This window comes from Thermosinus carboxydivorans Nor1, from assembly GCF_000169155.1.
GTDB lineage: Bacteria > Bacillota > Negativicutes > Sporomusales > Thermosinaceae > Thermosinus > Thermosinus carboxydivorans.
This window is the reverse complement of the sequence record NZ_AAWL01000007.1, coordinates 1-108,262: the sequence shown is the minus strand read 5'-3', so window position 1 is coordinate 108,262 and position 108,262 is coordinate 1. Positions and strand designations below refer to the sequence as shown.

Below are 108,262 nucleotides of genomic sequence, written 5' to 3'. Positions count from 1 at the left end.
CGCATATACTCGCCCCCCTATCATAAACTACCTTATCAAGAACCGCTGGATGCAGTAGAGCGAAATACTTATCGTCAGCAGACAGCCGGCCCCCATAGATACCGATTAAAACATCGCTTGCTCTTATAGTTCCCTCATCTATTTGCACCGTCAGGTTATCAGGACGAAAACTTAACAGCATACTCATGCCGCTTACAGCACAATATGGAATGACTTCAACCCTTTCCAACCAGCCAGCATCAGGGCAATGTATCAGTTCTGTCAGCCAATCGTTCGGGGCATAGGTCCGCAGGAAAGCGGCGGCTTCTGAACTCAGCAAACACATAACTATACTCCAATCCATGATGATAACAGGTCTGTGACTTATCGGACTAAACAAAGCATTCCCCGTATCCAACAGAGCCGTTAAGCTTACTTTCCTGCCGTCATACTCTACCTCAATTGAATAAAGGTGCCGCTGCTGCCGCCTGCGCCTCAATACGCACCGCAGCAACAAAAATGCCATTCCTGCTCCAACCAGGCTGCCAAAGGCAAGATGGTGCCATGCTATTTGCCAACCATTTAACCACGTTTCTTGAGAAAAAAAGAGCCAACCAACTACAGCTCCACCAAGTAAGAACGACACGATATAAAACAGACCGACCAGCAGGACCAGGCGACGTAAGGATTGCCATCCAAAAGAAAAGATAATAAGCAATATTGAGATTAGTAGTTTGGCAAAAGGAGTGTATAGTAGATGAAGTTCTTGATAAATGCCGGCTAGGGAATACAGGCCGCCCGCCAACGCTGCCAGCGTTATACGCCACCAACAGTAGCGAATACCGGCCGCCCAGGCCGTCAGCCATATGATCAGGCTATTCATAATTAAATTTACCAAGAGGACAACATCAGCATATACATACATAGTAGCTTACCGCCTGGCGTTATTTAGCAATACTGCCATAATATGTTTTACATACAAAATCTATGCTAGCAAATCAGAGATATTCCTATTATAACAAACAAAATTTCAAAAAAATGTAAAATGGTGGCAAGCCCCAAACAAAAAACCAGCCGCAATGGCTGGTTTGGTATTCGCGTATTTACCGGGTACGCATCCAAGGTGGAATTTCCAAGTTAAGGGATTTTATGTGTTCTAGGGGCGATTCACCCTTGTGAGACGACAATTTCGCCGGTCGGGAATCGAAACCGGTAGCAATGACTGTTACTCTAACCTCGTCATTAAATTTTTCATCAATCACAGCGCCAAAAATAATGTTGGCTTCGGGATCGGCAGCCCGAGCAATGATTTCTGCCGCCTCATTTACCTCGAAAAGTCCGAGACTCGTTCCGCCAGTAATATTTAGTAATACGCCTTTCGCCCCATCAATAGAAGTTTCTAAAAGCGGACTTTTAATTGCCGCTTCAGCGGCCGCCACGGCACGGTTATCACCTGTAGCAATGCCAATCCCCATCAAAGCAGAGCCTTGATCCATCATAATGGTCTTGACGTCGGCAAAGTCCAGGTTAATCAGCCCAGGTACGGCAATGAGGTCAGAAATACCTTGTACGCCTTGCCGCAAAACATCATCCGCGATCCGGAAGGCTTCCACTATGGATGTGCGTTTATCGACAACCTGCATTAAACGATCATTCGGAATTGTTATTAATGTATCTACCTTTTCTTTCAGTTTTGCGGTTCCTGCCTCCGCCTGAAGTTGACGCCGACGTCCCTCAAAGGAGAATGGTTTGGTAACAACACCAACAGTGAGTGCACCGACTTCTTTCGCACACTCCGCAACGACAGGCGCTGCGCCGGTACCTGTACCACCGCCCATTCCGGCCGTAACGAATACCATATCGGCGCCGCGCAGAGCTTTCAAAATTTCCTCGCGGCTTTCCTGAGCCGCTTTTTCACCAATTTCCGGATTAGCGCCTGCGCCCAACCCTTTTGTTAGTTTTTCCCCAATTTGGATACGGTAAGAAGCCTGTGACAAAAGTAGTGCCTGGGCATCTGTGTTAATAGCAATAAACTCGACGCCTTGTAAGCCGGAAGCGATCATCCGGTTAACGGCATTATTGCCGCCGCCGCCAACGCCAATAACTTTTATCGCTGCAAACCTATCTAAATCCATATCAAATTCGAGCATATAAGAAATTCCTCCTTAACCCGCTATAATTCCTCAAAAGTGCTCAGCTATTTTCCGCCATAACCCCCGCCACGACCAGGACCTAGTTGTCTCAATAAACGACGCTTGCCGCGCCGCGTAATGGACAATGCCGAAACAGACCGTGTTGGCCGGATGATTATATTCCGCAGCTAGCCCTTTAGGCCGCCGGATACGCACAGGCAGCTGAAATATGGTTTTGGCTGCCTGTACTACGCTCGGTAAATGGGCCGAACCGCCGGTAAGCGCAATTTCATCGACAGGATAATACTGTAAAGCAGGCCTGATATAATCATATACTAAAGAAAAGATTTCATCTACCCGTGTTTCCACAATTTTATGTAAAAAACCATAGGGAAGAAACTTATTGGTTATACCAAAATCACTAAAATCCAAAATAGTGTCTTGGCGAATTCGCTGCCCATCCAGTCGGGCATAATAGCGTTTAATTTCCTCGGCATGCGCAAAGCTTACGTCGGCCGCGAAGGCAATATCGCCAGTAATGTAATCGCCCCCAAGCGGGAGAGAAGCCGAAACAACCATGAGCCCTTCGTACACCAAGGCAATTTCGGTGGTCCCCGCCCCGATATCCAAAATCAGTACTCGTTCGCCAGGAGCCGGTGCCAATGCAATAGCGGCAGCAACGGGATTAGCAACCACTCCGGCTACACAGAGGCTGTTCTGCTTTACATGCGCCAGCAGTTCGTCCAAAAAATCTTTAGACGCGGTCACAAAATGAACCTCTACTTCCAAACGACAGCCCGCCTGCCCCACAGGACTTTCCCGCTGCTGACGTCCATCAACCCAATAGAGGTTAGGCAAGGCATGTAATACCTGTTGTCCCTCGCATACAGCGGTCAATCTGGCCGCCTGACAGGCGCGGTCAATATCTTTAGACTTTATGCCCGAGGACGATGCTGGCGCGATGATGCCGCGTGCATTGTAAAACCGTATGTTAACTCCGCCGATGCCCAGCCAAATGGACTGCATAGGGAAGTTTGCAGCAAGAAGCGCGCAGTCAACGGCTTCCCGGATAGCTGACGCTGCCGCGTGGGGGTCTTTTAGGATACCCTTCTTATAACCGGTTGTCGGTGCTAAACCACTTCCGGCTATTTCAACCCGACCTAAATCATCAATCTTGGCAACAAACGCTTTAACGGCGCTTGTCCCCAAATCAACCCCCAAGACACGTCTTCTGTCCATGATTGCCTCGCTTACAACATATTATGTTTCTCCCATATGTTTCAACAGAAGTATCAATTTCCCTTTTTTTATCGCCAAGAAAATCGTTTATTTAACGAAAACTTGCGTTTAAAGAAAACAGGACTTCGTCACTGGGAAGTAGAGTCCGTATAATTGTGTAAAAAGGAATTAACAAAAGAAGAGCCAATTCAAAATCCTCAGTTAGAATGAAGCGGCAACAACATTCAACGAGAGGTGATTTTGAAATGGCTCAATACCAGATTAACATTGATTCGAAAATTTTGCATCAACTTTTTTTAAGCAATGCAAAAGATGCGGCAATGGCGTCTTTTTTGGAGGAGGTATTGAACCAGATTTTACAAGCACAAGCCACAGAACAATTGCGTGCTGAGCGCTACGAGCGTACAGACGAGCGTCAAGGTTATCGTAATGGAGTGTACCCTCATCGACTTACCACCCGTGTTGGCACGATCACCCTAAAAGTACCACGGTTTCGTGACGGTAAGTTCTCAACCGAGATGTTTGCCCGCTATCAACGTAGTGAGCAAGCATTAGTGCTGACTTTGATGGAAATGGTCGTAAACGGTGTGTCGACCCGTAAGGTGGCGCAAATCACAGAAGAACTTTGTGGCAGCGAGTTTTCCAAGTCGACCGTATCAGACCTTTGTAAGCGCCTAGATCCAATTGTGCACGCTTGGAATGAACGTCCATTAAAGGATCAAAAATACCCGTTTGTCATGGTAGATGCCATGGTCATTAAAGTCCGTGAAGAAGAACGTGTGCGTTCACGTGGCGTAATGATTGCCGTTGGCATAAATGCTGAGGGCTATCGGGAAGTCCTGGGGATTATGCTGGGCGACAGCGAGTCGGAAGCCAGTTGGAGTGAATTTTTCAGCTGGCTGAAGCGGCGGGGCTTGTGTGGCGTTGATCTGATTATATCGGACCATCACGGTGGGCTAATCCGTGCTATCCGCCAATACTTCCAAGGAGTCACCTGGCAGCGTTGCCAAACGCATTTTATACGCAACATCTTGGATGCGACGCCGAAGTCCTTGCAGCCGGAAATTCTTGCTCGGGTAAGAGCCATTTTGGCTGCGCCGGATAGAGAAACTGCAGTAATGCTTCTTAACGAAACGCTTGCCGCTTATGAAACAAAAGCGCCAAAGGCAATGGCTATACTAGAAGCCGGCTTTGACGATGCCATAGCCGTTTTAGCCTTGCCGGAAAAGTATCGTAAACGCTTGCGTACGACTAATGGGGTTGAACGTCTCAATGAAGAAGTTCGACGTCGCGAAAGGGTCATTCGGATTTTCCCGAACCGGGCTTCTGCTTTACGTTTGATTGGCGCTTTACTCATGGAAATCGATGACAAATGGGCAAGCGGCAAAAAGTACTTGGATATGACCGATTATTGGGATTGGCGTGAACGACAAACTCATATCACGGACAGCAAAATTGTTAAAATATGTTAATTGCTTCAATTTTAACTGGGGATGATTTTACACATAAATTAGGACTTGATCTCTTCAAGTATGAAAGAGCCTAATAATTGCCGTAATAACACACAAGTCATAAAAATATTATACAATAATTAAACTACTCACACAATGATGGCACGGGGTTTCGTTATTGTAAAATTACTGTAGGATTTTCAGGGAGAAAATAGAAAAAGAAGAAGACATCCCCATCCTTCGTTGATGAGTAATCCAAAAAGATTACCTAGGGTGAGTCTTCATAACTGTATTTATTCGTTCCAGCCACTTACAAATTTTCCAGCTAATACTTTGCAATTTGGGAGAATTTCAACTTGCAAAAAAACCTTATCTTACCGCGGGCGGCAGAAAACTTAAAACCTACTTGTTTGCCTTTATCGATGATTGCTCCAGGATTATACCTTATACCTTCTGCCAGATTTCCTTTCCAGAAAAGTTTGACGGTATTTTAAATTTGCAAATTGACAAACGCCAATAAAGCCTTGCGCTTCAGGACTCATTGGCTGTATTCCCTTTCCACCCTTACAACACAATCAATTTGTATATGGGGTCATTTTTTCTACCCCACCATACCTTTCCGCAAAATCCCCTTTACTTACGCCAAAAAGTTCCGTCTCGCATAAAAATTTACCCCCGGGGGTAAAAAATCGCCTAGACCATACGTCTAGGCGAATATAAAACACACATCTCAAATTATCATCAAACCCGCAAAGCCTTATATTTCAAGCTACTTCCGCTCTATCAACGCCACACACTCCACGTGTCATCTCATAGAAGGTCGATACTATTGCGCGAAATTGGAGTTTTGCGGAAAGGTTTGCCCTCAATCAAAAAAGGGGGCACGGGATAGTTCGTTGGTTATCTTTCATTCCATGAAAAACAATTCCTGCCCCCATGTTTTCCTCGTATGGTAATATTTTTCAGCAACTCTGGTAACTAACTATTAAATAATGCCGTCTTCCAGGCATGATAAGCTGGGATTAACCGGTCGCTTAGCGCTGCCTGAATAGCCAGTGCTTGGCCACTCGTGGCGATTTTGTCAAATTCACCATACGCCGCCGCGAAGGCGCGGGTCGCCTCGGCAATACGTTGACGGTGGCTGTCTGACATGACATAGTACTCCCAGTTATCCGCCAGCGTCATTATAGCCAGCAAAAAGTCGCGAAAGAGCGGCCAGAAATCTTCTAGGCGCAACTCATCCATCTGCTTATTCATATGCACAAGTGCCTCGTCGATGGTCTCCATCAGCTCCAGTGCTTTTTGCGTGACTTCGCCGAGCTTTATGTCGGTATCATGCATAAAACTCACTCCTTTAGTCGCGGACAAGGATGAGCATATGGGCAAGGGTGTCGGGCTGAAGCAGTGTTTCATTGAAAGTATCACCTTTGCCGTTAAATTGCTGATTTGCTGGGAAAAACAGTTTATATGAATATTATCGTATAACCCCGCTGAAAATTAAGACCCTGCTGTAATTTAACAGGGTGAGATTTAGCCTTTTGGCCAATGCTTTGAATGGAAATAAGACAATTTTTAAAACATGTCAAGTTTGATCCCGACAACAAGCCTGAATTATAGTCAGTATGTAAAGAGTCAGAGGCGATCACCCCTGACCCAAGAATAACCAGATTCTTTTTACTTTTTAACGAGTTGGCCTAACCAGAACAAAACTTGTATTATAACATTTTCTACATGGTGGTACAGTCTCACCTTTAACACAGGTAATTTCATTACCGCATTTAGTGCACTTATAAATTCCAGATTGCGGTACTATACTACCAGTTGTAAAGAATTTTCGCTACTACCGGGCTAAGGTTGTCCAGCCAGATACGTCGTGGCACGCCCCCGACGTAAGCAAAGATATTCTTGAGCCCTTCCAGCAGGCACTCTAGATTTGCCCCCTTAAATAGCTGGGTGTAGCCGCCATTGCTATACGGATAGGAAACGGTTAGATAATAGACATGGATGAGAACGCCGCGCTCATAAAAGTCTGCTTCACCAAAATCAACCTGGGCTTCACCGGCAGGATGTTCGAGGGCAAGAAACATTCGTTATCATCATAAATCTGGGCTTTGCGACTTTTCACATAGGAAGCAATAGTGCGGTACGATACATCAAATGATCCATATATTTCCTGCAGACGGCTGTAAATGCGTTTAGCCGTATGCCGTTGTTTGCGCTGCACTGTCATGTCATCAAGCAGCCATTCATCCAGTCTATATGTCAATGCAGGAAATATCCAAGAAATGGAGTATGCCGATCCGAAACTGGGGAGTAATATTCGGACAGTTGATGATCTTCTTTGAGGATCGGCTACAGGGTAAAATGGCTATATAGCCCAGGGGCTCTGCCCCAGGCCCCCGGGATTTATCGCTTTTGTTTTCTAGGGCGGTCGTAAAAGGCGGTTCCTATAGGAAACCGCCCTGCCAAACTTCACTCGCCGCTCGGGTCGCTCCCCAGCGTTGCCCTATCCTGCGAGTAAATAAAAGCATTATTATACACCAATTATTGTTAGATTATTCCATTTACACAGTTTGTGGGACACTCCCAATTTACAAAAAAATCGCCGCGGCCCCCCTTTTCCTCTTATAGCCTTATCATGTACTCTACCTAAATATCGATAATCTTATGGTTATCGATTAACCATCTCTCTTGATATGCCCGCCTAGCTGCCCAGCCAACTTCTTTAATATACCAGGCATTAGCAGAGCATCCAATTAAAAGTCCGATCGCGGGTATCGCTTGAAGTGCCTTCCTTTTAGTCGTCCTTGCGATCATAACCTCGATAGTTCTAAGGGTATATAATGCAGAAATCTTTTCCTTGACAGTATTTGCCCCAGATGCAGCTAATATTCCTAAGATAAAATCCTTATCTTCCTTTGTTTCAACTTCGTATCCATAGCACAGGGCTATTTTATGTATTGTTCTTAAAGCAATCGTAATAATTGCAGGAATGTCTGCTACCATTCCCGGAAGACCAATTAAACCAGTTCCTACACCTTCAGCTGCAGCTAAACCTATTGCCCAGTTATGAACCTCATTAGCTAATTTATCCGAAAGCTGCAAGTCTTTCGTTCTCAATTCCTTTATGGAATTTACCTGACCATCCCTTTTGATATCATTACAATCGGCAAAGTATTGTGAGACAGCATTTGCGCCATCCAGCACACCTCTTATTACAGCCTCCGGTATTAAATTCCTAACTACCCACGATAAGGGACTTACCACAATTCCAAACGTTTTCGATATCACCCATGGCTCTTGATTTTTCCAATCCCGTATCAGCGATATCTGACTTGTTTCGTATGGAGTTAAAGGCGTAAAGTCATTATTGTTTCTATTCGCTGCCGCTCCATTCATAATTTCTCCTCCCTTGTATGATTAAGTGGTTTTGTCAACAAAAAAGTTTACCGCCCATGCTAGAGCAAAGGTTGATAAGATCCTTGCTAACCACTTGCAAAATAGCAAAGATTTCTACTATAAACAGTCATTAACCCCCCAAGTAGGTAATTCATCACAAAAATCAGTATTTTAAAAAATCAACTTCTCCGTTATCCCCAAAAATCCTTCATTTTCTCCTAAAATTAACCATTTTATAACCAAAAAAGACCGGCCAAAGTGACAACTTTCATCACTTCAACCGGTCTTCTCGTTCAAATTCACACTCAATATCTGTACCATCCAAATAAACTCACAACAATCCTTTTACCATCATGCACCGTTACCTTTTCAACCAAAGCAAAGTACAAATCCACATCAAACTCCCTAATCTTATTCGCTCCCTCGAATATCCCAATAAACTGCTTCGCCTTATACCTCACCAGCACGTTATCGCTTTCCAGCCTTTCTTGCCACTTGCCGATAAAATAATCCTTGTTTTCGACCAGCGTGTTAAACACTTCAACAAACGCCTGATACAAAACTCCATCGTCAATATGCCTGCTGTCACAGCCTTTTTCGCCCTTCGCCGGATATTTGCCGTTACATCGCCAAATAAACCGTCTTAACCTCTCATCAGTGGAGTTCCAAACCTTTCTGCCAAAGACCTTACCACACGAGCCGCAGATGACTCTGCCGGCAAAGGGTTTATCGGTTGTCGCATACTCAAGCTTTTGAATGCCGTACTCTAGCGCGAAATTCCGCCTGCGCTCCATTTCCAGCTGTACTGCTTCCCACATCTCTTTATCAATTATCGCCGGATGGCTGTCCTCCACATAATACTGCGGCACCTGGCCCGTGTTTTCTGCCCGTTTTTTGCTCAAGAAATCAATAGTGTAGGTTTTTTGCAGCAGCGCGTCCCCTTTATATTTCTCATTGGTCAGCATTTTCCGGATGCTGCCTTCATACCATTTTGGTTTGCCGTGCCAGTTCGGTACGCCTTCCCGTTCGAGGTCTTTGGCAATCCGGTTGGCTCCTTTGCCGTCGAGGAACTCTTTGTAGATGCGCCTGACTATTTTCGCCTGCTTTTCGTTAATGACAAGGTTGCCGTTTTTATCTTTGTCATAGCCTAAAAACTTGGTGTGGTTGATATGCAGCTTGCCTTGTTCAAATCGGCGGCGGATGCCCCAAGTGGAGTTTTCCGAGATTGACCGTGATTCGTCTTGTCATTTGATAGACGGTCGATACTAATACGCGAAATTGGAGTTTTGATGTCCGAGCGTTAAAACGATCTTAATATGCACTGTTTATCATCATGGTAGTCCTAAATGCAAATTCATAGTTAAAGTCTAACAAGCTTTCGCTAATATAACCCAATCTTATGCGCAGTCAAGATGTCAAGGCCTGCCGATGGCAGAGTGAAGCGTGCCTTGACATCTGACAAGCGTAGGCTATAATTGCACAAGCGAAAGCGCGAAAAACTTGTGTGCCTGTGAGATAGTGAATATTTTAAGACAGGACTCCAAAATTAAGGGGTTTATCCGTACGCCAATACCCAAAGTCTTTGGGATGAAAATCGCAAATCGCTTCAGCATTAACAGTTGCATCTCTCCCCGCACGACCAATTTCTTGAACATAATCTGCTAGATTTGCCGGAATGGCATAATGGTATACAACCTCAATATCGCGAATATCGACCCCCATGCCAAATGCCTTTGTAGCTATAACACCGCGAACAGCCCCTCTTTTAAAATCATCAAGTATAGCCAGCCCTTCTTCATATGTTGTTTCACCGGTGTATACTCTAACATGCTCTCTTTTTTTAGCGTCAATATCGATAAATAAATTATTGCTTGTTGTTTTGTATGGTGAATACACTATAAATTTCCGATTGTCTTCTAGAAATTGCTTCACGCGTGATAAAGCAATTTGATGTTTATTTTTGTCATATTTGCCTGTGCTAAATTGAAACTTCTTTATATTTATAGATATATTTTTTCGTTTTACATCAGTCATATAAATAATGGGGTTTTGCATTTTTAAATCCATGGAAATTTCCGCTATGGTATCAAGTGGCCCACCATAAACAGCCGTAGCAGTTAACGCCAAAATCGGAAATCTACCATCACGATTTTTATAACGCGCAATATATCTCCCAAGGTAGCCATAATCAGCCCGAAAATCCTTGCCCCATGAAGAAACACAATGCGCTTCATCCACTACAAACAGCGCTATTTCTCTGTCGCCGACAATCTGGCGAATATCATAAACTCGTTGAAGAAATTCTGGTGAAATATATAGCAATGAATAAGTACCTTGCTTAACACCTTCAAGTCTAACCTGCCTCTCGGCGTACGGAACATCTGAGTTTATATAAACAACGTGTCGTAATCCTTTGATACGTGCATCTTGGTATTGATCAGTCATTAAAGATTTCAGAGGTGTTATAACAACGGTAACCATATTCTCGTCATGAAAAATTTTGGACGGCAATTGATAAAGCAAAGATTTACCGGCTCCTGTTGAGGCTACAAAAAATATATCTTGGTACTGCTCATTATTTTTCGCGGAATAAACTTGTTCAATAATTTCATACACTATATCTTCCTGCGATACCTCGGTTAAACTACCGTCCCGCTTATCATTTCTATACATTGAATAAATTCTAAAGGTAGCATCCTTGCCCCAATGTTTTCGCAAAACAGCATGCACTTTATCCTTATAATTTTTAGCATATTGATATTCTTTACTGACAGGAATTTCTAATTTTTTTACAGTTATATCATAATTACTTAACAAACCGGCAAAATCAGCAATTCCTGGCCAATTTTCACCGTTTAAGAAAAAAATTTCCACACCAGTACATATAGACGAAATAAACCTCTGTATTTCACGCGGCTGAAAGATATGCTCTGAAAAAATTCCTTGTCCACTTAAATCCATCACCAATATTTTACTGTCATTAATCTCAGATATTTTTCTTTGCACTATTGGAGGTTCCATTCCGATTACTTGCGGGAAAATCTCAACACTTTGTAAAGTTGATATGATCTCGCCTAAATCACGGCATTCACCGTGAAAAAGCAATCCATTTTTCGTTTCAATTGGTATAACATTGTAAAATTGAAAAACCGCAGTTACTTCCTCGTCATCACTGTCACTAAGATCAATGCTTTTACTGTATAAATCGGAAAGTAACGACTGACTGTATTCCAGCGGTAATACAATGTTTAACGGGTTTTTTAGAATTAAATAATTCTTATCTTTCACAAAATTCAGTTGTGGCGCTAGTAGTAATAATTCTTCATAACTAAGCAATATTTTTTTGCCTTGTTTTAGCTCGAATAAAATATTTATAAGATTATCATTAACAACTTCTGATAGCTTTTTGTAAGTTGTTACTCCACGATAGTCAACCCAATTATATTTCGGTTTTAGATACGCACGAATATAATCAGTTTGTTCTTTGGTAAACCCTACTAACACCACTACATCATGATTGTCTACCTTTTCCACACATTCTTTTAAAAAATCATCAATAATTGCCAAATTAATCCCTCCGGATTGCGCAAGTTAATTGCTTTGTTCGTTTATTTTCTAAAGATATCCTTAATCTTTAAATTCTTTCGATTTAATTCTCTAGTACTATTTACTCGATTAATGGCAAATTTCCCTCTATTTTACAGCCAAATTTTAGGATACTACACGAAATGGAAAATTTTTGCAGAAATATAAAAAAGAAAGCGACTTGTTAATTTCAACCAAGCCGCTTTCAAAAATAGCATACTGTATTTAGTGTTTCCGCTCATATTTTTTGACTCAATTTATACGGTACAAAATAACGCGGCAAAGTACTTTTCGCAGCAAAATCATTAGAAATTTATTAGAATTATGAAATACCTCGTTTCATCGTTTTATGTAATGTTTGTCAAACTCATTTAGAATATTAGGATTGAAGAACGTCTTCTTGGAACTTTTGGCATCATCTGGATCAAGTCGGCGGACATAAGCATAACGCTTATCGGTTTCAAGATGCTTTCGAATTTCATGGTAGTTGTGATTTACTTTGAAGTCAGAATAGCGTTTCTGTAAGTGCTCGGTTAACTCTTTATAGTCCCATGGATAGCTTTCACGAATCTGTTTCTCGGTGAGATGCACCGCTGGCGCATTCGGATCATTGGTCACCCGAATTGAAGGAGCGTCCTTTGCCTTAGTTTTTACAAAACGCACTTCTACATTTATAGTAACCGAATAGCGGTCAGTAGGGGCTTCATTGGCAGGCTTTAGGCGCTGTAAAAAAGTCAGAAAGTTTTGTTCCTCTCTGTTTAAGGTAATCCCTGCCAAAAAACTGGGAGGATTTACAAATGAAAGCGGCATAAGATAAAAATTGAATTTCGATAGGTATTTACCAAACCACTCATCCCCGCTGAAACGAAGTTCTTTAGGCAGGCCATGCCCAGTTCCTGCAAAATCTCAGCAAGGGTTCCTGATCGGTGATAGAAGTGTACCGAAGTATCCCGCAGTTCTGTAAGAGCTTCCAGATTACGGCGGGCATTTTCATCAAGAGCCTTGGTTTCGACGAGTTTCTTGATCAAATAATCGGAGCTATGAGTTTGCCGATTACCTGACCGGGTTCTCTTATAAGTCGTGCGCTTCTTTGAACCCTTTTCAGGAACATATAGGCTACTCATTCTATTATCATGATCAGCTAACCACTTGGCTTTTAGCAGAAGTTCCCAGCTGTTCAGGGCAAGGATAGTAAAAGATTCGGCTCGATAAGGAAAATCGGGTTTGTTGTAAACATCAATAGCTGCCACCATGGCAGCTATCGAGCGATCGAGCAGTTCTTTAGAACGAGCTTTCATATGTCTCACCCTTTCTTGCTCCGCCAACTATCAGCTTCTACCCCGCACGACTGTATATGCTTTGTCCTGCACCATAGTAGCAATCGTAGATATGTTGATACACAAGGTCGCACTTCCGGTTAAATATTTCTGGGGTGTATGCTCTCGGCAGTTCCCGGTCAAGGAAATCCTGTATCGTTATCAGAACTACTGCCCTGGTCTGCTGGCGTTTTCTCCAATCGAGAACCAGCTTCTCCCTTTTGAGAGTATCTAAGAGTTCCCTAACTACTTTCTTCACCTGTGCCTTATCCTTGTCGGTCAATTTGGGTTCAGGCTTAGTAAGGATATCGAACAGGGCAAGTTCTTCCTCTGTAAGCTGTTCCGCCAGGCCGCGCTTTTCTTCCTCGGTGAGCTCCTTGGCGAAGGCAAGCAGTTTATCAAACATCAATTCCACGTTAAGGGAGCCACTATTGTACTCGTCAATCAGTTTCTGGAACCTCTCGGCAAAATCAATTCTACTTTTATTAAGGCGTACGAGCTTGTTTAATTTGGCGTTGATTAAACCTTTCAGTTTTTCGACTTCCGTATGCTTCTTGGACTTGTCGAAGAATTTTCGCAAAGCTTCAAAATCTATCTGGCTCAAATCAACTTTTGTATTGTACCCGGCAGGAGCTTCGTGGATGATATACCCTTCACTGGCAATAGACTGGTCAAGAACTTCTTCAATTTCACCCATGATGTCAGAAATGTCTGCCGGCGGGGTCAGTGACCGGATTTTATCGGAAATACAGGCAAAAAGATTTTTCTGCTTGGCAAACTCAGAAGCTTTGGGGTCAGGCAAAATAGCTTTATAGAGCTTAACTATATTCCCCACTAAGGATTGAAACCGCTGCTTGGTTTCGTCATTTACCACCAGGCGCTCAACAGCATCGTCCAAAAGCCTGACGAGTTCAAGACCTGATGTGTTAAGGAGCCTACCTACGTCAATGCCTTTTTCATTGCAGAAAGCAGTTGTTGCGGCAATAGCTTTTTTAAGTTCATCGATCAGCGTCGTCTTGTCTTTCACCGGCGTATCCACTGAGCCGCCCGCTACAGGGGTAGCATATATGGCAAGAGCTTTTTGAAGGTTGCGGAATACGCCGATATAGTCGACGATAGTACCGCAGGTTTTATCCTTGAATACCCGATTCGCTCTGGCGATAGTCTGCATCAGGGTATGGTTTTTCATGGGTTTGTCCAAATAAATTGTATTTACTGCCGGAGCGTCAAAGCCCGTCAGCCACATGGCACAGACAAACACAATCCGCAAAGGGTCATTGGGGTCTTTAAACCTTTTATCCAGGTCTTCGGTTACCATGCGTTTGCGATGGGGCAGGATATCCAACCCCTTTTTCTGAAAGGCTTCAACCTCGTTCTGCCCGGAAGATATGACCACCGCCATATCGGTTTCCTGCATGTAATCCAGTTTCTTTTTTATTTCAGCTGCTTCTTCAGGATGACATTTGGCAAGCTGCTTCTGCAGTTCATCCATATACTTTTGCCAGTATTTCTGAACCTTGTCATACATCCTGACGGCAGTAAACCTGTCAATACTTACCACCATGGCCTTGCCCATCTCGCCCCGGGTCATGAAATGCTTGACGATGTCCTCGGCAATTGTCTCCAGCCGGTCGTCACGGGTAATCAGGTGATATTCCCGAGCAAATTCCCGTTCCAGCTTCTTCTCCTCTTCCTCGCTTAAGGCGGCGTTGTCGATGATGTCCTGAATGTCATCGTTAAGTTTCTCGTTGATAAGCTGCAATTCGGGAATACGGTTCTCATAATAGAGGGGCACAGTGGCTCTATCCTCAATGGACTGGCGAAAGTTATAGATGGAAACATAATCCCCGAACACTTCCCTGGTTTTTTCCTCGCCGGCCATAAGAGGTGTTCCCGTAAAGGCGATGAAAGAGGCGTTGGGCATGGCAGACCGCATATTAGCGGCAAGGGTGTCATACTGGCTGCGGTGAGCTTCATCCACCAGCACAATAATGTCATCCCGATCGGTAATTTTCGGGTATTCGCCATCGTTATCACTTTGAAATTTATGGATAAGGGTAAACACCATCCGGTGATCCTCAGCCAATAACTCTTTTAAATGCTGGCAGCTTTCAGCCTGCACCCTTTCCTCGATAACGGCGCCTGCTGCCGCAAAGTTCTTGTAGATCTGGTCGTCCAGTTCCGTCCGGTCAGTGACAATAACAAAGGTCCAGTTGCCGGGTATTTTGCGCAGGATCTTCTGGCAGAAGAAAAGCATGGAATAAGACTTCCCTGAACCCTGGGTGTGCCAAAATACGCCGAGACGTCCTTTGTTTTCCCGTATCTTTTTCACTGCTTCAATGGCGTTGTTGACCCCCAGGTACTGATGATTTTTGGCTACCAGTTTGACCAGGGAACCGCCTGCATCACTGAAAAGAGTAAAGTTTTCTACAATGTCCAAGAGTCTGACTTTATCACAGGTTCCGCGGAACATGGTTTCCAAGGAGACAACGCCTTCCTCGCCCTCGCTGCTCACTTTCTTCCATTCGGCAAAGTGCTCCCAGGAGGCGCTCATGCTGCCGATGCGGCTCTGACTGCCGTTGGACAGGATAATGAAGCCGTTGTACCAGAACAACTGGGGTATGGTATTTTTATAGTCCCGCAGGTTGTCGTAATAGGCGTGTTCCAGCCTGCGGGCAGTGGATTTGAGCTCGATAAAAACAAGGGGGATGCCGTTGACAAAGCCGACAAGGTCGGCGCGGCGCTTATAGATTTCGCCGGATATCCAGAGCTGGGACGCCAGCAGGAAGTGGTTGTTCTCCGGACAGTTCCAATCAATGACCTTCACTACCTCATCTATTTCCTCATCATCGGCGTTCTTGTATGTAACCTTGACCCCGTCCTTGAGGAGCTTGTAAACATCCCGGTTGGCCTGGACGGGGTTTAAACTGCTGCGGTCTTTAACGATTTCCTCAATGGCCAGGTTGATGGCCTCGCTGTCCAAGCCGGGATTGAGCTTCTCCAGGGCATTACGGAGATACCTGGTCAGCACTACCTCGGAAGTGGTTTCCCGGCCGATGGTCCCCGCTGCACCCAGGGTTTCATGAAAGCAGTTGACGGTTTCCCAGCCGAGCTCTCGAAACAGGTTGATGGCAGGCTGTTCCACCAGTGCGTCTTCGCTATACCGGCTCATCTAGTCACCCCCTACGGCAATATCCAGATCCTCCACATCCAACTCGCCGGAGATAAGCTTGGGCAAAAGCAGGTCGCGGGTACGGCGGAGGTTACGATTCATAGCTCCGAGCTTCTGAATCATATCAAATATAGGGATAATATGATCAGCAAAATTCTGCTGAATTTTCCTGTCTGGTACTAATATTTGGTCATTTTTAAGGAAAAACTCATACTTGAAATTAGTTATACCAGTTGACTGAACCTGGTACTTTTCAATAACTCCATTTGCATATATCTCAAGAAGGTGAAGATATATAAGTTCAGGGAGCATGGTTTCCTTATCAGGTCTAATGAGTTTACAAAAGCTAGCACATATCACATCGTTGTCGTAAGAGTTAAGTAACGACTGATTTATTAGCAAAGCTCTTCCTACTGGTTGCCCTTTGCTGCCACCAGATACCTCAAATACTATATCCCCAGCTTTAAGCTTACGGGAACGGAAGTTAGATTCTGTATGGTAACGTAACGGGCATGACTCTATGGAGCCTTGTCTCACATTAGGTATATCTGTTCCTCGAATAACATAAGCCGGGACAGTATATTTATCACTTCGGGATACTTCTCCCCAACCACCTCCAATGGTATGTGCCAAAAGAGAACCTATATTTTTAACTTCCCACCCCTCGGGTATCGGCCCCAGCTCCGAATCCACCATCCTAACCTTCTCATGACCCGGGAACCTGAACTTCACAAACCACTCCCGGTAAAGTAATTGCGCCATTTCTTCAAGAATTTTGATGCGGCGGGTATTGTTTTCAATCAGGTCGTCGTAGGCGGAGAGGATAGCAGCGATTTTATTCTGTATAGGAAGCGGAAAAACATTCAAATCAATATCTTCGAAAGAAGACTTGTTCAGGATGGCCTTACCTGCTCCAGTCCCTCCCGAGATCGCTTGAATCTTAGGTGTCTCTGCACGTAGTAAATAGTAGACATATTTAGGATTAAACTTATCACGATTAACTACAATACTGTTAATTTGCTGGTTTGTGAAGCTAACTTTGTTTGTTAGACATACCTTTCCAATGGTAGAACCAATACAGACATAACAGACTGTATCTTTAGGTAGAGCATATCTCTTCTGTTTATCGAAGCCTTTATCTGACAATCCCCGTTCAACAAAATCAATATACCGTACATCAAATGATGAAATGTCACTAGGTGTAATAAATGGGTATTTATCACCGAACAATTCCGGCTGAGAGGTTGGGGGTGTTTTCCCTGTAATGACCTTACCCACATCTTTAATCTTTACCACTTTAAACTTGTTAATTGTCATAATAGCCCCTCACGTTCTAAACAGTAATTAGCTCAATAACTCAATAACTGCCTCACATTCTCCCTTATCCTCTCCTCCAGCTCCGCCGCCTCGGCATTAAGCCGCTCTAGCTCCTCGTTCAGCTCCTGCAGCCTCTCCATGAAGTCGAAGTCTTCCTCGTCTTTCTGGGCTACTCCCACATACCTGCCGGGGTTGAGGCTCCAACCTTGGGCCTCGATATCCTCGATGGTTGCCACTTTGCACAAACCGGGGATATCCGTATATTTGCCTTCGGGGAACTTCTCCTTGAGCATTTCCTCCGACCCGTTGAAGGTTTCCACCGGCTGGCCGCGGTATAGACGCACGATGTTGGCGATAAATTCAATCTGCTCCGGCGTAAACTCCCGGTGGGCCCGGTCTACCTGGCGGTAGATGTTCCGCGCGTCGATGAACAACACTTTATCTCCACGTTCAGTCTGCCTCTTGCCCTTATCAAAGAACCAGAGGGTGCAGGGCAGGGTAACGGTGTAGAAGAAGTTTGGCCCGATGGCGATCATCACATCCACAACCCTGTCCTGGATGAGCTTCTTCCTTATTTCCAGTTCCGAGCCCCTGGCATCGCTGGCCGAATTGGCCATGACGAAACCGGCCCGCCCTTTGTCATTTAAGGCGCTGTAAAATTCCTGAATCCAGATATAGTTGGCGTTATCAATAGTAGGCAGGCCGAAGGGATACCTGGGATCGTCCTTGATCTTCTCCTTGTCCACCCCGTCAACATTGAATGGGGGATTGGCCATGACAAAGTCAAAGCGGTTTAAGCAATTATGTACATTTTCATAATAGGTGTTGGCCTGCCGGATGTCGCCCGAGAGGCCGTGCACTGCCAGGTTCATTTTACACAGTCTTACGGTTTCGGCAACTTTCTCCTGGCCGTAGATGGATATTTCGCTGCTGGGATTTTTCTTGTGATTCTGGACAAATCTGGCCGACTGCACAAACATACCGCCCGACCCACAGGCCGGGTCCAGGATACGACCTTGGTATGGCTCGATCACTTCCACAATGAGCTTAACCAGCGATGTCGGCGTATAGAACTCACCGCCTCGCTGCCCTTCCGAACGGGCAAACTCACCAAGAAAATATTCATATACATTGCCAAAAACGTCCCCTTCCACATCCATGGGGACTTCGGAGAATATCTTGAGCAGCGCAATCAGTGTATCATTGTCCAGCCGGGTGTAAGTCTTTGGCAAAACGTCTTTCAGGTCTTCATTTTCCGCTTCAATGGCTTTCATGGCCTCGTTGACGGCCTTGCCGATATTCTCGCCTTCCGGCAACTTTAAAAGATAAGAGTACCTCGCCTGTTCCGGCAGGTACATGACCCCTCTGGCCTGATAGTCGGCCTTACCGATAGCACGCCTTGAACCTGCCGACCTTGCTTTTTCGGCAAGCTCCTTTTCGGCCATACTGAATCTCTGGTCGGCAAACCTGAGGAAGATAAGCCCAAGGACGGGCACCGAGTACTCGGAAGCTTTGAGCTTTGAGTTTGCCCTCAACTGGTCTGCGGCAGTCCATAGCTTTTTTTCTATTTCATTGTTTATTGACGGCATTGTCTGCACCTCTCTATGTTTGGTAGCTTTTAATCATTGAACACTGCAGTTTCCTGTTATGACGTAGTGTATGGAATAGCATACTACATTCTGACCTGAGTACGGGCACGTTCTCTCTGACGCTCCCTGATGCGCACTTTTTGCTGTAATCTGTTATACAGTTGAATATCCTGGTCGCCATCATACGAAAAGGTGATAACTAGAGCATACGGCTGTGGCTGCTCCTGCTCTGCATACTTGAATCTTTCCTTGCCGGCAACCAAAACGTATATGTAAGGGTCATCCTCATTCCCTATCAAATCTTTCCCGCCTGTTTTGCTTTTTGCCCATACACGCTGCTGAAGTGTGGAACCGTCTACCTCTGTACGCCCCGGTAAAAAATTCGCTTTATATTTGTCCGGCAACGGTTCTGAATCATCATCCTGCCCTGCTTCCTTTTTAGCTTTGTATTTAGCCAAAGTAGCTTCATCTATTCTCCTATAGACCTCGAACCAAAGGTTGTTAGCAAGATAATCTTTCCGGCTCAGTCGTGTTACCGAATTATACGCCATGCTAATGATAATTTGTTTGCTGCAATTCAGCCTTAAAAATTCAATGGGTACAGGTATCTTGTAAAGATGGAATGTACGAAGGTTAAGGGCATCTTCAGAAAACAAAGTTACATGGTTGCGGCCTGAATACAGCCAAGCGTCGTTTGGTCTGCCATAACCAAAAAGCCGTAGCCGTCTTTCCTGCTTCAGGTTCTTTTTTCCTGTGTAATGCCGGTCTGTAGATTGATCTGCCCATTCAATCATTTCTTTGGTAAGAGAGGCGGAGTTGGCCAGCATCGCCCTTATTAGATTTGCAGAGGGCTTGTCCCCAATTTGTTCTTCCAGCGCCCGTTCAATGCGCGCAGCCAGGTGTGTAACACGTGGAGCCGCAAAGCTTGTACCGCAAAACCCCCTAAAAAGTTTTAAATAATCATTGTTCAAGGTAGGTTCCATTAGGATTCTGTCGTTTTGTACCCATCTTGTATCGCCTCGCACAAACTGATGTACGGCAAAATTTCCTCCATAATCCACCAGTTCGGGTTTTATGGCTTTATTAACACCCATGCCGATCCGGGTAAATACGGAGGGAGCGTTTTTCGGCCCGGCGGAGATTCTGACACTCCTGCCATCAACCAGTTCTGGTTCGTCGAAGCGTGTAATGGAACCTACCGTCACACAAAGGGAAGCCGTAGCTGGATCAATCAGTCTGTGCTCGGGTTCAAACAACTGGTCCCGACATTTCTCCATGAGTTCCTCTCTACTCGTAAAATTATGAATCTCGGGGTTTGATACATTGCCGGCACTTATGACAATCACAATATCCAGTTCTCTGGATAATTGGTCCAAGACTTCAGCCCATGGCATCTGACGTCCCATGTTATAAACCATATCCTCATTTCCGGCAGACAAATTGAAGATTCTGCAGCCATATTCACGATGGAAATATTCAATTGCCTCTTTTATTATCCTTTCAGGGCGCTTCTCTGGGCTGAATATTGGATGGTTACTACCATCATTGTGCATAACCTTGGCATTACAGATTCGCACCAAAGGTGTGAACACCTTGGATTCAATGCATTTATGGAAATCTCCGTATACGACAATGCCGGCTACACCCGTACCATGGCCGCAGTTATCCGCCGTGGTTCCTTCAACAAGGTCAAAATCTTCTTCGGCAACAATAACATTATTTAAAAGAGGATGCCCGGAAAATATCCCGGAATCCAGCACTGTTGCCAACGGGGCATTTGCATCAAGGTTGTTTTCTATTATCGGCTCAAAATCTGCAGTTAAAAGCTCACATGGCTCCTCGGATACGGTTCCCATTGGAAAATCGACGGTTGCTATCAAGTCACAATTTAACAGGGCTTCGAGACTGTACTCGTTGACTTTAACACGGCCAAGCAGCAAACTCGGCGTCTCAAACAAATCAGCGATTAAAGCGCTCCCTACGGTCCCCAGAACCGTCTTTATTTTTCGTTCAATTTCTGTTATCTGTCTCTTATCGCCGTTATACCAGATATCGATATCCATAATGAAAAAGCCATCCGGCAGCGGCTCGCCGCTATCTAATTTACGCCGCAGTCTTGGACCGATTCTGTCTTCCCGCTGAACATTCCTGATACTTTCAATACATGAAAATATGTCGCGCCTTTGCGCATATGTGAGAATGGCATGTTCCCTTGAATCTGCTTCCCAGAGCGCTCTTTCACGATTAAATGCCGAAATAGATTCACTATCCGGAAACTGGACAAGGATTCTTGTGAATTTTCCATTTTCTACGGATACTTCCTCTATCAATGACAGGTTAAAGGCGCTAAGCATACGATTTAAAAGCTCTTGCGGCATTGCCTGGTTGGTCATGCTGATAATGAGCAGTTTGTCAGGTTCAATGCCAAGTTTCTGTCGCTGTTCGTTTATCGATTCGGTGGTTGCTTTAATCTCTCGCTCCAGTTTCTTGCCATGAATTTGGCGATCCCTAACCGGAAGGCGCGGCGCACTTGGATTTGGAGAAAAACGGTACGTTCTTACCGTATCCTCCCTCATAATTTCCAGGTGATTCAGCTTCTCTATTTCTATCACAGCATATCCCCCCTATGCTCAGTAACTTGTTTTTCTCATTGCTACAATGGCGGACTGCTTTCTTACAGCAAATTCAACATCATTCTTGGTAAACATTCTTCGTCCATCCAGGATGCACTGCTTCATGATAGTCTGGCACATTTTATCAATATCAGAATGTGAGAAGTTCTCCATTTCACCAAGATACTGCTCAAAAACCTGGACAGGTCCCTTAAAACGCTTGATGGACAAAGCGCATAACTTCAATTTCTCTTCCGAAGGCGGCAGTTCGAAATTTAAAATTTCGTCAAATCTACGCCACAAAGCATAATCTAACGATCTTTCAAAATTCGTAGCTGCAATAATCAAGGAGCGCCCTTTGAAATTATCGAGCTGCTGCAGGAATGTATTGACTACCCTTTTAATTTCTCCATGTTCGGAGAGATCATCTCTGCTTCGGCCAATGGCGTCAAACTCATCAAAGAAGATAACCCAGTTATCGTTTTTTGCATAATCAAATACTTTGCGGATGTTGCTCGCCGTTTCTCCAAGGAATGAGGAAACAACTGCGTCAAACCTGACATACAGTAAGGGTATACCCAACTCACAAGCAACTGCATGTGCAGTTATGGTCTTTCCGCAACCGGGCGGTCCATAGAAAAGTATCTTTCTACTCGGAAAGACTCCGTTGCTGACAAGAATGTCCCAATTTCGGAATTCCCGGACGATTGATTCCAGAACTTCTTTCTTTTCTTGTGACAGTACCAGATCCTCAAAATATTTATCAGGATAAACAACCTCTATGAGAGAGACATCCTTATCCGCATCTTTTGGAACACTCGGCTTGATTGTGCTTAGCGCGTGCTTATATGTAGAGTTTCCATTGAACAAAATCATCCTTAGTTCATCCGCCAGTATCCCATGGTTTTTCTTCCGTTCATCCTCGATTATTTCATTTGCTATCTTGTAAAAGCCCTCTTTATCTTCATGCTTGAAGCTGCTGAACAGCTTCTTGAGCAAATCTCCTCTTGCCATCTTCTTTCCCCTTTCCGAAAAATCTCCATGACGACTTCATGACTATAAGTCTTTCAACTCAGCAATGATGGCATTATCAACATTTCTTTGCAAACAGTATTCAATAAAACGCATTTTTGCCAGCCTGCTGGGGATGGTGCGGCCGTTCTCCCATCTGTTAATTGTTGAAAAGCTGATATTAAGATCTCGCGCAAGTTGTTCTTGTGTAATTCCCAAGTATACTCGAACAGCTTTAACAATATCACTAAAACTCATAAACATACCTCCACAATATACAATTATATCATATGCTATAGCATTTAAAGATATCTTTGAATGCAGGTTCTTATTTGGCGTTATCTCCCATGGTCCACAAGAACATATCCAATTCCTCCCAAAAGCTCATAAAGCCTTGCTATGCAAGGCTTTATGAGACAGGTTGTCGACAATACATTGTCGACAACCTGAATCTGCCTTAAAAAGGCAGATTTTTATCCAACATTCTATCAATATGCGAAATTCTTTGAGGTGTGAAAGCTTCTTTTTCTCGTTTTCGCCAGTCTTTAAAATATTTTGTACTGCATTTAACTGGGGTTATTTCACGGGCAATTATCTTGCTAGTCGCGGCGTCACCAAGTATAGTTTCGCTTTTACCCCACAAACCAATGCGCTTGCCATTTTCATCACGAGCGTCAGTAGTGTTGCAATAAACTAGCCTTGAAAATATCAATGTTCAAATCGGTCAAAATGTCATTAAAATAAGCCAAAATCGCTATAAAGGGCAATATTATCCTAGGAAATCGTAAAAAAACTCCTTATAATAGAGGTGTAGCAGGTAACCCTGTCCACGCACTCTAAAATAAGGAGCCAAAACGCATAGACAAGGATACCACAAAAACCACATTTTTTAAAGTCTTTGAAGCCTTTCCTTGTGATCGTTCTATGATATTGTCACCTTAAAAGTGATCTGAGAAAATGTCACTCATGGAGAAGGAGAAAATTTTCTTGAGTGACAAAGAGGTTCGCAGAGCAATCGTAATCGACAAAGTAATTCAAGGGGTTTGTACTATTGCAGAAGCGGCTGAAGTTCTTTCCCTAAGTGAACGTCAAGTCAAACGATTGAAGGCAGGTGTTATCAAAGAAGGTTTTGGGTTTCTGGCTCACGGTAACCGTGGCCGCAAACCAGCTCATGCAATTTCAGACGAACTTAGGGAACAAGTTCTTGCTATTATTCGTCAGCCAGTGTTTTGTGAGGCTAATGACTCCCATCTAACAGAGTTACTTGCTGAGCACTATAACATTTTTCTTAGTGTTTCCTCCATAAGGAGAATACGTCGTAGCGCAGGAATTTCCAGCCCGCGTAAACATCGTAGGCCTAAGTTTCACAGAAGGCGTAAACGCCGCGAGCAGGAAGGTATGCTTATTCAAATGGATGGCTCGCCTCATGCTTGGCTAGGAGAGGACAAGCCTTATATTTCGCTAATTGGAGCCATTGACGATGCTACCGGCAAAATCGTCGGCGCCATTTTCAGGCCTACAGAGGACCTCAACGGTTACTTTGAGGTTCTTAGGCAAATTATTACTAAGTATGGTATCCCAATAGCCGTTTACACCGATCGCCACTCAATTTTTGTTTCCCCTAATGCCGATAAGCTTACCATTGAGGATCAGTTAGAAGGTAAAAAAGCTAACTTGACTCAACTCGGTCGTGCTCTTAGCGAACTGGGTATTGAGCATATTAAGGCGCGTTCTGCTCAGGCTAAGGGACGTGTAGAACGTCTTTGGGAGACCCTTCAAGACCGTTTAAGAATTGAAATGGCTCTGGCCGGAATCCAAACTATTGAACAAGCTAATGAATTTTTGCAAAAGTTCATCCTTAAGCATAATGCCATGTTTGAAGTTGAACCAGCTAATCCCAATAGCGCTTATCGGCCGGCTCCAAGCGAAGAAAGCCTAAGAGAAATACTCTGTGTAAAGGAGAAACGAAAGCTTAAGGGCGGTGTTCTCTCCTTCCAAGGCCAACTATACAAACTTGATGGCCTGCCTGCATATTTCCCTGACACTACGGTCTTGGTTCACGTTCATCCCGATGGCAAGCTTCGGGCTAGTTACCCCAAGCAAAATGTCGTTTATGATCTCACTAGAGTTTCAGAACCCGTCCGGACAAAATCGCAGCCAAAAGAAAAAGCAGGTCCGCCTCCTACTCCACGGCGGCCTGCCCCGGATCACCCTTGGCGTAAGGGCTTCCGAATACCAAACACCGGAAGTAATTATACGCCAGACCGCACGAAAACGGAAGTATTTGGTTCAACCCTTCAACCTTAACATTGACTTTCGATGGACGCGGTCAAGGACGCCTAACAAGGCGAGCGTAGCTTTTATCCTTGACCGCGTCCAGAAGAAAGTCTAAAATCCAGACCTGGGTTGATTACAAAACACTACAAGGGTGACATTTTCATAGACCAATTTAGGTGACATTTTCACAGACTCTTGACAGTCTTTGAAGCCTTTCCTCTAGAAAAATTTTTGCAAATTGTCGCCAGTGCCGGTTGCGATCGTTATGTGAAAAAGCTCAAAACATTGAAACTATTATACTTGATGCTCGTCGCACAATTCTTAAGGCTAGATTCTTTGCGAGACATCGCCAACCGGCTTACTTGCGACAAGCAGCTGCAAAAATTGTTGCATCTTACCTCCATCAGTGCATCTACACTATCGAGGCGTCTGCGAAATATTGATCACCGTGTTTGGGAACAAGTATTTGCTGAAGTAAAGCGTCAAATCTGGCAACAAGCCAACAAGACCGGCGCTGTGCGGCAATACCAACTCAATGTTATCGACTCCAGCACGATTACTCTTTGCCTGCGAAAGTATCTATGGGCTGATTACCGTAAAACCAAAAGCGGCATTAAACTGCATCAGCGCATCACTATTCATGATGGCAATTCATACCCAGATAGCGCCGTTCTAACCTCTGCCCGCAAGGCTGATAAAACGGTCATGGATGAGCTGGTAGTCACCTCCCCCGATGCCTTAAACGTATTTGACAGAGGCTATGTTGATTATGCTAAGTGGGATGATTACTGCAGAAAAGGCATTCGGTTCGTGTCGCGTCTAAAAAGCAATGCTGTCATTGATGTTTTGGAAGAAAAAAGCGTTGAAACAAACCAGGTTTTAGCAGAGAAAATTGTGCGCTTGGGCAACGCTTATACCACCCAAATGACACATCCGGTAAGACTAATTGAAACTCGTGATAACCAAGGCAACGCTGTAATTATCGTAACCAATGAACTAACACTGCCAGCTGCAGAAATCAGCGATATTTACCGCATGCGCTGGCAAATAGAACTGTTTTTCAAGTGGATCAAACAGCACCTTGTTGTCAAAGAGTTTTTCGGAACTAGTCAAAATGCCGTATACGGGCAAATCTGGCTAGCGCTGATTGGATATTGTTTGCTGCAAAACCTGCAACAAGAATTGCCGAAAAGTGTTTCCCTGCTTGAGGTATTGCGGGCGGTACAAATGTTTTTGTACCAGGCGTTCAATGAATTAATAGCTGCTTTAAGCCGACCGCCGACGAAAACAAATCATGGCAGACAGTCGCTTGATGCTGGTTATGACCAGTTGATACAGATAATCGACCAACTAGGCACAGACTGGCTTGATATTGTAGATGAAGGGATGTATCTGTAGTACGTTGAACAAGAAAGCTGGATAGGACTGGAAAATGTGGCCGCAGGGTTGCCTTTATGCCGTCGTTGCTTTAAATAAGCAGAAGAAAAGTTAAGACTGAACATTCGGGAAATAGCCCAACGTGTGCAGCTGCTTTTTTCTATATTCTTCCACTTGACATTTTTTATCATTTTTTATGCAACAGTACTGTTGGCAATTATTATCTCGTATTTGTGTTTGTTTGTAAGAGATAAGGGACAAAACAAGGGACAGTTGACATAAAAAATGGTTCGCAACCTCTGCGAACCATTGATTTTACTGGCGCGCCTGGCAGGAATCGAACCTGCGACCAACCGCTTAGAAGGCGGTTGCTCTATCCCCTGAGCTACAGGCGCATGTTATACTGTTTTTCACTTGATGAATTATATCACTGGACATAATATGATGTCAATAGTTAACCTGCTACCATTTTGGGTAAAGCTCTATCAGTTCTTGTTAGTTTTAACCAAAATGAGTTACTCCTATGCTGTCATATGCTTATTCGCTGTTTTACCGTCCCTGCAGGAAATCCGGTTCCCGGTCTTCCGTTTAACGGCAACCTTATCGCTACCAGGTTATCAAAAAACCGGCTCAAGAAGTGACAGAAACCATAGCTGATCACGGAATTATTTTTTACGCTTTGTCGCATTTTTTTATTATAAAAACACGCCATCTTTACAAACTATTAGTAAAAATACCGAAAGGAGCATACCATGAGCGAACAGTACCATTCCACCCAGCAGCGTATCAGTATCCATCCGTCGGTGCTGGAAATGTACGAAAAGATTCATGCTGACGGGATTAGCAACGTCTTTGACCGCTATCCACCCCAGGAAAAAATCCGCTGCAACTTCTGCCTCCAAGGTAACAGTTGCCAGCTGTGCTCGCACGGGCCGTGCCGCATTTCGGACAATGCAGGCGCCACTCTAGGCGTATGCGGCATTGACCGGGACGCGATGGCCATGCGGGCTCTGCTGCTCTTAAACGTTATGGGCAGCGCCACCTATACCCACCATGCCTATCAGGCTTTCCGCACGCTCAAATCCACCGCTGAAGGCAAAACACCCTTTGAAATCAAAGACGTAGACAAACTCAAATTCATGTGCAGCAAGTTGGGCATACCTACCAATACTTCGGTAAGCGAAATGGCCTATAAGCTGGCCGATGCGCTCATCGCCGAACTGCACCACGATTATGACGAACCCAGTAAAATGATTGACGCCTTTGCGCCCAGGTACCGCAAGAAGGTATGGCAAGAACTGGCAATATTCCCCGCCGGCGTGCTCTACGAAATTTCCGATGCCACCGCCAGCTGCCTAACCAATGTTGACGGCGACTATGTCTCCTTGGGGAAAAAAGCGCTCCGGCTCGGTATCGCCACCATTTACACTTCCCAGATCGGGCTGGAAATGGTACAAGACATCCTGTACGGCACGCCCATGCCCCATGAAGTCGAAGTTGACCTGGGCATCATGGACCCTGACTATGTCAACATCGTTTTCAACGGCCACCAGCCGTGGACCGGTTTTGCAACCATGAAACTGGCGAATGAGGAGAAATGGAAGAATGCCGCCAAGGCAGCCGGCGCCAAAGGCATCAAAGTCATCGGTTCCATCGAAACCGGCCAGGAACTCATCCAACGCGCCGAAATGAGCGAAGTCTTCGGCGGCCTGACCGGCAACTGGCTGCATATCGAGCCGCTATTGGCTACTGGCACGGTCGACGTTTTTGCCATGGACGAAAACTGCTGTCCGCCTAATCTGGCACCATATGCCAAAAAGTATCAGGTTACCCTGGTCAGCGTTAATGACATTGTCCGTATTCCTGACCTTAAATTCGCCTTTGACTACAAGCCGCCCGAAGCAGCCTTCATTGCCCAGAAGCTAATCGAACTTGGCATTGATAACTTCAAACACCGCCGGCAAAAAGTGCAGCCTACTGTGCCCAAATATAAACAGAAAGCCATTGCCGGCTTCTCGACCGAAGCAGTGCTGAAAGCGCTCGGCGGTAAACTCGATCCGCTGGTAGACGTCATCGCTGCCGGTAAAATTAAGGGTGTCGTTGCCCTCGTCAACTGCACCTCCCTTAAAAACGGCCCGCAGGACTATGTAACGGTCAACTTGGCAAAAGAATTAATCAAACGAGACATCCTGATCGTAGCCGGGGGCTGCGGCTGCCACGCACTGGAAGTAGCCGGCCTGGCCAACCTGGACGCCCTTTCCCTGGCGGGTAGCGGCTTGCAGGAAGTGGGCCGCGCCCTTGGCATCCCGCCCGTGCTGCCTTTCGGCACCTGCACCGACACAGGCCGCATCAGCATGCTTGTTACCGCACTGGCTGACCATCTCGATGTTGACGTACCCCAACTGCCCATTGCCGTTACAGCGCCGCAATGGCTGGAACAGAAGGCGACCATCGACGGTATTTTCGCCGTAGCCTATGGCGCTTATACCCACCTAGCGCCCCCGCCCAGCATTACCGGCGCGCCGCGGCTAGTTAAACTGCTGACCGAGGATGTGGAAGGCCTGACCGGCGGCAAAGTTGCCGTTACCGATGATCCGGTTGAAGCCGCCAACGGCATTGAAACCCATATCATGAAAAAGCGCAAAGCGCTTGGCCTGAGTTAAACCCATCGAACATTAGAAAAGCGACTCATCTTATCGGGATGAGTCGCTTTTCTAATCGTGTTAAAGTGGAGCGGGTGATGGGAATCGAACCCACGCAACCAGCTTGGAAGGCTGGGGCTCTACCACTGAGCTACACCCGCATTTATTTTGGTCGGAGCGGCAGGATTTGAACCTGCGACCTCTGCGTCCCAAGCGCAGCGCTCTACCAAGCTGAGCCACGCCCCGTCAGTAACAACAGATATTATACACCAGCTCGCTCTATCCTGTCAAGAGCGGTACGCCCCCTGGCTACCCCGGATAAGTGCGGCAGCCGGAGCGGGAATACGCTCCGGCTGTCGCCACCTTATTCCTGATATTTCCGGTACTGCTTTTGGCCTTCCAAATAGAAGTTACGACCTTCACTGTCAATGACCACGATGGCCGGAAAATCCTCAACCGTCAGGCGGGCGATCGCTTCAGTTCCGAGGTCTTCATAGGCTACTACTTCGTATTTTTTAATGGTCTTGGCGATGAGCGCCGCAGCGCCGCCGGTAGCGGCAAAATACACGGCGCCGTATTTCTTCATCGCTTCCACCACTTCGCTCTGGCGGTACCCTTTGCCAATCATGCCCCTTAGGCCCTGCTCAAGCATCCGGGGCGTATAGGCGTCCATGCGGCCGCTAGTGGTCGGGCCGGCCGAACCGATCGGATAACCGGGTTTGGCCGGCGTAGGACCAACATAATAGATGATTTGGTCCTGCAAATCGACCGGAAGGCGTTCACCGCGGTCGAGAGCTTCCACCATCCGTTTATGGGCAGCGTCGCGGGCGGTATAGATGATCCCGCTGATCAAAACACTGTCACCGGCCTTCAGGCTGCGGGCCTTTTCTACGGTCAGCGGGGTGGTGATGCGAATTGGCTCAGGCATTAGCCTTCCCCCCTATAGTTCAATTTCGGCATGCCGGGTAGCGTGACAATTAATGTTAATGGCCACCGGCAGGCCAGCAATATGGGTGGGGAAATATTCAATATTGACGGCGAGCGCGGTCACCCGCCCGCCCAGCCCCTGGGGCCCTACGCCTGTTTCGTTAATAAGTTCAAGGAGTTCTTCCTCGAATTTAGCGTAAACAGGATTGGCATTACGCCGATTTATGGGCCTGAGCAGCGCTTTTTTCGCTAGCAGCGCCGCTTTTTCCATGGTACCGCCGATGCCTACCCCGACGACAATGGGGGCGGGCACGGAAAATTAGAGCCGGCGTTAAAAACGGTGTCGACAACAAACTTTTTACGCCGACCACGCCTTCGGCCGGCTTGAACATTTTGAGCGCGCTCATGTTTTCGCTGCCAAATCCCTTCGGCGCGAGCGTAATTTTTAGCTTGTCACCGGGTACCAGTTCAACATGCAGTATGGCCGGCGTGTTATCCTGCGTATTCTTGCGGTCAAACAGCGGATCGTCCACCACTGATTTACGCAGATACCCCTCAGTATACCCTTTGGCTACACCGGCATTGACCGCATCGGCCAGACTGCCGCCGGTGATGTGGACATCCTGGCCCAGCTCGACGAACACAACCGCCATACCTGTATCCTGACAAATCGGCATGGCCTCTTCCCGGGCGATGCAGGCGTTGGTCACCAGTTGGCCAAGAATTTCTTTGCCCAGCGGCGATTCTTCTTTTTCGCGCCCCGCTACCAAAGCGTCATAAATATCCGGCGACAAGTTATAGTTGGCTTCCACGGCGAGTTTGGCCACTGCTGCAGTAATTTGGGCAGCCTCAAGGGTGCGCAATTTTACTCCTCCTTAGTTATTTCCCCAGTTTAACCCGGGCGGCCGTCTTGGCCCGCACTTCTTCGGGGTCAACTTTTATACGGGCTACACCCGTTTCCATCGCGACGCGGGCCACTGCCGCGGCAACAGCCGGCGCTACCCGCGGATCGAACGCATCAGGTACCACATAGTCTTCCCGCAGCTCATCTTCGCTAATCAGGTCGGCAATAGCATAGGCGGCGGCAATCTTCATTTCTTCGTTAATCTGACGAGCGCGCACGTCAAGGGCGCCGCGGAAAACGCCGGGAAAGACGGTCACATTGTTAACCTGGTTGGGAGCGTCAGACCGGCCGGTCCCGGCCACTTTCGCGCCAGCCGCCTTGGCTTCGTCATACATAATTTCCGGCACCGGGTTAGCCATGGCAAAAACGATCGGGTCTTTCGCCATGCTTTGGATAATCTCTTTGGTAAAGGCGCCGGGAGCGGACACGCCGATCAGTGCGTCAGCACCTTGGGCCACTTCGGCCAAATTGCCGCGCAGGCCCTGTTTGTTGGTCGTGCGGGCGAGCTGCTGCTGAATGCGGTTCAAACCTGGCATCCCGTCATACAGTGCACCATTCACATCCACCATAATAACATTTTCAGCACCAGCATTGACAAGCAAGCGGCCGATAGCGCTGCCGGCGGCGCCTACGCCGTTAACAACGATTTTCGCGGTCTTCAGGTCTTTTTTAACGAAGCGCAATGCCCCGATAAGCGCGGACAAGGCGGCAATGGCCGTGCCATGCTGGTCGTCATGAAAAACGGGGATATCCATTTGTTCTTTTAATCTATCTTCAATATCATAACACTTCGGCGAAGAAAGGTCCTCCAAATTTATGCCGGCAAAACTGGGCTGCAGCAGTTTTACTGTTTCAATGATTTTGTCTGGGTCTTTGGTGTCCAGACAAATTGGGACAGCGTCCACATCGCCGAAAACCTTAAACAAGACGCATTTCCCTTCCATGACCGGCATAGCCGCTTCCGGGCCAATGTCGCCCAAACCAAGGACACGGGTACCGTCGGTAACCACGGCTACCAGGTTGCCCCGGCAAGTCAGTTCAAACGACAGGTCTTTATTAATCTTAATCTCTTTGCATGGCTCGGCGACGCCAGGGGTATAGGCAAGGCTCAAATCGCGCTTGTCGCGGAGCGGCACCTTGCTGGTCACACCCAGTTTGCCCTGGTATTCCCGGTGGAGTTTCATGGCTTCTTCGCGAACATTCATGCTTTTAATCCCCTCATTAATACAGCATAGTAAAAAAATTGGATACCACCATCATTGTAAGACAGCTTCCCCTGATAAGACAACACCTAATTTAATGACGGGAATGGCTGCTTCTGATCCGCGCAATTACCGGCGCCGCTTCCGGTGACACCAGATAGCGATAAGTAGTCTCCGGCACCAACTTGCTAATCTCTTCCCAGTTATCCTGGCGGATAAGTTCACGCACCCGCGACGCCGAGACAATCGTGCCGCCAACGGCGATACGGGGCATTACTTTAAAGGCAATGCCATACTGCGGCAATATTTCCGCCATAGCCTCGTTATAGGCGCGGGTAACCGGACAGTAAGGCTCATCGCCCACATAGCGGACAGTTACCTCCAGGGCCGGGGCAATATAGCGGGCAAAAATAGTGGCGTCAAGGCGCGTCTGGGCGGCTACCGTTTCTTCACCGCGGGTAAAGTAGCCGGGAAAGGTTGCTGCCGAAACAATATATTTTCCTCCTGGCAGCACAAGGATATTCTGGTAGTCAGCCAGCCCTTCCCGTACTAACCGCAGCCGCACATCAAAGGGGAAAAGCGAGCGGTCTTCGCTCACAACCAGCACAACGACAGCGGCATTTTCCTGGGCCGCTTTGGCAATGACCGCCTTATGTCCCAAAGTAAAAGGATTGCAGTTAACCACCACGGCCGCGCGTGGCCCTGCCGGCAAAGCAGCCGCTGCCTGGGCCAGTTCCCGACAATAACTGTCAATGGAGCCGATGCCGGCTTCGAGCAGGGCGGCATACGGCTCAGCACGGGCAATTTCCTTAAAGCCTAAGGAAGCGAATAAATGGGCTTTGCCGGGCCGAGTGAACACAAAATAGTGGTACCGGCCCCGCCGCGCCGCTTCCTGCATCAAATGGCTAACGACGGTGGCCGCCAGACCCTCGCCCTGTAGCGCCTCATCAACGGCAAAGTTACGCAGCACTTCCCCGGCCAGCGAGCCGGTTGCTACCAGCTGTTCGTGCCGGTATAGCCCCACGGTATATTCCACCGTTTCATCAAAGGTTAAACCAAAGCGCGCCAGAAAATCGCGCACTTCGGCCACTTCGCGCACGTTTGCCAAATTAACGACCCTTAGCTCGGCATCAGCCCACAGCATGTTCACCCCTCCACTTGCCGCACCACATCAATGATGGTGCCGTCACGGTATTCAACGGCGGCGACAATCCGCCCGCCGGTCTTGATTTTTGCTGGAACGCCAGCAATTTTTTCGGCCAGCGCCTTAAGTTCGCCAATTTCCTTCACCGGCAGGCCGGCGGCCACAAGTTTATCGCGCAAATCAGCCCGCCGCGGATTAACGGCCACCCCCCGTTCGGTTACCAGCACATCAATCGTCTCGCCCGGCGTCGTGGCGGTGAGCACTTTATCGACAATGATTGGCAACCGCCCTCGCAGCAGGTTGGCGACAACAATGGTCACTTTCGCGCCGGCGGCGGCATCGCTATGACCGCCTGATCCGCCCATGATCACCCCATCCGAACCGGTGACAACGTTGACGTTGAAGTCAGTGTCGATCTCGGTCGCTCCTAGGATAACGGCATCCAGTTTATTCACCGCGCAGCCAGCGTTAAAGGGGTTGGCATAAAAGCCGGCGCCCACCTCGAGATGGTTGGGGTTAGTGGCGATGGAGCGCACGGCCTCCAGGTCAAAGCCCTGCACATCAATGATCTTTTTAAACAGCCCCTTCTCCAGCATATCGACAAGGTAACCGGTAATACCGCCGAGCACAAAGCTGCCGGTGACGCCGGCCCGAAGCATCTTTTGCCGCACGAAGTGGGCCGTGGCCAGCGTCGCTCCCCCGGCGCCCGTCTGGAAAGCAAAGCCGTCTTTGATGAGTCCGGCTGCTTCGATGACGCGGGCCGCCGTTTCGGCCATTTTCAGGCCAACAGGGTCTTTCGTAATGCGGGTCGTACCCGACACAATCCCCTTGGGATCGCCAACACTATCCACTTTCACCACATAGTCGACCCGTGTCTGCGGAATCGACACCGGCGCCAGTGGATACTCCACCAAATGGTCGGTAACGGCAACAACACAATCAGCATATTCGGCATCAGGGAAAGCGTAGCCCAGCGAACCGCAGGCAGCCGGCCCCAGGACGCCGCTGATATTGCCATAGTCGTCGGCAGCCGGCGCAGCGATGAAGGCCACGTCAATTCTCAGCTCACCGCACTCAATGGCCCGAGCCCGCCCGCCATGCGTCCGGAGAATAACGGGCTGCGCCAGTACGCCACGGGAAACGGCTTGGGCAACCGGCCCAGACATGTAATTAGTATCGAGGGCGGTTACAACCCCGCTCTTAAAATGCTCGATTAGGGGGGCGTGAACGGGGAAAACGGAGCTTAGGGCTACTTTTAGATTTTTTAGTCCCAGTTTCGCCGCCGTCGCCAGCACCATGTTAACGACACCGTCCCCATTACGGAAATGGTGATGAAAAGATAAGGTCATACCGTCGCGAACGCCGGCGCGGTGGAAGGCTTCTTCCAGACTGGACAGCACTTTCGCCTCGCCGGGCCGCACGACCTTAACCCGCGGCGCCTGGCGGCACATATCCGGCACGGCCTTAAAGGCGCCGGCGAACGGTTTAACCGGGCCATAATCGTTAATAGTTTCGGGAATTTCCCGTCCGATCGCATTGATCATTGTCCTTCCTCCTCCCGTAGCCCAAGCAGCCTGGCCAGCTGCAGAATACGCTCGGCTCGGTTGACGATAGGGGCATCTACCATCTTGCCGTCCAGCGATGCCACCCCCGAGCCTTCAGCCTCAGCCTGGCGGATAGCCGCCACGACACGCCGAGCCCAGTCAATTTCTTTAGCGCTGGGATTGAAAACGCGGTGAATGATGTCGATCTGGCGGGGGTTGATTGTCAGTTTGCCGCGAAAACCAAGGTGTTTGGCAAAGGCGGTATCGCGCTCCAGACCGGCTTCATCATTCGCGTCGGTATAGGGGGTATCTATGGCCTGGATGCCGGCAGCTGCCGCGGCGTTGACGAGCAAGGTGCGAGCGGTAAGAATTTCGCTACCTTCCGGCGTGCGTTGCGCCCCGATGGCGGCCGTATAGTCCTCGGCCCCCAACGCCAGAGCGACAACGCGCCTGTCGGCCGTGGCGATTGCATACGCTTCGGCCAGACCGCGGGGCGTTTCAATCAGCGCAATTAAATTGACCGGTTTCTGCCCCGGCCGCTCGGCCAGCGCCACCGCTCTGGCCGCAGCCTCAATGTCGGCCGCGCACTGCACCTTGGGCACCAGCAAAGCATCAGGGCCGCAGGGCACGATCGCCCGAATGTCTTCTAACCCGAATGTGTCAAGCGGATTGATGCGCACCACCCGTTCGCTGCCCGCATAATCAACATACTTAAGCGCATGGGCTACCAGCAGACGGGCCGCGTCTTTCTCCTGGGGCGATACCGCATCTTCCAAGTCAAGAATGACCGCATCGGCGTCAAAGACGCCGCCATTTTGCAACATGCCAGGATTGTTGCCGGGAATAAATAGCATCGTTCTGCGCAGGTCCATCATACCATCTCCTCCCGCAGCGCTACGCCCGCGCGGGCCAGCGCTGCCAGTGTACGTGCCCTGATGGTGCAGTCCAAAGCGCCACGGTCAACGGCTTTGATATAGACATCGACCACGCCCGCTTCCCGCACCACGGCGGCAATAGTCTGGCGGATAGCGTTGCCATACTGGGCGAGGACAATACTTTCCAGTTCAATAGTAATACCGCTGCCCGGTGCAGCGGGAGCGACGACGACCATGATGTCGCTTGACTCCAGCGTGCCGGCCTGGGCGGTCTTTACAACCTGTACCATATAATTTCCCTCCTTAATATAGACATGCTGCCTTCCATGCAGAAGGCAGCCGCTACGGTAGTTACGTCGATGCCAAGCACAACCCGGCAAAACCGTCCAGGTTGTCGGACTGAGGACCGACGACGCCGATTATCAAATAGGTTTTCGTCTTCGGATCGTACTTATATTCGTGGAACAAACGGAAGCCTTCAATCTCCTCGGTGTTGCGCACATGGGTCCGCGGCCCGGAACAAACCCATATGTCGTTACCGATGCGAATATGCCCTTCGTCGCTGTAACAAACGTCCAAGCCTTCGGCAATGATCGCCTTGACTTTTTGTTCTACCTCACGTAAGTCCGCATCAAGTCGCATAGGGTACTCCAGCACAAAGCCATGGTGGACGTCGCGGTGCCCAAACTCTAAAATGGCACCATAGTCGTTAACCAGTACCCGGGTTGTCAAATCTTCCGCCGTATGGGCCATTTTACGGTAACGCAGCGTTTTGGTCACCACATTGAAAATCTCCTGGGGAAAAGGGCCAAAGACGGTAGGCCGCACGACAATAACTTCGCCGCCTACACCGATCAGCACGTCGGCGTTACGCTCTAGGAGCGGATATATAAGGTCAAAATGCTCAACAATTACCCGCTTTCCTTGCGCCAGGGCCTTTTGCACCGCCTCTGCCAGAACATGGAGCTGCGTAAACGCCGTTTCAAACCGGATGTCGACATGGTAGGTATGGCTGGAAAAAAAACCTCTGTCGACGTTTTTAAGGAGCGGCAACGGCCGGATATTGACGCCGTCGTCGTCATTCGTCAACTCCAGGCCGGGAAACATACCTTTCACCAGGGATGACTTGCCTGCTCCGGCATCACCGATAATCCCGATCAGCCGGTCCAAAGGCGATAGATACCGTTCGCCGAGTTGTTCACCCAGAATATACATCCGGTTCCGGCCCCGCGGGGCAAAATAACTGGCATACATGAGCTGTTCGCCAATCAGCGATTTCATAAACTGCCTCCCGTTTGTTACCCGGCCATGGGTTACTGCTTGCGCGCCCGGCGCAGAGCCAGGATGCGCTGCATTTCATTGTAAACAATCATATAGCCTTCGTCCACGCCCATGCCCGGCTTGGCCAACATCTGCGCCGGCTGGGTGGCCATGGCGATGTGCACGCACACCTGGGCAGAGCGGTCGGTCTCATTGCAAGTGCCGCCCTGGTAAGCGCCGATGCCTTTTTGCTTGCAATAAAGAATGGCTTCGATGATGTTATTAATACCGCCAAGGTCGGGGGTCTTAATCTGCAACATGTCACCGGCGCGACGGTCGGCGAACAGTTTGATGTCCTCATAAGTGTTGCACCACTCGTCGGCCACTACTTCCACGCCGATGCCGGCCGCATGCAGGCGAGCGGTCAGGTCGGCCAGAATGTCGATCTGTTTGTCGCGGTCCTCAATATCAATCGGACCCTCGATGCGCAGTTTCAGCGGTGCTGCCGCCTGCTCTAGTTTGGCGAAATAAGCGACGATTTTTTCAAGGTCGTTGTTAAACGCTAAGCCGATCGTGCCATAGGTATCGATGTGCAGCACCGGGTTGTAATCGTCGCGGGTACGCAGTTTCATTACCCGGTTTTTCAGCCACTGGACATACTCTAAGAGTTTTTCGCCGTTCTCCCCCAGTTTTTCCTTCACATTATTAATAAGACCATGGGGTAAAACTTGCGCCTGCTTAATAATCATTTTGTCGGCGTTGTCATAGCGGTCATCGCCCGACTGGGTGAAAATGGGGATTTCCTGGTCGCTGACCTGGGTATTGTATTCCTCGGCGATGACTTCGCACATCAATTTTTTCTTTGCTTTAGCCACGGCGTCGAGGATGGCCTGGGTAACGCCATAGCGCAGAGCGGTGTGAATTCGTTTGCCGGTAGCAGGATCGCTTAAGTTGTCGATTTCCTCGGCCAGGGCTCTGAAAGAGGTGAGTTCGCGGCCCACCAGCCGAGGCTTGATGTATTCTTCGATCAGGGGAATAAAATCGTTGGCGAGGAACAGGGGGTCACGGCCGCCGGCGCCGCTGTACTGCACCGCGGCGCAGTCGCCGTAGGCAACCTGGCCGTCTTCCAGGACCAGCATAACCGAAACTGCCTCCCCGGCCTGGCGTACTGCGGTAAAGCCGGGAGTGATAGGTTCGCCCAAATAGGTAAAGCCGTCATGGGCGGCGCCGGCTTTAATCGCCCGCTGGTCGTCAAAATAGAAGCCTGTCATCCCTTTAGCGCACACTACGTCCATTATTTTCATAAGCTACCTCTCCGTTCATGTTTTTTCAGTTCACGATTTAGCGCGGTCTGCCGACCAGGCGGCCATTGGAAATGGCGTAAATATCATCAATCACCATCTGGAAGCTCGGACTGCGGCCTTCCGCCTTGCCCCGCTCCTCAATCTTAGCGCGGTGGAAGTCGATAATGTCCTGGGTAAAGGGCAAATTGCCCACGTCAAAGAGGCGAACGGCGCCGTTGTTGTCGCGGGCCGGTAGGATTTTGTTAAGATTGAACTTACTGGGGGCGAACGGAACGTCGAGAACACCGGCGGCAAAGGCCCGCACCGTGCCGACGGCGTAGTCGCCGCCGCCAAGTTCAAAGACCTTATCAAGCAGACAGCGCGTCTCGGCCTTGATGATTTCTATCTCGGCCTCTACTTCCTTGGTCAGGGGGAAGGGCTGGTCTCTGAGCATGTTAATCATTTGCTTGGTTGCCCTGAGGCCCTGAGCGTTGGCTTCCTTGGTCGGGATGCCCAGCGCCTCGTGCGGCGTCTTGACGATAACTTTGGTCGCCTTGGCCAGTGCGGCGGCAGCAGCGCCCCAGGAGATAACGGCAAACGCTTTAGCCTCGTCCTGCGGGAAACCGCCCATCCATTGATGAAATACCGTTGTCAACACGCAGTCGGTATAGCCGTGCTTGGCGAAATACTCTTCGGCCAGGGCTTCGAGGGCTTTGATTGCGGCCACGTCCTGTATAAGATTGCCGCACTGGCCGTAGCCCAGGGTAATATTTTTAACGCCCTGTTCGGCCGCGAGAATGCCTTCGATGATGGCCACCGCGTGGGAAATGCTGGGCGGAACAAGCGTACCGGTCAAGGGACCAAAAGGTTCGCGGTTGATTTCGATGCCGTGTTCCGCATAAATGCCGACCAGGCGGTCGCAGTACTGCCAATCAAGGATGGTTTTTTCCAGGGAAACACTCTTGGCATAGGGGATGTTGTACGAAATGCCGCCGCCTTCGTAGGAAGTAAAGCCGCCGGCCAGCGTAATTTCGGCCAGCAGGCGGGCATCTGGCGTGCCATGCCGTACCTGCAGGGGGGCATCCACGTTTTCCACCACTTTGCGCACTCCAGCCACGCCGTGGTTAACGGCCGGAAAGCCATTAAGAAGGGAACGGCCAGCCCGCAAGCTTTCTTCAATGCCGTTTTGCGCTTCTTTATACTGATTCTGGCGAGTGTAGCTGTCGATGGTGGTCGGCAGAAGGTCGGCTTCCCCCTCTTTTTTAAGGAAATTCAAGAGTTCGATATGGTCGTCGATCAGGGCAACACCGGCACGGGGTTGAGTCAGCGTCTCGCCTTTCTGCTTGGCCTTGACCAACCGCTTGGCAAACTGCCGGTTGGCCGGAATATTTTCGTGGTACTTTATCGCCTCGTCAAAATCCACGTCCCGGCCAGTTGGCCACTGCTTGAGCACTTCGGCCCGGACGGCATAAAATTCGTCATGCGTCCATTTCTTATTTTTCAATTCCATGACTGTCCCTCCGAACAATGTATTTTTTCATCATGCGCACAGCCGTATCAGGATAGTCTTCCCCCAGCAGCCCCATGGCCGCCATGATGTACTGCCGGTCGATCAGAAACTCCGGTTGCTGCGGTTTGAGAATATGGGGATTGGCTTCTTCAAATACAATTCCCTGAAGAATGGCTTCCGGGTGCGGGTTGTTGATTATGACGCCGCCGGTGCCGACGACGGTGGTTACGCCGGTCAAATCTTTACCGGTCTGGACAAAAGTCGACCCGAAGGGGGTAAAATATGTTTCGAGCTGCCCGACATGCCGGTCGGCGCTTAGCTTGGTGCACGCGCAGCCCATGGCGATTTCGATGCGCTCTTCTTCTGCCGTTTGCGGCAAATATTCAATATTGGCCTCCACTTTGGCCACATAGGCGGTTACCGCTTCTTCGGATGTCTCCGCATAGGAGCTGATCAAGCGCGCGCCGGCCGCTTTTAAGAGTGCCCCGGCGCTGTAGCGCATGCCCAAATCGCCTTCTACCGTCCGTTTGGCAAACGGTTCGGGCAGACCGCGCAAGGCTACGCCCGGTTTAGATGGTTCACCTTTGCCGATGGAATAGACATCAGTCGTCGCGCCGCCAATGTCGACGACCATGAGATCGCCCAAGCCAGGCTCGTTGTCCGTGCCGCAACTCAGCAGCTCGGCCGCCCGCAGCACGGCGGCCGGCGTCGGCATTACCATGCGGTCGACAAACTTATTAGCCTTATTCAGACCCTTGGCCTCGACGATGCGCTTTAAAAACACATCGCGAATCGTGGCCCGGGCCGGCTCGATGTTAAGTTCATGCAAACGGGGCATGACATTTTCGGTATGATAGACATCCGTCATGGTCGCAGCCAGTATCTTGACCACCGCCGGCGCGACCGATTTATTGCCGGCCACCACGACCGGCACGTTTAGGCCAGATGCGGCCAGCATCTTGGCGTTGTGGAGAATTACCTCTTTATTGCCGCCGTCAGTGCCGCCGGCGAGCAAAATAATTTCCGGTTTTAGCCCGGCGATTTCTTCAAGTTCATAGTCGCTCAGCTCATGACAGTATACGCCCAGCACCTTGGCGCCGGCGCCGAGCGCCGCCCGTTTAGCCGCCTCGGCCGTAAGCTCCGGCACCAGCCCGATGGCCACCATCTTCAGTCCGCCAGCGGCGCTGGAGCAGCCGAGCACCTTGGCAAACTCAAGGCGCCCCGTTTTGGCAAAAAGCTTGTCCAACGCCTGGTTGAGGCCTTCCATTATGTCGGTTTCGACGGTAGTAATCCCGCGAGCGGTGCCCAAGATAACCTCCCGCGCCACGTCTACCGCCGTAATCTTGGTATAGGTGCTGCCAAAATCGATCAGCAACACATTAGCCATGGAGAAGGCCCCTTTGCGCCAAATCATGCTTTAGGTCGGCAATAACCTTATCCGGCAGGGTGCCGGGGGCATACACGCGATCGTACCCCATTTCCTTGAATTTGGCTTCAACGGCAGCAAAGTCGGTCTTGCCAACAACAAGGTTGCCGCCTACATAAAGCAGGATGTCGCCAATCCCCGCTTCGCGGCACATATCGCGCAGGCCGCGGCAGTCGATTTCGCCGTGCCCGTAGAGCGACGCCACCAGAATCGCTTTGGCATCGGTTTCAATAGCGGCGTTGACAAAGTCTTTCTGCGGTACCAACACGCCGAGATTAACAACGTCAAAACCGGCGGCGGTCAGGGCATGATCGAGAATTTTATTGCCCACCGCATGGCAGTCGGCGCCAATGACACCTAAAATAATTTTCACCTTATCGTTTTGCATGTCCCCTTACTCCTTTTCTAACGTGTTTTGGCCTGCAGCCAACTTAGAGGATTATGACCGTTAATCTTGCCAATTTGCGGCTAATACCTGGGCTACGCGTCAGCTCCCGCAGGGTTGATAACAGCTGCGCGGCGGCAATCAGCCACTCTTATTTTGTTCATTATGTAATTTTTTAGTTAGCAAAATAAGCATTCCCCGGCGGCGCCACAGTATGTAATCACTCCCTTAAATTGGATTAATCCATTAATCCAAATCTAGTTCTGTTTAATATTATGGCATAAGTTTGTCTAAAGTTCAACAAATTTCGCAATATAAAAAAAGAAAAAACCGTCAAACCCTTGAACGGTTTTGACGGTAAGAACCGAACCAAATTACCGTAAGATGTGACCGGCAATGACCATGCGCTGGGCCTGGTTGGTCCCTTCGTAAATCTGCGTAATCTTGGCATCGCGCATGAAGCGCTCCACGGGATATTCACGGCTGTAGCCGTAACCGCCGAAGATTTGGACAGCATCGGTGGTAACCGCCATGGCAGCATCGGAGGCAAACATCTTGGCCATTGCCGCTTCTTTGGCATAGGGCAGGTTATTGGATTTATTGTAGGCCGCCCGGTAGGTCAAAAGCCGGGCCGCCTCTTCAACCGCAACTTGCTGTCGCCACTTCCAGGCCACCGGCAGTCATAGCACCGCAGAACACCACTTTCTTGGCATTTTGGGTAATGTTGACAAAGCCGCCGGCCCGGCAATCCGTGGTCCGAATTTACTGACATTGACTTTGCCGTAAACATCAAGTTCGGCCATACCAAGGCAGGCCAGATCCGGCCAGATCCAAACCGCCGCCGTTGTAGAAATCGAACTGACGGGGATGGTCGAGAATTGCTTCGGGATTAATCGAACAGCCGAACAACAAACCCGATGTCGGTACGCCGCCGATGAGGCCGGGCTTGATTTGCTGCGCCGCGCTATACAGTTATAGCGTCTGAGCTACCAGTTTGGCAACAATTTGATGCAGTGAGCCCTGGTCAATTTCATAGTAAAAAACGATTATTTCCTGGCCAGCCATCGCCAAATGTCGCACCAGATGCTCCCGTTCCTCACAGACCAGGAGAACGCGATGGGCGGCAATAAACTGCCGTAATTCATCCCGGTCACCGGCAAGAGTTACATCCAACTCCAGGCCAGTAATGTTAACCCGCGCCAACAGCCGTTTAAGGGCCTCAACAAACCGGTCGGTCAGGGCAATCACGCCAATAATGCTGCCAGCCGGCAGCCGCGCCAGCTTTATAACCGCCTCCAGGCTGGGCGCCGTAGCCGCGGCAATCAGTTTCGGACTTGGCCCCATAAGTTTGGTGACGGCCGCCTGATGCTCCATTGTTGTCACCACTAAGTCGCAGGCGTGAAGAAGCTCAACCGGCACCTTCCCGCTTTCCAGTTCGCCAAGCAGCACCGGTTCGAACTGAACGTTTGCTACCTGGTCAATCTGCCGGATAAAGCGGCGGGCAAATTCGGCGGTGCATTCCACTACAGCAACCCGCAGCTGGCGAACCGCCTCGGCTTTTTCTTTGGCGCGAATAGCAACAAAGGCGGCAAACTGTTCGACCGTGAAGCCTAAGTCCAGCACTTTGGCCATGGCATCGTCAATGATGCGCAATAGCCGTTCCCGCCGGCTGCCGGCAACAGCGCCAAAATCGCCGCTTTCGGTTTCGGCCGCGCGCACAAACGTACCCCGGCCCTGGCGCGCTTCCAGAATGCCCTCCAGTAATAGCTCCTTGTAGGCGGCGCTAACCGTGTTGCGGCTTATGCCTAGTTCGGCGGATAATTCACGTTCGGTCGGCAGTTTGTCCCCTGGCTTGTACTCGCCGGTTTTTATTTTTTCCAGAATAAAATTTTTCACTTGCAAATAAATAGGGATACCTACTCGCTGCAAAAACATCGGGCTCACCCTTATCTAGGCTTGCTCGCTGAAGCCAAACCATCAATATGTTATTTCCCGGCAATATCGATAAACTCCGCCTCAACCTGTCCGTCTGCCGTGATGGTCAGGATGCCAATACTGGGTCTGCTACCGCCGCGGGGCCGGGCCGCACTGCCGGGATTGAAAATGAGCAGCCGGCCGTGGCGGGCGAGATACGGAACATGGGTATGGCCAAACACCACGATGTCGACTTCGTACTTTTCGCCCCACCATACCAGCTCGTCAATCCTTGCACGGGCCTGGTAGCGGTGGCCGTGAGTCAGCCAGATTTTCTTGCCGCCGGCATCAATAAATTCGTCGATTTTAGCCGCAGTGGGACCATCGCAATTGCCGGCCGCAGCAATCACCTCGAGCCCGCTAAGTTCGGCGAGCACATTAGCGTCCTGGCTGTAGTCGCCGGCATGCAACCACAAATCCACCGGCCCGCTGGCGTAAACCGCCCGCCGAATGGCCGCCGCGTCGCCATGGGTATCGCTGATAACGCCAATCCTCATCGCTGCCGCTCCGCAAGCATCGCAGCCATTTGCCGCAAGGCTTTGCCACGATGACTGACCGCGTTTTTTTCGGCGATGGTCAGTTCGGCCACCGTTTTCCCCAGCTCAGGCAGATAAAGGAGAGGGTCATAGCCAAAACCACCCGTCCCGCGCGGCTGCTCTAAAATAATTCCCTCGCAGGTGCCTTCGGTTACCAGCAGCGTACCGTCTTCATCAAGAAAAGCAAGGACGCAGCGGAAACGCGCCGACCGCCGGTGAGCCGGTACGCCAGCCAGTTCGCGCAGCAGCTTGGCGTTGTTGGCTGCATCGCCCGCCCCCTCTCCGGCATAGCGGGCAGAAAAAACGCCGGGTGCGCCGCCTAAAGCATCTACTTCCAGCCCCGAATCGTCGGCTAAACAGGCCATACCGGTATAGCGGGCATAATGTTTGGCCTTTAATACGGCATTGGCTTCGAAAGTATCGCCGTCTTCCACGGCGTCGGGGACCGCGCCAAAGTCGCGCAGTGACCGCAAAGTAACAGGCAAGTCCGCCAGGGCGGCGGTAATTTCCGCAACTTTGCCGGCATTGCGGGTAGCTACGACAATCTCTTTCACGGCACCCGCCCCACTTTCCACGACAATTCACCCAATACTTCTTTTTGATAGTCGATCAGTTCGGCAATGCCCCGTTCACCAAGCGCCAGCATCTCGGCGAGCTGTGCCTTGGTAAAGGGATGTTTTTCCCCGGTGCCCTGCACTTCCACCAAATCGCCGTTGCCGGTCATAACGATATTCATATCCACAACGGCGGCTGAATCCTCGGCGTAACACAAGTCGAGCACGGCTGCCCCATCAACGACGCCCACGCTGACGGCGGCGAGAAAATCTTTAACCGGAAAGGGCTTTTCAGGGTCAGTATAAATAGTGTTGACGGCGTCTACCAGGGCGACGAACGCCCCGGTAATAGAAGCGGTGCGGGTGCCACCGTCAGCCTGGATGACGTCGCAGTCGATCCAAATCGTTCGTTCCCCCAAAGCCTTGAGGTCTACAACGCTGCGCAGCGCCCGCCCGATAAGCCGCTGAATTTCATGAGTCCGACCGGTCAAGCGGCCTTTGGCCGCTTCCCGGATATTACGCGTCTGGGTAGAGCGGGGTAGCAGTGAATATTCGGCCGTAATCCAGCCCTCGCCGGTGCCTTTGAGAAAGGGCGGTACCTTGTCTTCAAGCGTGGCGGCGCATATGACTTTGGTGTCACCGACCTCAATAAAAACCGAACCTTCGGCGTGTTTTAAATAATGGCGGGTAATCGAGATTGGACGCAGGTCAGCAGCCTGCCGACCGTCAATTCTCATGCAAATGCCTCCTAAACTCTGGTTAAAGTATACTGCTCCTGGTCTTGCAAGAAATAATGCTGGAACTTGCCTTGCTTGGCGGCGGCCTGTACGGCTTCGACCGCACCCTGCCGGCAGCGTAAGCAGCTGTTTCGAGGGATGATACTGATAAAAGCAGATTTGTAGCCGAACCCGTACCCTTCGGCTTCGGTCGCGATCGTTATATAGCCATGACAGCTCGGACACTGCCGCACTGTTTCCACCTGGTGCTCGCGGATGCCACTGTCGTCATAATAAATTCCCCGCCGGCGCTGCCAGAAATCGCCGGCCTGCGCCACCGCCCGGCGGCGCAGTTCATCCCGTCGCGCCCATGTTTCCCGCCAGTCCTGCACCAGACGGCGAATATAGGCCGTAGTCGCCGCGGATTGTTGGCGGACAGACGGGTCGAAATCAGGCTCAACGACCTTGCTGTAGTCCAAACCGGCCATTGCCAAAATAATCCCGGTATTGACATAGGGCAATGCGTCCTCAATTGAATAGCCGCCTTCCAGAACAGCAATATGGGCCTTTAGTTTGTCCGCCAACCGGGCGTAGCCCTGGGCGGTAATCGCCATGTTGGCCAGCGGGTCGCTATAATGATTATCCTGCCCGGCCGAGTTGATCACTATGTCAGGCCGAAACTCTTCCAAAACCGGCAAAATCAAGTTGTCCAGCACATAGTGCAGACCTTCGTCGGTCGTCCCCGGCGGCAGCGGCAGATTCATGGTTGTAGCAAGTGCTCCCGGGCTGCCCATCTCGTCCGTAAACCCGGTGCCTGGATACAGAGTGCGCCCGTCCTGATGAAAGGAAATAAACAAGGTGTCGGGGTCATGATAAAAAATATCCTGCGTTCCATCGCCGTGGTGCACATCGGTATCAACAATGGCCACCCGGCGCACCCCATAGCGGCGGCGCAAATATTCTACCATAATGGCCTCAATGTTGATAGTGCAGAATCCCCTGGTCCCATGAACAACACGCATGGCATGATGTCCGGGAGGCCGCACAAGCGCAAAGGCCCGCGCCACTTCCCCGGTCATAACGGCGTCGGCGGCCGTCATGGCGCCGCCGGCCGAGACAAGGTGGGCATCGGTAATCAGGGAAGCGATATCCGGCACGCCAATATGAACGGCCTCGACGTCACGTATTGACGCCAGACGCGGCTTATACTCGCGGATATTAGCCAGATCAAGGATGCCTTCCTCGACAATTTGGTCGCGGGTATAAAGTAGCCGCTCCTCCCGTTCGGGATGGGTCGGCGTGATTGCCCAGTCAAAAGCCGGAAAAAAGACTAAGCCCAACCCTTTACCTTGCATCGCTGTCCCTCCCTTCGCGCCAGGCGGCAACAACACCTGGCCGGATTTGCTGCTGACAGGTCAAAATTTTGCCGGTCGTACTAAAACCGCGCACCAAGTTAAACTCTTCCTCATAAACCGTTTCCGCTTCGCCGACCGGAATGCCAAACTGCGCCGCCCGCTCGGCCAAGTGGCGACCAGCCAGGTCGCGAATGTCAGCCAGTCGGATCTGCCGCCGCGTGAGTGGCGCGCGTAAGGACTGTTCCGCAACCGTATAATACCCCTGGGCAGTATCAGCCCGTACCGTTACCGTCAGCGTCGGCCGGGCAACAGCCGCGCCGACGGCGTTAGCCACTACTGCCCGGTCAGGGACATGCACCGGCACGCCTAATTTAGTCGCCACTACCGTCGCGAGGGCGGCGGCGCCGCCGACGGCAACGATGCGGCGGGGACTAAACCGTAGGCTGTGGACAATGTCATCCACTTTATAAACCGGCCGGTTATGATGTTCAGCCAACATACCGGCAATGGCCTGACAAATCGTCGCGGCGGCCGCGTCCAAAACGGCGCGGGCCGTTTCCTCCGCATGCCTAGCCGGATCGAGCCGGTGCATTGCCGCCAGCGCCCGTTCGCGGTCGCCGAAACTGGCTATACCGGCGACAATCATGGCATCCGCCACCGTCGGCACAGGGCCGCCGGTGGCCATGGCCGGGCCGCGCCGCTCAGGGCCAACGACGATGGCGCCTCCTTCCCGACGCACGAAACTGTCGCCGCCAACCCCTACCGACTTAAGCCAAAAAGCCCTTACCGCCGTCGGATAGCCGTTGATGCTGGCGCCCCGAACGGCAAAGAGCGGCGTGCCGCTCCGCCATAGAGCAATATCGGTAGTGGTGCCGCCAATATCCAGCGATACAGCCTCATCAGCAACGTCGGTCAAAGCCATGATGCCCAGTACGCTGGCCGCCGGGCCGGTGAACACGGCTTCCACGGGCTGGCGCCTGGCAGCTGGCAGGGGCAGTGTCCCGCCGTCGGCTTTGAGAATATATACCGGCGCGGTAATACCGCGCTCGGCTAGCGCCCGTTCGACCGCATCGGCAAAGCCGGCAAACCGGCGCCACACGGCGGCGTTATAGTAGGCCGAATTGGTCCGCCGCCAAAAGTTGAGCGAACCGCAAACTTGGGAAGCCAACGTAATATGTTCCGGCTGGGCCGTCTGTTCGACCCACTGGGCCACTGTCAGCTCATGAGCCGGATTGCGCACGGCAAATTTGCCGGAGACGGCAAAAACGCGCCGGCCGGCCAGCCGGCGACAGGCAGCGGCTGCCTCCTCTGGTCTGGGCGCCGCCACTTCCCGTCCCCGGTGATCAATATAGCCAGACAGCACTACCGGCTCTTCCGGCACCATACCGGCGATGTCCAGCCCTGGACCGGGAATGATTATAAGCCCGACTTGGTCGGTCTTATTCTCGACCAGGGCGTTGGTAACAATCGTTGTCGACAGCGCCACCCGTTCGATGCTGTCGGCCGTAAACCCAGTCAAAGCGGCATCCATCGCGGCGAGAATTCCGGCTAAAAGTTCGCCATGAGTGGTAGGGCGTTTGGCTTGGGCAACGACCTGGCCGCCGCAGACGATAACGGCGTCCGTAAACGTACCGCCCACATCAATCCCCAGTAACATACGTCATCCCTTCTTCCTGCAACTGCGCTTTTTTCAATATTCACCATGGGCGCAGGCAATCCTCCCTAAGGTCTGGAAATCTTATACAAAGCGGTCTGGTAGCGGGCTTGGCCACCGATCTGAAAAAGTCCGACACAGACAAAAAAGGAGGATAGTTGTAGTCTATCCTCCCCTGGATGGCTTTAACCTGCCGCCGGCGTGCGAGCCTCCACCTCGGCATAGTTCTTGATAATCACGATCGGTGTCTGCTCTGACGCATTGCCAAAGGGATTATCAATAAGGATCTGCGCCAGGCGCTTGGGGTCAAGCCCTTCGGTAACGCCCAGCACGGCCGCGCGTTTCAGGTCGTTGACATCGGCCACTGCTGCGCCATAGCAGCCCAGCCGCTTTTTAATCTCTTCCGCTACCCCGCTCGGATTGGCCGGCCCATACACAATATGTTTGTCAAATGGCGGCATCGTCCCGGTTACATCATCAATCAGCGCCGCCTGCTCACCGGCCAGTTGGTAAAACACGCCGCTCTTGCCGACCAGTTTGGCCAGCATGCCGATAATCATGGCGAAAAATACGCGCCACTCACCCTCATGGTTCATGGCTGCCTGCATGCCATAAATACTGGACAGGCTTCCTTTCTGCGGCACAAACCGGCACATAATCCGCGCCAAAAAACCTGGGTTGAGTTCTTCCGGACGGGTGATACGCCCTTGGGTAATGGCGACGACGCTTTCGGCCACAGAAACAACATCGCCCGGTCCTACCCGGTCTTTAGCATATTCTTCAATGATATCCACAATATTGTCTTTGGGAGTCAAAATGCGCGTGCGCACCGGCTCCAATTTTAGTTCCGCCATAACACTACCTCCTATGCTGCCGCGCCTGCCGCCAGGGCCCGCTGGATTTCGTCGGCCGTCATTACCAGCCGCGCTTTCTGGATATACCAGTCAGAACGGGCCACTACCTGGTAGACAATGTCAATAGGCATGTCTACCATCTGCCTGAGGGCATCCCGGATGTCCCCATGTTTAGCCGTGAACTGCACGGTGAGAATTATTGTGCCGCCGGTCGTCTTGGGAATGATAATGGCCTCCCAGTAGCCGTCGGTGCGGGGATTGGCCTCAAGGGTCAGCCGTGATTGAACCTCCGCCAGGTCGTACTGCTCATAGGGCAGCAAATGCCGGGGATAAGCATCCATAATGGTGCCGTCCTGCGTTCCTTTGTTGACAAAAGGAACTTTGCAGGAAAAAACAGCCTTGTCGGTGCTAAGCTTGTCTAAAACAAAATCAGTGCGCTGGTCAACGAGGAACTCAAACTCCGCATCGCCCTGCCGGACAATATATAGCCACACGGCGAGGATAACGATACCGGCTATAACCAAAAGCCAGGTGAGAAACTCCACTTGTTACTCCTCCATCTTCCAATATTGCACTCCGCCGCCCGCCGGCGGCGGAGTGCCAAGCAAAAAGGTCATTACCATTGTTGCCACAGCCTGCTGCTGTTTAGACGTCAGGCATAGTCGCCATGTCAACTTTTTCAAAGGCAGGAAGCGGCCCGGGGATAATGCGGGCCGCCAGCCGTCTGGCCCGTTCCAGGTCAGCGGAAAAACAAAACCGCACCGAACCTGGTCCATTGCCTCGTAGGTCATACTCAGCCAGCAGGCTGACAGCATCGAGAGCCGTTTCCCGAGCCGGATTGACAATGGTTACCGCCGGTCCCAGATAACGGCTAATAACGGGGCTAATAAACGGATAATGGGTACAGCCAAGAATAAGCGCATCCACGCCTGCATCCCGGAGCGGCCGAAGATACTCGGCCACTGCCGCTTCCACTGCCGGACCTTCCAGTTGTTCCCGTTCGATTAACGGCACCAGCTTGGGACAGGCTTGAAGAGCGACAACGGCCTTGGCATCAATGGCCTTGGCCGTCCGCTCGTGCAGGCCACTGGCCACCGTCGCTTGGGTGGCGATGACGCCGATCCGTCCGCTCCGGCTGGCCGCCAACGCCGACCGTATGCCGGTATTGACCCCCACCACCGGAAAGGGAAACTCGCGCCAAGCCATATCGAGGCCAACCGCGGTCATAGTATTGCAGGCTACTACTACCATCTTTACCTTTTGTTCCGTAAAAAACCGCAAAATTTGTCGCATAAAGGTCAAGATTTCCGCCGGCGGACGATCACCGTAGGGTATGCGGGCCGTATCGCCGAAATAGATAAAGTGCTCGTCAGGCATCAGTTCCAATAACTCTTTGACTACCGTCAGCCCGCCAATTCCAGAATCACATACGCCAATCGGCCAATTGTCGCCCATAGCGCCGCCTCCTTACACTATCAGCAATATTCTCTCCGCAATTTATATTATTCTATGTGGCGCTGAGCCGCTTGCGCCAATTTGGCGTAAATCGCCTGTGGCAGACGGATAATTTTGCCGTTTTGGTCGGTAAAAACGTTTTGCGTACGGCCAGTCGCCAGCAGCACCCCGTCTGCTTCGCGCACGACACGATACGCAAATACCATCTTGACGCGGGAAACCTCGACTAGCTCTGTTTCAATAAGTATGTAATCGTCAAACCGGGCCGAGGCACGGTATTGACAACTGACATCGGTAATCGGAAACAGGATACCTTGGTCCATGAGATCAAGCAGGTAAATACCCGCCTGCCGCAGATATTCCACCCGTCCCATCTCAAACCAGCGAAAATAGTTCGAGTGGTGGACAACTCCCATCATATCTGTTTCCACAAACCGTACCTTATCTCTTACCGTAACCATCAGGCTTCCTCTTTCTCCTGTACCAATTCGCACACCTTGGCCGCCGCTTCTTTAATCAGGATTACCAGCGGACGGTTTTCCAGGCCGACGATATCAAAGTGGTTTTGACTAACGGGGATTAAAATTTTACGCGCATCGCAGGATGCGACCGCTTCGGCGATACCGGGAGTTATTTCCCCCATAAGAGCATTGGGAATAACAATCCCAATCGGCCCGACGACAATATCGGCCTTGCGCAAGGTAACCCTGACCGCATTTTCGCCGGTTGCCCCGCGGGCTGCGCCGGCCCGTACCATGTTGTTGGTAGCCATGGCATTAGTGCCAAGGGCAATTACTTCCGCTTTATCCCCCAGCTGGGATATAATCTGCGTGACAAGCTGGACGCCAAGGCCGCCGCCCATGCCGTCTACTACCGCTATACGCATACTCATCTCCTTTCTATATATCACTGCGCCTGGCAATGACCCGATGGGCAATATTGGCGCAGTGCGTTTCTTTGATCAAAACCGCGAAAACCAGACCGGCGGCCAATACGGCGGCACAGAGCCACAAAGCGCCCTGATAGGCTTCGAGGGGATATACTTTTACGCCATCCTCGATAATTCCCTGCCAGCGCCGGTCAAGCATCCAGCCAAACAGCGGCTGAATTAGCGCCGCCCCGACAAAGGCCCCGACGTTAGCCGTGCCGGTCGCCATTCCCGTCATAGCCGGCGGATTAACTTCTTTGGCGCAGGCTAAGGTCAGACTGACGGCGGAAGCGCCGGCGCCGATGATGAACAGGATGGAAAAGAGGGCCCATCCGGGCGGGTGGCCACCGTTCCAGACGGCAATCGCCAGACAGCCTGCTAAAATAAGAACCGCGCCGAGCACATAAGGCCAGCGGCGGCAGCGGCTCCGGTCGGACAGGTAGCCGAGCAGCGGTCCGATCAGCATATAACCTAAGGACAGGGCAGCTGCATAATTGGCGGCTGCTATTCGCGTCATGCCATAAACTTGCATAAAATAAGGGACGCCCCATACGCCGGCCAGCGCCATAAAAACGCCATACATGCAGGCCGAGGCCAGAAACGGTGGCCAAGTATACCAATTAGCCCACACCGTCCGCAGACTATCGGTAATGCTGGCACAAGACTCGCCATCCGCCGGCATCACCGTACCTTCGCGGCTTTCGATCTCAGCAATCGACGGCCACCCCAGGTCCGTGGGCCGGTCCCGCACCACTAACCAACAGTAAACGGCTACTACGGCGGTAGCGACGCCAATAATATAAAAGGAAATTCGCCACCCTACCGCTTCCACCATGATGGCCAGCGGCGTCGCGGCCAATAGCGAACCGGCCATGCCGATAAAGGCCGACAGCCCGGACATGGTGCCGAATTCGCGGGTTAGAAACCAATCGGCGTAAATCTTTACAATATTTATATAAACAAACGAAACGCCTAACCCGATTATAAACCGGGCAGCATATAAAAAAGGCAGGTCGGGTGCCCAGCCAAAAGCAAAAGCGCCACAAGCCATTACCGCCGCCGAAATGGTAATTGTCCGGCGTGGACCGAAACGGTCTGCCGCAATTCCGGCCGGTACCTGCAGTGCCGCATAAGTATAAAAATAGATGGACGAAAGCACGCCCAGCTCTGACGCGCGGGCAATATTAAAATCGCGCATCAAGCTGTCGGAAACGACGCCTGTCGCCACCCGGTGAAAATATACGATTAAAAAGGCCAAAGCCAATGGCGCCCAAATAATCCAGCGGCGTCGCTTAACCTGCCGTACCTGAGCCGCCCATTCCGCATTATCCAAGGCAATCACCGTAAAAGCGTTTTGCGGCATGCGCTCTTAACATGCCTGTAATGCTCTAATTTATTGTACTTTTCTTTTGTCTTTTTGTCAAAACTAACCTCCATTTCTGACACATCATTTTTCTACTTTCTTTACCCTTAGTGCCGGTTTACCCTTTTATCGGCAACATTTTCGGCGTATTTACACGCCGGCGCAGCCAGACATCCTCCCATACCTATGCCAGAACAGATAATTAATTATGTTTAAAATTGCCGGCCGGTGTACATCCTTAAAATAGTAAAATCTAACGAAAGGAGATAAAGCTATGTTTTTGTTACCGCACCGCAATGGCAATTTGCCTGCCACCCCACGCGACTATTTTAATCAAATTATGCGGAGCTTCTTTGACCACGACTTTTTAGCACCTTTTGAAAACATTGCTGCCATGACAGGCTCTTTTCGCGTCGACCTTCGGGAAACGGATAACGAATATATTATCGAAGCGGACTTACCGGGGGTTAAGAAGGAAGATATTACCCTGCGTTATGAAAATAATTATTTGACCATCGCGGCCCAACGCAATGAAACCCAGGAAGTAAAAGAAGAAAACTATGTGCGGAAAGAACGACGGTTTGGACAGCTCCAGCGGAGCTTCTATGTCGATAATGTAATTGAAGACCAAATAAACGCTAAATTTACCGACGGTGTCCTTACCATTACCCTGCCTAAGAAAGACAAGAACGAAAGAAAAAGGAGCAACATCCCAATTCAGTAAATATCGGCCGTACTTACCGGTACGGCTATTTTTTATCCTTGCCGGGCACCCCAAAGCAAAGCGGCAGATTGGCCAACCCCCGATTACAGGGCCGACCAATCTGCCGTCTCCTATCTTCCCCGTACCGCTTGCTGCAATTCTTACGCCATTTGCGCCAGAGTGCTACTGGCCGAAGCCACGTCTTGCATGGCCGCCGCTTGTTCTTAATACTGAAAAAAGAATAGAATTATTAATCGAGCAGTTTAAAGCAATTCTATAATTTTTAGGAATTTAAAACTCGGGAACCAGCCGGGCGCCAAAATAGGCCAGACTTGATGCCCTGAAAAAAGACTGTGCCCAGGGCAAGCGGACCGGCGGCGCTATCGTATTGATAAAGTCCGACAAAACAGGGCTTAACGCATCAAAATCAATCAAAAACCCGTCATGTCCGTGGGGACTGTCAATCTGGGCATACCGCGCCGCCTTGCCGAGGCGGCGCAGGACTTCAACCAGCTCCTGTTGCTGATAAGCCGGATACAAAATGTCGGAACTCACCCCTACGATTAAAACACGAGCTTCAATCCTGGCCAGGGCTGCCTCATAAGACGCATAACCGGCACCAAGGTCATGAAGGTCAAGGGCTCTGAGCAAATAAAGGTAGGAGTTGGCGTCAAACCGACGTACCAAGCTAATCCCTTGGTAGTCAAGGTAGTTTTCCACTTCGAACTGACCGCCACGCATTCTCCTGCCAAACTTAGCGGCCATTGACGGCTCGCTTTGGTAGGTAATCATCCCCAGGCCGCGGGCGATCGACAGGCCGGTTTGCGGACCGGGACCACCATAATAATCACCCTGCCGCCAGGCCGGGTCGAGCATCACCGCTTCCCTCGCCACTTTATTGTAAGCTATGGACTGGGCGGAAGAATAACCGGGAGCCGCAATGGCTATTATACCATCCATAAACTCGGGATAAGTGACCCCCCATTCCAAAGCCTGCATTCCGCCCATGGATCCTCCGATTACCAAGACCAGCCGGTAAATGCCAAGTTGCTCCAACAGCCGTTTCTGGACATGGACCATGTCCCGTATGGTAATGACGGGAAACCGCATGCCGTACGGCCGCCCGGTCGCCGGGTCCGGCGAGGACGGCCCCGTCGTTCCCCGGCATCCGCCCAGAACATTGGAACAAATAACGAAGAAACGGTTGGTGTCTATCGGCCGTCCCGGTCCTACCAATGCATCCCACCAACCTTTTTCGTCCTTGTCGTCGTGGGCCGCCACATGGCTGTCGCCAGTAAGGGCGTGGGTCACCAAAATTACGTTGTCCCGGTTAGGCGATAGTGTCCCGTAAGTTTCATAAGCCACGGTAACATCGGTTAGTGTTCCACCCATGGTCAGTACGAGAGGATTGTCAGGGTCAGCCACTTTCGCATACTTAAGAAATGGACGCAAAACACCATCCACCTCCTACCGCCAACTATAAGGATAGAGCAAACTCTCCCCATCTAAAGCGCCTTGGCCGCCGCCAGAGCCTGCTCAAGGTCGTAAATTATGTCGCTTACGTCTTCAATTCCTATGGAAAGACGGATCATGTCATCCGGCACTCCCGCACTGGCGCGCTGCTCAGATGTAAGCTGCGAATGAGTGGTGCTGGCGGGATGAATAACCAGTGATTTGGCGTCGCCAACGTTAGCGAGCAAGGAAAGCAACTTAAGGCTGTCAATAAACTTTTTGCCAGCCGCAAGACCGCCTTTTATGCCGAACGTCAGGATGGCTCCCGCACCCTTTGCCAGGTACTTTTGCGCCAAGTCATGCTGCGGGTGGCTAGGAAGACCGGGATAGTTGACCCACGCTACCTGATCATGTGCGGCAAGGTATTCTGCCACAGTCTGGGCATTCTCACTGTGGCGGGCCATCCGTAAGTGCAGCGTTTCCAGTCCCTGAAGTAGCAGAAAACTATTAAAAGGGCTGATGCAGGCGCCAAGGTCGCGTAAAACTTGCACCCGCAGGCGGATAATAAAGGCCATGGGGCCAAACTCCCGGGAATAGCGCAAGTTATGATAACTGGGATCAGGCTCATTCAATAACGGAAAGTTGCCTGCGGCCCAGTCAAACTTACCGCCGTCGACGACGATACCGCCCATTGTCGTACCATGACCGCCGATAAATTTCGTTGCCGAATGGACTACGATATCGGCACCAAAATCGAAAGGTCGGCATAAATACGGAGTAGCAAAAGTGTTGTCAACAATCAGCGGTATAGCGTTCTCATGGGCTATAGCGGCGACTTTTTCAATATCCAGTACCCCAAGCCCGGGATTGCCGATAATTTCCCCATAGACAGCTTTAGTCCTTGGTGTGATGGCTTTCCGGAAATTTTCCGGGTCGCTGGGGTCTACCAATTTAACGGTTATACCCAGCCTGGGCAGAGTATACAGAAAAAGGTTATACGTTCCGCCATAAAGCGCGGAGGAACTAACAATTTCGTCACCGGCTTCGGCAATGTTCAAAATGGCAGCAGCGATCGCCGCATGACCGGAGGCGAAAGCCACCGCGCCCACCCCGCCTTCCAAGGCGGCCATACGTTTTTCCAATACGTCGGTTGTCGGGTTCATTATCCGCGTATAAATATTGCCCGTTTCTTTCAAGGCAAACAAAGCAGCGGCATGATCGCTGTCGCGGAAATTGTAAGAAGTCGACTGATAGATAGGCACAGCCCGGGCCCCGGTGGTGGGATCGGGAGTCTGGCCGCCATGAACGGCCAAAGTGGCAATTTTCAGGTTGTCTGGCAAATGCATTCCTTCTTCTCCTTTCACCGGCATACAAAAACCCCCTTTCCAGAGGAAAGGGGGTTTTGTACACACGCACCTTTCCTCTCATCTTCCAGGATTTCTCCTGCTGGAATTAGCACCACTGCTTATAAAAGCCGGTTGCCGGGCGTCATCGGGCCAGTCCCTCGACCACTCTGGATAAGAGGTGTATGCCTTATATTTTTGTGTTGAGCAGATTATATGATATATTGAAACAAATGTCAATAGCCGGATTGTCAAAATGTGTTTAACTTGTGATAATGTCACCGTGTAGATTAACGCGATAAAATGTCACTATGAAGAACGAGGTGCATTATCTAATGTCGGAAACAAGGCTTCCTGGCACTGATGCGAATTGGCCGCTGCTTTTAGCTACTGCCGCAGTCCAGTCATGAATTATAAAGCGTAATGCACGGAAGCTGGTTCTCTTCAAAAACATAAATACCGAGTTGGAATGCCTTCCAACCCAGTATTTATGCGCTTTCTGGTGCGCCCGGCAGGAATCGAACCTGCGCACCCGGCTCCGGAGGCCGGCGCTCTATCCCCTGAGCTACGGGCGCATGGCGTGTGTTCAGCGACAGAAATGATTATATCATAAATAGGCGGTAATGTCTAATGTTTTTTTGTAACTTTTTTGTGTAAACTTTTGGGAATTACTCACTTGGGGGCAGCCGGCGTCTGGCAGTAGGGGCAAGTGCGCCATTCACGGCTGAGTTCACGGCCGCATGCTTCACACTTGGGCTTGAGCGTATAACCGCAGTAAGGACAAACCTTATAATCTTCCTTGACCTTGGCGCCGCACATCGGGCAATGGATCTGGTCGTTTACCGGCGTAGCCTCCACATCAATAACCGGCTCTTGGCGCTTAGTATTTTTCATGGCTTGCTTTCGACCGATGAGCAGGTACAACGGGAGGAAAACAATAAGCATGGCCAGCGTTCCCAGGGACCATAGCAAAGCCGTGCCCAGTTCATGCCCGCGACTTCTGGCGTCATTATATACCCAGTAAGCAGCAATAAAACCGATGATAAACGAAATAGTTGTAATCACGCAAACGACCCCTTTCGGAGTAGATACATCACCATTATATCATTTCCAGCCAGACAAAATCAATAAACACGCTTCAATAGAAAAGCCACGTCCAGCGACGCGGCCACCAGCAAGCGTTGTTTTAGTGTAGGCTTATAACGGCCAGGGTTAGCACCAAGGCGGTGCCGATACTGTAAATCAGCAAATTCCCCACATCTTTGATCGTTACATTCATGATTTGCACCACCCTCTCACATCATTTGTGGTTTTATCTTATCAGAATTTAAAGATAATTTCAAGTAAAAAAAATTGGGAATTATCCATAATTTTATTACTTGTTCCTAATAATAGATGCAAATTTTGATTTTTTCTAATCACTAATCTCATCAAGCGATTTCTGGCGGGTTTCTTCGCCCAACACTAAAACAATAGCGGCAATAAACAGCATGGTAGCCGTGAACATCGTGAAAACTCCGGCGAAAGCGGCGCCTCCCCCCAGCATATAGCCGACAATGGCGGGCGCCAGGATGCCGCCAAACCGGCCGACGGCCGCCGCCCAGCCCGAGCCAAAAGCGCGAATGCGGGTTGGATAAAGCTCCGGTGTATAAGTATATACTACTCCCCATGCGCCCAAATTGAAGAAAGACATCAGGCTCCCCCACACGATTAGTGCCCAGGGGGCATTGGCATAGCCGAAACCAAAAGCGGCGGCGGCGCTGGCTGCCAGAAATAGCGCCAGTGTCGCCTTGCGGCCGATACGATCAACCAAATAAGCGGCGCTGAAATAGCCAGGCAGCTGAGCCATGGTCATTATCAGCACATACTCAAAACTTTTGATAATGGTAAATCCCTGGGCCGTCATCAGCGATGGCAGCCAGGTAAAAATGCCATAGTAAGAGTAAACAATGCCGAACCACAGCAGCCAAAGCATGGCAGTACGCCGTAAGAAAGGCGGCGCCCACAGTTCGGCAAACATTACTTGCCGAACCGTCCGCACTTTCGGTGCCGTCGGGACAAAGGACGCTGTCACGCCGGCCGCCGCTTCAAGGCTGCTGACGATTGTATGGGCTTCGTCCAGCCGTCCTTTGTCCAGAAGATACCGCACCGATTCCGGCACCGCTAACCGGATGACAAAAACATACAAGGCGGGCAAAGCGCCAATGAAGAAAGCGGCCTGCCAACCGTAATAGGGAATAAACAGATAGGCGATGAGGGCCGCCGCCAGCCACCCGAGTCCCCAGAAACTTTCCAGTAAAACGATAAACTTACCCCGCGCCGCCGGCGGCGAGTATTCGGTCATCAACGTCGCCGCTACCGGCAATTCACCGCCCAGGCCAAACCCAACCAAAAAACGGAAAACCAGTAGTGATGCAAAATCCCAGGCCAAACCGCACAGCCCGGTGGCAATACTATAAAGCAGCAGCGTTGCGGCAAAAACTTTCTTCCGGCCAAACCGGTCGGCGGCAAACCCGGACAATACCGCCCCCACCGCCATGCCGACAAGTCCGGCGCTGCCGATATACCCCATCTGGGCGGGCGACAGCCCCCAGGCCTTAGCGAGCGCCGGCAAGACAAAAGCGATAAGGCCGGTATCCATGGCGTCGAACATCCAGCCAAGGCCGGTCGCTACCAGCAGCTTATAATGAAACTTGCTAACAGGCACTTGTTCCAAACGGCTCACAATATCCACAGCAACCCCTCCATTTGTAATTACATCTGTCTTGACAGTTATCTATATTATAACTTTTATTCCATAAAGTGACAAGTGGACTAAAACATCCCTAGTATTTGCACTAAAATTAAAAGCGGGATGGCATTCCCGCTTAACCCGCCTAACCTAATTCACTGATAAGCATGCCAGCTACGATGAGCGCGCAGCCGATTAATTGCTTCACCGTCAGTATTTCTCCGAGTAGCAGATAGGCCGCCAAGCCGGCGAAAACAGGCTCCATGGCAAAAATAATCGCCGTCCGCGTAGCGGTGGTAAAACGCTGCATGGTATTCTGCACAACAAGCGCTACCGCTGTAGCCGGGATGGCGGTCACCGCCAGGGCAATCCAGACCTCGCGACTAAAATTAGTCGGCGTCGGCTCGAAGGCCAAACCGCCGACCAGCCCGGCGACAGCAACGGCACCGATTTGAAGAATGGCCAAAACAACGGCATCACCCTTCGAGGCATATTGCCCGACCATGACGATGTGGGTGCCGAATGCCACGGCGGCCAACAAAGTAAGAACGTCACCGGTATTTAGCCGGAAATCATTGCTGAGCGTGAGCAATCCAAGACCGATAACAGCACTTATAATCCCCGCCACGGTCGCCGGCCCAGGGCCCTTTTGCCCCCAGAAGCGGCCGATAACGGGAACAAGAACGACGGAAAGGCCGGTAATAAAGCCGGAATTGGCTGCTGTCGTGTACTTTAGACCAATCGTCTGCAATGAAAAACCGCTAAACAGGACCAAACCGATAAGACCGGCGAGGCGGACATGGCCCCGCCAGGCGGCCACCAGCCGCCGGTGATACAGCACCGCCAAAAACAAAAAAGCCAGGCCGAACCGGATGCCCACAAACCAATAGGGGCCGATATCGGCTAGCGCGTTCTTTACCACGACAAAAGTAGTTCCCCAGATCAAAGTAACAAAAAGCAGCGACAGGTCGGCTACTACGCGCCTGCTGACGCCACCGGCCTGCGCCATTGGTTCCGGCTCCATAAAAGGCATTCTCCTTCCTAACTCAGCAATATTCCCTGCTGCCGGAGAGCGGCCTCAATCTCCGCCAGCACCTGGGGCGAGGGCGCCTCAATCGTATGCAGATGCACGCCGCCGGTCACCACCGAAAGCGGCTTGGCGCCGCTTTCCTCCAATTTCCGCAAAAACTCTGCCAAATCGCGCCGCGACGCCAGCATCAGATTCGCCCGAATCTCTCCATACAAAGGATGTTCGACGATAACATCTAGCACCTTGCCACCGTGGTCGATGATGGTGGCCAGTTCCTCTGCCAGGTTATCCCGGCCGTGCCGACAGGCCAGCTTGGCCGTCACCGCCGGCCGCACTTTAGCCGCAGGTACAAGATATCCCTGTGGCGTAGCGTAAATCTCCTGCCCCGCGGCGCGTAAAATGGCAATATCCCCCACGATTACCTGCCGGCTGACGCCGAGCTCTCTTGCCAGAGTCGTCCCCGTCACTGGCCCCCCGGCCTCCTTTAGCACGGCCAATAATTTCTCCCGCCGCGTTTTTGCATCCATCGCCGTCACCTCATCCCTAACAAAAAGGTAAAATTTAGTCTGCGTCGAAGAAAATTATTGATTATATATAAAACCATTAAGGAGGTAAGACCAAATGAAAGAGTTCAAAGCCTGGCACTACGGCACCCTGGCGGCCAGGGTAGTGGAAGCCCTCAAAAAGAATAACTTCAATGCCGTTTATTTTCCCAACCGGCAGGAAGCCATCGACTACATTCTGTCCCTCGTGCCGGCCGAAGCCACCGTCGGTATCGGCGGCTCCTGGACAATCCAGGAATTGGGCCTTGACAACATGCTGGAACAGCGCGGCCATACCGTCTATAATCACAATAAGCCCGGCCTCAGCCCGGAAGTAGCGCTGGAACTCAGACGTAAAGAACTGACATGCGATGTCTTCTTTACAAGCACCAACGCGCTGACCCTGGACGGCCAACTTGTCAATGTAGACGGCACTGGCAACCGCGTAGCCGCCATGATGTTTGGTCCCAAAAAAGTCATCGTCGTCGCCGGCGTAAACAAAATCGTCCGTGACGTGCAAGAGGCGGAAAGCCGAATCAAACTTTACGCCGCTCCGCCTAACAATAAGCGTCTCAACCGGCCCAATCCCTGCGTCCAAACCGGTATGTGCATGGACTGCCAAGGCCCGACCCGCATCTGCAATATTACTACCGTGCTGCGCAAAAAACCAAGTCTCACTGACATCAACATCGTCATCATCGGCGAAGAGCTCGGGTTCTAAAGCACGAAAAAACCGCACGCTTGCCGTGCGGTTTTTTTATTTCGCCAGACCGCCCTTAGTTTTCCTGCCGGTCGTGGCTGATATGTGGGCAGTATTGTCAGCGAGCGGCAGCTGCACGGTGAAAGTAGCGCCTTCGCCTGGCCGGCTGTTGACCCGGATATTCCCGCCGTGGTTTTGGACAATGGAGTAGCATACCGACAGACCTAAGCCGGTGCCATCCTGTTTCGTGGTAAAAAAGGGCGTGCCGAGATGTGGCAAAATATCTTCCGGAATACCAGGACCATTGTCGGTCACGGTAACGACGGCCCAGTTTCCGTCAGCGCGGAGGGCGATATCGACACTGCCGCCTTGGGGCGCCGCCTCGATTGCGTTGCGCAAAAGGTTAATCCACACTTGCTTAAGCTGCGACACATCGCCGCAAACTGTTACATCCTCACCCGGCATAAACTCCAGAGCGACATTTTTACTCAAGGCCTGGCTCTCCATCAGCAGTACAACGTCATGCAAAACGACCCGCAGATTTAATAATGCAAATTGCGGCGTCTGCGGGGGCCGGGCCAGAAGGTGAAATTCCCGGATCAGTTTTTCGATGCGTTCAATCTCGGTAAGAATAATTTCCAAATAATCCCGCGGGACAGGCCGGTCACCCCTGGCCATAATCAACTGGATAAAGCCCTTAACCGACGTAAGCGGGTTGCGGATTTCATGGGCAATACCGGCCGCGAGCTGGCCGACACTGGCTAGGCGCTCCAGTCGCACCGCCTCCACCAGTTCCCGGTAACGCCGCGCCTGCCGCAGGCGGCCGTAACCCAGGCCCAATGACAACATAATCAAACCAAATAACCCGATATCTGGCAGTGAATCCCGCAGGATAGCCGCGTATACATCCATAATGGGGGTAGCCATAACGACCCGCCAGCCGGTATTTTTTACATTCGTAAAGACAAATAACTTTTCTATACCATCTAAATAAGATTGGGTAATGACATAACCGTCGTCTGGCGCAAAAACCAGTTTGCCATTGACGGTAAAATCGGGCTTTTCCGGATAAATTTCGTTGATGCGGGGATGGCAAAGAAGTCGGCCTACACTGTCAATGACAAAAATATAATGTTTGGCTTTAACCGGCACCGCCCCTGCGGTTTTAGCCACTTCATCCAACGAGACGCCGGCCAGTAAAACGGCTATTACTTTGTCATGATCATCATAAACCGGAACACGCAGACTGACGAAAGCATCACTCAACCCGGCGAAAATAATGCGGTCGGAAATGACGGGCCTGCCCCGGGCAGCAGCGAAAAAGCTGTCCAGGTCATGCACTTGGGCCGGCTCATCGCGCCCATTAACAACCACATTCCCCTGCGGATCCGCAATAGCTATGCGATAACAGTCGAGCACCTTCATCGCCTGAGCCAGCTTAGGCTGGGCCCGATCCGGATCCAGGCTGCGGATGTCGGGATCGGTTGCCAACAGTTTGAGCGCCAGCAAGCGGCCATTGAAGTGGAGTTCTAAATCATTCGCCACCTGCCGCGTGCTGCTGCGCTGCTCGGCCACCAACGCCCGGTACTTGGCGGTAAAATAGGCGGCGCCCATGCCGACGATAATTGCGGCGACGGCCAAAACCATCAATATGCGAGCCCAAAAATCCCAGGAGCGGATATTCATGGCAGTTAAGCACTTCCTTTATTTGACATAATTCGTCAAAAAATTTCAAACTCCTTTCATGCCGCAGCTTTTCGCAATAGTGTTTTTTATGGACATAAAAAACACTCGCGCAACCAAAGCCGGTACGTTAGAGAAACAAAAGCGCTAGCACGCCTTTTAATGAAACCGTCACTGGCGCCAGATACGCAAAGGGTTACATCCGCCACTTTCTGCCTACCACTTTCCATATAGTCCTATAGTAAAGAAAAAAGCGCTGGACGTAAATCCAGCGCTTTTTCGTGGTGGGCGATGACAGGATCGAACTGCCGACATCCTGCTTGTAAGGCAGGCGCTCTCCCAGCTGAGCTAATCGCCCATATAATGGTGACCCGTAGGGGATTCGAACCCCTGATACCGCCGTGAAAGGGCGGTGTCTTAACCACTTGACCAACGGGCCACAATTGGCTCCTCGAGCAGGACTCGAACCTGCAACCACTCGGTTAACAGCCGAGTGCTCTACCATTGAGCTATCGAGGAACAACGACATAATGAATTATAGGACATCTCCTCAAAAAATGCAAGAGGAGGAGGAAAAAATTTTTACTGGAAATTTCTTGCTTCGGGATTAAGACAGTTGGGCGGCATCCGGCCGTCCAGGGCGGCAAGAATGTTTTCCACCGCGACAAGTCCCATCTTGGTACGCGTCTCCAAAGTAGCACTGCCTAAATGCGGCGGAATGACGACATTGTCGAGCTCGGCCAGGCCCTCCGCCAATGCAGGTTCGTTTTCAAAGACGTCAAGACCGGCTCCCCAAATCTCACCACGTCGCAGCGCCGCTACCAGCGCTTTTTCGTCAACCACCGGTCCCCTTGCCGTATTGATAAGGATGGCCGTAGGCTTCATCAGCTTGAGCTCCCGCTCGCCGATCAAATGGTACGTTTCTGGCGTGAGCGGCACATGGAGCGAGATAAAATCGGCTTCCCGCAGCAGCGTATCAAAATCAACGTAAGTCGCGCCTGTTTCCCTTTCGAAGTCCGGCTTACGGGAGCGACCAGTGTACAAAATTTTCATGTCAAACCCTTTGGCCCGCCGGGCAAAAGCGGCACCAATACGACCAGCGCCAATAATGCCCACCGTCTTGCCTGTTACCTCCTGTCCAAGCATCAAGAGCGGCCCCCAGCCGTGGAATTTGCCGGCCCGGGTAAACTTGTCGCCCTCCACGACCCGCCGCGCTACGGCAAAAAGGAGCGCCCAGGCCATGTCAGCCGTGGCAGCGGTAAGCACATCGGGGGTGTTGCTGATGAAAATGCCCCGCTTAGTGGCGGCCGCCACGTCAATGTTATTGTAACCGACGGCATAATTGGCAAAAATGCGGCATTGTTTGCCGGCCGCAGCCAGCACGGCGTCATCAATCGTATCGGTAAGCAGACATAGCACTGCGTCCCGGCCGGTGACCTTGGCTAATAATTCGTCGCGCGTTAGGACGCGGTCCTCGGGATTGACTTCCACGTTACAGCGCTGGCGCAAAACGTCCAGCGCCGTATCCGGAATCCGGCGGGTCACATAGACATTAAATTGGGCCATACAGTCACCTCCTGAAAGTGGTAAGCGGAAAGTAGTAAGTAGTAGATGTATTTCATATTATTCGGGTAAAGGCCGCTTTTTCCTGTTAGAATCCAGAACAGGAATAATTTAGCCTAATGGTAAAGATTATATTACAGGAAATATATTTGCCATGTAAAGGAGGAACCTCTATTGGATCCGCGCATTGCGACGCTAGCCCATAACCTCATTACCTATTCTACCGACCTGAAACCTGGCGAAAAACTTCTCATTGAAGTCTTCGACAATGCCCTGCCGCTGGCCAAGGCGCTTGTCGATGAGGCTTATGCCGCCGGCGCCCTGCCTTTTGTCACCCTCAAAAACAACACCCTGCAGCGGGCGCTATTGCGCGGCGCCACCGCCGAACAGCTTAAGCTGATTGGCCAGTGGGAAAGCGAACGCATGAAGGCAATGGACGCCTATATCGGCATTCGGGCCAGCGACAATGTGAGTGAACTGTCCGACGTGCCGCCGGAGAAGCTGCAGCTTTATCAGCAGCACTGGTCCAAACCTGTCCATACCGACATCCGCGTCCCCTTCACCAAATGGTGTGTCCTGCGCTACCCCAACGCCGCAATGGCCCAACTGGCCAACATGAGTACCGAGGCCTTTGAAGACTTTTATTTTAATGTCTGCAACCTTGATTATGCCCGCATGGGCCGGGCGATGGATCCTCTCGTCGCCCTCCTGGAAAAGACGGACAAAGTACGCATCATCGGTCCCGGCACGGATCTCACCTTTTCGATTAAGGGCATCGGCGCCGTCAAGTGCTGCGGCCTTCGCAACATCCCCGACGGCGAAGTGTATACGGCACCTGTCCGCAATTCGGTCAACGGCGTCCTTTCCTACAACACGCCTGCCGTCTACCAGGGCGTCACTTACGAAAATATCCGCTTTGAGTTCCAGGAAGGCAAAATTGTCCGCGCCACCGCCAATGATACCGAAAAAATTAATAAGGTTCTTGACACTGACGAAGGCGCCCGGTATATCGGCGAGTTCGCGCTGGGCGTTAATCCCTATATTGAAAAACCGATGAAAGATACCCTATTTGATGAAAAGATTAAAGGCAGCTTTCACTTCACGCCCGGCAACGCTTACGACAAGACCTTCAACGGCAACCGTTCGGCTATTCACTGGGATTTGGTATGTATTCAAAATCCGGAGTATGGCGGCGGCGAAATTTGGTTTGACGACCGGCTGGTGCGCAAAGACGGGCGGTTTGTCCTGCCTGAACTCTCCGGCCTAAATCCGGAAAATCTGGTATAACGTGTAAAAAGCGCCTGCGCGCTTAATGCGCGAAGGCGCTTTTTTTACTTAAGCAGTTCTTGGATGAAGTTGGGCAGCACAAAACAGCTTTTCTGAATATCGCGGTTGTAATACCGGGTATTCAGTTTTGGCAGTTTGGCGGTATCAACATTGAGCGGATCATACTGCTTGGAGCCGATGGTGAAGCAATGCGTACCGCCGGGATAGAGGGGGATCTGCGCCAGGTACATGCGGGTAATGGGGAACAGCGAGGAAATATCCTTCCACAAGCGCTTGACCAGGGGTTGATGGAAGAAAGGCGATTCAGTCTGCTGCACAAACAGGCCGTCGGCCTTGAGCGCCTTGTAGACATCTTTGTAGAATTCGTAAGTGAACAAGCCTTCGCCAGGACCAATAGGGTCGGAACAGTCGACAATAATGACATCATAGAAGTTTTCCGCTTCTTTCATGTGTTTGATGCCATCATCAATCTTCAGATGCACTTTCGGATGGTTATTGATTAACGCCTCGCTGATTTCTGGCAGATACTTTTTGCAGACCTCAACGACCAGCCCGTCGATTTCCACCATTTCGGCCCGCTCGACCGAAGGATGCTTAACCACTTCACGGATGGTGCCGCCGTCGCCGCCGCCAATGACTAGAACGTTTTTCGGATTGGGATGGGTAAAGAGGGGCACATGGGCAATCATTTCGTGATAAACAAACTCGTCAAAGATGGAGGTCTGAAATACTCCGTCCAAAACCAGCATCCGGCCAAACTCATCGGTATCAACAACGACAACTTCCTGAAATTCCGACCGACCGGTAAACAGCGCTTCTTTCACCCGGCAGGTCAGTCCCAGGTTCTTGGTCTGCCATTCGGTAATCCACAACTCCATCTGTCATCTCCTCCTAATCGGTGTTATTATAAACCACAAGTTTACCTGCCTATGCACAATCTCACAGTATCGAATTTTATCATAAATATTACCATGTGAAAAGATGGCAGCGGAAAATTACGGCCTCGCACCAACCGGGCGAGGCCGCGAGACTTAAAATTCATCTTCCCACTTGATAAAGGGCTCGGGGAGATCAACCATGGCGTTGACCATGAGTTCTACCAGACCGCCGTAGATAATGTTGTATTTCTCTTTAAACTCGTAATGTTCTTGGAGTATGTCGCGGGCCGCTCCCTTGCAGTTCGAGCAGGGAGCGCAGTAGTATTTGGGAATGGATGGATCAAGGCAGTCTTTGAACGCTTCCAGTACCTGCAGCGCTTTCGCCCGGCCAATAACGTTGTTGCGCCACTCAGGGAAATTGTAGGAGTTCATGATGGCAAAGCCGCTGCCGCCGCCGCAGCAGTAATTTTGCGTGCCGGCGTGCGGCATTTCGCGAAACTGGCCGGGAGCAACGATGCGTTTAATGATGTTGCGTTGCGGGTTAACAATGCCCATCAGGCGTACCATATTGCAGGGGTCATGGAGGGTAACCGGGAAGTTGTTGCGCGCCGGGTCGAACTTGATGGCGCCGCTGGTTACAATCTGCTCTAATAAGGGCAGGCAGCTCTCGCGGGGAATGGCCAAATCGCCTATGCAAACGCGGTCAGCAATTTCCACGAGCGCTTTAGTGGCGTGGCCGCATTCGCCGACGACAATCTTCTTCACCCCTAATTTCTTGGCGGCCTGCACCTGGGCCACGGCGATGCGGGAATACTGGACATCGTCATACCAGACGCCGTAGTTAACACCTTCGTAGCCCATCACTTCACTGGACAACGTCCAGTTAAGGCCGGCCGCTTCAAATAGGATGGCGAACGCCGCCGGGTTTTCCGGCCAGGCGACATATTCACCGGCGTTATGAATCAGCAGGATGTCGGCGCCTTTTTTATCAACGGGAATTTTGATGCGACGGCCGATTTTTTCCTCGATGTCGTCTTCGATAAATTCAATGGTGTCAAGGAAGGCCGCCGGTGTCATGCCGGTGGACGAGCCAGTCTGCAGATGGCGCATGGTTCCGTTTTTATGGACTGCTTCCGGGGCGATGCCGAGTTCTTGGCTGAAAATCTTGCGCAGTTCGCGGGTGAGCAGGCCATTGTCGACGCCGATAGGACAGGTGGATGCGCAGCGGCGACAAATTGAACAGCGGTAGGACAGCTCGGCCAGGCGGTAGATTACCTGCCAGTTAAGGTCGATGTCGGCGCCAACGAAACTGCTGAGCAACCGGCCACTGGTCGTAAAGTATTTGCGGTAAATTTTTCGCAGCACTTCCGAACGGTAGTTGGGACGGTAGATGTCCTGCCGGCCACTGCAGGTATACACCGGACAGGCTTCGTTACAGGTGTTGCAGCGGACGCAGTATTCGGTGCTGAGCAACGCCGGCATGAGGAATGTCCAGTTATTTTCCTTCTTAAACAGCTTTTCCAGGCCCCGCAGGAACTTGTTGACCAGGGCGTCTTCTTCCTCTTTGCTCTGCGGCTTGGGCAGGCCGAGGGCCGAAAAGCCGTCCAGAGAGAAGTCGTATTTTTCCTTCCACTCCTGTTTAACCGGCTTGAACGGTTTTTCTTCATGTCCAGGCACCGGTTGCAGTTCATTAACATCAAGCGGAGAAAGTATGTCCGCCGGTTTGGCCAAATCCTTTATCCTGACTCTTTGTTTCATTGGCTTTCTTCACCTCCGCAGTCGGATTGGCCGTGGCTTGCTGAAGCCAGGAGCCGTTAGGCATGATATGCTGAGCCGACCATTCTATCTGGTAATGGAGATAACCGGCAATGCTTTTTTCCAGGGTGCTGCCACGGCTAACCGGTTCGTCGTCCCACATGATGTTATGGTAAAAGAAGTACTTGGCGGCAAAATGAAGCATGCGGCTAAAGGGCAGATAAATAAGGAAGAGTCCGAAAAGCAGCGCCTCCAGCACCATCAGCGGATGCGGCAAAGCCATGGGGCTAAAGCTAAGCAAAGACCGCACATAGGCGCGGGCCAGTTCAAACGACGAATCGTTAGTCCACCAGGCGGCCAGACCGACTCCGAACAAGGCCAGCAACAAATACAAATTAAAGTAAGTAATGGGCGCAGAAAAATCTTTCAGATTGTCATCGGTATGCCGCAGCCATAAGAGACCGGCCGTACCGAATACGCCGAGAACCAACCCGGCTACTCCAGCTGCCACCGTGGCAAGGTTAAAGAGCATAGCCCACCCGACCGTCGAGTTCCCGGAAATTCTAAGACCAGTGGCCAGTTCCAGGGCCGCCCCGGCGACAAGCAAAACCAGCCAGGCAATAATCAGGTAGAAGGCAAAGTGCATCGGGAAGGAAAAGAACCACATTTTGCGGTTGTACAGAAAAGTTCGTTTCAGGAGCAGAATTTCTTCGGCCATTTCGGCCAGCTCGTGCGCGAGCGACACCCGCCGCGGCTTTTGCCAAAAATCCACTTCCTGGTACGGCGACCCCTGCGGGCCATCATGGGCAATCGGATACAGGTCCCACCGCAGATGGCGGGGCATTTGAGCAATAGACCAGACTTTTCGGGCGGTAACAAGAATAAATACTAATATTGCCAAATACATAAACGGACCGGAAATCAGCCAACTAAGCACGGCAATCCCTCCTCCACGAATATCGACGCAGCAAACTTCTCCCGCCTTTCGCCATAATTTTCACACCTTCATTTTAGCAGACTGTTGACCGGCTTCCTATGTGTAAATCATCACAAACTCATAGAACAAATTTATAGCCCGATAACCGGTTGGTGCATGCTAGTACCCCAAACGGGAAATTCTAAAAACTGAGGTGATACCATGCTGCCTGAAGAATATGAAGAAACCGCTCACCCCCGCGTCTACCCAGTTCAAGATGCTATGACCGATGTCATCCCTTACGAAAAATTAGCCCTTGCCCCCCGAAAAATTAGTGAAAAAAAGTGAAGCCAAAAGCTGCCGCATTGCACGGCAGCTTTTGGCTTCATATTTATGCTCTGACAAATTCTAAGCCTTTCCGGATAGCCGCCAGATTTAATTCATACATCGCGGGCTTGTTCTTGCCAACCACGGCATCGATGGCTTTTTCCACACTCGCAAGACTCGTTAACTTAAGCTTAGGCAAAAGCGCGCCTAAACACACCATGTTGGCCAGGCCGGGATTGCCGAGTTCATTGGCCATATCGGTAGCCGGCAGAGCAATGATGTCGATATCGTCCCGCTTGTTGGCCAATTGGACGATGGAGCTGTTGACCACTAGCGTGCCGCCCGGTTTGATGCGGGGCAAAAATTTACCATAGGATGGCTGATTTAAAACAATGCCACCGTCGGCCAAATCAATAACTGGCGAATTTATCTCCGTATCGGCGGTAATAACCGAGCAGTTGGCAGTACCGCCGCGCATTTCCGGACCGTAAGAAGGAATCCAGCACACCTCCAGGTCACTGAGCATGCCGGCATAGGCCAGCACCTTGCCAATGAACATGACGCCCTGGCCGCCGAAGCCGGCTAACAACACCTTATCCATCATAGGGCTTTGACCCCCTCCGCCACTTTCAGCTCGCCCATCTGGTAAATGGGCATCATGTTCTCCTGCAGCCATTTTAAGCTGTCCACCGGACTCATCCCCCAGTTGGTCGGGCAGGTGGATAAAATACTGACAAAAGCGAAACCTAATCCGGCCTGCTGTACCTTGAATGCTTTTTTCAGCGCCTGTTTGGCCAAGTGAATGTTCTTGGGCGAATCTACCGACACGGCGGCCACATAAGCGGCGCCGTCCATGGTGGCGATAATTTTGGGAAGATCGATCGGTGCGCCAAACAGACTCTTATCACGGCCGTAGGGACTGGTAGTCGTTACTTGGCCGGCCAGCGTCGTGGGCGCCATCTGTCCGCCGGTCATCCCAAATACAGCGTTGTTAACCATGATGGAGGTAATTTTTTCGCCCCGGGCGGCAACATGAATAGCATGGGACGTGCCAATGGCGACAATATCACCATCACCCTGGTAGGTAAAAACAATTTTATCCGGCAAAGCGCGCTTGATGCCGGTAGCTACCGCCTGGGCCCGGCCGTGAGCGGCGCCGACAAAGTCACAGGCGAAAAAGTCGAGCGAAAAGCCCGCGCAGCCAACCGGTGCCACGCCAATCGTATCGCCGATAATGTCAAGTTCCTCAAGCACCTCGCCGATCAAACGGTGAATAATGCCGTGCGTGCACCCTGGGCAGTAATGAAACGGTAAATCAGTCAGGCCTTGCGGTCGGCCAAAAACTTTTTGCATGATTACCCCTCCTCCGCCAGCGACAATTGAAATACCTTCGCCAGGTGGGTAAGAATTTCGTGCTCCGTAGGCAACATGCCGCCCTGACGGTTGTAAAGATGGACAGGTACGCGGCATTCTACGGCGAGTTTGATGTCCTCGATCATCTGGCCGGCATTGAGCTCAACCGTCAGAATGCCTTTGACCCGGTCTTTGACGCGAATAAAGGCTTTTTCCGGGAAAGGCCACAAAGTAATGGGCCGGATAAGGCCCACTTTTAGTCCCTGCCGGCGGGCGCTTTGCACCACGCTCTTGGCAATGCGGCCGCAAGTGCCATAGCCTACCAACAGATACTCGGCATCATCGGCGTAAAAAGCTTCCCACCGCTGCTCTAGCGCGCGGATTTGTTCGTACTTGGCCTGCCAATGCAGACAGTTGGCTTCGCCAATTTCGTTGGTCAGACTATAACTGGCGATTTTGCGTTTCGCCCGGCCACGGCACCCCCCTACCGCCCAGTCTTTCGGCGGCAACGGTTGCCGCGGCCGCTCTTTCAGTTCTACCGGCTCCATCATCTGGCCCAGGAAACCATCGGCCATGATCAGAACCGGATTACGGTATTTGTCTGCCAAATCAAAGGCTTCCATGGTAAAGTCGTAGAGTTCCTGGCCCTTGGAAGGCGCTAGCACAATCAGGCGGTAGTCGCCATGTCCGCCGCCCTTGGTGCATTGAAAATAGTCGGCCTGCGACGGGCCCAGACCGCCAAGGCCAGGGCCGGCGCGGTTAACGTTGACGACCACCACTGGCAGTTCAACGGCTGCCAGATAGGACAGCCCCTCCTGTTTGAGACTAAAACCAGGGCTGGACGAGGCCGTCATTACCCGCGTCCCCGTTGCAGCCGCGCCGTAGCACATATTAATCGAGGCAATTTCATCCTCACCCTGCAGTACCGTGCCGCCTGCCTTAGGCAAATGTTTGGCCAGATATTCGACAATCTCGGTCGAGGGCGTGATGGGATAGCCGAAAAACAATTTGCACCCGGCACGAATGGCAGCCTCGGCAATTGCTTCATTGCCTTTCATCAACTGTTTGCTCATGGCTTTTTTCCCCTTTCCCGCAGACTAGCGATATACTTCCAGGGCCATATCCGGACAGATGGCGCCGCAGAGCGCGCAACCGATGCACTTTTCCGGATCGGTGACAACTACGGTATAGTACCCTTTCTGATTGGCTTTGTCGCCAATGGCCAGAATTTTCTTGGGACAAATATTCACACAGAGACCGCAGCTTTTGCAGTATTCGGGCAAAACAACCACTTTTGCCACGGGATTCACCCCCTTATTTTGTTCCGTTTACAGGAACATCGTTCCACAAATGCTACGCACTAATTTATATTCAATTATATTCGTCAAGAGCTTCTTTTCCCCTGGCGATTTGCAAAAATTTTTAACATGCCGCGCTAGTTATTTCAGTAAGGAAGATATGGTTGCCGTAGTCTGCTTTACCTGCTCCACGATTTCGGCAAACTGGTCCGACTTTATCCGCGACGTGGGACCGGATAAGCTAAGGGCAGCAATGATCTCCCCGTCCCGGCCGAGAATGGGCGCCGCCACACAGGTCAGTCCCAATTCCAGCTCCTCGTCGTCGAGCGCATAGCCTCGCTCACGAATGGCGGCCAGTTCGGCGAGCAGCTTGTCCCAATCGGTAATGGTTTTCGGCGTAAAGCGGGGAAGCTCCCGGCCAATAAACCGATTTGTATATTCACCCGGACTAAAGGCCAGCAGGCATTTACCGACCGCCGAGCAGTGGCTGGGCGAGCTGGAGCCTACCGGCGGTGTTAAGCTAAGCACCTGCTGGCTCTGAATTTTCTCGACAATGATATGTTTGGGATAGAGGTCAGCGCTTTTGTCCAAGACCGAAATGTGAACCACTTCATTAAACCGCTCGGACAGAGCCTTGGCATGAGGATAAGCGATTTTCGACAGGGGCATTTTTTCGCGGACGAGCATACCGAGCGAGTACAATCTAAACCCCAGCCAGTACCGCCCGGTTTCGGGATTTTGTTGAACAAAGCCCTTGTTTTCTAAGGTAGTCAGCGTCCGGTAAACAGTACTCTTATACATTCCCAAAGCTTCCCCGATTTGGGTTACCCCCATCTCCTTCCCTTCCTGCTGCAGTAAAAGCAAAATGTCGAGCGCCCGGTCGATAGCGTGAATGATTTCTTTGTCTTTCGCCATTTTATACCCCTCCGTCAAAGCACAGCCATTATTTCGATAACTTTCTTCTATTCTTTCCCATTATAACATAAATAGGCGCGATATTTGGCCGGTTGTGGTATAATTGTCTGCATAGCGCAGGAAAGGAAGGAGAACATGAGCGCGATTACCGCTTCCCAGTTAAAAGCAGGTTATATTTTCGGCGACATTGCCGCCGGAGAATATGTCTATATGCCGGCCGGCGAAGTAGGAATGGCCAGCCCGGTTTGCATCCTTGAAACACCGCAGGGGCGCCGGGACGTCAGCCTGGACGAAGCTGTCGAACTGGTACTGCGCCTGAGCCTTAAACCAGTCCGCCACCCGCGACTTGGCTACCGCTCCTGTTAACCTTTAATCCCCATTGCTGAAGAAGCTATGGGGATTTACTTTTTTCTGGAGTTAAGTTTACATAATTAAAATATTATGCTATCATCAAATATGTCATCAGCGGCTTAAAGGCGATATACAATTTTCTCGCTGCCCCGCCCCCTATCCGGCGGTGGCATTTTTTTGTCTTTATCTTCCTTAATCTCATTCGCCCTGCCCCCCTATCCGGCGGGGAGGCATTTTATTGACGCCGGCCAAAAAGCGTGATAAGGTAATACTGTAAACGTGAACTGGTTATGGGAGAGATGTCCATGATTACGTACATAACGTCAGGCGTATGCGCCACGGAAATCCAATTCGCTATCGAAAGCGGCATCATTAAGGAAGTCCGGTTTAGCGGCGGTTGTCAGGGAAACCTGACCGCCATTAGTAAACTCGTGCAAGGCATGCCGGTTAAAGAAGTTATCCAAAAGCTTCGCGGCATCCCTTGCGAAGACAACCAGACGTCTTGCGCCGACCAATTGGCCCGGGCGTTGGAACAATTCGCCGAATAACACAGTACCCCCATCAACTTTGACTGATGGGGGTACTGTGTTACCCAGCTCCTCCTTGCCTAGTGACTACCACAGCAGCCGTGGCCATGGCTGTGGCGGTGGCCGCCGCACACCTGTTTGGCGCCGTCAGCGCCGATTTTCATTTTGCTCATGCTGCCGCACTCTGGGCAGGCAATTTCGTAGCCGTGTTTGCCGCCCGCCGAACAGGGCTGCTCTTCCCACTGATGGCCGCAGTCGCGGCATTCGAACACCCGGTTTTTCACCATGTAATTCCCCCCTTTAATTTTAATTGCATGCCCTTCCACTAACGCCGCCGCGATTTTTCGCCGAGCCGACTGCAAAATACGCTGAAATGTAGGGCGGGTCAAACCCATGGCCTCTGCACAAGCTAACTGATCGTGTCCTTCCAAATCCTTTAGACGGATAGCTTCCAGTTCTTCCACATATAGCTCGGTTGTATCAAGCACCGGCCCCTCAGGCATAAACCGCCGGCAACACGGCTCCCGGTCAACTAGTCCGCAGCATCGTTTGCGGGGCATGGTCTCAACCTCCAATTGAGCATATGCTCAATATATATTATACTCATTTTTTTGAAAATGGAAAGGGGAAATGGGAAAGTGATAAGTAGAAAATAGAAATCGGAGGAGAGTGGAAAGGTTAATTTACAAAAACTACGAAAAAAATATTTATGGATAACAACTAAAAAACTATTAAGGTTGATGGAGGTAGAAATGGAAGCACCCCTTTTATACCAACCCCTGCCGGTCTCCATGGCCGGTATCCTGACCCTGGCCGAACACCAGCAACTTTACGAAGTCGTGTCCGTGGCGGTTCAGAGCGACCTATTTGCCGCGCTCGCTGAGCCGAAAAGCGCCGTCGAACTGGCACGGGAAAAGCACTGGGAAACCTACGCCACCGAGTGTTTACTGGATGTGCTCTTTTTTGCCGGTCTTGTCCAAAACATTGACGGCTTCTATAGTGCCACCGCTGCCGCCGCTACTTATCTACATCCTAATAGCCTGTGGCGCCTTAACCACTTGTTCGAGAATCAGGAACGACCGGGCTCGCTGGCCTGGCAACTGAGGCAGTGCCTGGCGGCCGATTTTCAAAGTCGGGGGCGGCATGAACCGGACTGGAATGCGGAACGGCTCCGCCAAATCGGCGTCATGGGCTTAAACGGCTCCCTGCAGGCGACGGTAGCCAGCGTAGACCTTGCCGGCGTAAGTTCGCTCCTTGACCTCGGCGGCGGTCATGGGTTTTACAGCATCGCCTTGGCCCAGAAATATCCCGAGCTGCGCGTTACCTTGTTTGACCTGCCGCCGGCCGCTTCGCTCGCCCGTGAGCTGGTGGACCGGTTTGGCCTTGCCGACCGGATAACTTGCGTGGCAGGCAATTTTCTCACCGACGACATCGGGACAGGGTATGACGCCGTGCTTTGTGCCAACATCCTGCACGGCGATAAGCGTGACACGGTGCTGCCCAAAGTATTTGCCGCCCTCCGCCCCGGCGGTCAGCTTATCGTCAAGTGCCGCGTCGCCGACGGAGTGGGCAGCCTGCAAAGCGCCCTCGCCCGGCTGGTCTGGCTGACCCGGGGCGGCAAAGAAATGTTGCGCCAGGCCGAGTGGCTTGCCTTCCTGGCGCAACACGGTTTTCGCAGTCTCCGAACCGTCAACGTCTGGGGAATTTTCGCCACCATCACCGGGCTTCGCCCCTAAGCCTAACGTTTGTTCATAACCCCAAATCTTTTTCCGTCTTCCCGCCATCGGCAAAGAAAAGAGGCTGGCCAAATTTATCCTTGCCAAAACTACCAATTAGCTGCTGCCCCTCAGCCGACAGAAGAAAATCGGCAAACGCCTTGGCGCCCTCGCGGTTGACCTTGTTGAACTTATCCCCATTTACTTCCATAACATGGTAGATGTTGAGCAGCTTGGCGTCGCCTTCGACCAAAATTTCCAGGGAAATATTCTTCCGCTGGGCCAGGTAGGTAGCCCGGTCAGTTATGGTATACCCTTTCTTTTCATTAGCAATGCTCAGGGTCTGGCCCATGCCGGCGCCGGCTTCATAGTACCAGGCGCCGGCAGGCTTGATCGCCGCCTGTGCCCATAATTTCTTTTCCAATTGGTGGGTACCGGAATTGTCGCCGCGGGAAACGAAACCTGCCTGGCTGGCGGCGATGGCCGCTAGGGCTTCTACGGCACGCTTGCCTTTTATCTTCGCCTGGTCGCTGGCCGGTCCGATAATGATAAAGTCATTATGCATTACCAGGCGGCGGCTACTCACGGCGCCGGCGGCCACGATCTTCTTTTCCGCGTCCGGCGCATGCGTAAGCAGCACATCAGCCTCGCCTTTTTCTCCCATGGCAATGGCCTGGCCCGAACCGACGGCCACCGTCTTCACCCGGTAGCCGGTTTTTTTCTCAAAAGCTGGGATTAAGACGTCCAACAAACCGCTGTCCTGCGTACTGGTCGTAGTTGCAAGAATAATGTCCGGCCTAGCCGGTTTCGCCGGCTGCTGCTGCACCGCTTGCTGCGCCGGTGCGCCGCATCCTGCCAGCATCAGCAGCAGAACAACTAAAACCGGCATCAGTAACATTTTTTTGTTTTGCACCGCTTGTTATCCCTCCTCGCTCTTCTTTCCACAATAGAAGGCATGCCCGTTTTCCGGCATACCTAGCAATCCGGCGCCATAACCTTCGCCGGTTTGCTGGCCGCCGGGTTCGAAGATAAGCAAAAACCCCCACCTCCTGCAAATATTTAGAAAATAATTCTCTTTCCATGGTTAAACTCCTGTACCAAAAAAATAAAGCGCACCGCGCTTTTTAAAAAATCACAAAGTGCGCTAAGACCGCACAGGGTATACTGGCCGCGACGCATGTCGCGCCAAAATAATATTTTGCGGTTAAAAGTAAAAAAGCGGATACCTACTACTTAACCATGGGAAGTATCCGCAAAAAAAGCTCTCACCGCCGGCCAACCGACTGTCGCCGCACCGCCCTAACCGCCGACAGGCTGCGGCAGCGTTACCGTGAAGGTACTGCCCTGGCCAGGCCTGCTCATAACCGTAATCGCGCCGCCATGGCTCTCGGCAATCCAACGGGCAATAGCTAGTCCCAGCCCGGTCCCGCCCAGTTCCCGGGAGCGGGCTTTGTCTATCCGGTAAAACCGTTCAAAAATTAGTGCCTGGTGTTCGGGGGCAATGCCAATGCCGGTATCCTGCACGATAATCCGAAGTTCGGCTCTGTTTTTGGCCGGCGGCTCCAGGATGGCCTTAACCTGTCCGCCCGGCGGCGTATATTTTATTCCGTTGTCCAGCAAAATCAGGAGCAATTGGCTGAGCCGTTCCCGGTCGGCATAAACAGTTACCGGATCGGGGCTTTGCAGACTTAGTTCAATTCCTTTTTCGCCAGCCAACGGCTGGAGCGAACGGACGACTTGCTCGGCAACCGCCTTTAAGTTGAACTGCTCCTTTATCAGGTTGAACGCCCCCGCGTCCCCTCGGGCCAAGGTCAACAGGTCGCTTACAATTTTCGACATCTTTCTAATTTCATCCTTCATGTCGGACAATACCTGCTGCGCGAACGGCGACATGCTACTCCCGTCATCGCTTTGGACGGCGTCCACTGATGTGAGTAGCACACTGAGGGGGGTGCGCAGCTCATGGGACGCGTCGGCCACAAACTCACGCTGACGGCGGAATGACTCCCGAATTGGCGTCATTGCCCGGCCGGCCATGATGTATCCCGCCAATGAAACGAGAATGAGAAAAGCGAAGGACACCACGGTCGTGACCACCAGGAAGTTTTTTAAGACCTGATAATAAGGGGTAATGTCCCGGCCGACGTATACCGTTCCTAAAAACATATCGCCATCATACACCCGCTGGGCGGAAAGCATAAGAATGGCCTCATCGCCGCTAGAGAGGACAATGGTCGCCAACTCCACATCGCCGTCAGCGCTGCTCCAGCTCCGGATTTTGGCCAGCACCGGCTCGCGCAGGGCAGAATACGGTTCGGCCGCATTAATTAAACTCCCATAAGCATCAAACGCGAAAAAAAACATCCGGCCGCTGCCGTCGCGGTAATTTTCCTGCAACATATTCGGCAGCAGGTCCTTGTGTTTGAAAATCACCAAATGCTCCCTGGCTTCTTCTTCGGCAAACAGGCGCACTTCCTGTTTTCCCTCGGAATAAATGGCCCAGGTCATGCCAATATAAATAACCCCAACGAACGTCAGGAGAAAAGCCACCATCAGACCGGTATAAAACAGCGTTAGCCGTCTCCGAATCTTGCTGAACATTTTATTCCCCCAGCTTATACCCGATTCCCCGTATATTGTGAATCAGCTTCTCCTCGCCGGGGAAATCAATTTTTTTGCGCAACAGGCGGACATAGGCATCAAGGTTATTGGAAGATACCTCTGACTCCAGGCCCCAGACGCGGTCTAAAATTACTTCCCGCGGCACGACTTTGCCCCGGTTTTGCACCAGCAGGTCAAGCATCTGAAACTCCCGCCCGGTCAGCTGGATTTCGCGGTCGCCCCGCCGTACTACCCGCGTTGTGCGGTTAAGCACCAAGTCGCCTACCTGGACGATATCTTCTTTGAGGACAACAGCACTGCGGCGAGATAAGGCACGGATCCGCGCCATAAGCTCGGAAAACTCGAAAGGCTTGACCAGATAATCGTCGGCGCCGGTGTCCAGCCCTAAGACTTTATCATCGACGGCATCCCGGGCAGTCAGCATCAAAATGGCGCCCTGATACCTTCGCTTGCGTAGCCTGTCGCATACTTCCAGCCCGCTTAGCCCTGGCATCATCCAGTCCAGAATGACCACGTCATAAGGCGAATACAAGGCATATTCCAGCGCGGCGTTACCTTCAGTCACCCAGTCAACCTGCATTTTTTCTTTTTCCAGCATATGCTTAATAAGCTTGCCCAGGCGGGAGTCATCCTCTGCCAGCAAAATCCGCATCTTCATCACCTGCTATTTCCCTTTAGCCACTAGCCACTGCTCTCTTTTCCCCTTCTAACTCAAGTGGCGGGACGCTACGGCCTCAGTATGCTTATTCTGCCACGAACTCCGCTCCTTATAGTACCGCCACATTTCCACGAAAACTTTTTTTATGACCGACGTGCTGGCCAGGGTAGACTGCCCGGCAACGCGCGGGTGATAAACAAAGCCGATTTCCCGGATGGTATAGCCCCGCCGGTGAGCCTCAAGCAGTAGTTCGGCGTCAATAAACGACCCTTCTGACTTTAAGACAATATTCTGGTAAATTTCCCGTTTGAACAGCTTAAACGAGAAATTGACGTCCCGGACCTTAAGTCCGAAAATCAGGCGGATCATCAGGTTGTACACTTTGGAGATAACTTTCCGCCGTAGCGGTTCATCCCGGGTCAGGCGGTAGCCGATGAGCATGTCGGCGTCGCCGATTTGCGGGATGGCGTTTTTGACATCATCGAAATCCAGCGGCAAATCGGAATCCATATATAAAATATAGTCTTTAGTAGCGTGGGCAAAGCCGGTCTTCAAAGCACCACCCAATTTCCGGTTGACTTCATGGTGAACAACCCGGATTACAGGATAGCGCTGGGCCAATTGGTCAGCCAGCGCTCCGCTCCCGTCGGTGCTGGCATCGTCGACGACAACAATCTCATAGTCGATGCCTAGCTTATTACCGATAGCCATCGCGCCGTGCACACAAGGCTCGATATTGTCAATTTCATTGTACATAGGAAAAACAAACGACAGGCTGGACGGTTTTTTCATGTTGGTTGCCTCCAATCATTCCGTGTCTTTCAATAGCAAAACTTTATCCTCTTGCCGGTAAAGCGGCTGCAGGCCGCCCTGCAAAGAAGCCGGGAGCTTGCGGTAGGCGTTTTCACTCATAATGAAGTAGGCTTTGCCCGCCGTGCCGGCAATAACATTCGCGATTTGTTCAGGCGCTTTGATTTCAATCCCCGGCCTGCCTGTATAGTACATGAAACCAGGGCGGTAAAACTTAGCCACATAGACAGGCGCCTGACCGTCATAACGGGCCTCAAAAGCCGCGGCAAAATCTTTCATAGAAAAAGCAGGGGCTGCGGCCGGCAAAAGGGCAGTCATCAGCGAAGCGACAAACAACATCATGCCGACCGTCAGTGAAACCACCGTCCCGCGGCCGCCATTACGGACGGCGCTCCACCAAACCATCGTCACCATTGTCGCTAAAGCAGTACATACTGCCGCCACTCCGGGCATCAAGGCCGGAGCCAATTTCGCGCCGGCCAGCCACAAGGCCGCCGCCAACGCGCCGGCCAACAGCGTCAGAAGAGCAGCGGCGATATGGAACGCCCGGCGGTGATTAGCCGTTAGCGCCCGGTCGATATACCAGCCGACCAGCAGCGCCAGCGGTGGATACATGGGTAAAATGTATGAAACAAGCTTGGTCTGGGACATGGTGAAAAAACCGAACACTACGCCGGCCCATATCAGCAAAAAAGATAGCGCAGCGCCATCGGCGCTATGCCGTTCGCGCCAAGCTGCACGACCAGCCTGGACGAGGAAGGCTGTCCACGGGAAAAAGCCGACTAGCAAAACGGGGAAGTAGTAATACCAGAGTTTACCTTCGGGATGCTCGGGCTGGAGAAAGCGTGTCACGTTATGAAAGCCTAGAAAAGTGTTGATAAAATCCAGGCCGTGATAGGCGTACATCGCCCCATACCAGGGGAGAGCGATGACCGCGAATACCAGCGCGCCGCTTACCAGCCGCAGCCGGCGCCAAATTCCCCAATTGCGAGTCAAGATATAATATAGGCCAAGAATCATGGCGGGGAAAACAATACCGATGGGCCCTTTGGTTACCACCGCCAGGGCGGCGCTGGCGTAGGCCAGGTAGTAACGGCCCTCAAAAAAACTTAGGAGTGATACGGTAAGGAAGAAAGTCAGGGTTATATCGGTAACTGCCGCCTTGCCGAGATAGAAATACTCAAAGCTCGTTGCCAGCACCAGCGCGGCAATCGCGCCCGCGCGGTTGCTAAACAACCGCGCCCCGGCAAAATAAACGGTCACGACGCCGCCAAGAGCCAGCAAAGCCGAGGGAAAGCGGGCGCTAAACTCGCTATCGCCAAACAGGCTGATGCTTGCGGCAACCAGCCAATAGTACATAGGGGGCTTGTCATACCAAAAATCGCCGTAAATGCGGGGCGATATGAAGTCGCCATACTGTAGCATCTCCCGCGCTGTTTCGGCATAGACGGGTTCATCGGGATCAAACAGCGGCAAGCTGCCCAGACGGAAAAACATGACAAACGCCGCTATGCAGATAATTGCCAGCAGGCGAAACCAAGGCTTACTGCTCATATTCCCTCCTGAAAATTTTATCTGCCCCATGCGCCGGCCGCAGTTCTGACCGGATGACTCTAACCTCTCTGGCGCAAGCTTGCCAGCGTCCGGCCCAGGCCCTCGGCCAGCGAATAGTTCGGCTGCCAGCCCAGCATGGCGCGGGCGGCGGCATTATTTAGCACCGACCGGTAAATGTCGCCCGCCCGCGGCGGCGCATACTGCGTTATCAGTGGTTTCTCCACCAACTGCTGCATCAGGCCAATAAGTTCATTAACAGATATTTCCTGACCGGTACTAATATTGTAGCTGCGGTTGGCGTTAGCGGTAAACAGCGCGCGGTAGTTGGCCTCAGCCACATCGCGGACATAAATAAAATCCCGCGTTTGGGTGCCGTCGCCAAAGACCGTAAGCGGCTCGTCAACCAGCGCCTTCGTCAAAAAGATGCTAATGACGCCACCTTCACCGCTATCCGTCTGCCGCTCGCCGTAGACGTTAGCATAGCGCAGGGCTACATACTCAAGACCAAAATTTTTATAATACAACTCCAGATATTTTTCGGCAACAAGTTTACTCAGGCCGTAAAAGGATGTTGGCTGCTTGTCGGCTTCCTCACTGAGCGGTAAATCCGCCGGGTCGCCGTACACCGCCGCACTGGAGGCAAAGACAATCCGTTTCACGCCCGAAGAGCGGCAGGCCTCCAGGACATTGACCAGTCCCATGATATTAACATCGCAGTCGTAATACGGGTCGGTCAGCGATTTAGGAACGGTGGTCTGAGCCGCCTGGTGGACGACGAAATCAAACGGCTCAGCACGCAATAAGTCAGCAAGGTCCCGGTCCCGGACATCCTTCTGCATAAAACGCGCCGCAGGGTTTACATTAGCCAGGCAGCCGGCACTGAGATTGTCCAAAACGACGGTCTGAAAGCCGGCTTCAATAAGCCGGTCGACGATATGGGAACCGATAAAGCCCGCTCCCCCGGTAACCAGCACTTTCATCCGCACTTACCTCCTTCGTCAGCCGCCAGCAATTGGCTGTTTTTCAGGAAATGATAACCAAAAACACGAACCATGGCAATAAAGCCGAGCATAAAAGGTAGGTACTCGCTGAATAACCGCCACAAAAGCGCGGCAATTCCGACCATGCTGGCGGGATAGAGCGTGCTAAACAGTAAGACAAAACCGCCTTCGGCGACACCCGCGCCGCCAGGCGTCGGTGCGAAATACAGCACAAAATTGAGCAAAACGACCCGACCGAGAACCGTCCCCCATGCCACCGGCGCACCCATGCCGGCGAACAGGACCGGCACAATGCTATACAGGGCAAACAAACTAAAAACCGTATACACAAAGGCTTCGGCCATACCGCGGCCGCTTTGGCCAAGCAGCGTCAACGCCGCCTCAAGATCCCGGAAAAAGCGCAGTAACTGGCGGGCCTTACCCGGCAGCAACCGACAGGCCACCCGTTTAAACAGCAAGGCAAACCGCCGCACCTGCATTAGTTTTAGCATTCCGCAGCCGGCGGCGACAACAGCCATTGCCGCGCCTACCGCTAAATGCTTGGGGAGCCACGCCGCGATCCCGTCGTCCAAATAGACGACTACCGGCAGGCAAAGAACCAAGACGAACAGCGACAAAAGCGTACGGACAACCGCCAGAACCGTTGCTTTGCCCACGGGAACGCCGGCCTTGCGAAGCAGTGCTACCTGCGCAACCGGCCCGCCGGTAGCGCCAGGGGTTAGCAAAGCAAAAAAGTAATTGCCCAGAATTACCGGCACGCATTGTTTAAGCGTAACGGCCGTCCCGGCGAGCTCGGCCATGCGTTTTAGGCGATAGGCGTCAAAGTAAAGACCGGTTGCCACGAGCCCCAGGACAAGCAGCACGGCCCACAGACGCAGCGCCCGCAGGTAGATAAACATCTGAGCGTCAAAAGTGGCAAAAACTACTGCCGCCGTTACCGCCAGCAGCAGACCAAGGCTGGCAACCAGTCGCAAATTAGCTTGTTTCATCATCCAACTCCCAGTAGTTGATAAGTTTAATTTTATGGCGACGCAGCGCCCCTAAAATTTCCGCACTGCGCAGCGCCGCCAATTCCTCCTGCCACTGATACCTCCAGCCGTATGCCGCATCAAGAACCTTATTGTCCATACCTGGATGGACCATGATTTCCGATAGCCCCTCAGGCAGGTTCTCAATCACCGCTTTGAGGTTGGCGGCATGCATGGTCCCGCCGGTTAGCATTCCAAAAAAGTACTGCGGACTTTTTAAACCGCTGCGAGCATACTGGCGCCGGGCCCAGGCGGCGCAAACCGTTAACGCCGTCCGCGCCAGCACGCGGCTAACCGTATATTGCTTTGGAAAAAAGGACAGTGGCTCGGCCGGAATGCGGATTTTGGTCACCTGGAATTCACGGGCGATTTTGGCCACAATCGCCGCCATGCCCGGCATAGCATGCAAGTGCTGATGACTGTCGATATGGCTGATAATGATGCCGCTGCCGACCACTTTTTGCATTTGGCAGCGCAGTTCATACTCGATATGTTCTTTGGCAATGGCCCCGCGAAAATAGCGACGCGCAAAAGCGCCGTAGTCAGGCAGCAGCTTGCCGTCGTCAGTCAGTAGGGTGTGAATGTTGCCCCGCGCCACCGGCCGCGCCCCCACTAATGTGAGGTGCACGCCCACACTCAGCCGTGGATGCTGCCGGGCCAAGGCGACAGCATGGTCGAAAGCATTACCGCCGGCCATAAGGGATGCACTGGTCACACAGCCTTCGCGATGACTGGCAATAATGGCATTATTGATGCTTTCATGAAGCCCAAAATCATCGGCATTGACAATTAAGCGTTTAATCAGGATCACCACCTGTCCACCGAAAAACATTTGTCCCGGACACCACGGTCCGTAGCAAGTCTAGTATACGACCCGATTCTGAAAAAAAACTGAAAAACGACAAAAACAGCGGTAATTAAGGGAACCCGTATCCAAATCACCGCTGTCGGTTATCCACCATTATGTTCTTTTAAAGCCGGATCACCGGTCTAACCCCAAACCGCGGCCCCGTTTCACCCTTGACCGCTACCGTATGTTTAAGCCAGTTGGCATCGTCCTGGCGCGGAAAATCGCTGCGGAAATGGTGGCCGCGCGATTCTTCCCGCATAAGTGCGCTGCCGGCGACAAGCCTGGCAATTTCGCACATATTCGCCAGTTGCAGCACATCCATAAGCGGCTGGTTAAATACGACTATATCCGGTACGCGTACCTGGGCCAATTCATCCTCCACTTCATCCACGACCGACAGCAGTCGCTTTAGCCCGGCCGCCTCCCGGGCTACCCCGGCATACTGCTGGACGGCGTGGCGCAGCCTATCTCGCAGGTCCGCTATTCTTGACTGTGGCGAGCAAGCCCCAATCCGGCAGGCTACCCGCGCCGTCTCAGCTTCAAGCGAGGCGGGGTCAACGTCTACCCCTTCCATCGCTGCCGCCCAAGCATGAGCCGCCTCACCCGCTTTTGCGCCAAACACCTGGGTAGCCGTAAGTCCGCTGCCGGCCAGGCGGTTAGCACCGTCAAAATTGCCGGCGCACTCGGGAGTGGCAAACAGACCGGCAATGGTGGTGCGGCACTGCTCGTCGATGAAAATGCCGCCCATTAGATAATGGGCGCCGGGAGCAACCTCCACCTTTTCCTTAGCCGGGTCGACGCCATGGGCCTGGAGATACTGGTACTGGGCGGTGCTGAGCCGTTTGCGGACAGCTTCCTCCCCTTTGGGTGAGTCGCCGACATACCATAGCAGCCCGCCCCGCGCTGTTCCTCGCCCTTCGCGAATGGCCAGGGCCATCAAGCGCATCGCCTCGTCCCGCACAGGCAGGGGCTTGGGCAAGACGGCATTACCGTCCTTATCATAAACATTGCCGTCCAAAATGGCGGCATCAAGAAACTCGTAATGGACAAAGGCGCCTTTCAGCGAGGGCGGCCAAACAATGACTGACGGATAAAACAGCACCATCTCCATGTCCACCAATTCGCCCCCGGCCCGGTAGGCGTAAATTATGCCGTCGCCCGTCGCATCAGTAGGACAGTCATTGACTTCCCACAGCCACTGACAGCCGCCGGTCGCCAAAACAACCGCCTTGGCCTTAAGCAGCGTGAATTCCCCGGTGCGCAGGTCCAGTCCGACCGCGCCGGCTACGGCCGGCTGCCCGTCGCTTCCTTTAATCAGTCCGGTTACAAAAAAGTCGTCCTTAAGCTCGATGTGCGGATGGTTACGGCAGGCCCGGGCCAAGGCACTCGCCAAGCCGACGCCGCCACCCTGGAAAAAGATATTACGCGGCCGACACTGGCCTGGGAACCGGCCGATGGCAAAATTTCCCGCTGTGTCCCGCACAATCCGGGCACCAAAGCGCTCAGCGTCCAACGCCCTGGCACAGGCGTCCTCGGCCAGAACCTTGATGAGATTTTGGTCCCCTAACTCGTAGCCGAACTTAACCGTATCCTGAAAAAATAACTCAGGACTGTCATCAGGATGGAACGGCGCCTGCATGCCGCCGGCCGCCGTCAGGGTAATTCCCGACCTGGCCACCGGTCCCTTATTGACCAGCAGTACCGCTGACCCCGCCTCAGCCGCCGCCAGGGCGGCCCTCATCCCGGCGGCGCCGCCGCCAATGACTAGCACATCTGTTACAATTTGTTTGCTGACCTTCATCTTTGTCCCTCCTCTGCCTTATCTTGTTCCGCCGGCAGCGGCTGCGTAAAATCCACCGCCACATCGCGCAATAGCTTAAAGCGAGAATGGGGCTCGACAACCACCGTTTCGCCCGGCCGCACCAGCGTCGTGCAGCCTAGCACATCCTGGCCATTCACCCTGACCAGGCAAGAGCCGCATTTTCCTTTAAAACAGGTTGACGTCCGGCAGGCAAAGGTGGGATCAAGGTCATGAATTTTCGCAAGTAGTGCCATAACAGACAAGGGCTCGCTGCTTTCAACCGTGTATTCTTCCAGCCGCCCGGCGGCGTCGGTGGCAGGGTTAAAGCGAAACGCTTTTACCAAAATCTTCCCCGAGCATGTAGTCACGCCTATCCCTCCCTGATATTGCAGCTAGTTTGTGTTTCGGCAAGCGGTAAGTTAATTCCTGCCAAAATAATCCATTTGGGCTGAAGGTCTTATTTATTTTTCCTCTCGCTTCGCTCGGCCGACAGAATTACTTGTTAAATAGCTTCAGTCACCTATTTATGCACGTTAAGGTATGCGTGCGGCCGGTACTTTTTTACCAATTTCCCTTTAGAAAAATATACAAATCCAAGCAAAAACAGCCAAATAAGGCCGTATTCAATAATATTTAGGGGAATTTATGTTTGTTATTTATTCGAAATATGCTATACTAATTACGTATTATTCATCATATTTCTGTATTTCTTGCTTTAGCACTATTGACAGAGGGGGAAGAACGATGCCAATAAGGATAGGGATTAACGGGTTTGGTCGCATAGGGCGAATGTGTGTAAGAGCGGCGCTACGCAACAAAGACATGGAAGTTGTCGCGATTAACAGCACGTCCAGCCCCCAAGCGTCGGCTCACCTGTTAAAATACGACTCGGTCCACGGCAAGCTTACTAACACGGTTGAGGCCACCGACAGCGAAATCGTGATTGACGGCCGTCCCATCAAGGTAATATCTGACCGCAACCCCGCCAACTTGCCGTGGGGCAAGCTGGGCGTCGACATCGTCATCGAAGCCACCGGCAAATTTAATTCCGGCAAAGACTGTGAAATCCATCTCAAGAACGGAGCAAAAAAGGTCATCATCACCGCACCGGCCAAAGATAATGTCCCCACGTTTGTCATGGGGGTTAACCAAACCTCGTACCTTCCCGAAGTTCATCACATTGTGTCCAATGCGTCCTGCACTACCAATTGTTTAGCGCCGATCGTCAAAGTAATTAACGATAACTTTGGGATTGTCACTGGTCTTATGTCAACCGTTCACGCCTTTACTACCGACCAGCGCAGCCTTGATAACAGCCACAAAGATCCTCGCCGCGCCAGAAGCTGCGTCCAATCAATCGTTCCGACGACAACCGGCGCCGCCAAAGCCATCGGCCTTGTTATCCCCGAGTTGAAAGGCAAGTTGAACGGTATTGCAATTCGCGTTCCGGTTCCGAATGTGTCGCTAACCGACTTAGTAGTCGAACTCAGTTGCGATGTTACGGTGGAAGATATCAATAATGCACTGTGCAGCGCGGCCAACGGTCCGATGAAAGGCATCATCGAGTATTGCGACGAACCGCTTGTCTCCGCTGACTTCCTCGGTAACAGCCATTCGGCAATTGTCGATGCGCTTTCCACCATGATTGTCGGCCACCGGACCGCCAAAATTTTAGCCTGGTACGACAACGAATGGGGTTATTCCTGCCGGGTAATTGATCTAGCCCTTTACATTGGTCAAAGATTGACACAAACAGAAAACCAACAGGCCTGCCAAAAAGCAGTAGGTTATTAACAACCACAATCGGCGCGACGAATAAGTAAAAAGCTGCCAGCTCCGGCTCTTCGGCCGGGCTGGCAGCTTTTGGACTATAACGACAACAAATATTTAACCCCGACGATGATTAGAGTAAACCAGCCGATTACAAACAGAACAATCACCCCGAGAAGCAGGAGTGCCCGCCGTTTCATGCTTTCACTTTGCCTTTGACATTCTGCCCGGACTGCTCCCGGCAAAAGGTTCGTCAGGTAAAGTATTGCCGCCGGCACTAATACGGCGTCATCAACGATCCCAAAGAGCGGCAGGTAATCAGGCAGTACGTCCACTGGGCTAAGGACATAGACAAGCAATGTAAGAAGCATACCTTTAATAAAAATAGGCGTCTGGGGATGTTTCCAGGCAAAATATAGGATTACGGCATCATCTTTGAGCACCTTCAACCATCCCCACCAGCGCAGCAAGCCGCTTTTTGGGAACATGCCAACACCACCTATCTAGGCCGCTCTGCTTCCCAGTTTTTCTTGGAAAAATTTAACTACCGGCGTATGGTACAACAAATAGGCAATAATACTACCGCCAGCAGTGCTAACGAAAAAGGGAATAACAAAGAAGAACGCGCCAACCTTAGAACCAATAAGATATTTGGCCACCGGGAACGCCACTAGGGCGCCGATGATGCCGGTGCCGATGACTTCGCCCACCACCGCACCGAGGATATGCCCTGTCCTTTGGTACAAAATTCCGGCCAGGGCCGCGCCGATCATGCTGCCGGGGAAGGCGAGGAGCGAACCGGTGCCAAGGATATTGCGCAAAAGCGAAATCCCGAAAGCGGCGCTGACCGAATAGCGGGTGCCCAGCAGCACCGCTAATAAGACGTTGATGGCATGCTGGACAGGAAAACATTTGGCCACACCAACCGGAATATACACCACGTGGGCGGACAAAACGCCAATAGCCATAAATAAGGCCGTAAACGTCAGTTTTTTCAGCCTCACGCTTATCGCTCCCTGCCGTGGTATTCAATCCGGCCATACTCACGGATGATGGCCGGCGTCATCGTGAACACCGCATCAAAAAGGCGCATCCGGAAAGTGCCGATCCCGTCTTCGGGTTTTAGGGCCCGCTGCGCTAGTTCCCCGGCGATGCCCATAACGGCAATACCGGCCGCCGCCCCGGCAAAATATTCGTCGGTCGCGCCGCAGCAGCACCCGATCAGGGACGTCGCCATACACCCCGTGCCGGTTACCGCCGTCAGCAGCGGGTGCCCGTTATTGATCAGACAGAGGTCGGCGCCGCGGACCACTATGTCGGTCTTACCGGTAATGGCCACCGTGCACCCCAGTTGCTTGGCAAGGTTTTGGGCTGCCTGTACGCCGCCCTGCTCGTCTGCGATTGAGTCTACTCCTTTTATGCCCGTATTCAGACCGGCTAATACCTTAATCTCGGACATATTGCCCCGGATAACGGCCAGCCGCACCTCGCGGATTATTTGTTCGGCCGCTGCGGTCCGCAAGGCGGTGGCGCCTACGCCCACCGGATCGAAAATAACCGGCACCCCTAAGCTATTAGCCTTTTTGCCCGCGGCAACCATCGCCGTCACCGCTTCAGAACTCAATGTACCGATATTGAGCACCAGCGCCGCGGCATGAGAAACCATTTCCTCCACTTCCGCAATATCGCTCGCCATAACCGGCGAAGCGCCGAGCGCGAGCGTGATATTGGCGCAATCATTAACCGTCACATAGTTGGTGATATGGTGGACCAACGGTCTTTGCTGCTTTACACGGGTAAGAATGTCAGCGATTTTAGCCAACAGGTCAGTTTGCCCGTTACTCATCAATAAACACCCCTGCTCTTTTATATAAATCATAAAAATGATGCGTTGGGCCGACGCCTTTGCCAATGGCTAGCGCGTGCGCAATGGCGGTAGTGATATATTCCTTGGCCAGCGCTACGGCGTCGTACACCGCATACCCCCTGGCCAAGTTGGCCGCAATGGCTGCCGACAGTGTGCAGCCGGTGCCATGAGTATTCGTGGTGGCAATACGCGGCGATGAAAAATACCGAAAAGTATTGCCGTCAAACAAAATGTCGGTGGCATCGTCAGTTCGGTGGCCGCCTTTCAGCAACACATTTTGCGGCCCAAAGCAGTGAATCATTTTGGCGGCTTCTTCCATATCCTGCAAACTGGTAATTTTCATGCCGGTAATAACTTCCGCTTCCGGAATATTGGGCGTCACTACCGTCGCCAGCGGCAACAGCAAAGCGGTCAGTTTGCTCTCAGCCGCCGGGTTGAGCAAATGATACCCACTTTTCGATACCATCACTGGGTCGACGACAACGTTACGGGCCCGGTACTTTTTGAGCCCGGCCGCAATCGTCTCGATGGTTTCAATCCGGGAAACCATGCCAATTTTGACCGCATCGACTTCAATGTCTTCAAAGACGGCTTCGATCTGTTTGGCGATAACCGCCGGGTCAATATCCTGAACCGCAAAGACACCCTGGGTATTTTGCGCCGTTACGGCCGTAATAACGCTCATGCCAAAAACCCCGTTGGCGGCAAAAGCCTTTAAATCGGCCTGGATACCGGCACCGCCGGACGAATCCGAACCGGCAATCGTCAATGCTTTTTTCATGGTTAGCCCACCTCGCCCATAATAAAATAAGCGCCTCTCCCGTAAGGATGCGCTTTTACTGACCTTAAACCAATCGTTTAAGCTTCCCTACGCTGGCATTACCCAGTTCAGGTTTAAGGGTCACAGAAATTAGCGGTTCTGTATCTCAGCCGGCCTCCCGGCTCCCCTAGCTCCAAACATATTCTGTTTTGTCTCCATCGTAGCATGAATTCCAGGGATTGGCAAGCGGTATTTTGGGGGATTTGACGACTTCAGCAAACTGTAATAAAATTTATGAGTGTCATAGATTTAATATATTATATGAAAGGGGCCGTCAGGATGAATTCGCTGCTAAAACGCTATTATACTAATATTATTACCGGTTTTTGGAACCAAAAACAGACGATTATTGCGCTCGGCATTTTAAGTGCGCTGTATTTCGGGGTTATCGGCATCGCTTGGGCGGTAACCGGCGAATTTACCCGGTGGGGTGGACATATTCTCCAGCTAATTGGCGTTAATACTACTGCTTACAGCTACCTGAAATTGGTCAACTTTACCGGCACGCCGCTAACCCGGATTGATGGCGTTTTGGTGCTCGGCATGTTCGTCGGCGCCTTTATCAGCGCCCTGTTCGGGCAAAATTTTAAAATCAGAATTCCTACCGGCAAACGCATCCTCCAAGCGCTTATCGGCGGAATTATCGCCGGGTTCGGTACCAGAATGGCCATGGGCTGCAACTTAGCCGCCTTATTTACCGGCATCCCCCAGTTTTCGCTTCATACCTGGCTTTTCACCTTAGGCACGATCATGGGAACATATTTCGGCCTGAAAATTAGCATGCATCCCTGGCTGGCGGGAAAACCTAAGCTGGTAGCCGTACACAAGGCCGGTGAGAACAAAGAAAATGAGGCATACTATCGTCTTCAGCCGTATATCGGCTTCTTAGCCCTCGCTTTATTTATTTATCCTTTACCTTGTTAACCAAGCCGCCGGCGCCTATCCGCAAAAGCTGCTACTGGCGTCCATTTTCGGCTTTTGCTTCGGCTTTCTCATTCAGAAAGGACAAGTCTGCTTTACTTCCGCCTTCCGTGACCTTTGGCTGGTCGGTCGGTCGAACACGGCTCACGCTCTCGTGTGGGCAATCGCCGTGCAAACCCTGATTACCGCCGTATTTTTAAGCAAAGGCATGCAGCCGAATGTTATCTGGTGGGCCGGACCGGGTGCGCTCCTTGGCGGTCTCTTGTTTGGCATCGGTATCGTCATCGCCGGCGGCTGTGAGACAGGCTGGATGTACCGGGCAATGGAAGGGCAAATTCACTTCTGGTTCGTAGGCCTGGGCAATATTATAGGCGCTACGCTCCTTACCCTTGCCTGGGACCCAATCATATATCCTTTGTTCGCTGCCCCCTTTCCACGGATTGATTTGGCCAAGCAGTTCGGATTGGCCGGAGCGATCGGCTTAACGCTGATAATGCTCCTCAGCTTGTATATCTGGGCTGATTGGTATCAAACATCAAAAAAAGGAATACTTTTAAGGAGGTCCCCAGATGCCAGATAAAAGATATTTACTGGACTTACGCGGCGAGGCCTGACCTTATCCCGTAGTGTTTTCGTTGGAAACACTTAGCAAGCTGGAGAAAGGAACCGTCGTGGAAATTCTCGCCGACTGCCCACAAAGTTTTACTTCCGTTCCGGAAGAATTAGTGAAGGCCGGCTATGAAATGGTAGAACCGCCCCAAAAAACCGGTCCCACCTTACGCTTTCTTGTAAGAATACCTGATTAAACACCAAGCGACCGTTTCCCCGCATGCTGAGGGAAACGGTCGCTTGCCAGGTATGGGCAGGAGGGAAAATGGTTGAAACCAAAATCATTCAAGACGTACAAAGTAAGCAGGGAACATGCGGGCTTAACGGTTGAGAATTATTTAAAACAGGTCTTACAGTACTCAGGGCGGCAAATCCAAAAACTAACCCGCCACAAGGGCATCCTCCTCAACGGTAAAACGGTTTACCTGCAGAAGAAGGTAAAAGCGGATGACACTTTGCGGGTCCTTATAAGCGGTGATAGTGCCTACGGGGTTCAGCCGGAGCAAGGACCGGTCGAAATACTTTACGAAGACGATTACTTGCTGGTCATAAATAAGCCAGCATATCAGCTGGTGCATCCTACCGGCAGCACAACAAGCGGCACACTGGCCAATTATTTGGCATATCATCTCGAGCAGCGGGGAATCATCTGTACGATTCGCGCCGTACACCGGCTCGACCGGGAAACTTCAGGTTGCATAATCTTTGCCAAAGATGCCCACAGCCAATTCCTTCTGGAACAGCAACTAGCCGCGCGGACGCTTAAACGCACTTATTGGGCGTTAGTTAAAGGAAGTGTTTCGCCCCCGGCCGGGACGATTGATGCTCCCATTGGTCCCCACCCGCACTTTGCTAACCGGCGGGCGGTAACCGCACATGGCGACCCGGCAATAACCCATTACCAAACGATCAGAAGCTTCCCTGATGCCACCCTGCTTGAACTGATACTGGACACCGGCCGCACCCACCAGATCCGGGTTCATTTAGCCCATCTCGGTTACCCGATAGTCGGCGACGGCATGTATGGCGTACGCTCGCCATGGATTGGCCGACAGGCTTTGCACGCCGTCTCCGTAAGTTTTCAACATCTACAAGACCAACGCGAGCTTACGGTTCACGCACCGCTGCCGGCCGATTTTACCCATGCCATTGAACAAGCACGGGCGGAGTAACATCCTCCGCCCGTGCTTTTTTACACTTTAAATTTAGCGACAGCTTCCTGAAGTTCCGCCGCCATTTTGGCCAAACTGGCCGTAGATGCGGCTATCTCTTCGACAGCGGCGTTTTGCTGTTCGCTGGCGGCGGCTACTTGTTCAGCATTAGCGGCATTGGCGCGGGCCGCATCGGCGATAGTGCGGATCGCCTGCTCTACCTCGCCGCTGCCCTGCTGCTGTCTATCCGCCAGGGCCACAATTCGTTCGACTTCCTGATGCATGTTTTTGATCGCCTGATAAATTTCCTCAAAAGCCTTTCCGGATGCGGCAACAACCTGCACACCGCCGGCGACTTCCTGGCTGCCTTTATCCATCGCCTTAACCGCTTCCGCGGTCTGGCGCTGAATATCGCCAATGATGGCGGCAATTTCTTTGGCCGCGGCCTCGGACTGCTCAGCGAGCTTGCGCACCTCATCAGCTACTACTGCAAACCCGCGCCCCTGTTCGCCGGCCCGGGCCGCCTCGATTGCGGCGTTTAAGGCCAGGAGATTGGTCTGGCCGGCAATACCGGTTATGACGTCGACAATTTGACCGATTTGTCGTGAGCGCTCGCCGAGGGAATGAATGGTCTGCGCCGTGCTGTTAACGTCCCGCTGAATTTCATTCATTTTGTCAATAGCCAGCTTAACCTGACTTGCGCCGTGTTCGGCCGCACGCTCGCTTTGCTTAGAAGCAGCGGCGACAGCATTTGCCGCTTGAGTAGTATCGGCGATGGAGCTGACCATTTGCGCAATAACATGGGCCGATCTATCGGCGAGATTCACTTGGTTGGTAGCCCCTTCGGCAACATGCTGAATAGTTGTCGCTACTTCTCCCGACGCTTTACCCACTTCGCTGGCGGATGCCGCTAATTCCTGGGAAGTGGCTGCAACAGACTGGGCGGTAGCCAGTGTTTTGGCGATGATCTGGCGTAGCGCAGCCGTCATGGCGCTAAACTCCGCCGCCAGCTCATTGACCTCGCGCACACCGTTAACCGCAATATTCTGGGTTAAGTTGCCTTCGGCCACCTTACCGGCGGCATCAATCAGTTCGCGCAAAGGACTAACAATGCCCCGCGAAATCCTAAACGCCAGCCAAACGGCGGCGGCAACCGCAGCCAGGATAACAACCGCCATGATAATGGTCGTCTTGACCAGGACGCCAAACACTTCCTTAATCGGCTCATAAATAATGACACCCCATTTGTACTTTCCTACCGGTGCAAAGACCGTCAGCGCTCTCTCGCCGCGGGTGGAGAAGGCTTCAACCGCGCCCAGCTGACCGGAAATCGCATCCGTGACATATTCATGGCCGGTGAAACTTTCCATTTTCTTTACCCGTTCCTTATCCGGGTGCGCGATTACCACGCCCTTGTTATCAACGATATCAATATAGCCCGTATTGCCTACATGAGTATTATCGGTAATATCCCAAATCGCCTTGAGGCTGATGTCAGCAGCCAAAACCCCCACGATCGCCCCGTATTGGTCTTTGATTGGCGTGGATATGGTCACGGTAGGCGCATTTGTACCTGCCGAAATATAGGTTTCCGTAATATATGTATAGCCTTTCATGGCTTCCTTAAAATATGTCTTTTCGCTGCGGTCCAGCAGTTTACCGCTTGTCTTGACGACCTGCATCCCTTTGGTATTCATTACAAAAACAAGTTCAAACTGGGGATTTTTCTCCTTGGCCGCCAAGATCATTTGCCGCATGGCGTTTACGTCCATCGATTGGGCAGTAGGCGTTGCCGCCAGTGTTTCAACAAGACCGCGGGAGTCGTCAAGCAGCCGTTCAATTTGCGCGGCGATTTGCCGAGCCGTGTTCAGGTTGGCTTGCGAAACAGCTTCTTTAGCCGAAACGGCATTTAAATAGGTGCTGACAATCCCGCCTATGCTGACAGGAACCAGTGCAAACAACAGAAACAGTACAACTAATTTAAATTTTAAGCTGCGGTCTTTAAACAACGAGTTCACCCCTCTTCACTGTTGCCTGTCATATTCGACATAAAACTATATATTCCTTCGGTTTTATAACGCTAAAAACAAGCCCGCCATAGCTTACTACGCTTGTTTTGGCGGGTTAAATAGGCCCGGGCAAATCCCACAGATACTCATCCGCCACTTCAGATGAACGACCGGAAACGATCAATGAGCGTGAAACATACTAAGGTAGATAGCTTAACCACCACAGCTTATAAGTAACGCTCGCATAACTTGACGAAAAAAACCAAAAAGTGATAGAATTTTTTATATAGAGATAGAGGGAATGAGAATGACTGATCTTAATCAGCCTTTTTTGGTTCAGAGCATACGTAGTGTAGCAACGGCGGCTATGCTGCTGGCCCTAACCCGCACAATCAGTGATGAAGAGACAGTAAAAAAAATGTTGGCCGACAAAGGTTACCGTTTTGTAGTAACCGAAGTCGGCGGTAAGTCGTCGCTAACGGAGTTCCAGGAAAAAACTACCAAAGCAGTTATCGGCGCAGCCTTAAACAGTGGGATTATTGGCAAATCCGCAACTAACTATCATGCTTTGCTCCACGCAACTGACGAAGCAAAGCGTGGTATAATGGTCAATGTTGCCAGCAGTGTAAGCCTGGCTGTGAAGATTGCGATTGTCAGAGATGATTCGTGGATAGCAGTCGCCTTATTTGGTGACTCAGCACTCCATCCACTGACCAACCATGAAAGAGCCGGACTAGGTGTTATGCATCTAGGAAACGGATGAATAAGTCTTCCGTAACCAAAACTCAATAATAAGCTAGTGAAAAAGGGACAGAGTGAGTGACCAACTCCTGCTGTCCCTTTGTTTTTCCATGAGTAAAGACACGCCAGAAGGAGGTAGATAGCCAAAAGAAGCAAGCGTCTGTAATTAGATTGCCACCTTCAAATATTATCTGCAAAAAAGGAGAGGTTTAAAATGAAAGCTTTGCAAGGAATTCGCGTATTAGATTTGACCCGGGTGCTGGCAGGACCTTACTGCACAATGATGCTAGCGGATTATGGCGCTGATGTTATCAAGATTGAGCCACCTGAAGTGGGCGACGACTCCCGTGCCTTTGGGCCGTTTGTTGGTAAAGAAAGCGCTTATTTTATGAGCCTTAACAGAAACAAGCGCTCGATCGCCTTAAACTTTAAACGTCAGGAAGAACGTGATCTATTCAAAGAAATGGTAAAACATGCCGACGTCGTTGTGGAAAACTATCGTCCCGGTACCATGGAAAAATTTGGGCTTGGCTACGACCAACTAAAAGAGATTAATCCCAAGTTAATATATGCTGCCTGCTCTGGGTTCGGACATACCGGTCCTTACCGCGATAAACCGGCCTATGATATAATCGTACAAGCCATGGGGGGAATAATGAGTATTACCGGTCCTGAAAACGGTGACCCGACCCGTGTTGGCGCTTCAGTCGGGGACATTATCGCCGGTATGTTCACTGCATATGGCATAATGATGGCTCTGTTCCACCGGGAAAGAACCGGGGAAGGCCAAAAAATAGATGTAGGGATGCTCGACTGCCAAGTTGCAATATTGGAAAATGCAATTGCGCGCTATGTGACTTCTGGCGTTGTGCCAGGGCCGTTAGGAAACCGTCATCCGTCCATCACACCGTTCTCATCTTTTACGGCGAAAGACGGATACATTATTGTAGGCGCCGGTAATGACCGGTTGTGGGAACGCTTATGCAATATTTTAGGTCGTCCTGATCTGATTAAGGACGAACGTTTCGACACGAACGCCCGCCGAACGGCTAATGCAAAAGAACTAACTACAATCCTAAATGAAATATTTAAAGAAAAAACAATCGCTGAATGGTTGACTGCTTTGGAAGAAGCCGGACTTCCGTGTGCACCCATCAATACTATTGATAAGATCGTGAATGATCCACATATACAAGCAAGAGAGATGATAGTCGAAGTTGAACACCCGGTAGCCGGTAAACTCAAAATGCCAGGAGTTCCGATAAAGATGTCAGCGACCCCGGGCTCAGTAGAATTTCCAGCCCCGCTTTTAGGACAGCATACCTATGAAATTATCAGAGAAGTATTAGGGTGGGACGATTCAAAAATCAGTCAGTTTTTCGATGGCAAGTGATATTAGATTTTCAGTAAAGGCTAATTTTCTTTAAGGTCTCTGATACGGAGGCACTATGGTCAACGAAAATCATATCTTATTTTCCGGATATGCTCGACTGCCATCAGGAACTGTTTCAGGCCAAATCTATAGAGTAATGGCCTTGGTTGTTTTAATTGACCGACAAACAGATGTAATAGTCGATGCTGACTGTACGCTGTCCACACCAATGTCTGCACAATTTGTTGCGCGTCTATTAGTCGGCAAGAGTCTGCGTAATGGCCCGGAAAATCTTACTCAACTCATCGAAAAATTTTACCAAGGAAGCGCGAAAAAAGCAATTATCACGGCTATACGTATAATATATGACAAGTATCTGGCATATATTACCCGCTGAGATCATCACTCCGTACTAATCTCCTGGCAAAAATATACAAGGGGACAGCGCACTGTCCCCTTGTCCTTTTTTCTAATGTTTCGGGCGATACAGTAAAAACGGCCAAACGGCGCATTACCGCCGTTTGGCGTCAACCCCAAAGGCTAATGACGCCATATGTCGCCGCAACCATAATGATCTCCAAAACCAGTACGGGGCGAAGCGACTTAAAGAAATCGGATTTAAAATAGTCGAGCGTAACAAGTAAACAAAGATGCGCCGGGGACAGCATATGCCCGGCCGTGCCCATGACAAAGCAGACTGTAACCAAGGTCAGGTCGCCGGGAGACAAAATGGCGATAAAGGGGAAGGTCATAGCGACAAATCCCTGGGAAGTTCCAGTAAGGAGTCCGCCCAAAAAAGCAATGATCCCTACGACAATCGCAGCGGGGACGGCAAGGCTGTGAAACAGGGCAGCAATATCGTCAACTACGCCCGCTTGCCGCAACATATTTTGAAAAAAAAGGATACCAAGGACGCCAAACAGCAGATTGTGGTCAAAAGCATGAACAAGCATCTCGCGAACAGCGGCCGCACTTTGCCGCAGGATGAAGCTCATGACGACTACAACTATTGCCATGGATATAGAAGCGTCCAGTCCAACAAAAACAACCAGAAGCAAATTGGCTAAAATAGGGCCGACAGCTAGCGCGACGTAGCGGTAAGCGAAAGCAGCGGAGCCGGAACCGGCCGGGCCAGAATTAGGCGATGATTTGCCTTTTAACGGCGAGATAAAGGTCAGCCAGCCGATAGTTATTGATAATGCTGTTAGCCAGGCCATGTGCGAAACCAGCGTACCAGCGGAATACCGGAAAGCTTGCTGGCCAGCAACATCCCGGTAAAAATAGGGTTGGTAAATTCCCAAACATGCCGGAACCAATAATTAATGACCGTTTTGGTTTCGGCGGAAAGACCGTATGCCTTGCCGGCGTTTTCTACCAGCGGGGCCGAAAAAATAGCACCGCCCAAAGAAGGAAGAAAGCCGAGAAACGCCGGCATCATGGCTAATAGATAACGGTCGCTTTTGAAAATTTGACGGGAAACGGACATAAAACCATCAATCGTCCCGCTGGTGCGAAGCTGATATTCCAGGCACATCACAAAATACAAGGCGAAAATAATTTCCCAGGTGCTATGTGTCGTTAGCGTTGCGGTTATAGCTGTTGTCAATTTGGATAGCTGCGGACCTGATGCAAAAAAGAGAACGCTCGAACCGGCCAACATAGCATAGCCCATTTTAATCTTTCGGTTCAGAAGAATAACAATAACGGCGAGCGTACAAATAATCGCTAGTATGGAAATCATGAGCCGGGTACAACTCCCATTTGATAAAATAATGATGCCTATAAAAAAGTTGAAAGTTAAAAAAACAGCCAGCGCAGTGCCAGCATGGTTCCCATACCGGTGGCCAGCGTGGCAATAATATTACGACTTTTATATGCGACAATCGCTGCAACAATACCCGCGACCAGGTAATGGTTTTGGAAAGATATATCGATCTGCCCTTTCGGCAATACCAAAGACGGCACAATCAATGCCGTAAGAATGGCCGTGGGAATGTGTTTTAACCAGCGCTCCAGCCAACCGGGAATCCCCGTTAGCCTGAACAACGCTACAGAACTAAACCGGGTCGCAAATGTTACCAACGCCATACCGACAATTATTGCGAAAATTTCCCTATGCACGCTCCCCGCCTCCGTCCATTAGTCCCCCGATTATCGTTGCTACCACGCAGGCCGCGATCATATACCATTTTCCTGGTAGATACAGTGCTCCTGCCACAGCAATAACCCCGGCAATTATGCATACCACCACACTCGTCCGGTCCGTTAGCCGCGGAAACAACAGTACCAAAAAAGTAGCAGGCATCGCAAAATCTAATCCCCATGCCAATGGGTCGGGAATGTAACTGCCGACAAAAACTCCTGCCGCCGTTGACAAGCCCCATGTGACATACATGAAAAGACTGACTCCCAGATGATAAGAAGAATTATATCCTGCCTGATAAATGCGGCTGACAGTTATGGCATAAGACTCATCGGTCAATAAAAAAGAAAGCAGCACCTGCAGCGAAAAAGGCTGCCCGACCAGATATGGCGCCAAGGAAGCCCCCATCAGCAAATGGCGCAAATTAACCAATAAGGTGGTAAACACAATAATGCCCCAACCGGTAATGCCGGCCCCGATCATGGTAATGCCAATAAACTGGGCAGCTCCGGCAAACACTAAGAGCGACATCATCACTGTTTCCAGCGGGGTTAGTCCTGCTGTCAATCCCATTACCCCACAGGTAATGCCAAAAGGTATAATACCTACCATAATTGGTCCGGCGTCCCTGACGCCCTGCCAAAATTGCGGCATTGCCAAACCATAGTCCGTTACTTGCGCGGTTCTTGCATTATTCAAACTGCTAACCTCCTATCGTAAAAATATCCAAAATGTAAAATTACATCCAACCTTTGGCAATACCTGCAACCCAGGCAAATAAAATAATTCGAGTAGAGTAAGACCCTGTAATTTGTTAGGGTCTGGCATACTGTCGCATAACAAAATGAAGCATAAAATGTCGTTTTTGACACCTTATGCTCCCTAAGCTCAGTCATTCCTCAATTCAATTATTTCCGAGGCATTTCTCAACAGTTCGCTGCGTCTTCTTATCCACTAAATAACCGTCATAATCCATGTCTTTGGCAAACTCAATAAACGAACCGTATTTCTATTCTTAGGGCACTCCCATCGAACATTGTCCGAACACTAAAATGATCGTGCGGAAGGGGCGAATGGCTGACTCCGTTCCTCCCTTGCGCACGCATTTTTTTACTCTAGGACTAGCTACAGTTCTTCCTGGAAAAGCATCGTCGAAAGATACCTTTCCCCCGTATCAGGCAGCAACACCACGATGGTCTTACCGGCATTCTCCGGGCGCTGAGCCACTTGGGTGGCGGCAAAGGCTGCAGCGCCACTGGATATGCCGACAAGCAGTCCCTCGGTCTTTGCCAGTTCGCGGGCGGTGGCGAAAGCTTCCTCGTTTTTGACTTTGATGATTTCGTCGATTATTTTCACGTTAAGAACATCAGGCACGAAGCCGGCACCAATACCCTGAATCTTGTGAGGACCGGGTTTTCCGCCGGAGAGAACGGGCGAGTCGAAAGGTTCAACGGCGACGACTTTGAAAGAAGGTTTACGCTGTTTTATTACCTCCCCGACACCGGTGATAGTGCCACCGGTGCCAACACCACCAACGAAGATGTCTACTTGTCCATCAGTGTCGTTCCAAATTTCTTCCGCAGTCGTAGTGCGATGGATTGCGGGGTTGGCAGGATTCTTAAACTGCTGGAGTATGAAAGAATTGGGTATTTCGGCTGCCAGTTCCTCGGCCCGACGTATGGCCCCCTTCATTCCTTCCGCCCCTGGCGTGAGCACCAGTTCCGCACCCAGCGCCTTGAGCAGATTGCGCCGCTCGATGCTCATCGTCTCCGGCATGGTAAGGATAAGCCGGTAGCCTTTGGCGGCGGCCACGAAGGCCAAGGCTATGCCGGTGTTCCCACTGGTCGGCTCGATAATAACGCTGTCCTTATTGATAAGACCCTTGTCTTCGGCGTCCTTGATCATGGCGTAACCGATGCGGTCTTTGACGCTGCTCAGCGGATTAAAGTATTCCAGTTTAGCGATGAGCTTGGCGTTCAGACTCTTTGCTCTGTTGTAATTCCTCAGCTCCAGAAGCGGGGTGTTGCCGATGAGATCTGTTAAATTCGTCGCTATTTTAGCCATTTTTGTTCCCTCCTAAGCTTTTTGTTTATTCTCGAGGTCAAGAACTTGGTTCATGCTACCGGTACGGTAACCCGAAAGATCCACCGCAACATAGGTAAACCCTAAAGCATTCAGTTGTTCTGCAATCTCCCTAGCCACTTCCGGGCGGGTAAGGCGGGCTATCTCTGCCGGTTCCACCTCGATACGGGCCAGCCCACCGTGGTGTCTGACCCTAATTTGCCCCTGGCAGTATTTCTTTAATATAGCTTCGGCCTTTTCGATCTGGGCAAGTTTGGCCGCCGTTATCGGCTGACCGTAGGCCACCCGCGACGACAAACAGGCGGCGCTAGGCTTGTTCCAGGTTGGCAGCCCCCATTGCCGCGACAGCTCGCGAATTTCCGCCTTAGTTAAACCGACCTCCAACAAGGGGCTGCGCACGACGGCAAGTTCGCTCAGGGCTCGTAGTCCCGGCCGATAGTCGCCGACATCATCGGCATTGGCCCCCTCCAGCACCCAATGATAGCCATGGGCCGCAGCCCAGGCCGCCAGAGCCGAAAAACGCCCCTTCTTACAATGGTAACAACGGTCGGCGTCGTTACGCACGAAGTCATCGCTATCCAATTCGTTTTGTGGTAATAGCACATGCCGGATGCCGATCTGGCGGGCGGTGATAGCTGCTTCCATCCGCTCGCTTTCCGGCAGGGTAGCCGAGTAGCAAGTGACGGCCACCGCCCGTTCACCGAGAACACGGTAAGCCGCCGCTGCCAGGAAGGCGCTGTCAGTGCCGCCAGAAAAACCAATGACCGCGCTGCCCAGTTCGGCCAACAACACGTTGAGTTGCTGCAGTTTGACGTTAGTATCTTTCATAGTTACGCTTCTCCTTCCGCTGGAAGTTACCGCTCCAGTATCAAAATATACTCTTCGCCCGCCTGTTCACCGATATGTACAATAAGGTCAGTATAGGCCTTCGCCAGCCACCAGACCGCCGACCCCGATGTTTAGTATCTTGGTCGCCAAGAGCTTGCGCTAGCCAGCCACTCCGACCTCTGGCAGCAGAGTTTGCCGAAAAAGCGGTATAGTTAGTCCTTGTTCAGCATACTCTCCCTCCCGTGATTAAGAGCAAAAAATAAAGCTGAAGTAAAGTCCCAGTGGGACTCTACCTCAGCCTTCAGTCTTACTGATCAGCTCAGAGTTATTTACTTGATTTTAGTTTAACACATGTAGCTATTGGTGTCTATGGCTTTTTTACTTAGCAGTTTTTAAATACCATCGCCATTAGTCCCTTCCAAATGTGGCACCCTGACTTTATTTTCAAACCGTACCACGTTGCCCTGTCTTACGACAATTATAATTTCATAATCGATGCTGCTTTTATTATCCGCCGTTGTTGTCACTGCCGCGTCGCGCGCAGCCGTATCAGTAACGCCAGCATCGCAAGCCATATCGCTCACCTCTGTTCCCTATCTTAATCTCACATATCCCCAGCTTCAGTTTTATGATTGCCCTGAAATCAAATGCCGTCGCCGTCCACACCTTCCAGTCTCGGCAGGCGCCTCTTCTCGGTTCTGTCGATCTGGGTCACTTTCCCGTCTTTTATTTGAATGACCACTTGCCCGTACTGAAGACCACTGAGGGCTTTGAGAATTTCCGCCCTGACAGCCCCGCTCTTAAAGTTGCTGACCCCATTTGTTTTCGCGTCCATCTCGCTTCCCCTTTCCCATCAGACCAGCTTTATTTTCTCGTTTATTTCGATCTGGATAACTCTCCCGTCCTGAACGATGATCGTGATTGAACCGTATCCTACTGTGCGGATTGCCGCCTCAATCTTTTCCCAGACCCGGGGCGGCAGGATGTCGGATGTATTCATGCTACTGCTAACCGCCATAGCCATTTCCTCCCTACTTTACTCTTTAATAATCAGTCAGCGGCAAACAAAAAATCCTTTCCGAGGAAAGGATTTATGTTAGCATACCTCTCCTCTCATCTTCCAGGATTGCTCCTGCTGGAATTAGCACCATGCGTTGCCGCTGGTTGCCGGGTGTCATCGGGCCAGTCCCTCGACCTCTCTGGATAAGAGTGGCTTATTTAATTACTTTAGATATTAACACGCCGATATAAACACTGTCAATGTCGATATATGGAAATGATGCAAGACATTGTAGGATTTTGTAAGAAGACACACATCCTCAGGCGAGTTAACATAATCTCCATGCGAGAGCCAAAGAAAGCTCCTGTAGTGCCTCATACAAAAGTTTCTTGGTCAATCGTCAAGACCGGTAAAGCGTGCAGCTGATAATTTAGTAATCCCATCCCAATTGTTCCGAATGTATCGCCAAACCTCTGTAATTGCCCGCTTTCGACTTGCTGTTTCTGCAGTTTTTAATAGGTTCTTTATGACTTCTTGCACCTTTTCAAGCTTTTTAAAATCGTAATGCTGCCAGCAAAACCTTGCCTTGCTCATGGGTTCCATCGCCGGCAGTTTTTTGTATTTATGCTGATAAGCCGGCTCGAACCTTAGATGCACCGGTGTCGGATATATAAACTAATTCGCATAACCTGCTCAGCCATAATAAAAACATACAAAAAGCCAAAGCGCCCATGCTTGGGATCCGCTGCCCGAAAAAATCCTTTTATGTATGATAGTGTTTGCTATGATATAAACATTAGCTATAACTTAAATAGCATCAAATATTTGATCATGCCGCCCCAAAATGGATTAGCTTTGGTCATTACCTGGCACTGCCAATCGGCGTCAGTCCCAACCCTTTAATTGTATTTATATCGGCGGCGGCACCGCGACCGGCGGTCGTGAGATAGTTGCCAATGAGCATTCCGTTCATCCCGGACAAAAAACCCAGCGGCACCAGTTCTCCTAATGCCCTTTCGCGGCCGCCAGCATAACGGAGAATTTTATCCGGCAATATAAGCCTGAAAATAGCAAAAGTCTGCAGTATCTCCATCGGTTTCAACTGTGGCTGATTTTCCAAAGCGGTCCCCTTGACGGGATTCAATACATTGATCGGCACCGAATCAACATCGAGGTCTTTCAGGGTAAAGGCCAACTCAATTCGGTGCTCCCACCCTTCACCCAAGCCGATAATGCCGCCAGAACAGACTTCCAGCCCTTCCGCTTTGACCAGTCTGATGGTTTCAACACGCTCGTCATATGTATGGGTGGTACAAATATTTGCGAAATAGCTTTTACTGGTCTCCAGATTATGGTGATAACGGGTTATCCCCGCCGCCTTCAACGCCTTGACCTGTTCGGGTCCCAGTATTCCCAGTGAACAACACCTTTCCAGACTGGTGTCGCGACCAATACGTTCAATTATGCTGATGATGCGTCCAAAGTCTGGGTCGTTCTTCATGCCACAGCCGGCGGTAACAATGCAGAACCGATAAGCGCCGTGGGATTCCGCCTGCTTCGCCGCTTGTAGAATCGCCTCTTCGCTCATCAAAGGGTAGGTATCGATTTTTGCGTCGTGATGGACAGACTGGGCGCAAAACTTGCAGTCCTCCGAACATCCACCGGAGCGGGCGTTAACAATTTCACATGTGTCCACCCGGTTGCCAGTGAATTGGATGCGCACCTTATTGGCGACACCCAGCAGAATGGGGATGTCTTCCTCGTCGATCATAGTGAGTTGCATGGCTTCATCAGGCGTAAGCTGCCCGCCGCTCAAGACCTTTTTGCCTAGTGCAAATATCAAGTCATAACTCACTGTTTTCCCTCCAATCGATTTCCGGGTAACAATCAGGCAGCATGAACCACGGTAAAGTCCGCACCGCAGTCGCGGCCAATGCGTGTGCTTACATCAATCGTTTCTCTAATTTGTTAACCAACTCAAATTTAAATGTTTACCAACCACGTTATTATATTATCATTTCATATGCCTTTTGTAAACAAATATTATTAATTTGGTTAACCATGGCCGCTCACCCATGTCTGGTCTTGCTTCCTTTGAACAGATTGTCGGGCGACATTAGTGGCCATGAAGTCGGCCGTCGTCAAGGGCCCCAAACTCAAAATTGCCACCGACGTCTATTTGTTCTCACGACGACAAGCAAACACGGGCGTCTTTGCCAACATAGCGAACCCTTAATGGGTTGGAGGAGTGGGACATGCTGCCACTTCACGATTAATCGCCGCCTTTAAATTAACTTAACATCTCGCTATAATCATGCATAAAATACATTGGGATCCCAAAAAGAATTATTGGAGGTACAAGAATGAAGCGCTATAAGTCAAGAAATGTGTATATGCCTCAGTATGGTTGCCCTTCATCATATGAGTGTATGCCACCATGCGAGCCTATGCCGCAGAAAAGTATGAGAAGGTATGTTGGTACCTATAATACACAGTACAGAATTTATGCGAACTGCTCATACGATATTTGCAAAGTATGTGCTTGCTGTGGTCATGAGTATGATGACGAACAGCATGACGAATGTCCAATGTGCGGTGCGCCAGTTGGCGTTATGTCTATGGCCGATCCACCAAACGATCCACCTGGCTTCGGTGGCTTCGGTGGACGTAGATTTGGTAATTTCGGTGGCTTTGGTAGACGTAGATTCGGCGGTTTCGGGTTCTTCCCTTTCTTCCCTTTCTTCTTCCCGTTCCGGCGGTTTAGCCGTTTTCGGCGATTTTGATTGACTTATATCCCAAGCCCTCCCCACGGGGCTTTTTTATTCGGGCACCTTAGTTCACTTTCTCGATTTTCACTTGCCCCCTGGACGTTTGAATAGTATTTCCCCACCGTGCAAGAGATAATTTGTTTGTTGTCAAGATATGCCAAGCCATTTAGCGCATCTGCAGTGATTTTCATAATATTGTCAATATCCGGTTTGTTGTTGGTCTGATGTGACCGCGCTCCATCAAGGGCTTCTTGATATGCGTGAAGAAGGTTTGTCCCACGCTTCGTCAAGCAGCGCATAGCCGAAATAAGGCAATAATTGCCGACGCCGAAGCGAAAGTAAAAAGGATCGAGACCGCTGTCGGGTACAGTTTGACGCTGGACCAAGTGATCGCAGTTCTCGATCAGTTCGTGAAAAAAGAAAAAGGCCCCGACGAAATCAAGGCCATTGTTGAGACATTTGTCGACAATGTAGTCGTTTCAACAAAGACTGTCGACGTTAGTTTGAATTTGTCTTTTGCTTGGTGGAGGCGAGGGGAGTCGAACCCCTGTCCAAAGGCCATTGCTACACAGGCTTCTCCGAGCGCAGTCTGTATTTTAAGTTTCGCCCCTTTGACGCCTACAGACAGGCTTCGCCGGCGCTATCTCGATGAAGTTTCCCAGTCGGTCCTCCGAGAATTGGACCTCAGGTATCCCGCTAATTGACGCCCTAGCCTACGCCGCGGGCAAGCGTAGACAGGACGTTAGCAGACTAAGCTGCTAAAGCGTATTCTTCGTTTGCGTTTACTTTAGGTCCACCGTATTATCGGGCTGATGGAACCCCGGCTCGCTACCCATGCCACAACTACCCCTGTCGAAACCAGTACGCCCCCGTGCTGTGCTGAGGGTGATGGCGACAGTAAACGCAAAGTAAGCATATTTATTTTATTATTAAATTATAACATACTCCCTGGCATTTAAGCAATTAATATTTTTGCTTTTCCCGCAGCGCGCGATCCATTTCCCGCCGCGCGTCCCGTTCGGCCATATCCTCCCGCTTATCATAAAGCTTTTTACCGGAGGCAAGCGCCAGTTCAACCTTTGCTTTGCCCCGGGTAAAGTAAATTTTCAGCGGGACAAGGGTATATCCTTTTTCTTTGGTTTTGCCGATAAGCTTGTTTATTTCATACCGGTGCAAAAGCAACTTGCGGGTGCGCAGTGGCTCGTGATTGAAACGGTTACCCTGTTCATAGGGACTGATATGCATGTTGTGCAGCATGACCTCCGCATTTTCGATGCGGGCATAGCTGTCTTTCAAGTTGGCTTTACCGGCCCGCAGCGATTTAACTTCCGTACCGGTCAGTACAATGCCGGCCTCGTAAGTCTCATGGATATGATAGTCATGCCGAGCCTTGCGGTTTTCAGCTACAATTTTAATTTTCGACCCTTTGTCCATCGGCGCCACCTCAGGTAAAGCATCTAGCCGTAAAGTATATGATACACGATAAAATCTATTTCGTCAATAAACGTATTATCTTAGGCCGAAACCGCAGGAATAAGAATGCGGAAAGTGGTACCCTGCCCCACCTGACTATTGACCTCAATCCGGCCATTGTGGGCATTAATAATCGAATAAGCGATACTCAGCCCCAGTCCGGTACCGTTAACTTTAGCAGTATAAAAAGGCACGCCAAGGTTTGGCAGCTGTTCGGCCGGAATGCCGCAGCCAGTATCGGTAACCTCCACAAAAACAGCGCCTTGGGCCATACCCAGCCGGAGCTTTAGCTTACCGCCGCCAGGCATTGCTTCGATTGCGTTTTGGCAAATATTTAATAACGCTTGCCGGATTTGATTTTTGTCCAG

The 108,262-nt window shown here is 51.1% G+C and carries 104 protein-coding genes, 7 tRNA genes, 1 other RNA gene, 5 pseudogenes and 3 riboswitches; of the genes and pseudogenes, 21 read left to right on the top strand and 96 right to left on the bottom strand.

The window, feature by feature from the left end; genetic code table 11:
- The 3 genes from TCARDRAFT_RS06970 to ftsA all read right to left on the bottom strand — a co-directional run.
- Nucleotides 1–904 (bottom strand): sigma-E processing peptidase SpoIIGA (locus TCARDRAFT_RS06970; RefSeq protein WP_040683151.1); only part of this gene is annotated, 904 nt, incomplete at its 3' end.
- A gap of 178 nt (nt 905–1,082) precedes the next feature.
- Entirely contained in the window at nt 1,083–2,129 is a 1,047-nt protein-coding gene (gene ftsZ, locus TCARDRAFT_RS06965; protein ID WP_007289296.1) for a cell division protein FtsZ, read from the bottom strand.
- 33 nt (nt 2,130–2,162) lie between these two features.
- Nucleotides 2,163–3,350 (bottom strand): cell division protein FtsA, encoded by a 1,188-nt coding sequence (ftsA, locus tag TCARDRAFT_RS06960; RefSeq protein ID WP_007289295.1) that lies wholly within the window; start codon nt 3,348–3,350, stop codon nt 2,163–2,165.
- A 245-nt stretch (nt 3,351–3,595) separates the two neighbouring features.
- Between ftsA and TCARDRAFT_RS06955 the strand changes: the two genes are divergently transcribed.
- Nucleotides 3,596–4,822, top strand: a complete 1,227-nt coding sequence (locus TCARDRAFT_RS06955; protein WP_007289294.1) for an IS256 family transposase — start codon at nt 3,596–3,598, stop codon at nt 4,820–4,822.
- 957 nt (nt 4,823–5,779) lie between these two features.
- Here the strand turns inward: TCARDRAFT_RS06955 and TCARDRAFT_RS06950 are convergent.
- From TCARDRAFT_RS06950 to TCARDRAFT_RS15995, 3 genes and pseudogenes are all read right to left on the bottom strand, one after another.
- Nucleotides 5,780–6,142, bottom strand: a complete 363-nt coding sequence (locus tag TCARDRAFT_RS06950) for a hypothetical protein (RefSeq protein ID WP_040683149.1) — start codon at nt 6,140–6,142, stop codon at nt 5,780–5,782.
- Nucleotides 6,143–6,482: 340 nt separating this feature from the next.
- Nucleotides 6,483–6,596 carry a hypothetical protein gene (locus tag TCARDRAFT_RS16395; protein ID WP_408643044.1) on the bottom strand — a complete coding sequence of 38 codons (114 nt, stop codon included), beginning with the start codon at nt 6,594–6,596 and terminating at the stop codon, nt 6,483–6,485.
- Between the two features lie 31 nt (nt 6,597–6,627).
- Nucleotides 6,628–7,058, bottom strand: a pseudogene (locus tag TCARDRAFT_RS15995) (IS21 family transposase); the annotation flags it as partial.
- On the opposite strand from TCARDRAFT_RS15995, the pseudogene TCARDRAFT_RS16495 reads away from it, so the two are divergent.
- Nucleotides 7,055–7,177: pseudogene (locus TCARDRAFT_RS16495) on the top strand (IS256 family transposase); the annotation flags it as partial. The pseudogenes TCARDRAFT_RS15995 and TCARDRAFT_RS16495 overlap by 4 nt on opposite strands.
- Before the next feature lie 273 nt (nt 7,178–7,450).
- Here TCARDRAFT_RS16495 and TCARDRAFT_RS06940 read toward each other — a convergent pair.
- From TCARDRAFT_RS06940 to TCARDRAFT_RS06895, 11 genes are all read right to left on the bottom strand, one after another.
- Nucleotides 7,451–8,200, bottom strand: coding sequence for an EcsC family protein (locus TCARDRAFT_RS06940; protein WP_007289305.1), 750 nt, complete (start codon nt 8,198–8,200; stop codon nt 7,451–7,453).
- A 305-nt stretch (nt 8,201–8,505) separates the two neighbouring features.
- Nucleotides 8,506–9,282: a recombinase family protein gene (locus tag TCARDRAFT_RS06935; protein WP_232199110.1), complete on the bottom strand. Its 777-nt coding sequence runs from the start codon at nt 9,280–9,282 to the stop codon at nt 8,506–8,508.
- A 445-nt stretch (nt 9,283–9,727) separates the two neighbouring features.
- The gene (locus TCARDRAFT_RS14570) at nt 9,728–11,767 is read right to left on the bottom strand and encodes a helicase-related protein (protein WP_007289290.1); all 2,040 of its coding nucleotides are present in this window, start codon (nt 11,765–11,767) and stop codon (nt 9,728–9,730) included.
- A 357-nt stretch (nt 11,768–12,124) separates the two neighbouring features.
- The gene (locus TCARDRAFT_RS15780) at nt 12,125–12,595 is read right to left on the bottom strand and encodes a hypothetical protein (RefSeq protein WP_007289289.1); all 471 of its coding nucleotides are present in this window, start codon (nt 12,593–12,595) and stop codon (nt 12,125–12,127) included.
- Complete coding sequence (locus TCARDRAFT_RS15775; protein WP_007289288.1) at nt 12,577–13,083, bottom strand: DUF3644 domain-containing protein; 507 nt, start codon at nt 13,081–13,083, stop codon at nt 12,577–12,579. Before TCARDRAFT_RS15775 ends, TCARDRAFT_RS15780 begins: the two co-directional genes overlap by 19 nt.
- A gap of 37 nt (nt 13,084–13,120) precedes the next feature.
- The gene (locus TCARDRAFT_RS06920; protein ID WP_007289287.1) at nt 13,121–16,273 is read right to left on the bottom strand and encodes a type I restriction endonuclease subunit R; all 3,153 of its coding nucleotides are present in this window, start codon (nt 16,271–16,273) and stop codon (nt 13,121–13,123) included.
- On the bottom strand, nt 16,274–17,590 hold the full coding sequence (locus tag TCARDRAFT_RS06915; protein ID WP_007289286.1) for a restriction endonuclease subunit S: 1,317 nt from the start codon (nt 17,588–17,590) through the stop codon (nt 16,274–16,276).
- 32 nt (nt 17,591–17,622) lie between these two features.
- On the bottom strand, nt 17,623–19,179 hold the full coding sequence (locus TCARDRAFT_RS06910) for a class I SAM-dependent DNA methyltransferase (protein WP_007289285.1): 1,557 nt from the start codon (nt 19,177–19,179) through the stop codon (nt 17,623–17,625).
- Nucleotides 19,180–19,262: 83 nt separating this feature from the next.
- Nucleotides 19,263–21,791 (bottom strand): S8 family peptidase, encoded by a 2,529-nt coding sequence (locus tag TCARDRAFT_RS06905; RefSeq protein ID WP_007289284.1) that lies wholly within the window; start codon nt 21,789–21,791, stop codon nt 19,263–19,265.
- An 18-nt stretch (nt 21,792–21,809) separates the two neighbouring features.
- Nucleotides 21,810–22,805: an AAA family ATPase gene (locus TCARDRAFT_RS06900; protein ID WP_007289283.1), complete on the bottom strand. Its 996-nt coding sequence runs from the start codon at nt 22,803–22,805 to the stop codon at nt 21,810–21,812.
- A 42-nt stretch (nt 22,806–22,847) separates the two neighbouring features.
- On the bottom strand, nt 22,848–23,060 hold the full coding sequence (locus TCARDRAFT_RS06895) for a helix-turn-helix domain-containing protein (RefSeq protein WP_040683148.1): 213 nt from the start codon (nt 23,058–23,060) through the stop codon (nt 22,848–22,850).
- Nucleotides 23,061–23,789: 729 nt separating this feature from the next.
- On the opposite strand from TCARDRAFT_RS06895, the gene TCARDRAFT_RS06890 reads away from it, so the two are divergent.
- Complete coding sequence (locus TCARDRAFT_RS06890) at nt 23,790–25,109, top strand: ISNCY family transposase (RefSeq protein ID WP_198003904.1); 1,320 nt, start codon at nt 23,790–23,792, stop codon at nt 25,107–25,109.
- A 165-nt stretch (nt 25,110–25,274) separates the two neighbouring features.
- The gene (locus tag TCARDRAFT_RS06885; RefSeq protein WP_007289281.1) at nt 25,275–26,477 is read left to right on the top strand and encodes an IS4 family transposase; all 1,203 of its coding nucleotides are present in this window, start codon (nt 25,275–25,277) and stop codon (nt 26,475–26,477) included.
- 298 nt (nt 26,478–26,775) lie between these two features.
- On the opposite strand, the gene TCARDRAFT_RS06880 is transcribed toward TCARDRAFT_RS06885, so the two are convergent.
- A tRNA-Arg gene (locus tag TCARDRAFT_RS06880) sits at nt 26,776–26,851 on the bottom strand.
- Between the two features lie 357 nt (nt 26,852–27,208).
- Here TCARDRAFT_RS06880 and cooS point away from each other — a divergent pair.
- Entirely contained in the window at nt 27,209–29,119 is a 1,911-nt protein-coding gene (gene cooS / locus TCARDRAFT_RS06875; RefSeq protein WP_007289280.1) for an anaerobic carbon-monoxide dehydrogenase catalytic subunit, read from the top strand.
- 66 nt (nt 29,120–29,185) lie between these two features.
- Here cooS and TCARDRAFT_RS06870 read toward each other — a convergent pair.
- From TCARDRAFT_RS06870 to TCARDRAFT_RS06740, 28 genes and pseudogenes are all read right to left on the bottom strand, one after another.
- A tRNA-Gly gene (locus TCARDRAFT_RS06870) sits at nt 29,186–29,259 on the bottom strand.
- Nucleotides 29,260–29,267: 8 nt separating this feature from the next.
- A tRNA-Pro gene (locus TCARDRAFT_RS06865) sits at nt 29,268–29,344 on the bottom strand.
- Between the two features lie 118 nt (nt 29,345–29,462).
- Nucleotides 29,463–30,026, bottom strand: coding sequence for a Fe-S-containing hydro-lyase (locus TCARDRAFT_RS06860; RefSeq protein WP_007289279.1), 564 nt, complete (start codon nt 30,024–30,026; stop codon nt 29,463–29,465).
- 12 nt (nt 30,027–30,038) lie between these two features.
- Nucleotides 30,039–30,888, bottom strand: a pseudogene (locus tag TCARDRAFT_RS06855) (fumarate hydratase).
- 16 nt (nt 30,889–30,904) lie between these two features.
- Nucleotides 30,905–32,134, bottom strand: coding sequence for an NAD(P)-dependent malic enzyme (locus TCARDRAFT_RS06850; RefSeq protein WP_007289276.1), 1,230 nt, complete (start codon nt 32,132–32,134; stop codon nt 30,905–30,907).
- A gap of 91 nt (nt 32,135–32,225) precedes the next feature.
- A complete protein-coding gene (gene citC, locus TCARDRAFT_RS06845) occupies nt 32,226–33,275 on the bottom strand; it encodes a [citrate (pro-3S)-lyase] ligase (RefSeq protein WP_007289275.1) in 1,050 nt (349 codons plus the stop codon).
- A 2-nt stretch (nt 33,276–33,277) separates the two neighbouring features.
- Nucleotides 33,278–34,819 (bottom strand): citrate lyase subunit alpha, encoded by a 1,542-nt coding sequence (citF, locus tag TCARDRAFT_RS06840; RefSeq protein ID WP_007289274.1) that lies wholly within the window; start codon nt 34,817–34,819, stop codon nt 33,278–33,280.
- Nucleotides 34,816–35,691, bottom strand: a complete 876-nt coding sequence (locus TCARDRAFT_RS06835; RefSeq protein ID WP_050769598.1) for an HpcH/HpaI aldolase/citrate lyase family protein — start codon at nt 35,689–35,691, stop codon at nt 34,816–34,818. The genes citF and TCARDRAFT_RS06835 overlap by 4 nt, the downstream gene beginning before the upstream one ends.
- A complete protein-coding gene (gene citD, locus TCARDRAFT_RS06830; RefSeq protein WP_007289272.1) occupies nt 35,691–35,984 on the bottom strand; it encodes a citrate lyase acyl carrier protein in 294 nt (97 codons plus the stop codon). Before citD ends, TCARDRAFT_RS06835 begins: the two co-directional genes overlap by 1 nt.
- A 61-nt stretch (nt 35,985–36,045) precedes the next feature.
- A complete protein-coding gene (locus TCARDRAFT_RS06825; protein ID WP_007289271.1) occupies nt 36,046–36,975 on the bottom strand; it encodes an alanyl-tRNA editing protein in 930 nt (309 codons plus the stop codon).
- Nucleotides 36,976–37,007: 32 nt separating this feature from the next.
- Nucleotides 37,008–38,258: a methylaspartate ammonia-lyase gene (locus TCARDRAFT_RS06820; protein WP_007289270.1), complete on the bottom strand. Its 1,251-nt coding sequence runs from the start codon at nt 38,256–38,258 to the stop codon at nt 37,008–37,010.
- Nucleotides 38,259–38,295: 37 nt separating this feature from the next.
- Nucleotides 38,296–39,747, bottom strand: coding sequence for a methylaspartate mutase subunit E (locus tag TCARDRAFT_RS06815; protein WP_007289269.1), 1,452 nt, complete (start codon nt 39,745–39,747; stop codon nt 38,296–38,298).
- Entirely contained in the window at nt 39,731–41,134 is a 1,404-nt protein-coding gene (gene glmL / locus TCARDRAFT_RS06810) for a methylaspartate mutase accessory protein GlmL (protein ID WP_007289268.1), read from the bottom strand. The genes TCARDRAFT_RS06815 and glmL overlap by 17 nt, the downstream gene beginning before the upstream one ends.
- A complete protein-coding gene (gene glmS / locus TCARDRAFT_RS06805; RefSeq protein ID WP_007289267.1) occupies nt 41,127–41,561 on the bottom strand; it encodes a methylaspartate mutase subunit S in 435 nt (144 codons plus the stop codon). The genes glmL and glmS overlap by 8 nt, the downstream gene beginning before the upstream one ends.
- Before the next feature lie 371 nt (nt 41,562–41,932).
- Nucleotides 41,933–42,196, bottom strand: a pseudogene (locus TCARDRAFT_RS06800) (acyl-CoA dehydrogenase family protein); the annotation flags it as partial.
- A gap of 13 nt (nt 42,197–42,209) precedes the next feature.
- Nucleotides 42,210–42,500 (bottom strand): annotated as a pseudogene (locus TCARDRAFT_RS15990) (acyl CoA:acetate/3-ketoacid CoA transferase); the annotation flags it as partial.
- A 30-nt stretch (nt 42,501–42,530) separates the two neighbouring features.
- A complete protein-coding gene (locus tag TCARDRAFT_RS06795; protein ID WP_007289265.1) occupies nt 42,531–43,493 on the bottom strand; it encodes a GntR family transcriptional regulator in 963 nt (320 codons plus the stop codon).
- A 50-nt stretch (nt 43,494–43,543) separates the two neighbouring features.
- Nucleotides 43,544–44,029, bottom strand: a complete 486-nt coding sequence (locus TCARDRAFT_RS06790; RefSeq protein WP_007289264.1) for a metallophosphoesterase — start codon at nt 44,027–44,029, stop codon at nt 43,544–43,546.
- Nucleotides 44,026–44,622 (bottom strand): XTP/dITP diphosphatase, encoded by a 597-nt coding sequence (locus tag TCARDRAFT_RS06785; RefSeq protein WP_040683147.1) that lies wholly within the window; start codon nt 44,620–44,622, stop codon nt 44,026–44,028. Before TCARDRAFT_RS06785 ends, TCARDRAFT_RS06790 begins: the two co-directional genes overlap by 4 nt.
- Nucleotides 44,619–45,359, bottom strand: a complete 741-nt coding sequence (gene rph / locus TCARDRAFT_RS06780; RefSeq protein ID WP_007289262.1) for a ribonuclease PH — start codon at nt 45,357–45,359, stop codon at nt 44,619–44,621. Before rph ends, TCARDRAFT_RS06785 begins: the two co-directional genes overlap by 4 nt.
- Before the next feature lie 11 nt (nt 45,360–45,370).
- Nucleotides 45,371–46,693, bottom strand: coding sequence for a histone deacetylase family protein (locus TCARDRAFT_RS06775; protein ID WP_007289261.1), 1,323 nt, complete (start codon nt 46,691–46,693; stop codon nt 45,371–45,373).
- Entirely contained in the window at nt 46,683–48,350 is a 1,668-nt protein-coding gene (locus TCARDRAFT_RS06770; RefSeq protein WP_007289260.1) for a hydantoinase/oxoprolinase family protein, read from the bottom strand. Before TCARDRAFT_RS06770 ends, TCARDRAFT_RS06775 begins: the two co-directional genes overlap by 11 nt.
- Before the next feature lie 182 nt (nt 48,351–48,532).
- A complete protein-coding gene (locus tag TCARDRAFT_RS06765) occupies nt 48,533–49,201 on the bottom strand; it encodes a coenzyme F420-0:L-glutamate ligase (protein ID WP_007289259.1) in 669 nt (222 codons plus the stop codon).
- An 11-nt stretch (nt 49,202–49,212) separates the two neighbouring features.
- The gene (locus TCARDRAFT_RS06760; RefSeq protein ID WP_007289258.1) at nt 49,213–49,746 is read right to left on the bottom strand and encodes a hypothetical protein; all 534 of its coding nucleotides are present in this window, start codon (nt 49,744–49,746) and stop codon (nt 49,213–49,215) included.
- Between the two features lie 100 nt (nt 49,747–49,846).
- Nucleotides 49,847–50,656 (bottom strand): glutamate racemase, encoded by an 810-nt coding sequence (gene murI, locus TCARDRAFT_RS06755; RefSeq protein WP_007289257.1) that lies wholly within the window; start codon nt 50,654–50,656, stop codon nt 49,847–49,849.
- A gap of 47 nt (nt 50,657–50,703) precedes the next feature.
- Nucleotides 50,704–51,117, bottom strand: coding sequence for an acyl-CoA thioesterase (locus tag TCARDRAFT_RS06750; protein WP_007289256.1), 414 nt, complete (start codon nt 51,115–51,117; stop codon nt 50,704–50,706).
- A complete protein-coding gene (locus TCARDRAFT_RS06745) occupies nt 51,117–51,542 on the bottom strand; it encodes a DUF3842 family protein (protein WP_007289255.1) in 426 nt (141 codons plus the stop codon). Before TCARDRAFT_RS06745 ends, TCARDRAFT_RS06750 begins: the two co-directional genes overlap by 1 nt.
- Before the next feature lie 13 nt (nt 51,543–51,555).
- Nucleotides 51,556–52,947, bottom strand: a complete 1,392-nt coding sequence (locus TCARDRAFT_RS06740) for an MFS transporter (RefSeq protein WP_007289254.1) — start codon at nt 52,945–52,947, stop codon at nt 51,556–51,558.
- Between the two features lie 274 nt (nt 52,948–53,221).
- Between TCARDRAFT_RS06740 and TCARDRAFT_RS06735 the strand changes: the two genes are divergently transcribed.
- Entirely contained in the window at nt 53,222–53,671 is a 450-nt protein-coding gene (locus tag TCARDRAFT_RS06735) for an Hsp20/alpha crystallin family protein (RefSeq protein ID WP_007289253.1), read from the top strand.
- A gap of 270 nt (nt 53,672–53,941) precedes the next feature.
- On the opposite strand, the gene metX is transcribed toward TCARDRAFT_RS06735, so the two are convergent.
- The 7 genes from metX to TCARDRAFT_RS06700 form a co-directional block, all read right to left on the bottom strand.
- Nucleotides 53,942–55,102 carry a homoserine O-acetyltransferase MetX gene (gene metX, locus TCARDRAFT_RS06730; protein WP_007289252.1) on the bottom strand — a complete coding sequence of 387 codons (1,161 nt, stop codon included), beginning with the start codon at nt 55,100–55,102 and terminating at the stop codon, nt 53,942–53,944.
- 53 nt (nt 55,103–55,155) lie between these two features.
- Nucleotides 55,156–56,448, bottom strand: coding sequence for a homocysteine synthase (locus TCARDRAFT_RS06725; RefSeq protein ID WP_040683161.1), 1,293 nt, complete (start codon nt 56,446–56,448; stop codon nt 55,156–55,158).
- Nucleotides 56,449–56,523: 75 nt separating this feature from the next.
- Nucleotides 56,524–56,626, bottom strand: a riboswitch (SAM riboswitch).
- 319 nt (nt 56,627–56,945) lie between these two features.
- Nucleotides 56,946–57,020, bottom strand: a tRNA-Arg gene (locus TCARDRAFT_RS06720).
- Nucleotides 57,021–57,117: 97 nt separating this feature from the next.
- On the bottom strand, nt 57,118–57,510 hold the full coding sequence (locus TCARDRAFT_RS06715) for a zinc ribbon domain-containing protein (RefSeq protein ID WP_007289250.1): 393 nt from the start codon (nt 57,508–57,510) through the stop codon (nt 57,118–57,120).
- Between the two features lie 349 nt (nt 57,511–57,859).
- On the bottom strand, nt 57,860–59,179 hold the full coding sequence (locus TCARDRAFT_RS06710; protein ID WP_007289249.1) for an MFS transporter: 1,320 nt from the start codon (nt 59,177–59,179) through the stop codon (nt 57,860–57,862).
- 142 nt (nt 59,180–59,321) lie between these two features.
- On the bottom strand, nt 59,322–60,200 hold the full coding sequence (locus tag TCARDRAFT_RS06705) for a DMT family transporter (protein ID WP_007289248.1): 879 nt from the start codon (nt 60,198–60,200) through the stop codon (nt 59,322–59,324).
- A gap of 17 nt (nt 60,201–60,217) precedes the next feature.
- On the bottom strand, nt 60,218–60,733 hold the full coding sequence (locus TCARDRAFT_RS06700) for a transcription repressor NadR (protein ID WP_007289247.1): 516 nt from the start codon (nt 60,731–60,733) through the stop codon (nt 60,218–60,220).
- A 94-nt stretch (nt 60,734–60,827) separates the two neighbouring features.
- Here TCARDRAFT_RS06700 and TCARDRAFT_RS06695 point away from each other — a divergent pair, with 94 nt between their 5' ends.
- Entirely contained in the window at nt 60,828–61,469 is a 642-nt protein-coding gene (locus TCARDRAFT_RS06695; protein ID WP_007289246.1) for a lactate utilization protein, read from the top strand.
- A 36-nt stretch (nt 61,470–61,505) separates the two neighbouring features.
- Here TCARDRAFT_RS06695 and TCARDRAFT_RS14565 read toward each other — a convergent pair whose 3' ends face one another.
- The 5 genes from TCARDRAFT_RS14565 to TCARDRAFT_RS06670 all read right to left on the bottom strand — a co-directional run bounded on the left by TCARDRAFT_RS14565 (nt 61,506) and on the right by TCARDRAFT_RS06670 (nt 64,697).
- Nucleotides 61,506–63,134 (bottom strand): PAS domain-containing sensor histidine kinase, encoded by a 1,629-nt coding sequence (locus TCARDRAFT_RS14565; RefSeq protein WP_007289245.1) that lies wholly within the window; start codon nt 63,132–63,134, stop codon nt 61,506–61,508.
- Nucleotides 63,135–63,413: 279 nt separating this feature from the next.
- A tRNA-Val gene (locus tag TCARDRAFT_RS06685) sits at nt 63,414–63,489 on the bottom strand.
- 6 nt (nt 63,490–63,495) lie between these two features.
- Nucleotides 63,496–63,570 (bottom strand) — tRNA-Glu (locus TCARDRAFT_RS06680).
- Nucleotides 63,571–63,575: 5 nt separating this feature from the next.
- Nucleotides 63,576–63,650, bottom strand: a tRNA-Asn gene (locus tag TCARDRAFT_RS06675).
- 63 nt (nt 63,651–63,713) lie between these two features.
- A complete protein-coding gene (locus TCARDRAFT_RS06670) occupies nt 63,714–64,697 on the bottom strand; it encodes a 2-hydroxyacid dehydrogenase (protein WP_007289244.1) in 984 nt (327 codons plus the stop codon).
- Between the two features lie 171 nt (nt 64,698–64,868).
- Between TCARDRAFT_RS06670 and TCARDRAFT_RS06665 the strand changes: the two genes are divergently transcribed.
- A complete protein-coding gene (locus TCARDRAFT_RS06665) occupies nt 64,869–65,981 on the top strand; it encodes an aminopeptidase (protein ID WP_007289243.1) in 1,113 nt (370 codons plus the stop codon).
- 44 nt (nt 65,982–66,025) lie between these two features.
- Here the strand turns inward: TCARDRAFT_RS06665 and speE are convergent, their stop codons facing one another.
- The 3 genes from speE to TCARDRAFT_RS06650 form a co-directional block, all read right to left on the bottom strand.
- Entirely contained in the window at nt 66,026–66,859 is an 834-nt protein-coding gene (gene speE / locus TCARDRAFT_RS06660; RefSeq protein ID WP_007289242.1) for a polyamine aminopropyltransferase, read from the bottom strand.
- Between the two features lie 153 nt (nt 66,860–67,012).
- Entirely contained in the window at nt 67,013–68,617 is a 1,605-nt protein-coding gene (locus tag TCARDRAFT_RS06655; RefSeq protein WP_007289241.1) for a (Fe-S)-binding protein, read from the bottom strand.
- Nucleotides 68,556–69,551, bottom strand: coding sequence for a respiratory nitrate reductase subunit gamma (locus TCARDRAFT_RS06650; RefSeq protein WP_007289240.1), 996 nt, complete (start codon nt 69,549–69,551; stop codon nt 68,556–68,558). Before TCARDRAFT_RS06650 ends, TCARDRAFT_RS06655 begins: the two co-directional genes overlap by 62 nt.
- A gap of 201 nt (nt 69,552–69,752) precedes the next feature.
- Between TCARDRAFT_RS06650 and TCARDRAFT_RS16190 the strand changes: the two genes are divergently transcribed.
- Nucleotides 69,753–69,878 (top strand): hypothetical protein, encoded by a 126-nt coding sequence (locus TCARDRAFT_RS16190; protein WP_269635009.1) that lies wholly within the window; start codon nt 69,753–69,755, stop codon nt 69,876–69,878.
- Between the two features lie 43 nt (nt 69,879–69,921).
- Here TCARDRAFT_RS16190 and TCARDRAFT_RS06645 read toward each other — a convergent pair whose 3' ends face one another.
- From TCARDRAFT_RS06645 to TCARDRAFT_RS06625, 5 genes are all read right to left on the bottom strand, one after another.
- Nucleotides 69,922–70,461 (bottom strand): 2-oxoacid:acceptor oxidoreductase family protein, encoded by a 540-nt coding sequence (locus tag TCARDRAFT_RS06645; protein ID WP_007289239.1) that lies wholly within the window; start codon nt 70,459–70,461, stop codon nt 69,922–69,924.
- A complete protein-coding gene (locus tag TCARDRAFT_RS06640) occupies nt 70,458–71,210 on the bottom strand; it encodes a thiamine pyrophosphate-dependent enzyme (RefSeq protein WP_007289238.1) in 753 nt (250 codons plus the stop codon). The genes TCARDRAFT_RS06645 and TCARDRAFT_RS06640 overlap by 4 nt, the downstream gene beginning before the upstream one ends.
- A 2-nt stretch (nt 71,211–71,212) precedes the next feature.
- Entirely contained in the window at nt 71,213–72,283 is a 1,071-nt protein-coding gene (gene vorB, locus TCARDRAFT_RS06635) for a 3-methyl-2-oxobutanoate dehydrogenase subunit VorB (protein WP_007289237.1), read from the bottom strand.
- A gap of 24 nt (nt 72,284–72,307) precedes the next feature.
- A complete protein-coding gene (locus tag TCARDRAFT_RS06630) occupies nt 72,308–72,511 on the bottom strand; it encodes a 4Fe-4S dicluster domain-containing protein (RefSeq protein ID WP_007289236.1) in 204 nt (67 codons plus the stop codon).
- A 138-nt stretch (nt 72,512–72,649) separates the two neighbouring features.
- Complete coding sequence (locus TCARDRAFT_RS06625; protein WP_007289235.1) at nt 72,650–73,423, bottom strand: IclR family transcriptional regulator; 774 nt, start codon at nt 73,421–73,423, stop codon at nt 72,650–72,652.
- Between the two features lie 135 nt (nt 73,424–73,558).
- On the opposite strand from TCARDRAFT_RS06625, the gene TCARDRAFT_RS06620 reads away from it, so the two are divergent.
- On the top strand, nt 73,559–73,789 hold the full coding sequence (locus tag TCARDRAFT_RS06620; protein WP_007289234.1) for a hypothetical protein: 231 nt from the start codon (nt 73,559–73,561) through the stop codon (nt 73,787–73,789).
- 290 nt (nt 73,790–74,079) lie between these two features.
- Nucleotides 74,080–74,322, top strand: coding sequence for a TIGR03905 family TSCPD domain-containing protein (locus TCARDRAFT_RS06615; protein ID WP_007289233.1), 243 nt, complete (start codon nt 74,080–74,082; stop codon nt 74,320–74,322).
- Between the two features lie 59 nt (nt 74,323–74,381).
- On the opposite strand, the gene TCARDRAFT_RS06610 is transcribed toward TCARDRAFT_RS06615, so the two are convergent.
- Complete coding sequence (locus TCARDRAFT_RS06610) at nt 74,382–74,861, bottom strand: DUF134 domain-containing protein (protein ID WP_007289232.1); 480 nt, start codon at nt 74,859–74,861, stop codon at nt 74,382–74,384.
- 192 nt (nt 74,862–75,053) lie between these two features.
- Here TCARDRAFT_RS06610 and TCARDRAFT_RS06605 point away from each other — a divergent pair, with 192 nt between their 5' ends.
- A complete protein-coding gene (locus tag TCARDRAFT_RS06605) occupies nt 75,054–76,037 on the top strand; it encodes a methyltransferase (RefSeq protein WP_007289231.1) in 984 nt (327 codons plus the stop codon).
- Nucleotides 76,038–76,050: 13 nt separating this feature from the next.
- Here TCARDRAFT_RS06605 and TCARDRAFT_RS06600 read toward each other — a convergent pair whose 3' ends face one another.
- The 10 genes from TCARDRAFT_RS06600 to TCARDRAFT_RS06555 all read right to left on the bottom strand — a co-directional run bounded on the left by TCARDRAFT_RS06600 (nt 76,051) and on the right by TCARDRAFT_RS06555 (nt 86,708).
- Nucleotides 76,051–76,929 carry a substrate-binding domain-containing protein gene (locus tag TCARDRAFT_RS06600; protein ID WP_007289230.1) on the bottom strand — a complete coding sequence of 293 codons (879 nt, stop codon included), beginning with the start codon at nt 76,927–76,929 and terminating at the stop codon, nt 76,051–76,053.
- A gap of 386 nt (nt 76,930–77,315) precedes the next feature.
- Complete coding sequence (locus tag TCARDRAFT_RS06595; protein ID WP_007289229.1) at nt 77,316–78,617, bottom strand: sensor histidine kinase; 1,302 nt, start codon at nt 78,615–78,617, stop codon at nt 77,316–77,318.
- 1 nt (nt 78,618) lies between these two features.
- Nucleotides 78,619–79,290 (bottom strand): response regulator transcription factor, encoded by a 672-nt coding sequence (locus tag TCARDRAFT_RS06590; protein ID WP_007289228.1) that lies wholly within the window; start codon nt 79,288–79,290, stop codon nt 78,619–78,621.
- A gap of 54 nt (nt 79,291–79,344) precedes the next feature.
- Nucleotides 79,345–80,088, bottom strand: a complete 744-nt coding sequence (locus TCARDRAFT_RS06585) for a glycosyltransferase family 2 protein (RefSeq protein ID WP_007289227.1) — start codon at nt 80,086–80,088, stop codon at nt 79,345–79,347.
- Between the two features lie 15 nt (nt 80,089–80,103).
- Nucleotides 80,104–81,660, bottom strand: a complete 1,557-nt coding sequence (locus tag TCARDRAFT_RS06580) for an ArnT family glycosyltransferase (protein ID WP_007289226.1) — start codon at nt 81,658–81,660, stop codon at nt 80,104–80,106.
- Nucleotides 81,661–81,719: 59 nt separating this feature from the next.
- Nucleotides 81,720–82,640, bottom strand: coding sequence for an NAD-dependent epimerase/dehydratase family protein (locus tag TCARDRAFT_RS06575; RefSeq protein ID WP_007289225.1), 921 nt, complete (start codon nt 82,638–82,640; stop codon nt 81,720–81,722).
- Nucleotides 82,637–83,650, bottom strand: coding sequence for a lysylphosphatidylglycerol synthase transmembrane domain-containing protein (locus tag TCARDRAFT_RS06570; protein WP_040683145.1), 1,014 nt, complete (start codon nt 83,648–83,650; stop codon nt 82,637–82,639). The genes TCARDRAFT_RS06575 and TCARDRAFT_RS06570 overlap by 4 nt, the downstream gene beginning before the upstream one ends.
- On the bottom strand, nt 83,637–84,500 hold the full coding sequence (locus TCARDRAFT_RS06565) for a ChbG/HpnK family deacetylase (protein ID WP_232199107.1): 864 nt from the start codon (nt 84,498–84,500) through the stop codon (nt 83,637–83,639). The genes TCARDRAFT_RS06570 and TCARDRAFT_RS06565 overlap by 14 nt, the downstream gene beginning before the upstream one ends.
- 160 nt (nt 84,501–84,660) lie before the next feature.
- Complete coding sequence (locus tag TCARDRAFT_RS06560; protein WP_007289222.1) at nt 84,661–86,340, bottom strand: FAD-binding protein; 1,680 nt, start codon at nt 86,338–86,340, stop codon at nt 84,661–84,663.
- Nucleotides 86,337–86,708: a 2Fe-2S iron-sulfur cluster-binding protein gene (locus TCARDRAFT_RS06555; RefSeq protein ID WP_007289221.1), complete on the bottom strand. Its 372-nt coding sequence runs from the start codon at nt 86,706–86,708 to the stop codon at nt 86,337–86,339. The genes TCARDRAFT_RS06560 and TCARDRAFT_RS06555 overlap by 4 nt, the downstream gene beginning before the upstream one ends.
- A 376-nt stretch (nt 86,709–87,084) precedes the next feature.
- On the opposite strand from TCARDRAFT_RS06555, the gene gap reads away from it, so the two are divergent.
- Nucleotides 87,085–88,134 carry a type I glyceraldehyde-3-phosphate dehydrogenase gene (gene gap / locus TCARDRAFT_RS06550; RefSeq protein ID WP_007289220.1) on the top strand — a complete coding sequence of 350 codons (1,050 nt, stop codon included), beginning with the start codon at nt 87,085–87,087 and terminating at the stop codon, nt 88,132–88,134.
- A gap of 74 nt (nt 88,135–88,208) precedes the next feature.
- Here gap and TCARDRAFT_RS06545 read toward each other — a convergent pair whose 3' ends face one another.
- From TCARDRAFT_RS06545 to thiD, 4 genes are read right to left on the bottom strand one after another with little or no spacing between them, the layout of a single operon-like run.
- Nucleotides 88,209–88,598: a YkvA family protein gene (locus TCARDRAFT_RS06545; RefSeq protein ID WP_007289302.1), complete on the bottom strand. Its 390-nt coding sequence runs from the start codon at nt 88,596–88,598 to the stop codon at nt 88,209–88,211.
- A 15-nt stretch (nt 88,599–88,613) separates the two neighbouring features.
- On the bottom strand, nt 88,614–89,114 hold the full coding sequence (gene thiW / locus TCARDRAFT_RS06540; protein WP_007289219.1) for an energy coupling factor transporter S component ThiW: 501 nt from the start codon (nt 89,112–89,114) through the stop codon (nt 88,614–88,616).
- A gap of 2 nt (nt 89,115–89,116) precedes the next feature.
- Nucleotides 89,117–89,956 carry a hydroxyethylthiazole kinase gene (gene thiM / locus TCARDRAFT_RS06535; RefSeq protein ID WP_007289218.1) on the bottom strand — a complete coding sequence of 280 codons (840 nt, stop codon included), beginning with the start codon at nt 89,954–89,956 and terminating at the stop codon, nt 89,117–89,119.
- On the bottom strand, nt 89,949–90,758 hold the full coding sequence (gene thiD / locus TCARDRAFT_RS06530) for a bifunctional hydroxymethylpyrimidine kinase/phosphomethylpyrimidine kinase (RefSeq protein ID WP_007289217.1): 810 nt from the start codon (nt 90,756–90,758) through the stop codon (nt 89,949–89,951). Before thiD ends, thiM begins: the two co-directional genes overlap by 8 nt.
- Nucleotides 90,759–90,825: 67 nt before the next feature.
- A riboswitch (TPP riboswitch) is annotated at nt 90,826–90,936 on the bottom strand.
- A gap of 140 nt (nt 90,937–91,076) precedes the next feature.
- On the opposite strand from thiD, the gene TCARDRAFT_RS15485 reads away from it, so the two are divergent.
- From TCARDRAFT_RS15485 to TCARDRAFT_RS06515, 4 genes are all read left to right on the top strand, one after another.
- On the top strand, nt 91,077–91,721 hold the full coding sequence (locus TCARDRAFT_RS15485; RefSeq protein ID WP_007289216.1) for a YeeE/YedE thiosulfate transporter family protein: 645 nt from the start codon (nt 91,077–91,079) through the stop codon (nt 91,719–91,721).
- Nucleotides 91,705–92,298: a YeeE/YedE thiosulfate transporter family protein gene (locus TCARDRAFT_RS15480; RefSeq protein ID WP_156784651.1), complete on the top strand. Its 594-nt coding sequence runs from the start codon at nt 91,705–91,707 to the stop codon at nt 92,296–92,298. The genes TCARDRAFT_RS15485 and TCARDRAFT_RS15480 overlap by 17 nt, the downstream gene beginning before the upstream one ends.
- Before the next feature lie 46 nt (nt 92,299–92,344).
- Nucleotides 92,345–92,524, top strand: coding sequence for a sulfurtransferase TusA family protein (locus TCARDRAFT_RS06520; protein ID WP_007289214.1), 180 nt, complete (start codon nt 92,345–92,347; stop codon nt 92,522–92,524).
- Between the two features lie 72 nt (nt 92,525–92,596).
- Complete coding sequence (locus TCARDRAFT_RS06515; RefSeq protein ID WP_007289213.1) at nt 92,597–93,499, top strand: RluA family pseudouridine synthase; 903 nt, start codon at nt 92,597–92,599, stop codon at nt 93,497–93,499.
- Nucleotides 93,500–93,519: 20 nt separating this feature from the next.
- On the opposite strand, the gene TCARDRAFT_RS06510 is transcribed toward TCARDRAFT_RS06515, so the two are convergent.
- The gene (locus tag TCARDRAFT_RS06510) at nt 93,520–95,496 is read right to left on the bottom strand and encodes a methyl-accepting chemotaxis protein (protein ID WP_232199106.1); all 1,977 of its coding nucleotides are present in this window, start codon (nt 95,494–95,496) and stop codon (nt 93,520–93,522) included.
- 298 nt (nt 95,497–95,794) lie between these two features.
- Between TCARDRAFT_RS06510 and TCARDRAFT_RS06505 the strand changes: the two genes are divergently transcribed.
- From TCARDRAFT_RS06505 to TCARDRAFT_RS06495, 3 genes are all read left to right on the top strand, one after another.
- Nucleotides 95,795–96,250 (top strand): HutP family protein, encoded by a 456-nt coding sequence (locus tag TCARDRAFT_RS06505; protein ID WP_007289211.1) that lies wholly within the window; start codon nt 95,795–95,797, stop codon nt 96,248–96,250.
- 192 nt (nt 96,251–96,442) lie between these two features.
- Nucleotides 96,443–97,621, top strand: coding sequence for a CaiB/BaiF CoA transferase family protein (locus tag TCARDRAFT_RS06500; protein WP_007289210.1), 1,179 nt, complete (start codon nt 96,443–96,445; stop codon nt 97,619–97,621).
- A 55-nt stretch (nt 97,622–97,676) separates the two neighbouring features.
- Nucleotides 97,677–97,997 (top strand): DUF3870 domain-containing protein, encoded by a 321-nt coding sequence (locus TCARDRAFT_RS06495; protein WP_007289301.1) that lies wholly within the window; start codon nt 97,677–97,679, stop codon nt 97,995–97,997.
- Between the two features lie 130 nt (nt 97,998–98,127).
- Here the strand turns inward: TCARDRAFT_RS06495 and TCARDRAFT_RS15770 are convergent, their stop codons facing one another.
- The 10 genes from TCARDRAFT_RS15770 to bioB all read right to left on the bottom strand — a co-directional run bounded on the left by TCARDRAFT_RS15770 (nt 98,128) and on the right by bioB (nt 105,508).
- Nucleotides 98,128–98,817: a DUF401 family protein gene (locus TCARDRAFT_RS15770; protein ID WP_007289209.1), complete on the bottom strand. Its 690-nt coding sequence runs from the start codon at nt 98,815–98,817 to the stop codon at nt 98,128–98,130.
- Nucleotides 98,805–99,341, bottom strand: a complete 537-nt coding sequence (locus tag TCARDRAFT_RS15765) for a DUF401 family protein (RefSeq protein ID WP_007289208.1) — start codon at nt 99,339–99,341, stop codon at nt 98,805–98,807. The genes TCARDRAFT_RS15770 and TCARDRAFT_RS15765 overlap by 13 nt, the downstream gene beginning before the upstream one ends.
- A gap of 56 nt (nt 99,342–99,397) precedes the next feature.
- On the bottom strand, nt 99,398–99,721 hold the full coding sequence (locus TCARDRAFT_RS06485) for an AzlD domain-containing protein (protein ID WP_007289300.1): 324 nt from the start codon (nt 99,719–99,721) through the stop codon (nt 99,398–99,400).
- Nucleotides 99,714–100,442: an AzlC family ABC transporter permease gene (locus TCARDRAFT_RS06480; RefSeq protein ID WP_007289207.1), complete on the bottom strand. Its 729-nt coding sequence runs from the start codon at nt 100,440–100,442 to the stop codon at nt 99,714–99,716. The genes TCARDRAFT_RS06485 and TCARDRAFT_RS06480 overlap by 8 nt, the downstream gene beginning before the upstream one ends.
- Before the next feature lie 426 nt (nt 100,443–100,868).
- Nucleotides 100,869–101,807: a cysteine synthase A gene (gene cysK / locus TCARDRAFT_RS06475; RefSeq protein ID WP_007289206.1), complete on the bottom strand. Its 939-nt coding sequence runs from the start codon at nt 101,805–101,807 to the stop codon at nt 100,869–100,871.
- 12 nt (nt 101,808–101,819) lie between these two features.
- Nucleotides 101,820–102,653, bottom strand: a complete 834-nt coding sequence (larE, locus tag TCARDRAFT_RS06470; protein ID WP_007289205.1) for an ATP-dependent sacrificial sulfur transferase LarE — start codon at nt 102,651–102,653, stop codon at nt 101,820–101,822.
- Between the two features lie 392 nt (nt 102,654–103,045).
- Nucleotides 103,046–103,228: a hypothetical protein gene (locus TCARDRAFT_RS06465; protein ID WP_040683144.1), complete on the bottom strand. Its 183-nt coding sequence runs from the start codon at nt 103,226–103,228 to the stop codon at nt 103,046–103,048.
- A 68-nt stretch (nt 103,229–103,296) separates the two neighbouring features.
- Nucleotides 103,297–103,488: a YezD family protein gene (locus TCARDRAFT_RS15265; protein WP_050769597.1), complete on the bottom strand. Its 192-nt coding sequence runs from the start codon at nt 103,486–103,488 to the stop codon at nt 103,297–103,299.
- An 18-nt stretch (nt 103,489–103,506) separates the two neighbouring features.
- Nucleotides 103,507–103,671, bottom strand: a complete 165-nt coding sequence (locus tag TCARDRAFT_RS15260; protein ID WP_007289204.1) for a YezD family protein — start codon at nt 103,669–103,671, stop codon at nt 103,507–103,509.
- A 92-nt stretch (nt 103,672–103,763) separates the two neighbouring features.
- A riboswitch (SAM riboswitch) is annotated at nt 103,764–103,863 on the bottom strand.
- Between the two features lie 652 nt (nt 103,864–104,515).
- Nucleotides 104,516–105,508: a biotin synthase BioB gene (gene bioB / locus TCARDRAFT_RS06450; RefSeq protein ID WP_007289203.1), complete on the bottom strand. Its 993-nt coding sequence runs from the start codon at nt 105,506–105,508 to the stop codon at nt 104,516–104,518.
- Between the two features lie 719 nt (nt 105,509–106,227).
- Between bioB and TCARDRAFT_RS14940 the strand changes: the two genes are divergently transcribed.
- Nucleotides 106,228–106,440, top strand: coding sequence for a hypothetical protein (locus TCARDRAFT_RS14940; RefSeq protein WP_198003902.1), 213 nt, complete (start codon nt 106,228–106,230; stop codon nt 106,438–106,440).
- A gap of 1 nt (nt 106,441) precedes the next feature.
- Here TCARDRAFT_RS14940 and TCARDRAFT_RS16390 read toward each other — a convergent pair whose 3' ends face one another.
- From TCARDRAFT_RS16390 to TCARDRAFT_RS06430, 4 genes are all read right to left on the bottom strand, one after another.
- A complete protein-coding gene (locus TCARDRAFT_RS16390) occupies nt 106,442–106,720 on the bottom strand; it encodes a RusA family crossover junction endodeoxyribonuclease (RefSeq protein ID WP_083795399.1) in 279 nt (92 codons plus the stop codon).
- Between the two features lie 222 nt (nt 106,721–106,942).
- Nucleotides 106,943–107,292: a transfer-messenger RNA gene (gene ssrA, locus TCARDRAFT_RS14930) on the bottom strand.
- A gap of 92 nt (nt 107,293–107,384) precedes the next feature.
- On the bottom strand, nt 107,385–107,855 hold the full coding sequence (gene smpB / locus TCARDRAFT_RS06435; protein ID WP_007289202.1) for an SsrA-binding protein SmpB: 471 nt from the start codon (nt 107,853–107,855) through the stop codon (nt 107,385–107,387).
- Between the two features lie 80 nt (nt 107,856–107,935).
- Nucleotides 107,936–108,262: ATP-binding protein (locus TCARDRAFT_RS06430; RefSeq protein ID WP_040683141.1), on the bottom strand; the 327-nt coding region annotated here is incomplete at its 5' end.

What these genes read in the sequence shown, in the direction of transcription:
- TCARDRAFT_RS06575 (WP_007289225.1), bottom strand. Translation starts at nt 82,640, where the DNA reads ATGAAAGTGCTGGTTACCGGGGGAGCGGGCTTTATCGGTTCCCATATC.
- TCARDRAFT_RS06605 (WP_007289231.1), top strand. Translation starts at nt 75,054, where the DNA reads ATGGAAGCACCCCTTTTATACCAACCCCTGCCGGTCTCCATGGCCGGT.
- TCARDRAFT_RS06900 (WP_007289283.1), bottom strand. Translation starts at nt 22,805, where the DNA reads ATGGCAAGAGGAGATTTGCTCAAGAAGCTGTTCAGCAGCTTCAAGCAT.
- TCARDRAFT_RS06860 (WP_007289279.1), bottom strand. Translation starts at nt 30,026, where the DNA reads ATGCCTGAGCCAATTCGCATCACCACCCCGCTGACCGTAGAAAAGGCC.
- thiM (WP_007289218.1), bottom strand. Translation starts at nt 89,956, where the DNA reads ATGAGTAACGGGCAAACTGACCTGTTGGCTAAAATCGCTGACATTCTT.
- TCARDRAFT_RS06825 (WP_007289271.1), bottom strand. Translation starts at nt 36,975, where the DNA reads ATGAAATCGCTGATTGGCGAACAGCTCATGTATGCCAGTTATTTTGCC.
- TCARDRAFT_RS06595 (WP_007289229.1), bottom strand. Translation starts at nt 78,617, where the DNA reads ATGTTCAGCAAGATTCGGAGACGGCTAACGCTGTTTTATACCGGTCTG.
- TCARDRAFT_RS15265 (WP_050769597.1), bottom strand. Translation starts at nt 103,488, where the DNA reads ATGGACGCGAAAACAAATGGGGTCAGCAACTTTAAGAGCGGGGCTGTC.
- glmL (WP_007289268.1), bottom strand. Translation starts at nt 41,134, where the DNA reads ATGGCTAATGTGTTGCTGATCGATTTTGGCAGCACCTATACCAAGATT.
- TCARDRAFT_RS06645 (WP_007289239.1), bottom strand. Translation starts at nt 70,461, where the DNA reads ATGATGGATAAGGTGTTGTTAGCCGGCTTCGGCGGCCAGGGCGTCATG.
- TCARDRAFT_RS06465 (WP_040683144.1), bottom strand. Translation starts at nt 103,228, where the DNA reads ATGGCTTGCGATGCTGGCGTTACTGATACGGCTGCGCGCGACGCGGCA.
- TCARDRAFT_RS06500 (WP_007289210.1), top strand. Translation starts at nt 96,443, where the DNA reads ATGAAAGCTTTGCAAGGAATTCGCGTATTAGATTTGACCCGGGTGCTG.
- TCARDRAFT_RS16390 (WP_083795399.1), bottom strand. Translation starts at nt 106,720, where the DNA reads ATGCGCTGCTTGACGAAGCGTGGGACAAACCTTCTTCACGCATATCAA.
- TCARDRAFT_RS06795 (WP_007289265.1), bottom strand. Translation starts at nt 43,493, where the DNA reads ATGTTTTTGCAGCGAGTAGGTATCCCTATTTATTTGCAAGTGAAAAAT.
- TCARDRAFT_RS06495 (WP_007289301.1), top strand. Translation starts at nt 97,677, where the DNA reads ATGGTCAACGAAAATCATATCTTATTTTCCGGATATGCTCGACTGCCA.
- TCARDRAFT_RS15765 (WP_007289208.1), bottom strand. Translation starts at nt 99,341, where the DNA reads ATGATTTCCATACTAGCGATTATTTGTACGCTCGCCGTTATTGTTATT.
- TCARDRAFT_RS06815 (WP_007289269.1), bottom strand. Translation starts at nt 39,747, where the DNA reads ATGGAATTGAAAAATAAGAAATGGACGCATGACGAATTTTATGCCGTC.
- cysK (WP_007289206.1), bottom strand. Translation starts at nt 101,807, where the DNA reads ATGGCTAAAATAGCGACGAATTTAACAGATCTCATCGGCAACACCCCG.
- TCARDRAFT_RS06750 (WP_007289256.1), bottom strand. Translation starts at nt 51,117, where the DNA reads ATGGTTACGGTAAGAGATAAGGTACGGTTTGTGGAAACAGATATGATG.
- speE (WP_007289242.1), bottom strand. Translation starts at nt 66,859, where the DNA reads ATGGAGTTGTGGATTACCGAATGGCAGACCAAGAACCTGGGACTGACC.
- TCARDRAFT_RS06835 (WP_050769598.1), bottom strand. Translation starts at nt 35,691, where the DNA reads ATGGACCTGCGCAGAACGATGCTATTTATTCCCGGCAACAATCCTGGC.
- TCARDRAFT_RS06940 (WP_007289305.1), bottom strand. Translation starts at nt 8,200, where the DNA reads ATGAATGGAGCGGCAGCGAATAGAAACAATAATGACTTTACGCCTTTA.
- larE (WP_007289205.1), bottom strand. Translation starts at nt 102,653, where the DNA reads ATGAAAGATACTAACGTCAAACTGCAGCAACTCAACGTGTTGTTGGCC.
- ftsZ (WP_007289296.1), bottom strand. Translation starts at nt 2,129, where the DNA reads ATGCTCGAATTTGATATGGATTTAGATAGGTTTGCAGCGATAAAAGTT.
- TCARDRAFT_RS06570 (WP_040683145.1), bottom strand. Translation starts at nt 83,650, where the DNA reads ATGAAACAAGCTAATTTGCGACTGGTTGCCAGCCTTGGTCTGCTGCTG.
- TCARDRAFT_RS06560 (WP_007289222.1), bottom strand. Translation starts at nt 86,340, where the DNA reads ATGAAGGTCAGCAAACAAATTGTAACAGATGTGCTAGTCATTGGCGGC.
- TCARDRAFT_RS06735 (WP_007289253.1), top strand. Translation starts at nt 53,222, where the DNA reads ATGTTTTTGTTACCGCACCGCAATGGCAATTTGCCTGCCACCCCACGC.
- TCARDRAFT_RS15260 (WP_007289204.1), bottom strand. Translation starts at nt 103,671, where the DNA reads ATGGCGGTTAGCAGTAGCATGAATACATCCGACATCCTGCCGCCCCGG.
- TCARDRAFT_RS14940 (WP_198003902.1), top strand. Translation starts at nt 106,228, where the DNA reads ATGACGAATGTCCAATGTGCGGTGCGCCAGTTGGCGTTATGTCTATGG.
- TCARDRAFT_RS06695 (WP_007289246.1), top strand. Translation starts at nt 60,828, where the DNA reads ATGAAAGAGTTCAAAGCCTGGCACTACGGCACCCTGGCGGCCAGGGTA.
- TCARDRAFT_RS15775 (WP_007289288.1), bottom strand. Translation starts at nt 13,083, where the DNA reads ATGAAAGCTCGTTCTAAAGAACTGCTCGATCGCTCGATAGCTGCCATG.
- ftsA (WP_007289295.1), bottom strand. Translation starts at nt 3,350, where the DNA reads ATGGACAGAAGACGTGTCTTGGGGGTTGATTTGGGGACAAGCGCCGTT.
- TCARDRAFT_RS06610 (WP_007289232.1), bottom strand. Translation starts at nt 74,861, where the DNA reads ATGCCCCGCAAACGATGCTGCGGACTAGTTGACCGGGAGCCGTGTTGC.
- cooS (WP_007289280.1), top strand. Translation starts at nt 27,209, where the DNA reads ATGAGCGAACAGTACCATTCCACCCAGCAGCGTATCAGTATCCATCCG.
- TCARDRAFT_RS06655 (WP_007289241.1), bottom strand. Translation starts at nt 68,617, where the DNA reads ATGAAACAAAGAGTCAGGATAAAGGATTTGGCCAAACCGGCGGACATA.
- TCARDRAFT_RS06580 (WP_007289226.1), bottom strand. Translation starts at nt 81,660, where the DNA reads ATGAGCAGTAAGCCTTGGTTTCGCCTGCTGGCAATTATCTGCATAGCG.
- TCARDRAFT_RS06955 (WP_007289294.1), top strand. Translation starts at nt 3,596, where the DNA reads ATGGCTCAATACCAGATTAACATTGATTCGAAAATTTTGCATCAACTT.
- citC (WP_007289275.1), bottom strand. Translation starts at nt 33,275, where the DNA reads ATGCTGTGGGCTGATGCCGAGCTAAGGGTCGTTAATTTGGCAAACGTG.
- murI (WP_007289257.1), bottom strand. Translation starts at nt 50,656, where the DNA reads ATGGGCGACAATTGGCCGATTGGCGTATGTGATTCTGGAATTGGCGGG.
- TCARDRAFT_RS06670 (WP_007289244.1), bottom strand. Translation starts at nt 64,697, where the DNA reads ATGGCCCAATTTAATGTCTATGTGACCCGCCGGATTCCGGATACGGCG.
- TCARDRAFT_RS15770 (WP_007289209.1), bottom strand. Translation starts at nt 98,817, where the DNA reads ATGGCCTGGCTAACAGCATTATCAATAACTATCGGCTGGCTGACCTTT.
- TCARDRAFT_RS15485 (WP_007289216.1), top strand. Translation starts at nt 91,077, where the DNA reads ATGAATTCGCTGCTAAAACGCTATTATACTAATATTATTACCGGTTTT.
- TCARDRAFT_RS06620 (WP_007289234.1), top strand. Translation starts at nt 73,559, where the DNA reads ATGAGCGCGATTACCGCTTCCCAGTTAAAAGCAGGTTATATTTTCGGC.
- TCARDRAFT_RS06850 (WP_007289276.1), bottom strand. Translation starts at nt 32,134, where the DNA reads ATGAATGTTCGCGAAGAAGCCATGAAACTCCACCGGGAATACCAGGGC.
- TCARDRAFT_RS06615 (WP_007289233.1), top strand. Translation starts at nt 74,080, where the DNA reads ATGATTACGTACATAACGTCAGGCGTATGCGCCACGGAAATCCAATTC.
- TCARDRAFT_RS15780 (WP_007289289.1), bottom strand. Translation starts at nt 12,595, where the DNA reads ATGCCGCTTTCATTTGTAAATCCTCCCAGTTTTTTGGCAGGGATTACC.
- TCARDRAFT_RS06765 (WP_007289259.1), bottom strand. Translation starts at nt 49,201, where the DNA reads ATGGCGGAACTAAAATTGGAGCCGGTGCGCACGCGCATTTTGACTCCC.
- TCARDRAFT_RS06915 (WP_007289286.1), bottom strand. Translation starts at nt 17,590, where the DNA reads ATGACAATTAACAAGTTTAAAGTGGTAAAGATTAAAGATGTGGGTAAG.
- TCARDRAFT_RS06640 (WP_007289238.1), bottom strand. Translation starts at nt 71,210, where the DNA reads ATGCAAAAAGTTTTTGGCCGACCGCAAGGCCTGACTGATTTACCGTTT.
- TCARDRAFT_RS14565 (WP_007289245.1), bottom strand. Translation starts at nt 63,134, where the DNA reads ATGAATATCCGCTCCTGGGATTTTTGGGCTCGCATATTGATGGTTTTG.
- gap (WP_007289220.1), top strand. Translation starts at nt 87,085, where the DNA reads ATGCCAATAAGGATAGGGATTAACGGGTTTGGTCGCATAGGGCGAATG.
- glmS (WP_007289267.1), bottom strand. Translation starts at nt 41,561, where the DNA reads ATGCAAAACGATAAGGTGAAAATTATTTTAGGTGTCATTGGCGCCGAC.
- rph (WP_007289262.1), bottom strand. Translation starts at nt 45,359, where the DNA reads ATGAGAATTGACGGTCGGCAGGCTGCTGACCTGCGTCCAATCTCGATT.
- vorB (WP_007289237.1), bottom strand. Translation starts at nt 72,283, where the DNA reads ATGAGCAAACAGTTGATGAAAGGCAATGAAGCAATTGCCGAGGCTGCC.
- smpB (WP_007289202.1), bottom strand. Translation starts at nt 107,855, where the DNA reads ATGGACAAAGGGTCGAAAATTAAAATTGTAGCTGAAAACCGCAAGGCT.
- TCARDRAFT_RS06625 (WP_007289235.1), bottom strand. Translation starts at nt 73,423, where the DNA reads ATGGCGAAAGACAAAGAAATCATTCACGCTATCGACCGGGCGCTCGAC.
- thiD (WP_007289217.1), bottom strand. Translation starts at nt 90,758, where the DNA reads ATGAAAAAAGCATTGACGATTGCCGGTTCGGATTCGTCCGGCGGTGCC.
- TCARDRAFT_RS06775 (WP_007289261.1), bottom strand. Translation starts at nt 46,693, where the DNA reads ATGCAAGGTAAAGGGTTGGGCTTAGTCTTTTTTCCGGCTTTTGACTGG.
- TCARDRAFT_RS06770 (WP_007289260.1), bottom strand. Translation starts at nt 48,350, where the DNA reads ATGTTACTGGGGATTGATGTGGGCGGTACGTTTACGGACGCCGTTATC.
- TCARDRAFT_RS06545 (WP_007289302.1), bottom strand. Translation starts at nt 88,598, where the DNA reads ATGTTCCCAAAAAGCGGCTTGCTGCGCTGGTGGGGATGGTTGAAGGTG.
- citF (WP_007289274.1), bottom strand. Translation starts at nt 34,819, where the DNA reads ATGATCAATGCGATCGGACGGGAAATTCCCGAAACTATTAACGATTAT.
- TCARDRAFT_RS06740 (WP_007289254.1), bottom strand. Translation starts at nt 52,947, where the DNA reads ATGCCGCAAAACGCTTTTACGGTGATTGCCTTGGATAATGCGGAATGG.
- TCARDRAFT_RS06585 (WP_007289227.1), bottom strand. Translation starts at nt 80,088, where the DNA reads ATGAAAAAACCGTCCAGCCTGTCGTTTGTTTTTCCTATGTACAATGAA.
- TCARDRAFT_RS06590 (WP_007289228.1), bottom strand. Translation starts at nt 79,290, where the DNA reads ATGCGGATTTTGCTGGCAGAGGATGACTCCCGCCTGGGCAAGCTTATT.
- TCARDRAFT_RS06895 (WP_040683148.1), bottom strand. Translation starts at nt 23,060, where the DNA reads ATGAGTTTTAGTGATATTGTTAAAGCTGTTCGAGTATACTTGGGAATT.
- citD (WP_007289272.1), bottom strand. Translation starts at nt 35,984, where the DNA reads ATGGTACAGGTTGTAAAGACCGCCCAGGCCGGCACGCTGGAGTCAAGC.
- TCARDRAFT_RS06745 (WP_007289255.1), bottom strand. Translation starts at nt 51,542, where the DNA reads ATGCGTATAGCGGTAGTAGACGGCATGGGCGGCGGCCTTGGCGTCCAG.
- TCARDRAFT_RS06700 (WP_007289247.1), bottom strand. Translation starts at nt 60,733, where the DNA reads ATGGATGCAAAAACGCGGCGGGAGAAATTATTGGCCGTGCTAAAGGAG.
- TCARDRAFT_RS06820 (WP_007289270.1), bottom strand. Translation starts at nt 38,258, where the DNA reads ATGAAAATAATGGACGTAGTGTGCGCTAAAGGGATGACAGGCTTCTAT.
- TCARDRAFT_RS06910 (WP_007289285.1), bottom strand. Translation starts at nt 19,179, where the DNA reads ATGCCGTCAATAAACAATGAAATAGAAAAAAAGCTATGGACTGCCGCA.
- TCARDRAFT_RS06725 (WP_040683161.1), bottom strand. Translation starts at nt 56,448, where the DNA reads ATGCATTTGCCAGACAACCTGAAAATTGCCACTTTGGCCGTTCATGGC.
- TCARDRAFT_RS06505 (WP_007289211.1), top strand. Translation starts at nt 95,795, where the DNA reads ATGACTGATCTTAATCAGCCTTTTTTGGTTCAGAGCATACGTAGTGTA.
- TCARDRAFT_RS06950 (WP_040683149.1), bottom strand. Translation starts at nt 6,142, where the DNA reads ATGCATGATACCGACATAAAGCTCGGCGAAGTCACGCAAAAAGCACTG.
- TCARDRAFT_RS06705 (WP_007289248.1), bottom strand. Translation starts at nt 60,200, where the DNA reads ATGGAGCCGGAACCAATGGCGCAGGCCGGTGGCGTCAGCAGGCGCGTA.
- TCARDRAFT_RS16190 (WP_269635009.1), top strand. Translation starts at nt 69,753, where the DNA reads ATGCTGCCTGAAGAATATGAAGAAACCGCTCACCCCCGCGTCTACCCA.
- TCARDRAFT_RS06920 (WP_007289287.1), bottom strand. Translation starts at nt 16,273, where the DNA reads ATGAGCCGGTATAGCGAAGACGCACTGGTGGAACAGCCTGCCATCAAC.
- TCARDRAFT_RS06790 (WP_007289264.1), bottom strand. Translation starts at nt 44,029, where the DNA reads ATGAGGATTGGCGTTATCAGCGATACCCATGGCGACGCGGCGGCCATT.